Annotated in this window: 106 protein-coding genes, 9 tRNA genes and 1 other RNA gene (1 of these 116 cut by a window edge); 63 read left to right on the top strand and 53 right to left on the bottom strand. The window is 39.3% G+C overall.

Annotated features, from left to right (window positions below; translation table 11 throughout):
• The 16 genes from A6E06_RS16220 to mutY form a co-directional block, all read right to left on the bottom strand.
• Window positions 1-235: the beginning of a hypothetical protein gene (locus tag A6E06_RS16220; protein ID WP_065594064.1), read on the bottom strand. Its footprint begins 770 nt before the window's first position; the window shows 235 of its 1,005 coding nt (coding positions 1-235); the start codon lies at window positions 233-235; its stop codon lies beyond the left edge, outside the window.
• A gap of 24 nt (window positions 236-259) precedes the next feature.
• Complete coding sequence (locus tag A6E06_RS16225) at window positions 260-1,222, bottom strand: LPP20 family lipoprotein (RefSeq protein ID WP_065594063.1); 963 nt, start codon at window positions 1,220-1,222, stop codon at window positions 260-262.
• 423 nt (window positions 1,223-1,645) lie between these two features.
• Window positions 1,646-1,903, bottom strand: coding sequence for a DUF2999 domain-containing protein (locus tag A6E06_RS16230; RefSeq protein ID WP_065594251.1), 258 nt, complete (start codon window positions 1,901-1,903; stop codon window positions 1,646-1,648).
• Window positions 1,904-1,960: 57 nt separating this feature from the next.
• Entirely contained in the window at window positions 1,961-2,347 is a 387-nt protein-coding gene (locus A6E06_RS16235; RefSeq protein WP_065594062.1) for a diacylglycerol kinase, read from the bottom strand.
• A 153-nt stretch (window positions 2,348-2,500) separates the two neighbouring features.
• Window positions 2,501-2,576: transfer RNA gene (locus A6E06_RS16240), tRNA-Asn, on the bottom strand.
• Between the two features lie 6 nt (window positions 2,577-2,582).
• Window positions 2,583-2,658, bottom strand: a tRNA-Phe gene (locus tag A6E06_RS16245).
• Between the two features lie 7 nt (window positions 2,659-2,665).
• Window positions 2,666-2,741: transfer RNA gene (locus A6E06_RS16250), tRNA-Thr, on the bottom strand.
• A gap of 70 nt (window positions 2,742-2,811) precedes the next feature.
• A tRNA-Asn gene (locus A6E06_RS16255) sits at window positions 2,812-2,887 on the bottom strand.
• A gap of 32 nt (window positions 2,888-2,919) precedes the next feature.
• Window positions 2,920-2,995 (bottom strand) — tRNA-Thr (locus A6E06_RS16260).
• A 44-nt stretch (window positions 2,996-3,039) separates the two neighbouring features.
• Window positions 3,040-3,115, bottom strand: a tRNA-Asn gene (locus A6E06_RS16265).
• Window positions 3,116-3,121: 6 nt separating this feature from the next.
• A tRNA-Phe gene (locus A6E06_RS16270) sits at window positions 3,122-3,197 on the bottom strand.
• A gap of 7 nt (window positions 3,198-3,204) precedes the next feature.
• Window positions 3,205-3,280, bottom strand: a tRNA-Thr gene (locus tag A6E06_RS16275).
• Between the two features lie 76 nt (window positions 3,281-3,356).
• Window positions 3,357-3,432 (bottom strand) — tRNA-Phe (locus A6E06_RS16280).
• Between the two features lie 109 nt (window positions 3,433-3,541).
• Window positions 3,542-4,678: a membrane-bound lytic murein transglycosylase MltC gene (mltC, locus tag A6E06_RS16285; protein WP_065594061.1), complete on the bottom strand. Its 1,137-nt coding sequence runs from the start codon at window positions 4,676-4,678 to the stop codon at window positions 3,542-3,544.
• Between the two features lie 106 nt (window positions 4,679-4,784).
• Entirely contained in the window at window positions 4,785-5,057 is a 273-nt protein-coding gene (locus tag A6E06_RS16290) for an oxidative damage protection protein (protein ID WP_065594060.1), read from the bottom strand.
• A gap of 2 nt (window positions 5,058-5,059) precedes the next feature.
• Window positions 5,060-6,112: an A/G-specific adenine glycosylase gene (gene mutY / locus A6E06_RS16295; protein ID WP_065594059.1), complete on the bottom strand. Its 1,053-nt coding sequence runs from the start codon at window positions 6,110-6,112 to the stop codon at window positions 5,060-5,062.
• Window positions 6,113-6,327: 215 nt separating this feature from the next.
• On the opposite strand from mutY, the gene trmB reads away from it, so the two are divergent.
• Complete coding sequence (trmB, locus tag A6E06_RS16300; protein WP_065594058.1) at window positions 6,328-7,044, top strand: tRNA (guanosine(46)-N7)-methyltransferase TrmB; 717 nt, start codon at window positions 6,328-6,330, stop codon at window positions 7,042-7,044.
• Between the two features lie 118 nt (window positions 7,045-7,162).
• Entirely contained in the window at window positions 7,163-8,083 is a 921-nt protein-coding gene (gene glsB / locus A6E06_RS16305) for a glutaminase B (protein WP_065594057.1), read from the top strand.
• 78 nt (window positions 8,084-8,161) lie between these two features.
• Here glsB and hemW read toward each other — a convergent pair whose 3' ends face one another.
• The 7 genes from hemW to A6E06_RS16340 form a co-directional block, all read right to left on the bottom strand.
• Window positions 8,162-9,322, bottom strand: coding sequence for a radical SAM family heme chaperone HemW (gene hemW / locus A6E06_RS16310; RefSeq protein ID WP_065594056.1), 1,161 nt, complete (start codon window positions 9,320-9,322; stop codon window positions 8,162-8,164).
• Between the two features lie 3 nt (window positions 9,323-9,325).
• Window positions 9,326-9,922 carry an XTP/dITP diphosphatase gene (locus A6E06_RS16315; protein WP_065594055.1) on the bottom strand — a complete coding sequence of 199 codons (597 nt, stop codon included), beginning with the start codon at window positions 9,920-9,922 and terminating at the stop codon, window positions 9,326-9,328.
• A 10-nt stretch (window positions 9,923-9,932) separates the two neighbouring features.
• Window positions 9,933-10,364 (bottom strand): DUF4426 domain-containing protein, encoded by a 432-nt coding sequence (locus A6E06_RS16320; protein WP_065594054.1) that lies wholly within the window; start codon window positions 10,362-10,364, stop codon window positions 9,933-9,935.
• Window positions 10,365-10,425: 61 nt separating this feature from the next.
• The gene (yggU, locus tag A6E06_RS16325; RefSeq protein ID WP_065594250.1) at window positions 10,426-10,719 is read right to left on the bottom strand and encodes a DUF167 family protein YggU; all 294 of its coding nucleotides are present in this window, start codon (window positions 10,717-10,719) and stop codon (window positions 10,426-10,428) included.
• 7 nt (window positions 10,720-10,726) lie between these two features.
• Window positions 10,727-11,281 carry a YggT family protein gene (locus A6E06_RS16330; protein WP_065594053.1) on the bottom strand — a complete coding sequence of 185 codons (555 nt, stop codon included), beginning with the start codon at window positions 11,279-11,281 and terminating at the stop codon, window positions 10,727-10,729.
• 62 nt (window positions 11,282-11,343) lie between these two features.
• Entirely contained in the window at window positions 11,344-12,162 is an 819-nt protein-coding gene (gene proC / locus A6E06_RS16335) for a pyrroline-5-carboxylate reductase (RefSeq protein ID WP_065594052.1), read from the bottom strand.
• 92 nt (window positions 12,163-12,254) lie between these two features.
• Window positions 12,255-12,950: a YggS family pyridoxal phosphate-dependent enzyme gene (locus A6E06_RS16340; protein ID WP_065594051.1), complete on the bottom strand. Its 696-nt coding sequence runs from the start codon at window positions 12,948-12,950 to the stop codon at window positions 12,255-12,257.
• A gap of 23 nt (window positions 12,951-12,973) precedes the next feature.
• Between A6E06_RS16340 and A6E06_RS16345 the strand changes: the two genes are divergently transcribed.
• A complete protein-coding gene (locus A6E06_RS16345) occupies window positions 12,974-14,011 on the top strand; it encodes a type IV pilus twitching motility protein PilT (protein ID WP_065594050.1) in 1,038 nt (345 codons plus the stop codon).
• A 2-nt stretch (window positions 14,012-14,013) separates the two neighbouring features.
• Window positions 14,014-15,120 (top strand): PilT/PilU family type 4a pilus ATPase, encoded by a 1,107-nt coding sequence (locus A6E06_RS16350; protein ID WP_065594049.1) that lies wholly within the window; start codon window positions 14,014-14,016, stop codon window positions 15,118-15,120.
• Window positions 15,121-15,276: 156 nt separating this feature from the next.
• Here A6E06_RS16350 and ruvX read toward each other — a convergent pair whose 3' ends face one another.
• From ruvX to metK, 7 genes are all read right to left on the bottom strand, one after another.
• Window positions 15,277-15,702, bottom strand: coding sequence for a Holliday junction resolvase RuvX (gene ruvX, locus A6E06_RS16355; RefSeq protein WP_060992489.1), 426 nt, complete (start codon window positions 15,700-15,702; stop codon window positions 15,277-15,279).
• Window positions 15,699-16,262 carry a YqgE/AlgH family protein gene (locus tag A6E06_RS16360; RefSeq protein ID WP_065594048.1) on the bottom strand — a complete coding sequence of 188 codons (564 nt, stop codon included), beginning with the start codon at window positions 16,260-16,262 and terminating at the stop codon, window positions 15,699-15,701. The genes ruvX and A6E06_RS16360 overlap by 4 nt, the downstream gene beginning before the upstream one ends.
• 68 nt (window positions 16,263-16,330) lie before the next feature.
• Window positions 16,331-17,278, bottom strand: coding sequence for a glutathione synthase (gene gshB / locus A6E06_RS16365; protein ID WP_065594047.1), 948 nt, complete (start codon window positions 17,276-17,278; stop codon window positions 16,331-16,333).
• A gap of 13 nt (window positions 17,279-17,291) precedes the next feature.
• The gene (gene rsmE, locus A6E06_RS16370; RefSeq protein ID WP_065594046.1) at window positions 17,292-18,023 is read right to left on the bottom strand and encodes a 16S rRNA (uracil(1498)-N(3))-methyltransferase; all 732 of its coding nucleotides are present in this window, start codon (window positions 18,021-18,023) and stop codon (window positions 17,292-17,294) included.
• A gap of 82 nt (window positions 18,024-18,105) precedes the next feature.
• The gene (locus A6E06_RS16375; protein ID WP_065594045.1) at window positions 18,106-18,810 is read right to left on the bottom strand and encodes an endonuclease; all 705 of its coding nucleotides are present in this window, start codon (window positions 18,808-18,810) and stop codon (window positions 18,106-18,108) included.
• A gap of 113 nt (window positions 18,811-18,923) precedes the next feature.
• Window positions 18,924-19,418 (bottom strand): SprT family zinc-dependent metalloprotease, encoded by a 495-nt coding sequence (locus A6E06_RS16380; protein ID WP_065594044.1) that lies wholly within the window; start codon window positions 19,416-19,418, stop codon window positions 18,924-18,926.
• Window positions 19,419-19,532: 114 nt separating this feature from the next.
• Window positions 19,533-20,687, bottom strand: a complete 1,155-nt coding sequence (metK, locus tag A6E06_RS16385) for a methionine adenosyltransferase (RefSeq protein WP_065594043.1) — start codon at window positions 20,685-20,687, stop codon at window positions 19,533-19,535.
• Window positions 20,688-21,073: 386 nt separating this feature from the next.
• Between metK and tkt the strand changes: the two genes are divergently transcribed.
• From tkt to fbaA, 4 genes are all read left to right on the top strand, one after another.
• On the top strand, window positions 21,074-23,071 hold the full coding sequence (tkt, locus tag A6E06_RS16390; RefSeq protein WP_065594042.1) for a transketolase: 1,998 nt from the start codon (window positions 21,074-21,076) through the stop codon (window positions 23,069-23,071).
• A 139-nt stretch (window positions 23,072-23,210) separates the two neighbouring features.
• Window positions 23,211-24,230, top strand: coding sequence for an erythrose-4-phosphate dehydrogenase (gene epd, locus A6E06_RS16395; RefSeq protein WP_065594041.1), 1,020 nt, complete (start codon window positions 23,211-23,213; stop codon window positions 24,228-24,230).
• 166 nt (window positions 24,231-24,396) lie between these two features.
• Window positions 24,397-25,560 (top strand): phosphoglycerate kinase, encoded by a 1,164-nt coding sequence (locus A6E06_RS16400; protein WP_065594040.1) that lies wholly within the window; start codon window positions 24,397-24,399, stop codon window positions 25,558-25,560.
• Window positions 25,561-25,715: 155 nt separating this feature from the next.
• Window positions 25,716-26,792, top strand: a complete 1,077-nt coding sequence (fbaA, locus tag A6E06_RS16405) for a class II fructose-bisphosphate aldolase (protein WP_065594039.1) — start codon at window positions 25,716-25,718, stop codon at window positions 26,790-26,792.
• Window positions 26,793-27,162: 370 nt separating this feature from the next.
• On the opposite strand, the gene srmB is transcribed toward fbaA, so the two are convergent.
• Window positions 27,163-28,410 carry an ATP-dependent RNA helicase SrmB gene (srmB, locus tag A6E06_RS16410; protein WP_065594038.1) on the bottom strand — a complete coding sequence of 416 codons (1,248 nt, stop codon included), beginning with the start codon at window positions 28,408-28,410 and terminating at the stop codon, window positions 27,163-27,165.
• Between the two features lie 87 nt (window positions 28,411-28,497).
• Window positions 28,498-29,202 (bottom strand): tRNA1(Val) (adenine(37)-N6)-methyltransferase, encoded by a 705-nt coding sequence (locus tag A6E06_RS16415; RefSeq protein WP_065594037.1) that lies wholly within the window; start codon window positions 29,200-29,202, stop codon window positions 28,498-28,500.
• A gap of 287 nt (window positions 29,203-29,489) precedes the next feature.
• Here A6E06_RS16415 and brnQ point away from each other — a divergent pair, with 287 nt between their 5' ends.
• Window positions 29,490-30,803 (top strand): branched-chain amino acid transport system II carrier protein, encoded by a 1,314-nt coding sequence (gene brnQ / locus A6E06_RS16420; RefSeq protein WP_065594036.1) that lies wholly within the window; start codon window positions 29,490-29,492, stop codon window positions 30,801-30,803.
• 122 nt (window positions 30,804-30,925) lie between these two features.
• On the opposite strand, the gene fldB is transcribed toward brnQ, so the two are convergent.
• A complete protein-coding gene (gene fldB / locus A6E06_RS16425; protein WP_065594035.1) occupies window positions 30,926-31,444 on the bottom strand; it encodes a flavodoxin FldB in 519 nt (172 codons plus the stop codon).
• A gap of 131 nt (window positions 31,445-31,575) precedes the next feature.
• Here fldB and xerD point away from each other — a divergent pair, with 131 nt between their 5' ends.
• The 6 genes from xerD to A6E06_RS16455 all read left to right on the top strand — a co-directional run bounded on the left by xerD (window position 31,576) and on the right by A6E06_RS16455 (window position 39,798).
• The gene (gene xerD, locus A6E06_RS16430) at window positions 31,576-32,484 is read left to right on the top strand and encodes a site-specific tyrosine recombinase XerD (RefSeq protein ID WP_065594034.1); all 909 of its coding nucleotides are present in this window, start codon (window positions 31,576-31,578) and stop codon (window positions 32,482-32,484) included.
• 77 nt (window positions 32,485-32,561) lie between these two features.
• Complete coding sequence (dsbC, locus tag A6E06_RS16435) at window positions 32,562-33,338, top strand: bifunctional protein-disulfide isomerase/oxidoreductase DsbC (protein WP_065594033.1); 777 nt, start codon at window positions 32,562-32,564, stop codon at window positions 33,336-33,338.
• A gap of 100 nt (window positions 33,339-33,438) precedes the next feature.
• On the top strand, window positions 33,439-35,178 hold the full coding sequence (gene recJ / locus A6E06_RS16440; RefSeq protein WP_065594032.1) for a single-stranded-DNA-specific exonuclease RecJ: 1,740 nt from the start codon (window positions 33,439-33,441) through the stop codon (window positions 35,176-35,178).
• A 280-nt stretch (window positions 35,179-35,458) separates the two neighbouring features.
• A protein-coding gene (prfB, locus tag A6E06_RS16445) for a peptide chain release factor 2 (RefSeq protein WP_141676993.1) occupies window positions 35,459-36,557 on the top strand; the annotation gives its coding sequence in 2 pieces (ribosomal slippage) (window positions 35,459-35,533 and window positions 35,535-36,557; 1,098 coding nt in all).
• A gap of 13 nt (window positions 36,558-36,570) precedes the next feature.
• Window positions 36,571-38,076 (top strand): lysine--tRNA ligase, encoded by a 1,506-nt coding sequence (lysS, locus tag A6E06_RS16450; RefSeq protein WP_065594030.1) that lies wholly within the window; start codon window positions 36,571-36,573, stop codon window positions 38,074-38,076.
• A 384-nt stretch (window positions 38,077-38,460) separates the two neighbouring features.
• Window positions 38,461-39,798, top strand: a complete 1,338-nt coding sequence (locus A6E06_RS16455; RefSeq protein WP_065594029.1) for a sigma-54 dependent transcriptional regulator — start codon at window positions 38,461-38,463, stop codon at window positions 39,796-39,798.
• A gap of 80 nt (window positions 39,799-39,878) precedes the next feature.
• Here A6E06_RS16455 and mutH read toward each other — a convergent pair whose 3' ends face one another.
• Window positions 39,879-40,544, bottom strand: coding sequence for a DNA mismatch repair endonuclease MutH (gene mutH, locus A6E06_RS16460; RefSeq protein WP_065594028.1), 666 nt, complete (start codon window positions 40,542-40,544; stop codon window positions 39,879-39,881).
• A gap of 596 nt (window positions 40,545-41,140) precedes the next feature.
• Here mutH and rppH point away from each other — a divergent pair.
• From rppH to A6E06_RS16485, 5 genes are all read left to right on the top strand, one after another.
• Window positions 41,141-41,653, top strand: a complete 513-nt coding sequence (gene rppH / locus A6E06_RS16465; protein ID WP_005417607.1) for an RNA pyrophosphohydrolase — start codon at window positions 41,141-41,143, stop codon at window positions 41,651-41,653.
• Between the two features lie 36 nt (window positions 41,654-41,689).
• On the top strand, window positions 41,690-43,951 hold the full coding sequence (ptsP, locus tag A6E06_RS16470; RefSeq protein WP_065594027.1) for a phosphoenolpyruvate--protein phosphotransferase: 2,262 nt from the start codon (window positions 41,690-41,692) through the stop codon (window positions 43,949-43,951).
• Window positions 43,952-44,755 (top strand): sulfite exporter TauE/SafE family protein, encoded by an 804-nt coding sequence (locus A6E06_RS16475; protein ID WP_065594026.1) that lies wholly within the window; start codon window positions 43,952-43,954, stop codon window positions 44,753-44,755. It begins immediately after the preceding gene.
• 10 nt (window positions 44,756-44,765) lie between these two features.
• The gene (lgt, locus tag A6E06_RS16480) at window positions 44,766-45,617 is read left to right on the top strand and encodes a prolipoprotein diacylglyceryl transferase (RefSeq protein WP_065594025.1); all 852 of its coding nucleotides are present in this window, start codon (window positions 44,766-44,768) and stop codon (window positions 45,615-45,617) included.
• A gap of 102 nt (window positions 45,618-45,719) precedes the next feature.
• Window positions 45,720-46,571: a thymidylate synthase gene (locus A6E06_RS16485; RefSeq protein ID WP_065594249.1), complete on the top strand. Its 852-nt coding sequence runs from the start codon at window positions 45,720-45,722 to the stop codon at window positions 46,569-46,571.
• Window positions 46,572-46,615: 44 nt separating this feature from the next.
• Here A6E06_RS16485 and A6E06_RS16490 read toward each other — a convergent pair whose 3' ends face one another.
• The 3 genes from A6E06_RS16490 to gltB all read right to left on the bottom strand — a co-directional run bounded on the left by A6E06_RS16490 (window position 46,616) and on the right by gltB (window position 53,221).
• Window positions 46,616-47,047, bottom strand: coding sequence for a DUF1499 domain-containing protein (locus tag A6E06_RS16490; protein ID WP_065594024.1), 432 nt, complete (start codon window positions 47,045-47,047; stop codon window positions 46,616-46,618).
• 154 nt (window positions 47,048-47,201) lie between these two features.
• Window positions 47,202-48,674 (bottom strand): glutamate synthase subunit beta, encoded by a 1,473-nt coding sequence (locus tag A6E06_RS16495; RefSeq protein WP_065594023.1) that lies wholly within the window; start codon window positions 48,672-48,674, stop codon window positions 47,202-47,204.
• Window positions 48,674-53,221: a glutamate synthase large subunit gene (gene gltB / locus A6E06_RS16500; protein ID WP_065594022.1), complete on the bottom strand. Its 4,548-nt coding sequence runs from the start codon at window positions 53,219-53,221 to the stop codon at window positions 48,674-48,676. Before gltB ends, A6E06_RS16495 begins: the two co-directional genes overlap by 1 nt.
• 569 nt (window positions 53,222-53,790) lie before the next feature.
• Between gltB and A6E06_RS16505 the strand changes: the two genes are divergently transcribed.
• The 3 genes from A6E06_RS16505 to A6E06_RS16515 are packed head-to-tail and all read left to right on the top strand — an operon-like array spanning window position 53,791 to window position 57,605.
• Window positions 53,791-54,732: a TIGR01212 family radical SAM protein gene (locus A6E06_RS16505; protein WP_065594021.1), complete on the top strand. Its 942-nt coding sequence runs from the start codon at window positions 53,791-53,793 to the stop codon at window positions 54,730-54,732.
• A 54-nt stretch (window positions 54,733-54,786) separates the two neighbouring features.
• Window positions 54,787-57,150 (top strand): aerobic respiration two-component sensor histidine kinase ArcB, encoded by a 2,364-nt coding sequence (gene arcB, locus A6E06_RS16510; protein WP_065594020.1) that lies wholly within the window; start codon window positions 54,787-54,789, stop codon window positions 57,148-57,150.
• A gap of 8 nt (window positions 57,151-57,158) precedes the next feature.
• The gene (locus A6E06_RS16515; protein ID WP_065594019.1) at window positions 57,159-57,605 is read left to right on the top strand and encodes a hypothetical protein; all 447 of its coding nucleotides are present in this window, start codon (window positions 57,159-57,161) and stop codon (window positions 57,603-57,605) included.
• A gap of 73 nt (window positions 57,606-57,678) precedes the next feature.
• Here the strand turns inward: A6E06_RS16515 and arcA are convergent, their stop codons facing one another.
• Window positions 57,679-58,398: a two-component system response regulator ArcA gene (arcA, locus tag A6E06_RS16520; RefSeq protein WP_065594018.1), complete on the bottom strand. Its 720-nt coding sequence runs from the start codon at window positions 58,396-58,398 to the stop codon at window positions 57,679-57,681.
• Between the two features lie 446 nt (window positions 58,399-58,844).
• On the opposite strand from arcA, the gene A6E06_RS16525 reads away from it, so the two are divergent.
• The 4 genes from A6E06_RS16525 to thrC all read left to right on the top strand — a co-directional run bounded on the left by A6E06_RS16525 (window position 58,845) and on the right by thrC (window position 64,423).
• Window positions 58,845-59,321, top strand: coding sequence for a putative 4-hydroxy-4-methyl-2-oxoglutarate aldolase (locus A6E06_RS16525; protein ID WP_065594017.1), 477 nt, complete (start codon window positions 58,845-58,847; stop codon window positions 59,319-59,321).
• Window positions 59,322-59,724: 403 nt separating this feature from the next.
• Window positions 59,725-62,184, top strand: a complete 2,460-nt coding sequence (gene thrA, locus A6E06_RS16530; protein WP_065594016.1) for a bifunctional aspartate kinase/homoserine dehydrogenase I — start codon at window positions 59,725-59,727, stop codon at window positions 62,182-62,184.
• A gap of 2 nt (window positions 62,185-62,186) precedes the next feature.
• Window positions 62,187-63,143, top strand: coding sequence for a homoserine kinase (gene thrB, locus A6E06_RS16535; protein WP_065594015.1), 957 nt, complete (start codon window positions 62,187-62,189; stop codon window positions 63,141-63,143).
• A complete protein-coding gene (gene thrC / locus A6E06_RS16540; protein ID WP_065594014.1) occupies window positions 63,140-64,423 on the top strand; it encodes a threonine synthase in 1,284 nt (427 codons plus the stop codon). The genes thrB and thrC overlap by 4 nt, the downstream gene beginning before the upstream one ends.
• Before the next feature lie 135 nt (window positions 64,424-64,558).
• Here the strand turns inward: thrC and grcA are convergent, their stop codons facing one another.
• The gene (gene grcA / locus A6E06_RS16545) at window positions 64,559-64,936 is read right to left on the bottom strand and encodes an autonomous glycyl radical cofactor GrcA (RefSeq protein WP_060991789.1); all 378 of its coding nucleotides are present in this window, start codon (window positions 64,934-64,936) and stop codon (window positions 64,559-64,561) included.
• Between the two features lie 362 nt (window positions 64,937-65,298).
• Here grcA and nfo point away from each other — a divergent pair, with 362 nt between their 5' ends.
• The 3 genes from nfo to A6E06_RS16560 all read left to right on the top strand — a co-directional run bounded on the left by nfo (window position 65,299) and on the right by A6E06_RS16560 (window position 67,441).
• Window positions 65,299-66,147: a deoxyribonuclease IV gene (gene nfo, locus A6E06_RS16550; protein ID WP_065594013.1), complete on the top strand. Its 849-nt coding sequence runs from the start codon at window positions 65,299-65,301 to the stop codon at window positions 66,145-66,147.
• Complete coding sequence (ung, locus tag A6E06_RS16555; RefSeq protein WP_065594012.1) at window positions 66,147-66,821, top strand: uracil-DNA glycosylase; 675 nt, start codon at window positions 66,147-66,149, stop codon at window positions 66,819-66,821. The genes nfo and ung overlap by 1 nt, the downstream gene beginning before the upstream one ends.
• A 92-nt stretch (window positions 66,822-66,913) precedes the next feature.
• On the top strand, window positions 66,914-67,441 hold the full coding sequence (locus A6E06_RS16560; protein ID WP_065594011.1) for a hemerythrin domain-containing protein: 528 nt from the start codon (window positions 66,914-66,916) through the stop codon (window positions 67,439-67,441).
• A 68-nt stretch (window positions 67,442-67,509) separates the two neighbouring features.
• Here the strand turns inward: A6E06_RS16560 and A6E06_RS16565 are convergent, their stop codons facing one another.
• Window positions 67,510-67,689 carry a DUF3545 family protein gene (locus A6E06_RS16565; protein WP_065594010.1) on the bottom strand — a complete coding sequence of 60 codons (180 nt, stop codon included), beginning with the start codon at window positions 67,687-67,689 and terminating at the stop codon, window positions 67,510-67,512.
• Between the two features lie 517 nt (window positions 67,690-68,206).
• On the opposite strand from A6E06_RS16565, the gene A6E06_RS16570 reads away from it, so the two are divergent.
• The 4 genes from A6E06_RS16570 (at window position 68,207) to A6E06_RS16585 (ending at window position 72,537) form a co-directional block, all read left to right on the top strand.
• Window positions 68,207-69,640, top strand: a complete 1,434-nt coding sequence (locus A6E06_RS16570) for a sodium:alanine symporter family protein (protein ID WP_065594009.1) — start codon at window positions 68,207-68,209, stop codon at window positions 69,638-69,640.
• Window positions 69,641-69,754: 114 nt separating this feature from the next.
• Complete coding sequence (gene yaaA / locus A6E06_RS16575) at window positions 69,755-70,534, top strand: peroxide stress protein YaaA (RefSeq protein ID WP_065594008.1); 780 nt, start codon at window positions 69,755-69,757, stop codon at window positions 70,532-70,534.
• A gap of 255 nt (window positions 70,535-70,789) precedes the next feature.
• Entirely contained in the window at window positions 70,790-71,650 is an 861-nt protein-coding gene (mscS, locus tag A6E06_RS16580) for a small-conductance mechanosensitive channel MscS (RefSeq protein ID WP_065594007.1), read from the top strand.
• A 191-nt stretch (window positions 71,651-71,841) separates the two neighbouring features.
• Complete coding sequence (locus A6E06_RS16585; RefSeq protein ID WP_065594006.1) at window positions 71,842-72,537, top strand: oxidative stress defense protein; 696 nt, start codon at window positions 71,842-71,844, stop codon at window positions 72,535-72,537.
• 85 nt (window positions 72,538-72,622) lie between these two features.
• Here A6E06_RS16585 and serA read toward each other — a convergent pair whose 3' ends face one another.
• From serA to zapA, 5 genes are all read right to left on the bottom strand, one after another.
• Window positions 72,623-73,852: a phosphoglycerate dehydrogenase gene (serA, locus tag A6E06_RS16590; protein WP_065594005.1), complete on the bottom strand. Its 1,230-nt coding sequence runs from the start codon at window positions 73,850-73,852 to the stop codon at window positions 72,623-72,625.
• Between the two features lie 201 nt (window positions 73,853-74,053).
• On the bottom strand, window positions 74,054-74,710 hold the full coding sequence (gene rpiA, locus A6E06_RS16595) for a ribose-5-phosphate isomerase RpiA (protein WP_065594004.1): 657 nt from the start codon (window positions 74,708-74,710) through the stop codon (window positions 74,054-74,056).
• Between the two features lie 238 nt (window positions 74,711-74,948).
• Window positions 74,949-75,530 carry a 5-formyltetrahydrofolate cyclo-ligase gene (locus A6E06_RS16600; RefSeq protein ID WP_065594003.1) on the bottom strand — a complete coding sequence of 194 codons (582 nt, stop codon included), beginning with the start codon at window positions 75,528-75,530 and terminating at the stop codon, window positions 74,949-74,951.
• A 1-nt stretch (window position 75,531) separates the two neighbouring features.
• Window positions 75,532-75,712: non-coding RNA, 6S RNA (gene ssrS / locus A6E06_RS16605), on the bottom strand.
• 32 nt (window positions 75,713-75,744) lie between these two features.
• Window positions 75,745-76,071 (bottom strand): cell division protein ZapA, encoded by a 327-nt coding sequence (gene zapA / locus A6E06_RS16610; protein ID WP_065594248.1) that lies wholly within the window; start codon window positions 76,069-76,071, stop codon window positions 75,745-75,747.
• Window positions 76,072-76,325: 254 nt separating this feature from the next.
• Between zapA and A6E06_RS16615 the strand changes: the two genes are divergently transcribed.
• Genes A6E06_RS16615 through A6E06_RS16625 form a run of 3 tightly spaced genes read left to right on the top strand, consistent with a single transcriptional unit; the run spans window position 76,326 to window position 79,309 of the window.
• Window positions 76,326-76,895, top strand: coding sequence for a YecA family protein (locus A6E06_RS16615; RefSeq protein ID WP_065594002.1), 570 nt, complete (start codon window positions 76,326-76,328; stop codon window positions 76,893-76,895).
• Between the two features lie 12 nt (window positions 76,896-76,907).
• A complete protein-coding gene (gene ubiH, locus A6E06_RS16620; protein ID WP_065594001.1) occupies window positions 76,908-78,095 on the top strand; it encodes a 2-octaprenyl-6-methoxyphenyl hydroxylase in 1,188 nt (395 codons plus the stop codon).
• Window positions 78,096-78,097: 2 nt separating this feature from the next.
• Entirely contained in the window at window positions 78,098-79,309 is a 1,212-nt protein-coding gene (locus A6E06_RS16625) for an FAD-dependent 2-octaprenylphenol hydroxylase (protein WP_065594000.1), read from the top strand.
• 75 nt (window positions 79,310-79,384) lie between these two features.
• Here A6E06_RS16625 and A6E06_RS16630 read toward each other — a convergent pair whose 3' ends face one another.
• Window positions 79,385-79,588, bottom strand: coding sequence for a DUF1107 domain-containing protein (locus A6E06_RS16630; RefSeq protein ID WP_065593999.1), 204 nt, complete (start codon window positions 79,586-79,588; stop codon window positions 79,385-79,387).
• Between the two features lie 543 nt (window positions 79,589-80,131).
• The gene (ygfZ, locus tag A6E06_RS16635; RefSeq protein ID WP_065593998.1) at window positions 80,132-81,088 is read right to left on the bottom strand and encodes a tRNA-modifying protein YgfZ; all 957 of its coding nucleotides are present in this window, start codon (window positions 81,086-81,088) and stop codon (window positions 80,132-80,134) included.
• 181 nt (window positions 81,089-81,269) lie between these two features.
• Between ygfZ and A6E06_RS16640 the strand changes: the two genes are divergently transcribed.
• The gene (locus tag A6E06_RS16640) at window positions 81,270-81,530 is read left to right on the top strand and encodes a succinate dehydrogenase assembly factor 2 (protein WP_065593997.1); all 261 of its coding nucleotides are present in this window, start codon (window positions 81,270-81,272) and stop codon (window positions 81,528-81,530) included.
• Window positions 81,531-81,905: 375 nt separating this feature from the next.
• On the opposite strand, the gene nadB is transcribed toward A6E06_RS16640, so the two are convergent.
• Entirely contained in the window at window positions 81,906-83,525 is a 1,620-nt protein-coding gene (nadB, locus tag A6E06_RS16650; RefSeq protein ID WP_065593996.1) for an L-aspartate oxidase, read from the bottom strand.
• 316 nt (window positions 83,526-83,841) lie between these two features.
• On the opposite strand from nadB, the gene rpoE reads away from it, so the two are divergent.
• From rpoE to acpS, 11 genes are all read left to right on the top strand, one after another.
• Window positions 83,842-84,420, top strand: coding sequence for an RNA polymerase sigma factor RpoE (rpoE, locus tag A6E06_RS16655; RefSeq protein ID WP_065594246.1), 579 nt, complete (start codon window positions 83,842-83,844; stop codon window positions 84,418-84,420).
• A 30-nt stretch (window positions 84,421-84,450) separates the two neighbouring features.
• The gene (locus A6E06_RS16660) at window positions 84,451-85,068 is read left to right on the top strand and encodes an RseA family anti-sigma factor (RefSeq protein WP_065593995.1); all 618 of its coding nucleotides are present in this window, start codon (window positions 84,451-84,453) and stop codon (window positions 85,066-85,068) included.
• Window positions 85,068-86,045, top strand: a complete 978-nt coding sequence (gene rseB / locus A6E06_RS16665) for a sigma-E factor regulatory protein RseB (RefSeq protein WP_065593994.1) — start codon at window positions 85,068-85,070, stop codon at window positions 86,043-86,045. The genes A6E06_RS16660 and rseB overlap by 1 nt, the downstream gene beginning before the upstream one ends.
• Window positions 86,046-86,050: 5 nt before the next feature.
• Window positions 86,051-86,542, top strand: a complete 492-nt coding sequence (locus A6E06_RS16670) for a SoxR reducing system RseC family protein (protein WP_065593993.1) — start codon at window positions 86,051-86,053, stop codon at window positions 86,540-86,542.
• A gap of 84 nt (window positions 86,543-86,626) precedes the next feature.
• Complete coding sequence (lepA, locus tag A6E06_RS16675; protein WP_065593992.1) at window positions 86,627-88,420, top strand: translation elongation factor 4; 1,794 nt, start codon at window positions 86,627-86,629, stop codon at window positions 88,418-88,420.
• A gap of 119 nt (window positions 88,421-88,539) precedes the next feature.
• Window positions 88,540-89,442: a signal peptidase I gene (gene lepB, locus A6E06_RS16680; protein WP_065593991.1), complete on the top strand. Its 903-nt coding sequence runs from the start codon at window positions 88,540-88,542 to the stop codon at window positions 89,440-89,442.
• 10 nt (window positions 89,443-89,452) lie between these two features.
• Complete coding sequence (gene rnc, locus A6E06_RS16685; RefSeq protein WP_065593990.1) at window positions 89,453-90,124, top strand: ribonuclease III; 672 nt, start codon at window positions 89,453-89,455, stop codon at window positions 90,122-90,124.
• Window positions 90,124-91,089 carry a GTPase Era gene (gene era / locus A6E06_RS16690; RefSeq protein WP_065593989.1) on the top strand — a complete coding sequence of 322 codons (966 nt, stop codon included), beginning with the start codon at window positions 90,124-90,126 and terminating at the stop codon, window positions 91,087-91,089. The genes rnc and era overlap by 1 nt, the downstream gene beginning before the upstream one ends.
• A gap of 175 nt (window positions 91,090-91,264) precedes the next feature.
• Window positions 91,265-91,981, top strand: a complete 717-nt coding sequence (gene recO, locus A6E06_RS16695; RefSeq protein ID WP_065593988.1) for a DNA repair protein RecO — start codon at window positions 91,265-91,267, stop codon at window positions 91,979-91,981.
• On the top strand, window positions 91,978-92,709 hold the full coding sequence (gene pdxJ / locus A6E06_RS16700) for a pyridoxine 5'-phosphate synthase (protein WP_065593987.1): 732 nt from the start codon (window positions 91,978-91,980) through the stop codon (window positions 92,707-92,709). Before recO ends, pdxJ begins: the two co-directional genes overlap by 4 nt.
• On the top strand, window positions 92,709-93,089 hold the full coding sequence (acpS, locus tag A6E06_RS16705; RefSeq protein WP_065593986.1) for a holo-ACP synthase: 381 nt from the start codon (window positions 92,709-92,711) through the stop codon (window positions 93,087-93,089). Before pdxJ ends, acpS begins: the two co-directional genes overlap by 1 nt.
• 7 nt (window positions 93,090-93,096) lie before the next feature.
• Here acpS and barA read toward each other — a convergent pair whose 3' ends face one another.
• Complete coding sequence (gene barA / locus A6E06_RS16710) at window positions 93,097-95,886, bottom strand: two-component sensor histidine kinase BarA (RefSeq protein ID WP_065593985.1); 2,790 nt, start codon at window positions 95,884-95,886, stop codon at window positions 93,097-93,099.
• A gap of 174 nt (window positions 95,887-96,060) precedes the next feature.
• Between barA and rlmD the strand changes: the two genes are divergently transcribed.
• The 14 genes from rlmD (at window position 96,061) to rpoS (ending at window position 111,291) form a co-directional block, all read left to right on the top strand.
• Window positions 96,061-97,377, top strand: coding sequence for a 23S rRNA (uracil(1939)-C(5))-methyltransferase RlmD (gene rlmD / locus A6E06_RS16715; protein WP_065593984.1), 1,317 nt, complete (start codon window positions 96,061-96,063; stop codon window positions 97,375-97,377).
• 73 nt (window positions 97,378-97,450) lie between these two features.
• Entirely contained in the window at window positions 97,451-99,688 is a 2,238-nt protein-coding gene (relA, locus tag A6E06_RS16720) for a GTP diphosphokinase (protein ID WP_065593983.1), read from the top strand.
• Between the two features lie 204 nt (window positions 99,689-99,892).
• Window positions 99,893-101,026, top strand: a complete 1,134-nt coding sequence (locus A6E06_RS16725; protein WP_065593982.1) for a flagellin — start codon at window positions 99,893-99,895, stop codon at window positions 101,024-101,026.
• Window positions 101,027-101,135: 109 nt separating this feature from the next.
• Window positions 101,136-101,957 carry a nucleoside triphosphate pyrophosphohydrolase gene (gene mazG / locus A6E06_RS16730; protein WP_065593981.1) on the top strand — a complete coding sequence of 274 codons (822 nt, stop codon included), beginning with the start codon at window positions 101,136-101,138 and terminating at the stop codon, window positions 101,955-101,957.
• Window positions 101,958-102,087: 130 nt separating this feature from the next.
• Window positions 102,088-103,728, top strand: coding sequence for a CTP synthase (locus A6E06_RS16735; protein WP_065593980.1), 1,641 nt, complete (start codon window positions 102,088-102,090; stop codon window positions 103,726-103,728).
• 76 nt (window positions 103,729-103,804) lie between these two features.
• A complete protein-coding gene (gene eno / locus A6E06_RS16740) occupies window positions 103,805-105,103 on the top strand; it encodes a phosphopyruvate hydratase (RefSeq protein ID WP_065593979.1) in 1,299 nt (432 codons plus the stop codon).
• A 182-nt stretch (window positions 105,104-105,285) separates the two neighbouring features.
• Window positions 105,286-105,570, top strand: a complete 285-nt coding sequence (gene ftsB, locus A6E06_RS16745; RefSeq protein ID WP_065593978.1) for a cell division protein FtsB — start codon at window positions 105,286-105,288, stop codon at window positions 105,568-105,570.
• Window positions 105,571-105,573: 3 nt separating this feature from the next.
• Window positions 105,574-106,293, top strand: a complete 720-nt coding sequence (gene ispD / locus A6E06_RS16750) for a 2-C-methyl-D-erythritol 4-phosphate cytidylyltransferase (RefSeq protein WP_065593977.1) — start codon at window positions 105,574-105,576, stop codon at window positions 106,291-106,293.
• Window positions 106,290-106,769: a 2-C-methyl-D-erythritol 2,4-cyclodiphosphate synthase gene (ispF, locus tag A6E06_RS16755; RefSeq protein WP_065593976.1), complete on the top strand. Its 480-nt coding sequence runs from the start codon at window positions 106,290-106,292 to the stop codon at window positions 106,767-106,769. Before ispD ends, ispF begins: the two co-directional genes overlap by 4 nt.
• A 14-nt stretch (window positions 106,770-106,783) precedes the next feature.
• Window positions 106,784-107,830, top strand: coding sequence for a tRNA pseudouridine(13) synthase TruD (gene truD, locus A6E06_RS16760; RefSeq protein ID WP_065593975.1), 1,047 nt, complete (start codon window positions 106,784-106,786; stop codon window positions 107,828-107,830).
• Between the two features lie 30 nt (window positions 107,831-107,860).
• Window positions 107,861-108,622 (top strand): 5'/3'-nucleotidase SurE, encoded by a 762-nt coding sequence (gene surE / locus A6E06_RS16765; protein ID WP_065593974.1) that lies wholly within the window; start codon window positions 107,861-107,863, stop codon window positions 108,620-108,622.
• A complete protein-coding gene (locus A6E06_RS16770) occupies window positions 108,622-109,248 on the top strand; it encodes a protein-L-isoaspartate(D-aspartate) O-methyltransferase (RefSeq protein WP_065593973.1) in 627 nt (208 codons plus the stop codon). The genes surE and A6E06_RS16770 overlap by 1 nt, the downstream gene beginning before the upstream one ends.
• A gap of 5 nt (window positions 109,249-109,253) precedes the next feature.
• Complete coding sequence (locus tag A6E06_RS16775) at window positions 109,254-110,270, top strand: peptidoglycan DD-metalloendopeptidase family protein (RefSeq protein ID WP_065593972.1); 1,017 nt, start codon at window positions 109,254-109,256, stop codon at window positions 110,268-110,270.
• A 55-nt stretch (window positions 110,271-110,325) separates the two neighbouring features.
• Entirely contained in the window at window positions 110,326-111,291 is a 966-nt protein-coding gene (gene rpoS, locus A6E06_RS16780) for an RNA polymerase sigma factor RpoS (RefSeq protein WP_065593971.1), read from the top strand.
• Between the two features lie 81 nt (window positions 111,292-111,372).
• Here the strand turns inward: rpoS and A6E06_RS16785 are convergent, their stop codons facing one another.
• From A6E06_RS16785 to A6E06_RS16800, 4 genes are all read right to left on the bottom strand, one after another.
• Window positions 111,373-112,008, bottom strand: coding sequence for a CDP-alcohol phosphatidyltransferase family protein (locus A6E06_RS16785; protein ID WP_065593970.1), 636 nt, complete (start codon window positions 112,006-112,008; stop codon window positions 111,373-111,375).
• Window positions 112,001-112,648, bottom strand: a complete 648-nt coding sequence (locus A6E06_RS16790; RefSeq protein ID WP_065593969.1) for an ATP-binding cassette domain-containing protein — start codon at window positions 112,646-112,648, stop codon at window positions 112,001-112,003. The genes A6E06_RS16785 and A6E06_RS16790 overlap by 8 nt, the downstream gene beginning before the upstream one ends.
• 6 nt (window positions 112,649-112,654) lie before the next feature.
• Window positions 112,655-114,307 carry an ABC transporter permease gene (locus tag A6E06_RS16795; protein WP_065593968.1) on the bottom strand — a complete coding sequence of 551 codons (1,653 nt, stop codon included), beginning with the start codon at window positions 114,305-114,307 and terminating at the stop codon, window positions 112,655-112,657.
• Window positions 114,308-114,440: 133 nt separating this feature from the next.
• Window positions 114,441-115,001 carry a DUF2301 domain-containing membrane protein gene (locus tag A6E06_RS16800; protein WP_065593967.1) on the bottom strand — a complete coding sequence of 187 codons (561 nt, stop codon included), beginning with the start codon at window positions 114,999-115,001 and terminating at the stop codon, window positions 114,441-114,443.
• Between the last annotated feature and the right edge of the window lie 342 nt (window positions 115,002-115,343).

A 115,343-nucleotide genomic window follows, 5' to 3' on the forward strand; every position in this document is an offset into this window, starting at 1 on the left:
CTTGATCTTCTAATGCATTACGAATAACTGATTTAACTTTTTCATTTGAACTATCTTTAAATTCAGCATCAATAGGTAAAATGATAACTTTTAAGTCTTCTGTTGAAGGCATTTGTACATCTGCAGTCTCAATGTTAACGCGAGTATCTGGTGTACAAATGGCATCTGGTCCAGTGAGACTACAGCCAGGTAATATGATTAACAAAGTGGTAGCTAAAAGTGTTTTTTTAAACATGAAAAGGTTGCTCCAAGAGTTTTATTATTGATTTATACCAAGGGATTTCCATAATCCGTCGTCATCAATTTGTTGTGCAAAATGACGGCTAGCACCTTCATTTGCCATTTTATAGCCAGTCACTGAATTACCAGAAGAGATAATCTCGTTACTTGAGATTATTTTCCCTTTTTTATTAGTTATTTTTATCTCGGTTATAAGTGTAGAGATATAAGCATCACCAACAATGTTTTTTCGGTGTTCACTTATCAAGCTTAAATAATGGGTTGTATATTTATTATAAGTACGAGTTGTAGCTATTTTCTCAGACGAAAATTTATCACTTAGTAGTGATGCAGTCTTCTCATTCATATTATTTGATTTGATCTGAATAAGAAGTGAGCTTTTAACCGTATTTAATTTCAATAATAATTCATCAAGAGGTTTTGTATTAAAACTCTCTTTCGGAGCCACTACAGAGAGCATTGCTATTCTCACCAATGCATCTTTTTTAAGGTTTTGACTATTTTGATTGTTTAGCCACCACAATAATGTGTCTGAATGCTTAAGGGCTTTTAATTGAGATTCTGCATTTTGATTAAGTTGTTGTAATTCTGATATAAGTTGTTTTTTTATCAGAGGTTTTTTCACTCTAGCTTCAACAAAAGAGCCGAGTTCGTTTTCTTCTGATTTTAGATATTCGACACCATTAAGTGTGAGTTTTGCCGTTTTTGTATTTATTTTATTATCAACTAAACTGTTTGATGTACTATTCCCATTATTATCTTTAGCTACATCGCGCATGTAGAAAGATGAATCAACTTGCGTCCATAGTTTTTCGTTAATATTATTAATAGCTATTTTTTTTGCATGACTCAAGCTTCGTCCTTGAGCTACAGAATAAATATATAACTCTGTATCTGAATTGCTTTTTGTATACCATACTGGTTTTTCTGTTGTTGCACACCCTGATATTAAAATTGATAAAATTAAGATTATTCTTTTCATTGGTTTAGCCCTAAGTTTATGGTGTGCAATTCTATAAATTGTTTTTTGGTATCATATACTGGAATGTTTTATTTTCATAATGTTATAAGTGTGCGTTACATCATATTTTTATTCTTAATTTTTATATTTATTAATAAGAAGTTAATTGTAAGGCACTACTTTGGTGTTATTTAATTTAAATGTTGCGAGTTCTTTATTTTTTTTGGTTGTTTTTGGGTTGTGTTGGTTTTTTATTTTTGAGTAAAAAAGCTAATAAGTAATTTTGAAATGGGATGGCGGTTGTATATTGTGGCTAAATTAGCCATAAATATGTATATATTCAGAGGGGGAAGCTATAGGGAGGTTGTCGTAATTAAATTGTCATGAATAATATAAAAAAGCCCCGACCGAAGTCAGGGCTCTATTGTGAACAACTGAAAAGATTTATTGATTCTCTTCAAGCTTTGCTTTTGCTTCTTCTACTTTTGAAAAATCCAAACCTAGTTCTTCTACGGCTTCTTTAATCAAGCTTGGGTTTGTCATTACTTGCATCATTAATGGCTGAAGTTTTTCTTGTGGAATACCTAAGCTTTGGATTGTTGCAATCGCAGCTAATGGATTTTGTGTTAGAGCTTGAAATACTTCTGCGATTTTTTCATCACTGACATTGTGTTCTTTTAGTGTTTGAATAATAGGGTTCATTAACATCTTCCTCTTTAAAATGATTACTTTCTATTTATCTATTCAAGATAAATAGAATTATAAATAGTGGTTACCTAGGATCATTAGCCAAGTAAAGCCAGCAAAGCCCAGAGCGACAAATACAGCGGCGGAACCAATATCTTTAGCTCTACCACTTAATTCATGATGCTCAGAGCCAATACGGTCAACAACGGCCTCTATGGCTGAATTTAGTAGCTCTACGATAAAGATCAAAACGAAGACACCAATTAATAAAATTTGCTCTATCGTAGATACATCAAGTAATAAGGCGATAGGGGTGGCGATAACTAACATCGCGAATTCTTGACGAACAGCGGCTTCATGCTTAAATGCGGCTTTTAAACCTTGAATCGAAAACCCTGTGGCTTTAATTACTCGTTTAATACCAGTATTGTCTGGTTTACCTGATGGAGTTTCAGTCATGGTGTAACCTTTGTGAAATAAATGATCTCAATCCCTGTTGTATCATAATGATAGTATGTTTATGGGATTGGTAGGGTAGGGGGTATGGTAGTGGTGAGCTTATTAAATAACAAGCATAAAAAAAGCCTCATCAAAATGATGAGGCTTTTAATATGGCTCCCTTTGCTGGACTTGAACCAGCGACATACGGATTAACAGTCCGGCGTTCTACCAACTGAACTAAAAGGGAATTATATGGTGCCTCGAGGCGGAATCGAACCACCGACACGAGGATTTTCAATCCTCTGCTCTACCGACTGAGCTATCGAGGCAAAAAAATGGTGCCGACTACCGGAGTCGAACTGGTGACCTACTGATTACAAGTCAGTTGCTCTACCTACTGAGCTAAGTCGGCACACTTATTTTTTTGCTATTGCTGGATAAACCAACAACCTTGAACCTTTATAAAAACAGGCTCTTTAATATGGCTCCCTTTGCTGGACTTGAACCAGCGACATACGGATTAACAGTCCGGCGTTCTACCAACTGAACTAAAAGGGAACAGATTTTGTGTTCTTCTTACAAGGAAGAAATGGTGCCGACTACCGGAGTCGAACTGGTGACCTACTGATTACAAGTCAGTTGCTCTACCTACTGAGCTAAGTCGGCACTAATTTTTTATTAATCTTTAAAAAGATAAAGACTAAATTGTATGGCTCCCTTTGCTGGACTTGAACCAGCGACATACGGATTAACAGTCCGGCGTTCTACCAACTGAACTAAAAGGGAATTGTATGGTGCCTCGAGGCGGAATCGAACCACCGACACGAGGATTTTCAATCCTCTGCTCTACCGACTGAGCTATCGAGGCAAAAGAATGGTGCCGACTACCGGAGTCGAACTGGTGACCTACTGATTACAAGTCAGTTGCTCTACCTACTGAGCTAAGTCGGCACACTAAATTCTTTTGACTATTCGTGATCTAGCATTTAATTAATAAATCTAGAACTACACCAACAATCTTATTGTATGGTGCCCGGAGGCGGAATCGAACCACCGACACGAGGATTTTCAATCCTCTGCTCTACCGACTGAGCTATCCGGGCAACGAGCGCTATTAAACGGATTTTTGCCCCTATCGTCAACTTTTTTTTTCAAAATACGCTATTTTTTTGGTTGTTTGATTGATATTCCATCGAATCGCTCGTTTTGTCGCTAAATCTTCCCAGAATTAAACTCTTTTTTAAAGGCGGTAACCTTTTCTAAATAGCGTCGAGCTTCTGCATTTTTATGTTTTTTAGTCAGAGCCCAATACACTTGACTAGAATTCAAGCTATTAATGTCACTGATTGCTCGACTTCTACTACTACTAAAGGTAGTAAATACACCACCGGCACCACCGTTATAGGCTGAAATCATGCTGTATTGTTTTGATATAGGATCACGAATGTCTTTTAAGTAACGATTTTTTAAAATATAAAAATAGGCGGTTCCAGTATCAATATTATTGTGTGGGTTGAAAAGATACTCAGGAGAGGGGTCTCCTGATTTCTTTTTTACTAATTTAAATACATCACGCCCTGCAGTTTTAGGGACGACTTGCATTAACCCATAAGCATTAGCCCAGCTTACAGCGTAAGGATTAAAGCTACTTTCAGTTCTGATGATGGAATAAATTAAATCTTCGGGGATGTCATAGCGTTGTGAGGCGGCCTGAACAATATCAGCATATTGATATTCACGCAGCTGAGTGTGGTTTTTTACCATCGGAATATCAACATACAATGCTTTTTTATAATCGATATTTTTTGTTTTTAAATGATGTTCAATTAAATAGTCCGCATAACGACTTGCACGCCATGACCATTCAATGGGTTTTTTATCTTGATCAAGTACTTGTTGGTATAAAAATGGTTTACCACCCAAAGTGACATCGGCATCAGAATAAAGGTCAACGCCAGCGGGATCATCTGGTGTTAATAATGTGGTTATTATCGCTTGGCGTAAATGGGCTTTAGGTTCGGTACCTGCGACAGTTTCAACGGTTACCTGACCTGTAGCGAAATCAACTTGAGAACGACTTAAATAACCATCCGTATATTTTACATACGAACGTTTACCTGCAATAACAAGGTTTTCTTTTCCCCAACGCTTTTCAATATTTCCACTAAAGCTGCTAATTAAGGAATCAAGAGCTTTTAGATCTTTAGTGAATTGCCCAGAAAGTGGGGCTAAATTTTTGGCAAAGCGATTGGTCGTGTCGTAGTTGACACCAAACGTTGATTCTATGGATTCTCGACTGCAACTGGTAAGGAAAAAACAAGCAGAGATAATCAGGATAATTTTTTTCATAAAGACAATATAGATAAAAACTCGATAATTACATTAACGGCAGAATTCGCTAGAACTAAAAGATAAAAATAAAGCAGCCATTAGACTGCTTTCATATAAATATTAATTATTCACTTGGCGGAGTGTAACCATCAATGATGACTTCTTTACCATCAAATAAGAATCCTTCCATTTCTGTTTCCAGTAATTTACGGTGCTCTGGGTCCATCATGTTCAGTTTCTTTTCATTGATAAGCATTGTTTGCTTGTGTTGCCATTGGCTCCACGCTTCTTTAGATATGTTATCAAAAATGCGTTTACCTAGTTCCCCAGGATAAAGTTGAAAATCTAGGCCATCGGCTTCTTTATTTAAAAGAACGCAAAATACAGTGCGACTCATGGTTATTCTCCATTAGAAATTTCATACGGAAGGGCGTCTAACAGTTTTTGAACTGGAGCCGCTAATCCTACCGTCATTGGTTGAGATAAGTTATACCAAACTCCACGCGTTCCTTCCATCACCATATCAGGTTTCTTGTTCAGAGTGATAAGTACAGGAGTGATATCTAAGTGGTAATGGCTAAAAGTATGGCGAAAAGCAATTAATTGTTGGCTTAATTTAACGTCCATACCATAGTGATCTGATAAATCATTTAAGGTATTTTTTGGCTGTTCAGGAAAGCAATATAAACCTCCCCAAATTCCCGTTTGTGGTCGTTGCTCTAGTAATACTTCACCATCGTGATAGTAGATAGCAAACCATGCATCTTTGGTCGGTTTTTCTTTTTTAGGTTTTTTAGTTGGGAAGTCTAATTGGCGATCTTGCGCTTTGGCTTGGCAAAGATCATTCACAGGACAAAGCTCACATTTAGGTTTAGAGCGAGTGCATACTATCGCCCCCATATCCATCATGGCTTGATTGTAGCGTTCAACGCCTAACTCTGGTGTATGTTCTTCTGCTATTTCCCACATGGTATTTTCGACAGATTTCTTCCCTGACCATCCTTCAATAGCAAAGCAGCGAGAAAGCGTACGTTTTACATTACCATCTAAAATAGGATGTCGTTGTTTTAATGATAATGACAACACCGCCCCTGCCGTAGAGCGTCCTATTCCGGGAAGTGCGATGACCTCATCAATGCTTTCTGGGAATTTACCGTTATATTGCTCAGCGATGATTTGCGCTGTTTTATGTAAATTACGAGCGCGAGCGTAATAACCAAGTCCAGTCCATAAATGTAATACTTCATCTTGTTCGGCATTAGCCAACTCAATCACAGTCGGAAAGCGAGCCATGAAGCGTTCGAAGTAGGGAATAACGGTAGTTACTTGAGTTTGTTGAAGCATGATTTCGGATAACCATACTTTATAAGGTGTTTTTTCTAATTGCCAAGGTAACGTCTTACGGCCGTAATTATCGTACCATTTTAAAATGGCTTGAGAGAAAGATGTCATGACATGCTCAATTGCTTTTTATAATGGTATGGATTGCACCACACTGTAATGAATTTGTACACCCGATAGAAAATAGGGGTATTGGTCGTATAAGATAAATAGCATATTGGACGAGTTTATGACGAAAACGAAAGATAATACTTGAACACTGGGCTAAACTTTGGATAATGCCGGATCCACAATCCTTGTTCAGAGAATAACCAGGTTATCCAATCATGACTGAAGTGACTAAAAATGACTTTACCGAAGAAGGTAAAATCGTTCGTAAAATTCGCAGCTTTGTTCGCCGCGAAGGACGTTTAACGAAAGGCCAAGAAGGCGCGATTACTGAGTGCTGGCCTACCATGGGCATCGATTTTGTTGAGCAAATGCTTGATTGGAACGAGGTGTTTGGTAACAACAACCCTGTCGTTTTAGAAATCGGTTTTGGTATGGGTGCATCTTTGGTTGAGATGGCGCAAAAAGCACCAGAACTTAATTTCCTTGGTATTGAAGTTCATCGTCCAGGTGTTGGTGCATGTCTTGCTGCTGCAAAAGAAGCGGGCGTAACTAACTTACGTGTAATGTGCCACGATGCAGTTGAAGTATTTGAATCTATGATCCCAGATTCGTCTGTAAATACGTTACAACTTTTCTTTCCAGACCCGTGGCATAAAGCACGTCATCATAAGCGTCGTATCGTTAAGGCTGAATTTGCTGAAATGATCCGCCCTAAGTTAAATGCTGAGGGTGTTTTCCATATGGCAACTGACTGGGAAAACTACGCAGAACATATGATAGAAGTAATGAACGCGGCACCAGGTTACGAGAATGTCGCAACTGATGGCGATTATATTCCTCGTCCAGATGAGCGTCCATTAACTAAATTTGAAGCTCGTGGTCACCGTTTAGGCCATGGCGTATGGGATATTAAATTCCGTCGTAACGCTTAATCTACGGATTTACCATACAGTATGACAGCGCACCATAAGTGCTGCATCGCTTTTACCAATCTAAAGCCAACCTTTGTGTTGGCTTTTTTGTCCTTGCGCTCAACAGGAAGTCGACATAATGAAGCCAACAAAACAGATATTAGATGATATTTTGAATGAAGTTCGTCCTCTTATCGGACACGGAAAAGTTGCGGACTATATTCCAGCGCTTGCTTGTGTTCCAAATGATAAATTAGGCATTGCGGTATATACCAATGATGGTGAGATGATCACATCAGGAGATGCAAACGAACGTTTCTCAATTCAATCAATATCTAAAGCGTTGAGCTTAACCTTAGCGATGGAGCTATACCAACCGGAAGAATTATGGCAAAGAGTTGGAAAAGAACCGTCAGGGCAGGCGTTTAACTCTTTGATTCAGTTGGAGATGGAGCAAGGTGTACCTCGTAATCCGTTCATTAATGCGGGTGCGATTGTAGTTGCCGATATGTTGTTTAGTCGTTTTTCTGCACCAAAGCATAGATTATTAGAATTTGTCCGTAAACTCTCGGGTAATGAACATATTATCTATGATCGTGTCGTTGCTAATTCAGAAATGGATCATAGTGATCGAAATGCATCAATTGCCTATTTAATGCGATCATTTGGTAATTTCGATAATGAAGTAATGCCAGTATTAAAGAATTATTTTCATGCCTGCGCCTTAAATATGAGTTGTGTTGATTTAGCAAGAACGTTTGGTTATTTAGCCAATAAAGGTATTCAACCTGAGACGAATGAGTTCATCGTAACGCCAATGCAGAGTAAACAAATTAATGCATTAATGGCCACTTGTGGCTTATATGATGGCGCCGGAGAGTTTGCTTATCGTGTTGGTATGCCGGGTAAATCAGGCGTTGGCGGTGGTATCATTGCTATTGTTCCTGGTGAAATGACGATTGCAGTGTGGTCGCCAGAGTTGGATCAATCGGGTAACTCACTAGCAGGAACGCAAGCGTTAGAATTGCTTTCAGAGCGTATTGGACGTTCGATATTTTAAGATAGAAAGAGCAGTAAATTACGTGTTTACTGCTCTTATAGTTTTTAGCGCGAAGCGATATAGTCTCTAGTTAAGAGATTAATCCTCATCACTCACAAACGCTTCCAGCAAATCATTCAAAAACAACTTGCCGTGCTCAGTGATCTGCCAATGCGTTTCGGTTTCATTGAGATATTTTTTCTCTTTCGCCCAATCAATCGTCTCTTGAATTGACTCAAATCCTAACCCAGTTTTATCAATAAAGTCTTGTTTAGGACAGGCTTCTAACAGACGAAAACGGTTCATAAAGAACTCAAAAGGTCTATCGTGATCCGCAACCTCTTGTTCGTCAATTAAGTAAGGTTTCATTAAATCTAAGAAGCCGCGTGGGTGCTTGATTTTAGTGGTTCGAATAATGCGACCATCAGCAAAACTCAGTTTGCCATGAGCCCCACAACCAATCCCTAAATAATCCCCAAAGCGCCAGTAATTCAAGTTATGTCGGCATTGATAACCGACTTTACTGTAGCCTGAAATCTCATATTGAACATAACCGGCATCAGCAAGAATTTGGTGGCCTTGTTCAAAAATATCCCATAAATCATCGTCATCTGGCAAGGTTGGTGGCTTATAGTAAAACACCGTATTTGGTTCAATAGTCAGCTGATACCACGATAAATGTGGAGGGCTAAGCGCTATCGCTTGTTTTAAATCGGATAACGCATCATCAATACTTTGGTTCGGTAGGCCATGCATTAAATCAAGATTAAAACTGTTTAATCCGGCTTCATGAGCAAGGCGAGCAGCGCGAATCGCTTCATCTTTACCGTGAATACGTCCCAGCTTTTCCAATTTTTCTTGCTGGAAGCTTTGCACGCCAATAGAGATGCGGTTAACCCCCGCTTCACGGTATTCAATGAATCGACCTGCCTCTACGGTTCCAGGATTCGCTTCCATCGTGATTTCAATGTCATCAGCAAAGGGTAAGCGTTTTTCAACTTCGATCAGTAAGCGTTTAATTTCAGGAGCAGTAATTAAGCTTGGTGTACCACCACCAATAAAAATAGAGTGCAGCTTACGTGATTCGTTTTGCATATCATAACGTGCAAGATCGGTATCAAGATCGTCAATTAACGCCGAAATGTATTGTGCTTCAGGGATTGTCGTTTTCAAAGCATGAGAATTGAAATCGCAATATGGGCATTTTTGAATACACCATGGAATATGAATGTATAAGCTAAGTGGTGGTGGAACTAGCATCAATTATTGACCTTCTTTTAATGCTGAAAACAGTTTCTTAAGCGCTTGTCCACGGTGAGAAAGCTGTTTTTTACGAGCCGGCTCAAGTTCTGCAGAAGAGCAATTGTCTTCACTAACCCAGAAGATAGGATCGTAACCAAAGCCATTCTCCCCTTGTTGTTCAGTGGTAATGTGACCTTCCCATGAACCGTGGCAAATTAAAGGCGTAGGATCGTTCTCATGCTTCATTAGAACTAAAACACAATGAAAACGTGCAGTGCGTTTTTCTGTTGGAATACCGTCCATTGCCGCTAACATCTTATCGATGTTCTTTTGGTCGGTAGCACCTTCACCTGAGTAGCGTGCAGAGTAAACACCTGGTGCACCATTTAATGCATCCACTTCTAAACCTGAGTCATCTGCAATCGCAGGTAATCCTGTTTCTTTTGCTGCGTGACGCGCTTTAATAATGGCATTCTCAATGAAGGTTGTGCCTGTTTCTGCTACGTCAGAGACGTTGAACTCACTTTGTGCCACAACATCAAACCCAAAGTCAGATAAAACATCTGCCATTTCACGAACTTTACCTTGATTGCCTGTTGCTAATACGATTTTGCTCATAATGATTCTCTTACTCTTCTACGTAGAACTTTTGATTGAATTTTAATTTGCCTGCGCCTTTGGTATCAGCGGATACATCAATATCGAAACGGAAGGTTTCTTCGCTAGTGATTGGCAACTCAGCAATGTAATAAATAGCGTTTTGTTCCTTAATTTCACGGAAGGTTAACGTTTTCATTTGGCCAAGTAAATTTTTAGCGGTACCTGTTACTTTTGCCGCGATTGCTGGCTTTCCTGCTTGAGAGGTGTCTAAGACGCTAATATTAATTAATGCATTGTAACCAGAGCGCTTTAATTGATAAGCGCGCGCTACTTTTGGGGTAAGAAAGGTTGAGTTAAACGCAGAGTAATGCACCTCGACATTTTTTATTTGTACAAATTGTCCTGCAAAAGTGGGTAAGCTAAAAAGAAATAGGGACAAAAGTAAGGTTATTTTTTTCATAACGATCCTCATATAAAAAGATTTCCATATAAAAAAGCCGAGGGTTAACTCGGCACTAGTATTATTTTGATGGTAACAGCTGCTTAATTGCTTCTGGAATAATGTCTGGTGAATGAATTCGAACTTGCTTGTGACGATTCAGTTCTCCTTTTTCTACCGTAATTTTTCCTTTAGCAACTTTAAACAGTTTGGAGAAGTACTTAATTAAATGTGCGTTCGCCTTTCCATCAACAGGAGGAGCGGTAATCGCTATTTTGAGCTCTTCACCATGTATTCCTACAATTTGATCTCGACTGGCTTTAGGTTGTAAATACAGTCGTAAGATCAAATCATCGTTATCGTACCTAATCGGCATAACAGGATTACAAGCTATACCAAAGAGGACCAATTAGATCGCCCATCAAGAAATTAGCAAATTGAAGCACAATGAACAGCACTAATACGCTTAAGTCTAGTCCACCCATTTGAGGAAGGATTTTACGAATAGGAGCAAGCATTGGTTCTGTTAATTGGTGCATAACATACTCAATTGGACTGCGGCCTTGGCTCACCCAACTTAGGATTGCACGTACTAATAAGATCCAGAACAGTAAACCACCAACGGCTTTTGCTAGGGCAATTAAACCAATAAGTAAGAACTCAGGGCCAAATGTAATACCGCCAGCGACAACCATTTGAAGCGCAACAAATTTAACGACACATAGAACATAAGCAAATAATACGGTTGCTAAGTCTAGGCTGCCAATTGACGGAACAATACGACGTAAAGGAGAGACGATTGGTTGCGTTGCTTTTACGATAAATTGTGAAAATGGATTATAAAAATCAGCACGTGCGACTTGTAACCAAATTCGTAGGATCACGACCATGATGTATAAATCAAAAACGGTCGAGATTAAAAAGCTCATTGCATTCATAGTTTATTAACCTTAAAAATCATTGGTTTTGTAAATAGAGTAATTGAGTAGAGAAGGGTATCTTAAAATAACGATTCCATCTCTTCTGCACGAGAGACTGCGGCTTGCATAGCTTTAGCGACAATATCTTGCAGGTTGTGTTCATTAAACGTGCGTAGTGCTTCTGCGGTAGTACCACCTTTTGAAGTAACTTGCTCACGCAGTGTTGATAGTTCTGTTTCAGGGTTTGCAACCACCATTTCAGCAGCACCAAGAGCCGCTTGTTGTACTAATAGGCGAGCTGTATCTGCATCAAAACCTTGTTTAATTGCTTCTGTTTGCATCGCTTCCATAAATAAGAAGAAATACGCTGGAGCGCTTCCTGCTGCCGCAATAACAGAATTAATACCTGATTCTTTCTCAACCCAACAGACTTCACCTACCGCTGAAAGTAAGTTACCCGCATAGGTTTTGTCTTGTTCTGAGGTATGTTCTACCGCAAACAGACCACTCATGCCTTTACCCACTAATGCAGGTGTATTTGGCATGACTCGAACTAGATTTAATGTTGTTGCAAACATTTCGTTTAAACGCTGTGCTGAAATACCTGCCGCAATAGAAATGACTAATTTATCCGAGAAATCGACCGTTTGCAGAGGCTCTGCAGCACTGGCCATCATTTGTGGTTTTACCGCAAGAACAACGACATCTGCATGTTGAGTTGCAATAAGATTGTCAGTGCTGGTATTGATGCCATAACAGGTTTTCAAATGCTCAAGTTTCTCAGTACTTGGATTTGTTGCCGTGATCTTTTCTTTTGGATAACCACTGCTAATTAAACCCGCGATAATAGAGCGAGTCATGTTGCCCGCACCAATAAAAGCAATATTGCGATGTTCCATTCGTCTTCCTTACTTTATACCTATCATTCTATAGAGATTGGTATCATTCGAGTTGAGGTTTTTTTATTTTTACAATCTCTGGCACTAAAATCTTAGCCTCTAGTACCAAAAATAGCAGTGCCAATTCGAACCATTGTTGAGCCAGCTTCAATTGCAGCATCCATATCACCGCTCATTCCCATTGATAGGGTATCCACTTGAGGATATTGTGCGCGTAATTGATTTTGAATGGAAGCAAGTTGTGTAAATGCAGCCAGTTGTTCATCGTAATTAGAGACATTCGCAGGGATCGACATTAATCCGCGTAATGTTAGATTTGGCATGGCATTAATTGCTGCTGCAAGTTCCATTACTTCGTCGCTTGTCGTCCCAGATTTACTTTCTTCTGAACTAATATTGACCTGAATAAGAACATTTAGTTCGCCAAGTTCTTTTGGGCGCTGTTCATTTAATCGCTGTGCAATTTTTAGACGCTCAACAGAGTGAACCCAATTAAAATGTTCCGCTATTGGACGAGTTTTATTAGATTGAATAGGACCAATAAAATGCCATTCTAATGGTGTGTCAGAATGGTTTTTTTGGAAGTATTGAACCTTTTCAATGCCTTCTTGAACGTAGTTTTCACCAAAAGCACGCTGACCAGTTTCTATCGCTTGTTCGAGTAACTCGATAGGTTTGGTTTTGCTTACTGCTAACAATTGCACTGAATTTTGGCGTCGACCACATTTTTGAATGCTATTCTCTATCTGAAGAGTGATCTGGTGGATATTTTGCTTAATACTAGTCATAGAAACGATTACCGAGGAAAATTATGGACATCACAGAACTACTGGACTTTAGTGTAAAACAAAATGCATCAGATCTACACCTATCTGCAGGAGTTCCTCCTATGGTACGTGTTGATGGAGAAGTTCGTAAACTAACATTACCTGATTTTACACACGCAGAAGTTCACCGTTTAGTGAGTGACATTATGAATGATGCTCAGCGTAATGAATTTGAAGAAAAGCTAGAAGTCGATTTTTCATTTGAATTACCTAACGTTGGGCGTTTTCGTGTCAATGCATTTAACCAATCGAGAGGTTGTGCTGCGGTATTCAGAACGATCCCGGTAGAAATTCCATCGTTAGAGCGACTGGACGCTCCCGATATTTTTACGACGCTTTCAAATTACCAAAAAGGATTGGTATTAATTACCGGCCCTACAGGGTCAGGTAAATCAACAACCCTTGCAGCAATGGTTGATTACATCAATGAAAATCACAATAAGCATATATTAACGATTGAAGATCCGATTGAATTTGTTCATAAAAATAAAAAATGTTTGATTAACCAACGTGAAGTTCATCGTGATACTCACAGTTTTAACGCCGCTTTACGTTCTGCATTACGTGAAGATCCTGATGTTATTTTGGTTGGAGAATTACGAGACCAAGAAACGATTAGCCTTGCACTAACAGCGGCTGAAACTGGGCACTTAGTTTTTGGTACTTTGCATACCAGTTCGGCAGCAAAAACTATCGACCGTATTATTGATGTATTTCCTGGCAGTGATAAATCCATGGTCCGTTCTATGTTATCAGAGTCATTAAGAGCAGTAGTTGCTCAAACATTAATAAAACGCATTGGTGGTGGTCGTGTCGCATGTCATGAAGTGATGATAGCAACCCCTGCGATTCGCAATTTAATTCGTGAAGATAAAGTCGCTCAAATGTATTCAATTATTCAAACCGGATCATCTTTTGGTATGCAGACAATGGAGCAGAACGCGAAAAAAATAATTGCCCAAGGCTTAGTTGATCCTGATGAAGTTGCAAAAAAAGTTGAAATAACAAGCATGGGGTTTTAATTATGATGTTGGATGAATTACTGCATCAAATGGTTCAGCAAAAAGCATCAGATATTTATTTAACCGTGGATGCTCCCTGTTTATTACGAGTAGATGGTGAACTTAGAGCGATTGGCCATAAGCAAACTAACGACTCAGTTTCTGCTTTACTTGCAGAAATGATGGATGATGATCGTCAAACTGAATTTAACCAAACATTAGAAGCCAATTTTGCCATTGTAAAGAATGAAGGGCGATTTCGCGTAAGTGCGTTTTGGCAACGTGAACAACCAGGTGCGGTAATTCGTCGAATTGAAACAACAATACCATCGATGGAATCTTTGTATTTACCTGAGGTTATGAAGACGTTAGCGGTTGCTAAACGAGGTTTAGTTCTTGTTGTTGGGGCTACGGGTTCTGGTAAATCGACAACAATGGCAGCCATGACAGGGTATCGTAATGCACATAAAACAGGTCATATATTAACGGTGGAAGACCCGATTGAGTTTGTTCATCCACACAATAAATGTATCGTTACTCAGCGTGAGGTTGGGTTAGATACAGAAAGCTATGAAACGGCTTTGAAAAACTCGTTACGACAAGCGCCAGATATGATTTTGATTGGTGAGATCCGTAGTCGAGAAACAATGGAATACGCAATGACTTTTGCGGAAACGGGTCACCTTTGTATGGCGACGCTTCATGCTAATAATGCTAACCAAGCATTAGAACGTATTCTTCATTTAGTGCCTAAAGATAATAAAGAACAGTTCTTATTCGATCTATCAGCTAACCTTAAAGGAATTATTGCTCAACAATTAATTCCTGATGTTAATGGCAATGGGCGTCATGGTGTTTTTGAGGTGTTATTAAATACCCCGAGGATTTCTGACTTAATTCGTCGAGGCGATCTCCACGAATTAAAAGCAACCATGACTAAATCACGAGAATCTGGGATGCAGACATTTGATCAATGTTTATTTGATTTGATAGTAGCAGATAAGATTTCAGTCGATGAGGGACTACACAGTGCGGATTCTGCTAATGATTTAAGATTGATGCTGAAGACGAAGCGTGGTGATTCATTTACGACATCGAAGTTTGATAATGTATCTATTTCGTTAGACTAAAAGCGACACGCTTCGCTAACTAGAACGCTACGCTCTAGAAACGATAAGAGCAGTAATACCTAAAATTATTACTGCTCTTAATATCTGTTTTTGATCTTATAGGAGCGAAGCGTTCTAGTTTCTAGTTTCTAGTTTCTAGTTTCTAGTTTCTAGTTCCTAGCTCCATTGACTCTCAAACCAGCTTTCTAAAATAACCACCGCTGACTGACAATCAATATTGCCTTTCGATAACGCTTTATAGCCACCAAACTCAAATAAATCAGCACGAGCTTCTGCTGTTGATAAGCGTTCGTCGTGAAGCTCCACTTGATTACCAAAACGGCCATGTAGACGATTAGCAAATTTCTTTGCTTTTGGCGTGATGGTTTCTAATTCTTTACCATGAAGATCAGTTGGTAGGCCAACAACGATTAAATCGGGTTGCCATTCTTTAATTTGTTTTTCAATATCATCCCAGTTAGGGGTGCCATCTTGAGCTTTAAATGCTTTTAATGGACTTGCAGTACCTGTGATTTCTTGGCCAATGGCAGAGCCAATACTTTTGGTGCCAAAATCAAATGCCATGATGGTACGTGAACTCATGCGTGTCCAACCTCGCTGGATAAATTTGCAGGATTAATACCTAATATTTCAATCGCTTTTCGCCAACGATCGGGGATAGGGGTATCAAAAATAACTGAAGGATCTGCCTCTAGAGTTAACCACGTATTCTCAGATAGCTCTTTTTCTAGTTGACCAGCGTCCCATCCTGAATAACCAAGAGCAACCACATATTTATGAGGTTGAGATTCAGTACCTAATGTCGCTAAGATATCTTTTGATGTCGTAACGTATAATTCATTGGTGACACGTATACTTGATGTATAAATATCTTTTTCAGAGTGAAGAACAAAACCGCGGTCGTCAGAAACCGGCCCACCATTAAGCACTGGCTGAGTTAACGTATGTGGAAACACAATAGGAGATGGATTATCTAGTTTTATTTGATCTAGCATACCTTTCAATGAAATAGGAACGGTTTCATTAATACGTAGGCCCATGGTTCCTTCGGAATCATGTTCACAAATATAGATGACACTTCGTTGAAAGAAAGGGTCTTTCATATTAGGCATTGCGACTAAAAAATGGTTTTTTAAATCCACAGAGCCTCCTAAATAATTCAATTATTATTAAAGGGAGCTATGCACTCCCTTTATATTGCCTAGTTCAATTAAGCGTTAATTCGGCGCTCTATAGCGTCCATTAACTTGCCTGTAATTGAAATATCAAATGCAGCTTCGATTTCTTTGATACAAGTAGGGCTCGTAACATTGATCTCAGTTAGTTTGTCACCAATAACATCAAGGCCAACAAAAATTAAGCCTTTTTCTTTTAACGTTGGTGCAACGGCATTCGCAATTGCCCAATCAGTTTCACTCAGTGGACGAGCCTCACCAGTACCACCTGCCGCTAAGTTACCGCGTGTTTCCCCTTTTGCAGGAATACGAGCTAAGCAATAAGGCATTGGCTCACCATCAACAACAAGAATACGCTTATCACCATTACTAATATCAGGAACAAATGTTTGCGCCATGCAGTAGTTTTGCTCGTGGTTAGTTAACGTCTCGATGATAACCGACACGTTTGGATCGCCTGCTTTCACACGGAAAATAGAGGCGCCACCCATGCCATCAAGAGGTTTAAGGATGATGTCACCATGCTCCTCACGGAACGCTTTGATCTTTTCTGATTTACGAGTAACTAGCGTTGTTGGTGTTAATTCAGGGAACCAAGCCGTAAACAGTTTTTCGTTACAATCACGTAGGCTTTGTGGTTTATTTACAATTAAAGCACCTTGAATTTCTGCGCGTTCAAGAATGTAGGTCGCGTAGATGTATTCAGTATCAAACGGAGGATCTTTGCGCATTAATACCGCGTCAAGATCAGCAAGGTCGATAGTTTGCTCTGATTTGAATTCATACCAACCGGTAGGATCTTCTTTCAGTTCAACGATTTTGGTATCAGCGACTGCTTTACCTTGGTCTAGGTGTAGGTCGGCCATTTCCATGTAATGGATTTCCCAGCCACGCTTCTGAGCTTCAAGCATCATGGCAAAGCTAGAGTCTTTCTTGATGTTAATGGATGAGATAGGATCCATTACGATACCGAGTTTGATCATTGTGTTTCTCCAGTTAACCAAGATCGCCAAAACGAACTTGTAAGGCTGTAATTGCGGTAAGCGCTGCGGTTTCTGTTCTTAGAACTCGAGGACCAAGCAACGTTTCTTCAAATTGATATTGCTCTGTCATGTTAATTTCATCAGACGATAAACCGCCTTCAGGGCCGATTAACAAGCGTACATTAGTGACAGGTTCCGGTAATGTATTGATAGAGTATTTTGCTCTTGGATGAAGATTTAGCTTTAATCCTTCATACTCTTCGGCACACCATTCTTCTAACGACATAATTGGACGAATTTCAGGAACGATATTTCGGCCAGATTGCTCACATGCTGCAATCGCAATTTTTTGCCATTGGTCGAGTTTCTTTTCAAATCGTTCTTTGTTTAATTTGACACCACAACGTTCAGAAATCAAAGGGGTAATAACATTAACACCTAATTCGACTGATTTTTGAATGGTGAATTCCATTTTATCACCACGAGAAACCACTTGGCCTAAGTGTAAATTTAATGGCGATTCGCTGCTGCGTTCAACACGCTCGCTGATCTCAACTTCGACACTCTTCTTTGACGAAGTGGTAATTAATGCTGGAAATTCAGCACCACTACCATCAAATAACAATACTGATTCGCCTTCTTTCATTCGCATAACGCGGCCAACATGGTTGGCGGCATCGTCACTTAAATTAACTTTTCCTTGTGAAGGAAGCAGTTCTGGATGATGGATTCTTGGTATTCTCATGGTCTACTTTTCTTTAACTATCTTACATTTAAGGATGGAGGTTAAAATGTGCTTTTTCAACCTCTATTTAGCTGAATCTAATTTATTTAACACACGCTTTATAGACAAACTGATTATGGTTACCTTGAATTTTTGCAATACGCTTGTCTCTTTCGCATTCCCAAGCGGAAACAGGGTATTGTTTATTCCACGCTTCCATTAATTGGCGCTGTGCTTTAGATAAATTAAAGCGATACTCTTTATTCATATACATATAAGTACGGGCAATCGCACCTCGTGATTGCGCTGGTGGCTCAGCAACGCGACCTTTAAAATCGACTTTAAAGCTACATTGACCATAATTAGCCCCTTTACTGCCATTCCATTGTGAAAAACGAAAGTTAGAACGGTCGCCATTTACTTCACCAATGGCAGGGACAAGGTTATGTAGATCCGCTTCCATTGATTTGAATTGTTTGTCGTTTTTGGTGCAATTTTTACGACCACCATTTTGCCAACATTGACGCTGGTGCCCAAACTGCCAGGCAGGTACTACGTGTTCCCATTCAATACGGCTGGCTCGTTTTTCTTGTTTACGAACTTGGTAGCCACAGCTTTCTAGATCAGGAATGCCTTTCTTTTTATTTTTCCAAGTGATGTCACACCCACAATAAAAAGAGGTTGGGTGATCAAGATAGATTTTTACAGCTTCTTTTTTTGCTTTTGAGAATGAAGAAGGAGGCGCAGCGAAAACATGGAAAGTGATACTAAAAATAAAGGTGGCAATAGCTAAGCGAATTAATCTCATAAGAGGCTCTACTGATTATTGTATTAATGCAGTAAGAGTAGCCTATTGTTAATTCGCATTATAGATAATTCAATAAACAGAATGGGAAATCTGATTACTTTTGAATTTTATGTCTACGAAGCTTGGCGCTTAGATAATTTTAGTGGTGATTGGCATGCTTTACAAAGGTATTGTGTTTCTTTGCGCTGAACTCTGTTGTGACGACGCACTGTCAGTTCATGCTGTGAGCATTTACAACGATATGGAAAGGTTTGCCCTTTAACTGATTCAATATTAAAACGGTGTGTTGTGCGTGCAGGTAAATTGAATACTTGATTCATTATCCCTTGCCATTCCTTACCATGAGGTCGTACTCGGCCATGTAATCTGAATGCGATTAGATGGGCAATTTCATGAGGGATCACTTCATTGATAAAAGTGTACTCATTTTCTTCTAGCAGGATAGGGTTAATTCGTACTTCCCAGCCTTGTAGACGGGCAGTACCGGCAATTTTCCCACGTTGAGTAAAGTTAATTGCGGGTAGAGAAAATGGACGATTAAAAAAAGTGGATGCTTGTTGAATACACTGCTGCGCTTTGGCTACGGATGCTTGTTGAAGTGGGGTCATTAAATCTCTTTATCTGAATATCAAATTAACGCTTTAACTATAAAGAGTATATGGGGTTAGAAAACAAAAAAGGAAGCCGAAGCTTCCTTTTTAAAAGAGTTTTTAAGTCTTGAATTACTTAATGCCAGCGAAATCACGAAGGATTTCTGCTTTATCTGTCGCTTCCCAAGGGAATTCTTCACGACCGAAGTGACCGTATGCTGCCGTCTTCTTGTAGATAGGCTGAAGAAGGTTAAGCATTTCTTGTAGGCCGTATGGACGTAGGTCAAAGTGCTGACGAACCGCTTCAATGATGATGTCGTGAGATACTTTTTCAGTACCAAACGTTTCAACCATGATTGATGTTGGATCAGCAACACCGATAGCGTAAGAAAGTTGGATTTCACAACGATCAGCCATGCCAGCTGCCACGATATTTTTCGCTACGTAACGTGCTGCGTATGCTGCTGAACGGTCAACTTTTGATGGATCTTTACCAGAAAATGCACCGCCACCGTGACGAGCTGCGCCGCCGTAAGTATCTACGATGATTTTACGACCAGTCAGGCCACAGTCACCCATTGGGCCACCGATAACAAAACGACCTGTTGGGTTAATAAAGAATTTAGTTTCTTTACTTAGCCATTCAGCAGGCAATACTGGTTTGATAATTTCTTCCATTACTGCTTCACGTAGATCGGCTGTTGTTACAGAATCGCTGTGTTGAGTTGAAAGTACAACCGCATCAATACCAACAATTTTACCTTGGTCGTATTGGAACGTTACTTGAGATTTTGCATCTGGACGTAAGAAGTCCAGCTTGCCGCTCTTACGTACTTCCGCTTGCTTTTTAACAAGTAGGTGAGAGTAAGTAATTGGTGCAGGCATTAAAATTGGTGTTTCGTTCGTTGCGTAACCAAACATGATACCTTGGTCACCAGCGCCTTGATCTCTTGGATCGGCTTTATCAACACCTTGGTTGATGTCTGGAGATTGCTTACCAATTGTGTTTAATACTGCACAAGAGTTAGCATCAAAGCCCATATCTGAATGAACATAACCAATTTCACGAACGGTTTCACGAGTAATTTCTTCGATATCTACCCATGCTGAAGTTGTTACTTCACCACCGACCATAACCATGCCAGTTTTTACGTACGTTTCACAAGCAACACGAGCTTTTGGATCTTGCTCTAGGATTGCATCAAGTACGGCATCTGAAATCTGGTCGGCAATTTTATCTGGATGACCTTCTGATACTGACTCAGAGGTAAATAGGTGCTTAGCCATTAAAGGAGCTCCAATTTTATAAATAATAAGTTCTAAAAATACCCACAATCTATATAAGTCTATACGTATAACAGTGTAGGTGTTTTTCCATCTAGACGGCTATAATAGAGAAAAACTGATTAATTACAACCCATTTCAACGAATGATATGAATATAAGACATAACCAATCGTTTGCGTTTAACAATCAGATTTATCTATAGAAATCTGATTTTCTTTCAAAATAGTGAAAAAAAGCACTTTATTTCCTAAGTAATCGTTTGCAGTGCAGATAAGGCTTTGCGACAATACGGCGCTGCAAATTTAAGTTAATCCATAAATATGGGTAACTAATCAAGAGTTAACTAGCTCAATAAATATATAGTCCTTCGAATTTTCAGGAGCAGGCATGTCTTCACGTAAACATTTAGCAAATGCAATCCGCGCTTTAAGCATGGACGGTGTACAACAAGCAAATTCTGGTCACCCAGGTGCACCAATGGGCATGGCAGACATCGCTGAAGTATTATGGCGTAGTCACCTAAATCACAACCCACAAAATCCAGAGTGGGCTGATCGCGACCGTTTCATTCTTTCGAATGGTCACGGTTCAATGCTGATTTATTCTCTGCTTCATCTTTCAGGTTACGACCTGTCTATCGAAGACTTAAAGAACTTCCGTCAATTGCATTCTAAAACTCCAGGTCACCCTGAGTACGGTTATGCACCGGGCATCGAAACAACAACTGGCCCATTAGGCCAAGGTATTACTAACGGTGTTGGTATGGCGATGGCTGAAAAAGCATTAGCTGCACAATTTAACCGTGAAGGTCATGATATCGTTGATCACAACACATACGTGTTCATGGGCGATGGTTGTTTAATGGAAGGTATTTCTCATGAAGCGTGTTCTTTAGCGGGTACATTAGGTCTTGGTAAGCTGGTTGCTTTCTGGGATGACAACGGTATCTCTATTGATGGTCATGTTGAAGGTTGGTTCTCTGACGATACGCCTAAACGTTTTGAAGCGTACGGTTGGCATGTAATCCCTGCTGTAGATGGTCACGATGCAGATGCAATCAATGCAGCGATTGAAGCAGCTAAAGCTGAAACGGGCCGTCCAACGCTTATTTGTACTAAGACAGTAATTGGTTTTGGTTCTCCAAATAAGCAAGGCACGCATGATTGTCACGGTGCTCCACTAGGTGCTGATGAGATTGTTGCGACTAAAGCGAAACTTGGTTGGGAATTTGGTCCTTTTGAGATCCCTACTGATGTATACGCTGAATGGAATGCAAAAGAAGCGGGCACAGCAAAAGAAGCGTCTTGGAATGCTAAATTTGATGCCTACGCTGCTGCACACCCAGAATTGGCTGCTGAATATAAGCGTCGTGTAAACGGTGACTTACCTGCTGAGTGGGAAGAAAAAGCCTCTGCAATCATTGCTGATCTTCAAGCGAACCCTGCAAATATCGCATCACGTAAAGCCTCTCAAAATGCACTAGAAGCATTTGGTGCTATGCTACCTGAATTCATGGGCGGCTCTGCTGACCTTGCACCGTCTAACTTGACGATGTGGTCTGGTTCTAAGTCATTAACTGCAGATGATTTCTCTGGCAACTACATTCATTACGGTGTACGTGAATTTGCGATGACAGCAATCATGAACGGTATCGCTCTGCACGGTGGTTTCGTACCATACGGCGCAACGTTCCTAATGTTCATGGAATACGCACGTAACGCAATGCGTATGGCTGCACTGATGAAAATTCAGAACATCCAAGTGTACACTCACGATTCAATCGGTCTAGGTGAAGATGGTCCAACTCACCAACCTGTTGAGCAAATTGCGTCACTACGTTTAACTCCGAACATGAGCACATGGCGTCCATGTGACCAAGTTGAGTCTGCTGTTTCTTGGAAACTAGCGATTGAACGTCGTGATGGTCCATCAGCACTTATCTTCTCTCGTCAAAATCTTGCACAACAAGATCGTGATGCTGAGCAAGTGGCTAACATCGCAAAGGGTGGCTACATCCTGAAAGATTGTGAAGGCCAACCTGAGCTTATCCTTATAGCGACGGGTTCTGAAGTAGAACTAGCGGTTGAAGCTGCGGCTCAATTGACGGCTGAAGGTAAATCAGTACGTGTTGTTTCAATGCCATCAACAGATGCATTTGATAAGCAAGATGAAGCGTACCGTGAAGCGGTTTTACCATCATCGGTAACTAAGCGTATCGCTGTTGAAGCCGGTATTGCTGACTTCTGGTACAAGTACGTTGGTTTCGGTGGCAAGATCATCGGTATGACAACGTTTGGTGAATCAGCGCCTGCTGACGAGCTATTCAAAATGTTTGGTTTCACTACTGAAAATGTAGTAAACACAGCAAAAGAGCTTTTAGCTTAATCAAAAGTCATTCGCTTAATAAAAGTGAGTAACTGAATAAAAAGCGAAGTTATCGAAAGGTGGCTTCGCTTTTTTGATCCTTTAAGAAAAAAGCGAAAAGAGTACAATAGGCGACAAATAAATCTGAGTGAATGGAATTATGTTAAGAGTGGCGATAAATGGATTTGGTCGAATTGGTCGTAGTGTTCTTCGTGCTTTATATGAAAGCGGAAAACGTGATCAAATAGAAATTGTGGCTGTGAATGAATTATCACAACCTGAAGGGATGGCACACCTTTTTCAGTACGATTCAACTCATGGACGCTTCCAACATAAAGTGACTCATGATCAGGAATATCTTTATATCGACTTACCTGATGGCTCTCAAGATCGAATTCGTATTGTGCATCAAGCGAATATTTCCCTTTTGCCATGGCAATCATTGCAAGTAGATTTAGTCCTGGATTGTACAGGTGTTTATGGGTCTAAAGCGGATGGCGAGAGACACATTGATGCGGGCGCTAAAAAAGTGTTGTTTTCACATCCAGGAAGCGCAGACTTAGATAACACTATTATTTACGGTGTTAATCATGACACATTGCTTCCAGAGCATAGAGTTGTCTCTAATGGATCTTGCACTACCAACTGTATTATTCCTGTCATTAAAGCCATTGATGATGCGTTTGGCATTGATTCGGGTACGATTACGACAATTCACTCAGCGATGAATGATCAACCTGTTATTGATGCATACCATTCTGATTTACGACGTACACGAGCGGCAAGCCAATCTATTATTCCGGTTGATACCAAATTGCATAAAGGTATTGAACGAATTTTCCCGAAATTTTCTAACAAATTTGAAGCGATTTCCGTGAGAGTGCCGACGGTAAACGTCACTGCGATGGATTTAAGTGTAACAATTAATACAAATGTGAAAGTTAATGACATAAATCAAACCATTGTTAATGCATCTCGGTGTACATTACATAACATTGTTGACTATACTGAAGCGCCGCTTGTTTCTATCGATTTTAATCATGATCCCCACAGTGCGATTGTCGATGGCTCACAAACAAGAGTAAGTAATGGGCACTTAGTTAAAATGCTGGTTTGGTGTGATAACGAATGGGGATTCGCTAATCGAATGCTAGATACCGCATTAGTTATGAGAAAATAAAAGCGTCATTCAAGAAATTTGTGATGGAAAGAGAAAAAAGATTAATTATCACCTTGAAAAAAGTGAACTCCATCCCTATTTACTGAATAATGCAGTAAGAATTTAATCGGTTTGGCAATGATGCCGAACTTGAAAACTTTTTATTATTTAATTGAGAGGACAAAAAATGTCTGTAATCAAGATGACTGACCTGGAACTTGCAGGTAAACGCGTATTTATCCGTGCTGACCTAAACGTACCAGTTAAAGATGGTAAAGTAACTTCTGATGCTCGTATCCTAGCATCTCTACCAACGATCAAGCTTTGCTTGGAAGCTGGCGCTAAAGTAATGGTTACTTCTCACCTAGGTCGTCCAACGGAAGGCGAATACAACGAAGAGTTCTCTCTAGCTCCTGTAGTTAACTACTTAAATGACGCGCTAGATTGTGACGTTAAACTAGCTAAAGATTACCTAGATGGTCTTGAATTAAACGCTGGTGAGTTAGTTGTTCTTGAAAACGTTCGCTTTAACAAAGGCGAGAAGAAGAACGAAGAAGAGCTTTCTAAGAAATACGCAGCATTATGTGACATCTTCGTGATGGACGCATTTGGTACTGCTCACCGTGCTCAAGCATCAACTCACGGTGTTGGCATGAACGCTCCTGTAGCGTGTGCTGGTCCTCTTCTAGCTGCTGAACTTGAAGCACTAGGTAAAGCAATGGACAATCCTGCTCGTCCACTTGTTGCAATCGTTGGTGGTTCTAAAGTATCAACTAAGCTAACGGTTCTTGAGTCTTTATCTAAAATCGCTGACCAACTTGTTGTTGGTGGTGGTATCGCGAACACATTCATCGCAGCTCAAGGTCACAACGTAGGTAAGTCTTTATACGAAGCTGACCTAGTTGAAACGGCTAAAAAACTGATGGTAGAGTGTGCAATTCCTGTTGCTACTGACGTTGCGTGTGCAAAAGCATTTGATGAAAACGCTGAAGCTGAAATCAAAAACGTTGCAGACGTTCAAGATGACGACATGATCTTTGACCTTGGTCCAGATTCTACTGCAGTACTTGCAGACATCATCAAGAATGCGAAAACAATTCTTTGGAATGGCCCTGTTGGCGTATTTGAATTCAAAAACTTTGAAGCGGGTACTGCTGGTATTTCTAAAGCAATCGCTGATTCTGAAGGTTTCTCTGTAGCAGGTGGCGGTGATACGCTAGCGGCTATCGATAAATTCGGTATCAAAGCTGACGTTTCTTACATCTCTACTGGTGGTGGTGCATTCCTTGAGTTCGTTGAAGGTAAAGTACTTCCTGCAGTAGCTATGCTTGAAGAGCGTGCTAAAGCATAATTATTTGAAAAGCGGGAATCTAAACATTCCCGTTTTTTACGTTTGTTGATGACAATTTTTATTGATACAATAAGAAAAGTTGTGAGCAAACGTTTGCAAAAATTTGAACGTAAGTTTTTTAATTTTAAAACGATAGAATAAATAGGACTATTTCCATGTCTAAGATCTTCGATTTTGTAAAACCTGGTGTTATTTCTGGCGACGACGTACAGAAAGTATTTGCAGTAGCAAAAGAAAACAAATTTGCTCTTCCTGCGGTAAACGTAGTGAATACTGATACTATCAATGCTGTTCTTGAAGCTGCTTCTAAAGCTAAAGCGCCAGTTGTTGTTCAGTTCTCTAACGGCGGTGCTGGTTTCTTCGCTGGTAAAGGCGTTCAACTTGAAGGTCAAGGTGCACAAATCCTTGGCGCTGTAGCTGGTGCAAAATACGTTCACGCAGTTGCTGAATCTTACGGTGTTCCAGTTATTCTTCATACTGACCATGCTGCTAAGAAACTTCTTCCTTGGATCGACGGACTACTAGACGCAGGTGAAGTATTCTTCGCTGAAACTGGTAAGCCTTTATTCTCTTCACACATGCTAGACCTTTCTGAAGAGTCTCTAGAAGAGAACATCGAAACTTGTGCTAAGTACCTAGAGCGCATGGCTAAAATGAACATGACAATCGAGATTGAACTTGGTTGTACTGGTGGTGAAGAAGACGGCGTTGATAACTCTGATATGGACGCATCTGAGCTTTACACTTCTCCTGAAGATGTTGCATACGCATACGAGAAACTAACGGCTATCAGCCCACGTTTCACTATCGCGGCATCTTTCGGTAACGTACACGGTGTTTACCAAGCAGGTAACGTTGTTCTTACTCCAACGATCCTACGTGATTCTCAAGCTTACTGTGCTGAGAAATTTGGTATCGCATCTGACGCACTTAACTTCGTATTCCACGGTGGTTCTGGTTCTTCTGAAGCAGAAATCCAAGAGTCTATCGGTTACGGCGTTATCAAAATGAACATCGATACTGATACTCAGTGGGCTTCATGGGATGGCGTTCGTGCATACGAAGCTGAAAACCGTGATTTCCTACAAGGTCAAATCGGTAACCCAACTGGCGAATCTGCGCCTAACAAGAAGTACTACGATCCACGCGTTTGGTTACGTGCAGGTCAAGCTTCAATGGTTGCACGTCTTGAAAAAGCATTTGCTGACCTTAACGCAATCGACGTACTATAATTTTTATTATAGACCGCTCGAATTGAGTTAATCAAAAACCCGCTGATGGCGGGTTTTTTTATGTCTGTAATCAGGGAAGAGCAGGGTTCAGATCGGTCGCAAGCTCCCTTAAAGGGTTCAGGGGTGTTTGTGGTAAGTGTTATGATTTCTTAGTGAGTTTCTATGTGAGTAGATAATCTAATTTAAAGGGTCGGTGTCATGATAATTTAGGCGCAGTATCTATTTTCTACAGAAACATAGCGCGTACTTCTGAATTCTTTAAGCGAAGCGATCTGAACTCTTTATTTTTAAAATAAAAAAGCAGCCTGTAAATACAGGCTGCTTTTATTGTTTTAGATCGTAGCGTTATAGCTAGCGAAGCGTATAGAAATTACTTTTTCTTTTTCTTCTTTGGTGCGTTTTTCTTCGCTAAAGCCGCTTTTTTCTTCGCGTTCTTTTTCTGCTTATTCTTAAATACCGCTTTTTTATGTTGTGGTTTTAATCCTTCAACAAAGCGCTCTTTAATGATCTCATCTTCTTCTTTAACGTAGCGACCAACGCGTTCCATCATATTTTGGTCATGCGCTTCAATCAAAGAAACCGCATTACCTTTCTTACCTGCGCGAGCAGTACGGCCGATACGGTGTAAATACACATCAGCGGTACGAGGCATATCAAAGTTAATTACATGGCTTACATCAGGTAAATCGATACCACGAGCAGCAACATCCGTTGCTATCAATACGTTAACTTTGCCATCACGGAAACGAGTGATTGCGTTATTTCGGCTTTCTTGAGGCATTTCACCTTGTAACCAAGCACATGAAATCTTAGCTGTTTCTAAGTGACCACGAAGTTCAGCAAGACGTTCACGCGTTTTTACAAACACAATCGCGCGCTCAGTTTGGTTCGTTAGAATACTTTTCAGTAGTTCTATTTTATGCGGCAAGCTATCTGCACGATGATACCACTGAGTGATTTTTTTACGTTCACGGCGAGATGGCTCTGCGATGATTTTTGCTGGTTCGTTTAATAGATCAGCAGTAAAACCATCAACACCACGACCTTCTAATGTTGCAGAGAACAAGAAGGTTTGTTTACGCCAACGGCATTCTTTTGAAAGACGGTCAACAACAGGACCAAAGCCCATATCCAACATACGGTCAGCTTCATCAAGGATCAGTGTTTCAATAGCACGACAATCAAAGCGTTCAGCTTCGATGTATTCCATTAAACGTCCTGGAGTTGCTACAACGATATCTTGAGTTCTTGCAAGAATATCAGCGTGTTCTTGATAGCTGATACCACCGGTAATGGTGAATACTTTATGGTGAGTATATTTTGCTAACTCACGAGCTTCATCAGCGACTTGAATAGCAAGTTCACGTGTCGGAGTCAGGATTAATACGCGAGCAGGACCTGGATCACGACGTGGGAAATCGTCAAGATGCTGTAAAGCCGGTAATAAGAAAGCGGCAGATTTACCAGTACCAGTTGGAGCAGAAGCAAGGATATCTTTACCTTCTAATGCTTCAGGGATAGCCATAGCCTGAACTTGAGTTGGACGTTGATAACCAATCTCCTCAAGAGCGCGCAGTAGGTTAGGGGATAGATCGAGATCAGCAAACGTTTTGATCACTGTTGGATTCTCCGTTCAGGTCTAAAGAGTATAAATATGATGTTAGCCAGACATTATAATGATTTATTAGAGATGGATCCCGATCTTTTAATCCATATTGAGATAAAAACATCTAGTTAGGTTAATAAAGGCATCACTATAACTATTTTTGTTATGAATTATTAATGTAGTCTCTTGATAAACATAAGGAAAAAGAGATAGCTCTATTAGTAAGCGAGAAACGGATTTTTTTTCTGTTGTTTTTATTTTAGTTAGCTTAGTTAGCTTAAAATCGTGATTTTTAGCTATTTCAATAAATTTTTCGCCTTCAATGAGCGGAAGAATGAAACTGGCACGCCCCTGTGAAGAAAGTAATTTTTTGCATTGTGCTAGTAAATCAACAAATGGCAAGGCGTCAGTATGACGAGCAACAGAGCGCTCCCCCTTCTGTGATTGCTCTCCACTATTAAAATAAGGAGGGTTACAAATGATGGAATCGTATTTTTTTTGTGGAGAAAAAGAGAGAATATCTTGATGGAATAAGGTTATTTGTTTTGTCCATATACTATTTTGGAAGTTTGTTTGAGCGACCTCTACCGCAACAGGCATTAATTCAACCGCATCAATTTGACTTAATGGCTCTCTTTGAGCACACATCAAGCTTAATAATCCAGTTCCACAACCGATATCTAAGATCGATAGGCTGTTATTTATCGTTGCCCACGCACCTAATAAAACACCGTCAGTGCTTACTGGCATACCGCATTGCCCAATATCGATACGAAATTGTTTGAAAGTGAAACTTTTATTCATAATTAGCTCAATATGAGTGTGGTTGTTAGTGTTGTAATTTATATGTTAAATAGTGTGATATTCTATTTTTGATATTTTGTTGAATCTTTGAATGCTAATTGATCACTCTTTTATAAAACTAATTAATAGTGAATAACACTGCTTATTGGCTTTTTAGCAATTTGATTATGGTGTTTTTCTCTAGACTATTGCGAATTATTGATAATTTGTTCATTATTCTGACATAAATATCGAAAAAGATATAAAACACAACATTAAATACACACAACATTATACAAGGGTTTCCTATGAAACAGTCATTAAAACTCGCCGATATCATCGCCGTTGGCTTTATGCTTTTTGCCTTCTTTTTAGGCGCGGGTAATATCATCTTCCCACCAATTGCTGGTCAAATGGCTGGTGAACATGTTTTCAGCGCGATGAGTGGATTTTTAATTACAGCCGTTGGTTTACCACTATTTACGATTATTGCTATTGGTGTGTCTGGTGGTTCTTGGCATCATCTTACTCGCGATTTACCACCTAAAGTTGCAATGATAATGGCGATCTTAATGTTCGTTATTATTGGTCCGGCTTTTGCCGCGCCACGTACAGGATTGGTTGCCTATGAAATGGCGGCAAAACCTTTCCTTGGAGCTGATGCGGGTCAACTTTCTCTAACATTATTTTCAATCGCATTCTTTTCAATCGCAATGTTCTTTGCATGGTCTCAAGGTAAACTTATCGATACGATTGGTAAGTTCTTAACACCTGCATTATTTATTGGTTTAATTGTGTTAGCTATTGCTGTGTTTGTTAACCCTCAAGGTGAGATTGTTGCAGCAACAGGAAACTACATTGATAGCCCTTTAACTACGGGATTCTTTGAAGGCTATAACACCATGGATACCTTTGGTGCATTAATGTTTGGTATTTTGATCATTGATGCGTTAAAGAGCAAAGGAATTACTGAACACAAAGCAACAACTAAGTATTTAACTATTGCTGGTTTAATTGCCGCATCGGGCTTGGCATTTGTTTATATTTCACTATTTTATTTGGGAGCAACCTCAAGTGCAGTAGCGGGTGGCGCAGATAATGGTGGGGTTATTTTAACGGCTTACACACATGCATTATTTGGTTCTTCTGGCCAAATTGTACTTTCTATTATTGTTTTGATTGCTTGTTTAACAACAGCTATTGGTTTGATTTCAGCATGTGCAGATTACTTTAGCTCAATTTGTAAAGTAACGTATAAAACATGGGTTATTATTGTTGGTGTGGCATGTGCAGTGGTAGCTAATGTTGGTTTAAGCCAGTTAATTACATTGTCTGTACCTGTATTGTTCTTACTTTACCCGATTGCTATTGCTCTGGTTGTATTAGCTTTTGTGCGTAAGTTTATGCCAAATCCTCGCCTTGCTTATCAAGTTGTCATTTTAGTGGCTACGCTTTTTGCAATATTAGACGCTGCAAAAGTAGCGGGTGCGGATATGTCTGTATTCTCTATGTTACCAATGTTTGATCATGGTATGGCTTGGGTTATCCCAACGTTTGCATCGATGATTATAGTTCGTTTTGTTGGTAAGAAAGAAGACGAATTAGTAACTAAGAATGCATAATTCTAGAGACTAGAGACTAGAGACTAGAGACTATAAGAGCGAGTGTAACTGTTTAAGTTTACTCGCTCTTTTCTTTTATAGGAGCGAAGCTATCTAGTTAGTGAAGCGTATCGTTTCTAGTTTTAAAGTGAATCGTGATACTCAACTAACACCTGTTCACACCACTGCTCAATACGCTCATCACTCTTATCATATTGACTGTCTTCATCTAGCGCTAAACCTACAAAGTGAGATTCATCTTCAGTTAATGCTTTTGATGCATCAAATAGATAGCCTTCATTCTTCCAATAACCGATAAACTTAGCATCCGTTGATTTCAGTTCGTCATGCAATAAACCCATCGCATCTAAGAACCATTCGCCATAGCCTTCTTGATCACCTAACCCAAATAGAGCGATTGTTTTACCTTGTAAAGAAAGGCCATCAAGTTCTTCCCATACGGCCAACCAATCTTCTTGAATTTCACCAAAATCCCATGTGGAAATGCCAAGTAGCAATAGGTCATAATCGTTCATTGTAACCACTGGGGTCTCTTTAATATTGTAGATATCAACCAACTCTTCGCCCATTGTTGCTCTGATTTTTTCAGATGCCATTTCGGTGTAACAAGTGGAAGAGCCGTAAAACAGACCAATTTTCATTTTAACTACCATAATTAAAGAGGACGAAAGTCTAGTGTACCGCAAATGATAATTAAAATTAAACTTGCATTGAAAGCGCGTAAAATTGTTTAATACTGTGATTCTAACCAGTATTTTTTGGTTTTCAGTAAATGGTGATGGTAATGAACAGTGATATGGCTTTAATTGAGCGTTTTTTAGATACCATGTGGATGGAACGTGGATTATCAGAAAATACGTTGGCTTCGTATCGAAATGATTTGGTGAAATTACTGCAATGGCTAGAAGATAATCATTATAAATGCGCCTCTATTTCAGCGATGGGTCTAAATGAATATCAAGCATACTTGGTAGATAAAGAATATAAGCAGACTTCACGAGCGCGTATGTTGTCAGCACTTCGTCGATTTTTCCAATACTTACATCGAGAAAAAATTCGTGGTGATGATCCAACCGCTTTATTGATTAGCCCTAAATTACCGCAAAGGCTACCAAAAGATTTAAGCGAAGATCAGGTTAATGACCTATTGGAAGCTCCAAATGTAGAAGATCCATTAGAGCTCCGTGATCGCGCTATGCTAGAGCTGCTCTATGCAACGGGTTTACGTGTTACTGAGCTTGTGAGCCTAACTATGGAGAATTTAAGTTTGCGTCAAGGAGTCGTGCGGGTTACGGGTAAAGGGGACAAAGAACGTTTAGTGCCGATGGGTGAAAACGCGGTTGATTGGATCCAAACTTTTCTAGACCACGGCCGCCCAGCGTTGCTTGGCGAAAAAAGCTCGGATGTGGTTTTTCCAAGTAAACGTGCCCGACAAATGACAAGGCAAACCTTTTGGCATCGTATTAAACATTATGCAGTGATTGCTGGTATTGATTCTGATAAATTATCACCACACGTTTTACGCCATGCTTTTGCGACTCACTTGCTAAACTATGGGGCAGATCTTAGAGTCGTACAAATGTTGTTAGGACATAGTGATCTTTCGACGACACAAATATATACTCATGTTGCAACGGAACGTTTAAAACAGATCCATCAAGAGCATCACCCTCGTTCATAGTGTTCAGGGAACTTCTTGCTGGTTTATTACTCTAAAATTTAAACCTTCTACTTTTACTTTTTTTATAGGTACATTTTATGTCATTTATTCGCCGTACTAGCGCGATGTGTATTGCTTTATTGAGTGTGATTTCTTTTACTGCATGTTCTGATGAGCAAGCAAAAGAAAAAGCAGTATCGACATCAGTCGTTGAAGTATCCCAGGCTGATTCAGAGCAAGCCATTACTCAGCGTTTAACGACATTAGGTTTACCAGTTGAAGCAATTCACGACTCAGAAGTTGATGGTTTTAAACAAGTTGAAACCCCATTTGGTATTTTTTATGTATCAGATGATGGTAAGCACTTCATTCAAGGTCGTATTTTTGAATTTGATGAAAATGGCAACATGAAAGATTTGTTAGCCGCTCGGTTTGCGAAGCTAGTTGATAGCCAAAGTGAGAACATGATTGTGTTCCCTGCGAAAAACGAAAAGCATGTAATTACCGTCTTTACTGACATCACCTGTGGCTACTGTACAAAGCTTCATAAAGAGATGAAAGACTATAATGATGCCGGTATTACTGTGCGTTATTTAGCGTATCCTCGCCAAGGTTACCAAGGTTCTGTTGCGGATAAAATGGCTCAAATTTGGTGTGCAGATGATAAGCAACAAGCAATGGAAGACGCTAAATCAAACCGTGATATTAATGGTTCAAAACCAGCCACAGCACAGTGTAAAAATATCATCAAAGAACAATATTTATTAGGTCGTAAAATGGGTGTGAATGGTACACCTGCTATCGTACTTCCTAATGGCGATCTCGTTCCTGGTTATAAACCAGCACAAGAGCTTTTGAAAGATTTAGAAAAGTAATTCTTTCTGAACTTAATTTAAATCCCCGCACGACTTATTTTATATAAGCATGGTGCGGGGATTTTTTTATCTTAGTACCCCCTAACTTTAGGCTATTGTCATGATTGAAGTGAAACGTCGTCTTATTCCTGAAATACCTGCTTTACCAAGTTCAATTCCTTCAATCTTACAACGGATTTATGCTGCTCGTGGCATTACATCAAACGCTCAGTTAGACCGTGGGGCGAGATCGCTACTGTCATTTCAATCTATGCATGGCATTACTAAAGCCGTTGATATTTTAGTTGAGGCGATAGCAAAGCAAACTCGTATTATCGTTGTGGGTGATTTTGATGCTGATGGCGCGACGAGTTCGGCATTATCTGTCATGGCATTTCGATTAATGGGCAGCAGTAATGTTGATTACTTAGTGCCTAACCGTTTTGAAGATGGTTACGGATTAAGCCCTGATGTTGTCGACCAAGCCAAGGCTATGGGCGCAGAGATCATAATGACAGTGGATAACGGGGTTTCTTCTATTGAAGGCGTTGCCGCAGCGAAAGCCTATGGAATGCAAGTGGTTGTAACCGATCACCATCTACCGGGGTCTTCTTTGCCAATTGCAGATTCAATTGTTAACCCCAATCTTGAAGAATGTGCGTTTCCATCAAAATCATTAGCAGGCGTTGGTGTTGCTTTCTACTTGATGCTGGCTATCCGTGCTCGTTTACGCGAAAACAATTGGTTTGAAACTCAAAACATTCCAATTCCAAACCTGGCTGATCTATTGGATTTAGTGGCTTTAGGTACCGTTGCTGATTTAGTGGCTCTGGATGAAAATAACCGTATTTTGGTGCATCAAGGTATTCAGCGAATTCGTGCAGGAAAATGTCGTCCGGGTATTCAGGCGCTAATTGAAGTAGCGAATAAAGTCCCTTCTCGAATTGTTGCTTCTGATTTTGGTTTTGCGCTTGGGCCAAGAATTAATGCTGCTGGCCGATTGGATGATATGTCATTTGGTGTTGAGCTTCTTATGTCCAACAACATTCACGCTGCGCGTCGAATGGCTTCTGAGCTGGATGCGTTGAATCAAACTCGTAAAGAGATAGAGCAAGGCATGAAAGAGGAAGCGATGGCAATTTGTGAGCGCTTAGAATTTGGTGCACAAAGTGAATTGCCTTTTGGCTTGGTCTTATTTCAACGAGATTGGCATCAGGGTGTGATTGGAATTCTTGCTTCTCGTATTAAAGAAAAATATCACCGTCCTGTGATCGCCTTTGCTGATGGTGGTGATGGGTTTATTAAAGGGTCGTGTCGTTCAATTGCAGGGTTCCACATGCGTGATGCATTGGATTTAATTGATACCCGTAATCCAGGCTTGATTCTAAAATTTGGTGGTCATGCAATGGCGGCAGGCTTAACCATTAAAGACGTTGATTATAAGAAGTTTAGCCAAGCTTTTGATGATGTGGTTCGAGAATCCGTAGAAGAAGAGGCGCTAAATGGGATTGTATTATCTGATGGGGAATTAACGCCAGAAGAATTTACTTTAGGCACAGCTGAAATCATTCGAGCAGGTGGGCCATGGGGACAAGCTTTTCCTGAGCCTACTTTTGATGGTGAGTTTAAAGTATTGAATCAACGATTAGTGGGTGAGAAGCATCTTAAACTGATGTTGGAACCTATTCATAGAGATTTTCCGACCAATAAAATGGTAGATGCCATTGCCTTTAATATTGATATTCGCCGCTGGCCTGATGCATCGGTGCAAAAAGTAAAATTGGCGTATCGTTTAGATATCAATGAATTCAGAGGCAATCAAACATTACAGTTAATGGTTGAATACATCGAACCTATATAAATAAACAATAGAAAAGCCTCTTATAAAAACGGCAAGGTTAATCATTACTTAACTTGTCGTTAAGAAATACCTAATGACATGTTAATGCTTTGCTTTGTATGAAAATGGAAAGGCTCGTATTCCGAGCTGAGGTTAAATAAAAATAAATTTGATGTGATTAAATTTACACCATTTTCTCAATACTTATTGTTCTTGCTTTCAAAGGGTGAAATACCTCGATTTCTATCACACTTTTGGTTAAAATCACTCGGTTATTTTTTATTCGGCGATGATAAACACCATGTTCGAAATTAATCCTATTAAAAACCGCCTACAGGATGTGTCTGATCGCACAAATATCCTGAGGGGGTACCTTTGACTATGATGCGAGAAAAGAGCGTCTAGAAGAAGTCAATGCAGAGCTAGAACAACCAGAAGTATGGAATGAACCAGAGCGCGCTCAAGCGCTAGGTAAAGAACGTGCCTCTTTGGAAGCGATTGTTGAAACAATTGATCAGTTAGATCAAGGCGGCGAAGACGTTGAAGGTTTACTTGAGTTAGCTGTTGAAGAGCAAGATCAAGAAACTTTTGATGAGATTGAACCAGAGCTTGCTGACTTAGAAGACAAATTAGCGAAATTAGAATTTCGCCGTATGTTCTCTGGTGCGCATGATTCTTCTGATTGTTATATTGATTTACAATCGGGTTCTGGCGGTACAGAAGCGCAAGATTGGACATCCATGATGTTGCGTATGTATTTGCGTTGGGCGGAAGCAAAAGGGTTTAAAACTGAGATTATCGAAGTTTCTGATGGTGATGTTGCAGGCCTTAAAGGCGCAACAGTACGTATCTCTGGTGAATATGCTTATGGTTGGTTACGTACCGAAACGGGTGTACACCGTTTAGTTCGTAAGTCTCCATTTGATTCAAGTGGTCGCCGACATACCTCATTTGCTTCAGCGTTTATCTATCCTGAAATAGATGACAACATTGAAGTGGATATTAATCCTGCTGATTTACGTATTGATGTATACCGAGCTTCTGGCGCGGGTGGTCAACACGTAAACACCACTGAATCTGCGGTACGTATTACTCACGTTCCGACAAATACAGTAGTGCAATGTCAAAATGATCGTTCTCAGCATAAAAACAAAGCACAAGCGATGAAGCAGTTGAAAGCGAAACTGTTTGAACTTGAGCTTCAGAAACAAAACGCAGAGAAACAAGTAAACGAAGATTCTAAATCCGATATTGGGTGGGGCAGTCAGATTCGCTCATACGTATTGGATGATTCGCGCATTAAAGATTTGCGTACCGGCATTGAAAATCGTAATACGCAAGCCGTATTAGACGGTGATTTAGATAAATTTATCGAAGCCAGCTTAAAATCTGGATTATAAGAAAGGGTTCATTATGACTGACCAAGTACAACTAGATGAAAACAAACTGATTGCAGAACGCCGTGGTAAATTAGACCATATCCGTCAAGCATGTAAGGCTAATGGCCACCCGAATGACTTCCGTCGTGACAGTCTTGCTGCGGATCTTCAATCGGAATTTGGTGAAAAGACCAAAGAAGAGCTAGAAGAATTAAACCACATTGTAGCAATTGCTGGCCGTGTAATGGCGAAGCGCGGTCCTTTCTTATTGATCCAAGAAGTGTCTGGCAAGATCCAAGCTTACGCATCAAAAGATGTGCAAAAAGAGCTTAAAGAAAAATACCAAGGCCTAGATATCGGTGACATCATCGGTGTTAAAGGTGCTCTACATAAATCAGGTAAAGGCGATCTTTACGTGAATATGGAAGAGTTCGTACTGCTAACTAAAGCACTACGTCCATTGCCTGAAAAATTCCACGGTTTAACTGACCAAGAAATGCGTTACCGTCAGCGTTATGTTGACCTTATCGTAAATGAAGATTCTCGTACTGCATTTATTATCCGCTCTAAAGTGGTTTCTGCAATTCGTAACTTCATGGTTGATAAAGGCTTCATGGAAGTTGAAACGCCAATGATGCACGTTATCCCTGGTGGCGCATCGGCTCGTCCATTCGTTACTCACCATAATGCACTTGATGTTGACATGTACTTACGTGTTGCACCTGAGCTTTATCTTAAACGTCTAGTTGTTGGTGGTTTTGAGCGTGTATTCGAAATCAACCGTAACTTCCGTAACGAAGGTCTATCTCCACGTCATAACCCTGAATTCACAATGATGGAATTCTACATGGCGTACGCTGATTACAACGATCTGATGGATCTAACTGAAGCAATGCTATCTCAAGTGGCAACATCTGTACTAGGCAGTGACAAAATGCCTTACGGTGAAGCGACAGTTGATTTTGGTGGTAAATATGCGCGTATGAGCATGTTAGACGCGATCAAAATGTACAACCCAGAGCACGCAGAAATCCAAGCGCTAACATATGAAGGCGTTCAAGATCGTGACTTAATGGTTTCTATTGCGAAATCAGTTCATGTTGAAGTTGAAAGCTTCTGGACATGTGGTCAGCTTTTAGAAGAGATCTTTGGCGAAACGGCTGAACCTCAACTAATGCAACCAACGTTCATTACAGAATACCCAGCAGATATCTCACCATTAGCACGTCGTAACGACAACAATGATTTCATTACAGACCGTTTTGAATTCTTCATTGGTGGCCGTGAAGTAGCGAATGGTTTCTCTGAGTTGAATGATGCACAAGACCAAGATGAGCGTTTTAAAGCGCAAGTTAACGCTAAAGAGTCTGGTGATGATGAAGCAATGTATTACGATGCAGACTACATTACAGCTCTTGAACACGGTTTACCGCCAACTGCGGGTCAAGGTATTGGTATCGACCGTTTAGTGATGCTATTCACTAACACTCACACAATTCGTGACGTAATTTTATTCCCTTCTATGCGCCCACAAGCATAATTTAGAATAAAATGTAGAGAAGAGCGGCTTAATAGTCGCTCTTTTTTTATTCTATTTTCTAACATATACGTATAAATCAAAAATTAATGACTTTCATATATCAATTGACCTAATTTTTACAATTCATTTCTTTCCCCATTTAATCTACTAAAAGTAATTAAAAAATTATCTTTTATACTAAAAATATTTCAATTTCTTATAAATGAGTCGGTTTTTGTTCTGTTATGTTAACTATCATTTGTTTTATATTTTTTATTGTGTGTTTTTTGTTAAAAGGATGACGGGCATCTCATTTGTGAGACCTGGGTTCGTCTTAAAACCTGTATAGTTGCTCTATAAAGATGTTCAGTTGATTTATTTTAAAGAATTTTAGAGGTAAGGCTTATGGGTACTCAGTTTCGTATGGATTCTGTTCCTGGTTCATTAGTGGTTGTTGGCGGAAGTTATGAACCTTGGTTAGCAGTATTAGAACAAGTTGGTTGGCGTTGTCATCGTTGTTATGATCTTCGAGCAGCACAAGTATTGTTTGACGAAATTGGCCCATGCATTGGTATTGTAGATTTAAGCCAAGATGATTTTAGCCTTAATGGCATCGCCACGTTAGTTAATAACAATAAACAAGTACGCTGGATGGCATTCATTCGTGAATCTCAATTAAGCTCAGATACTATTTGTCAATTTATCGTTAATTTCTGTATTGATTTTTTCACAGCCCCAATCCCTGATGCACAACTGTTAAGTACGATTGGACACCAATTAGGTATGTTGAAGCTTGAACGTAAAGTTTGGCCTAATATGGGGACAAAATCAGATTTAGGTATTCTTGGTGAAGCACCTGCCGTTAAGCGTTTACGAGATCAAATTCGCCGAGTTGCACCAACGGATGTATCAATCTTAATTTCTGGTGAAAGCGGTGTAGGTAAAGATGCGGTAGCTAGAGCTGTCCATGATTCATCTGGTCGTAATAAAGGCCCGTTTATTTCTCTAAATTGTGGTTCATTATCTGAATTAAAAATAGAGCAAGAATTGTTTGGTCTTCATCTTTCTGAATATGAACAATCAAAGCTGTTTCAAGCGAATGGTGGTACATTATTCTTAAATGATATAAGCGATTTACCGATAAGCCAGCAACAACTGTTATTACGCTTCTTACAAGAAGGGAACATTGAAACATCGCAAGGTTTTATGGATATTGATGTGCGAGTTATTGTTGCTAGCCATATTGATCTTGAAAAAGCGATAGAAGAAGGTGGATTTAAAGAAGAACTTTATTACCGCTTAAATGTACTTCGTATTCATGTACCGTCATTAAAAGAGAGAAGCTCGGATATTATTATTTTAGCTGAACATTTTCTTCAACGTTATGCTAAAGAGTATAATACTCAGGCACGTACATTCTCTGAAGATGCGATGCAAACGATGCTGCATTACCCGTGGCCAGGAAATGTTCGTGAACTAGTAAACCAAGTGAAACGAGCAGTTCTTCTTGCAGATAGTATGACGATAGATCTTGAGCATTTAGATCTTCCTCAGCGCAACGATACAAAACGTAGTTTACGAGTAATCAGAGAAAACTCAGAACGAGATGCATTATTAATGGTTCTAGAGTCTCATGATGGTCAAGTTTCTTCAGCGGCAAAAGAGCTAGGGGTTTCTCGAGCGACAATGTACCGTTTATTGAATAAACACAATTTAATCTCTGAACCAAGAAGCTATAGCTAACGTAAGAAGCGAAAGCGAATTTAAAAAAGCGTAATCAACCGAAAAATCAAAAAGGCTTATCTCATTGAGGTAAGCCTTTTTTAATTAAAAAATGAGGTCAAAATAGCGTGAGTAAAATGAGTCTTTAAATAGAAACCTCTTGGTAAGGTTTTAATTGGTTGACCATTCTCTCCATAAGCCTCAGTAAGGGCTTGGCTGTTTGCCGCTTTAGGTCTTAGTTGTAAAACTTCACCGTGCTTTGCGGTAATAGATTCAACTTTACCTAGAACGATTAAATCCATTAGCTCTTCCCAATCTTGTTTTAGCCGTTGCTCTTCTTCTAATGAAGGTTGCCATAAAACAGGATAACCAACACGTCTATCGCCAACGGGGATCTCCCTTTCTCCCTCTACAGGGATCCACAAAACATGCGCTAATTTATGACGGACATGTGATTCTTCCCAACGTAAGCTATGAACCCCTGTTAGCGGAGCAACAGAAACAAACGTAGTTTCAAGAGGTTTTCCTGTGTGGCTGATCGGAATGGTCTTTAACTCAATACCAAGATCAATGAAATCTGGAAGGGGTTTACTGCCCGCAGAAGCACCTAGATGCCACTCTAATAATTGGCCAACCCATCCTTTATCTCTTTTTAAATTTTCAGGTACGGAAATGTGAGCTTGTTTAGCAAGCTCAGCTAACGTGTAGCCTGCAATATTTTCAGCTCTTGTTAGCAGTTCGCTAATTGTTGCAGGAGGTTGGTTCATAGTTGCTCATTAATAAGAGTTAAGAGGTTAGATTATCATATTAATTTAGAGTTTTAGTGTTCTTAATTGGATCTAATTAAGTTATCCACATTCACGATTGTTTATTAATCGATTTCTATTTTTATGGATCCATATACAGTATTATATTTATGAATAAGTTGTTGACTTTCAGGTGTATAGCACATTAAAGAGGGGGTTGTTGTGGGTAATTATAGGATTGCTCGATCTTTAACCGATCTGTAGTTATATTAATCGCAGGCTTTTTTTTGAAAAGATCACTCAAAGGATCTTTAATTTAACTTTTTGTTTAATATCATTTTTATTGATATTTACTTTTTCCCTCCCTCTTATTGATAAAATGATTTTTATCGTGTGATTTCGTTTGTTTTTATCTTCTTCACAAAGTTATACACAGAAAAGGTGAATAAATGTGGGGCAGCTCTCATTGTTATGTTGATAAGTGGTTAATTGATTAAAAGTTATTCAAGATTCGAGGTTATTTTAGTAAAACGTGACAAGAAAGCGTGATCCTGTTTGCTCAAAGAGGCGATCTGTGAAAAAATCAAAGGAATATAAGTTTATGATGAGGTCATCCAGTGATAGATGGCGATGGTTTCCGCCCGAATGTCGGGATAGTGATATGCAATAGCCATGGTCAAGTATTCTGGGCGAAACGATACGGACAACATTCTTGGCAATTTCCACAAGGTGGCATTGATGATGGTGAGACACCTGAACAAGCAATGTACCGAGAATTGTATGAAGAAGTTGGCCTGACTAAAAATGACGTACGTATTTTAGCAAGTAGCCGACATTGGTTGCGATATAAATTACCGAAGCGCTTAGTTAGATGGGATTCAAAACCTGTCTGTATTGGACAAAAACAAAAATGGTTTTTGTTACGCTTGGAATGTGACGAATCCAAGGTGAATATGCAAAGAGATCGCTCGCCGGAATTTGATGGCTGGCGGTGGGTTAGTTATTGGTACCCAGTAAGACAAGTTGTTTCATTTAAACGTGATGTTTATCGTCGAGCCTTGAAAGAGTTCGCGGTTATTGCCATGCCGTTTAAGGAACGAAAATTTAAAAGGAAAGGTAAAAAAGGGTAAGCTGTCTATACCTTATCACCTTAAGGATTGTTTAGTATGCTTACTCAACTCAGGGATATAGTTGATCATGTAGCTAAAGCAGAATCGTTAGATGATGCTTTAGCACTATTGGTGAAAAATACTCGACATTCGATGAGAACCGAATGCTGCTCAGTTTATTTAATGAGTAATGATAATCTTCGTTTAGAACTGATGGCAACGGAGGGCTTAAAAGCTAAGCCTAATACCGTATCGTTAGGTATTGATGAAGGGCTTGTTGGTCTTGTTGCACGCAGTTGTGAGCCGTTAAACCTTGCGAATGCATCAGTACATCCATCCTATAAATATATTCCAAGCATTGCTGAATATAAATTTAATTCATTTCTTGCTACACCAATTATCTATCGTCGTCAGAATTTAGGTGTATTGGTCGTTCAACAAAAAGAAAAACGTCAGTTTACCGAGATTGAAGAGTCATTCTTAGTGACACTTTCCGCTCAACTTGCGGTGGTGTTAGCATACGCTAAGGCCCATGAAAGTTGGTCGACTCAGTTGCAAGCTTCTTCTACACAACAAAAGCAGTTTAAAGGCATTTCGGCCTCTAATGGCGTTGGAATAGCCCCGCTGTGGTTTGATGATGCACAACCTAAAATTGAGGCAATTTTACCAAGTTCATGTATTGATATTGAGCTAGAAAAAGATCGCCTTGGTAATGCCGTCGAACTTGCTTTAAAAGATTTCCGACGAGCAAAGAAACGTTTTGAACAGGAATTAAATAGTGATACGTTAGCTATTTTTGATCTCTTTAGTCATTTGCTGAATGATCCTATGTTAAAGGCTGATCTTAAAAAACAGATCAATCAAGGTGACTCTGCTGAGTGGGCATTGCGTCAAGTCATAGAGTCTTATGCTGGACGTTTTGAGAGAATGAGCGATTCTTATTTAAGTCAGAGAGCAAATGATGTTCGAGAGCTTGGGCAAAGATTACTCTATTTTCTGAACTATGAAGATAAATTAGATATTGATCTTTCACACCCAGTAATTCTTGTTACGACTCAGCTAACTGCATCTATGTTAGCTAGCATCCCTAAAGATAAATTAAAAGCAGTTATTTCTCTCGAAGGGGCAGCAAACTCACACGCCGCTATTTTATCTAAGGCTCTTGGCATTCCAGCGATAATGGGGGTTGAGTTTAATCCTGCTCATTATCATAAATCACTAGCTATTGTGGATGGTTACAGTGGTTTACTCTATATCAAGCCAACTGAAGCCTTAATTCAAGAATATACCGATCTACAAAATGAAGAACTAGAGTTATCAAAACTCATAACTTTGGATCTTGATAAGCCGACACTAACGCTTGATGGCCATTTAATGAGCATTCATTTGAATGCCGGTTTAAGTATCGATTCCAATATAGCGGTTAATAAAGGGGTTGATGGCGTCGGTCTTTATCGTACGGAAATACCGTTTTTGCTTCATCAACGATTTCCATCAGAAGAAGAACAATATCTACAATATAAAGCGATTCTAGAAACTTACCCTCAAAAGCCGGTGGTAATGAGAACGCTTGATATCGGTGGAGATAAACCATTACCTTATTTACCTATCGAAGAAGATAACCCATTTTTAGGATGGCGTGGTATTCGATTTACTTTAGATCACCCAGATATATTTTTATTGCAGCTTAAAGCGATGATAAGAGCGAATATAGGAAATAATAATTTATCCATAATGCTGCCGATGATTTCGGGTATCCCTGAATTAAGACAGGCAAAAGCGTTTATTAACCAAGCTTATGAAGAAGTATTGAGTGAATCTGAAATTGATTTCTCTAAACCTCGTATCGGTATGATGGTTGAAGTGCCATCTATGCTCTATCTCTTACCAAGAGTGGCAGGGTTTGTTGATTTTATTTCTGTAGGCACGAATGATTTAACTCAATATTTGTTGGCAGTAGATAGAAATAACTCTCGAGTTTCGCACGTTTATGAGTCTTATCATCCGGCAGTGCTGTTGGCATTGAAACAGATTATAGAAACGGCAAATCAACATAATTTGCCTGTCAGTGTTTGTGGCGAATTAGCGGGAGATCCTATTGGGTGCTTACTCTTAATTGGGCTTGGTTATCGTAATTTAAGTATGAATACTTCCAACGTTGCTAAGATTAAGTACATTATTAGGCAAATAACATTAACTGAAATTGAAAGTATGACAAATATTCTTTTACATCATGATGATGCGGAGACAATTTTAACTGATATGATGTCTTTTTTTGAACAGAAAGATCTTTTAGGGTTTATTCGAGCAGGTAAATAAATGTCAGTGGATTTTTGGTCTATTTTCGCACTATATCTTTTACTTGGTAGTGTCGTTGGTGTAATGGCTGGTCTATTAGGTATTGGTGGTGGATTACTTGTCGTTCCCGCGCTGTTGTGGTTATTGCCTTTGGCTGGCATTGATTCGAGCATAGCGATGCAAATGGCGCTCGGTACATCATTAGCGACAATTATATTTACATCAAGCTCATCGGCATTGAACCATTTACGTTTGGGTAATGTCGAAGTGGGGTTAATTAAAAGTTTAGCACCCGGTGTTGTCGTTGGTGGCTTTATTGGTAGTTATCTTACTGAATTAATACCGACACAATATTTACCTAAAGTCTTTGGTATTATCGTGCTTTTATTGGCTCTACAGATGCTATTAGCACTTAAATTTACAGCAACAAGAACAATGCCATCGCCTCTTAAAACAGCGGCCTCTGGTGGAGTTATCGGTGTTGTATCTAGTTTAGCGGGTATTGGCGGAGGTTCACTTACGGTACCTTATTTAAGCTTTCATGGTATTGAAATGAGAAAAGCCATTGGCAGTTCTTCATTGTGTGGCACATTAATCGCGATAGCTGGCATGATAGGTTTTGTCATACATGGTGTAAATGTAGCAAACCTGCCAACGATGAGTTTAGGTTATGTTTATTTACCGGCCTTATGTGGCATAAGCATCACTTCTATTTTAACCACTAGAATTGGCGCTAAATTAGCATCGCATTTACCGACATCAACATTGAAAAAAATCTTTGCCGTATTTCTAGTATTTATCGGCAGTAAAATGTTCTTAGGATAAGAGAGTAGTCATGAGTCAGGGGTATTTAAACTTCCCACATATCGATCCGATATTATTTGAAATTGGTCCATTAGCAGTGCGTTGGTATGGCTTGATGTATCTTTTTGGTTTTATGTTTGCTTTATGGCTTGCAAATAAACGTGCAGATAAGCCGAACAGTGGCTGGACGAGAGATCAAGTCAGTGATCTTCTTTTTGCTGGCTTTCTAGGGGTCGTTATTGGCGGGCGTGTTGGTTATGTTTTATTTTATAACTTCGGTTATTTCTTAGATAACCCACTGTACTTATTTGAAGTCTGGACAGGCGGAATGTCTTTCCATGGTGGATTGCTTGGTGTGATCACCGCAATGCTTTGGTACGGTTATAAGAATAATCGTAGCTTTTTTACCATTGCTGATTTTGTCGCACCATTAGTGCCATTTGGTTTAGGGGCTGGTCGCCTTGGTAACTTCATGAATGGTGAACTATGGGGCCGTGTTACTGACGTGCCGTGGGCGATGGTATTCCCAACAGGTGGACCTTTCCCTCGTCACCCATCGCAGCTGTATGAATTTGCACTTGAAGGCGTTGTTTTATTCTTAATTCTAAATTGGTTTATTCGTAAACCTCGTCCATTAGGCGCAGTCTCTGGCTTATTCCTATTTGGTTACGGTACATTCCGCTTCTTAGTTGAGTATGTTCGTCAACCGGATGCACAATTAGGTTTATTTGGCGATTGGATCTCAATGGGACAAATACTGTCACTACCAATGGTGATAGGTGGTCTGTTGATGATGATTTGGGCATTTAAGCGTAATCTTTTTGCGACTGATTTGAAGAATAGTGGTACTAAGTCAGAGAAATCTAAACAAAAAGCAAAATAAACAAACTAAGAAAAATACGCTAGAATAGCGATAATAACGATTTATAGTAATGGCCTCTTCGTTTGAGGCCATTTTTTTAAGCCAATTTTAGAGAGCATGACCGTGAAGCAGTATTTAGATTTATGCCAACGCATTGTTGATGAAGGTCACTGGATTGAAAACGAACGCACTGGAAAGCGCTGTTTGACGGTGATTAATGCCGATTTAACCTATGATGTTGCCAATGGAGAGTTTCCATTAGTAACGACACGTAAGAGTTTCTGGAAATCAGCCGTTGCTGAAATGATTGGTTATATTCGCGGTTATGATAACGCAGAAGATTTCCGTAAAATAGGTACTAAAACTTGGGATGCGAATGCGAACCTAAACGACGTTTGGCTCAATAGCGCTCACCGAAAAGGTGAAGATGACATGGGCCGAGTATATGGGGTTCAAGGTCGTTCGTGGGCAAAACCAAATGGTGAGCTTGTCGATCAATTGAAAAAAATCATTGATGATTTAAGCGCTGGTATTGACGACCGTGGTGAAATTTTAAATTTCTACAACCCTGGTGAGTTTGATATGGGCTGCTTACGCCCGTGTATGTACTCACACCACTTTTCACTATTAGGTGATACATTGTACTTAAATAGTACTCAACGCTCGTGTGATGTTCCGCTAGGCCTTAATTTCAATATGGTTCAAGTGTATTTTCTGCTGGCTATTGTGGCTCAAATTACAGGACATAAAGCAGGTAAGGCGTATCATAAGATTGTTAATGGTCATATTTATGAAGATCAGCTTGAATTGATGAAAGAAGTTCAGTTAAAGCGTAAGCCATTGAAGGCTCCAATCTTTAAAATAAACCCTAAGATTAAATCATTAGAAGATTTAGAAACATGGGTAACTATGGATGATTTTGAAGTGATTGGCTATGAAAGCCATGAGGCGATTAAGTATCCTTTTTCTGTGTGATTTTAAGATAGCCCTTTTAAGTAAGGGCTTTTTATTGGCGGTCTTTATTTAGAAATAAGTCCTTTTTTTAATAAAATCTCTCTTAGCTGCTCAACTCGCTTTCTATTTACACCAAAGTCAGAGTGCCCTGTTCGTGATTCAGAACGAACAATAAGTGTATCTCCTGATATTCGTAGCTCTAAATCATCAACAAATCGAAAAACTAAGCTCGTACATTCGATATGTACATAGTCATTGTCGGTAAAAACAACTTTTGCACCTTTTAGTTGCAGCGCTGCTGCGGCAATATTTTGGGTATTTGCAGTATTTGTTAGAGTAAAAGAAGGGATAGAAAATGTCTCACGATTTTCAAGAGTAGAAACGCAATTAGGTTTGTTTCCACACAGTTTTGTTGATTTATCCATTGTGATATCTGCCTTTTGGCTACAAGCTGATAATGCTAGTACTATAAAGATACAAGTTATTGGTTTTTTCATAAGTAATAAACGCTAATTTTAATTATGGATATTAGTAATATAGAACAAGTCAGTATGTTGTTGTATTTTGTTTTATACATTAGAACAAAAAAGGCCAACATCGAAATGTTGGCCAAAGGTTCGGAAGGAAACCTGAATTAATCTATTTCAAAAACTACGATGCTGATAGCATTAGCGAATCCGCTTTTGCTTCTAGATTCGAGTTACCCATAAGGTAAGCATCAACTTCTCTAGAGCATTCACGACCTTCATTAATACAACGAACAATCAGAGACTGACCGGTACGCATATCACCCGCGACAAAAACACCTTTTTGATTGGTTGCATAGCCATCGGTTGCTACGTTGCCACGATCATCAAGTTTGATATCTAACTGAGCCAATACACCCGTTGGTTCTGGATGTAAGAACCCCATCGCTAAGAATGCCTGATCACAAGGGATCACTCGCTCACTATTAGCGACTTCATCAAATCCTGGGCGTTCACCTGGTTTTGCATCTTGCCAAACGATGTCAGCAATACGAAGACCTGTCACATTACCAGCATCATCAGAGATGAATTCTTTGGTTAGAATATTCCAGTGGCGCTCACAGCCTTCTTCGTGAGACGTAGTTGTCTTCATGATCATTGGGTATTGAGGCCAAGGCATATTCGCAGGGCGTTTCTCTGGTGGGATCGGCATGATCTCAACCTGAGTAATACTTGCTGCACCATGACGATTCGACGTACCAACACAGTCAGAACCCGTATCGCCACCACCAATAACAACAACATGCTTACCTTTAGCATGGATCTCTTTAGTTTTAAGATCCATGTTATTAGCACGACGGTTGTTTTGACCTAAGAATTCCATAGCAAAGTGAACGCCATTGAGTTCACGTCCTGGAATGGGTAGATCTCTTGGTACTGTAGAGCCACCAGTGAGTAGAACGACATCGAAGTCTTGGCGTAATTGCAGTGCATTAATATCGACACCAATATGAGCATTAACTTCAAACTTGATACCGGCATCAGCCATTAAGTTGATTTTACGATCAATGATATCCATGCCTAACTTGAAGTCAGGAATACCAAAGCGTAGTAGACCACCGACTTTTTCATCGCGTTCGTATACAGTTACAGAGTGGCCTGCACTGTTTAGTTGTTCTGCTGCGGCTAAACCTGCAGGACCTGAACCGATAATAGCAACTGTTTTACCTGTACGAGAACGAGGTTTTTTAGGTTGCGCGTACCCTTCACGGTACGCGGTTTCTACAATCGTTTTTTCGATATTACAGATAGTGATTGGGTCTTGGTTAATACCAAGAACACAGGCACTTTCACAAGGAGCAGGACACACTCGGCCGGTGAACTCTGGGAAGTTATTGGTTGAACTTAAGATCTTCCACGCTTCTTCCCAGCTATCACGATATACCGCATCATTAAACTCAGGAATGATGTTACCAATAGGGCAACCGTTGTGACAAAACGGCACACCACAATCCATACAACGTGATGCTTGTGTACCAATCTTGTCAGCAAATTCATCATTCAATACAAATTCTTTATTGTCTTGAATTCGAACTGTTGGGTCGAGTTTCTTTGGTAGCTCACGACCATGTTCTAAAAATCCAGTAGGCTTACCCATTATACTGCCTCCACTTCTTCCGTTTGTGCCTGTTGTGCTTCAGCTTTACGCTTTTGAAGAACCGCTTTGTAATCACGCGGCATCACTTTAGCCAGAGAGGCCAAGTTTGCTTCAAAGTTATCTAGGAAAGACTGAGCAACTTCACTTCCTGTGAATTCAACATGCTTAGTTAGCATTTCTAATAGAAGATCTTTATCTTCTTGTTCAATAGGGTCTAGGTCAACAAGTTCAGAATTGAGTTTCGATTCAAAATCACCAGACTTATCCCAAACATAGGCAACACCACCACTCATACCTGCCGCAAAGTTACGACCTGTAGAGCCAAGGATTAGTGCGACACCGCCAGTCATGTATTCACAACCGTGGTCACCCACTCCTTCAACGACAACTTTTGCGCCTGAGTTACGCACACAGAAACGCTCGCCAGCCATGCCGCGAATATAAGATTCGCCAGAAGTCGCGCCGTAGAAACACACGTTACCTACAACAATGTTATCTTCAGCTACAATCGTTGATTTTACGTTTGGATAAAGCACTAGCGTACCGCCAGATAAGCCTTTACCCCAGTAATCATTCGCATCGCCTTCGACTTCAAATTTCACGCCTTTAGCAAGGAAAGCACCTAGACTTTGGCCTGCAGAGCCGTTGAACTTCACGTTCATTGGTTGCGGTAATCCGTGATCTTTATAGACTTTAGATATTTCATTTGAAAGCATCGTTCCGACACTTCGGTCAGTATTTAGAATATCAAATTCTGCATTAACCGGTTTACCTTCTTCGAGTGCTGGTTTGGCAAGTTTTATAAGTTTGCGATCCAATACATCTTCAAGGTTATGCTGTTGTTTTATTTGATTAAAAATACCATCTTCAGCACGAGGTTGTTCAACGTGCAGTACAGGAGATAAATCTAAGTTTTTGTATTTCCAGTGACCGATATCATCACGAACTTTCAGTTTATGAGATTGACCAACCATTTCATCAATAGAGCGGAAACCCAGTTCTGCCATTACTTCACGTAGACCTTCAGCCATGTACTGGAAGAAAGTAACCACGTCTTCTACGCGACCGTCAAAGCGCTCACGAAGTGTTTTGTTTTGTGTTGCGATACCAACAGGGCAGGTATTCTTATGACACTTACGCATCATGATACAGCCTTCAACAACAAGAGCAGCAGTTGCTACGCCCCACTCTTCAGCACCAAGAAGTGTTGCTACTGCAAGATCTCGAGGTGTTTTCATTTGGCCATCAGACTGAACAACGATACGGTTACGTAACCCATTTTTCAGTAGTGTTTGGTGTGTTTCTGCCAAACCAAGTTCCCAAGGAAGACCAGTATGACGAATTGAAGACATTGGAGATGCACCCGTACCACCATCAAAACCTGCGATAAGAACGACGTCTGCTTTTGCTTTAGCTACACCAGAGGCGATAGTACCAACACCGGCTTCAGATACTAACTTAACGTTAACGCGGCCTTTACGGTTGGCGTTTTTCAGATCGTAAATAAGCTGAGCTAAATCTTCGATTGAATAAATATCATGATGTGGTGGTGGTGAAATCAGACCAACTCCAGGAGTTGAGTGGCGTGTTGCACCAATCCAATCATCGACTTTATCGCCAGGTAGTTGACCACCTTCACCAGGTTTCGCACCTTGAGCCATCTTAATTTGTAGCTCATCAGCGTTAGTTAGGTAGTAAGATGTCACACCAAAACGACCAGAAGCCACTTGTTTAATTGCTGAACGTTCCCAGTCACCATTGTTTTTTTTCTCAAAACGAATCGGGTCTTCACCACCTTCACCTGAGTTAGATTTAGCGCCGATACGGTTCATAGCAACAGCAAGTGTTGAGTGAGCTTCGTGTGAGATAGAGCCAAACGACATTGCACCAGTAGCAAAACGTTTTAGGATTTTCTCAATAGGTTCTACTTCTTCTAAAGGAATAGATCCTGCTGGATTTTTGATGAAATCTAATTGGCTACGCAGTGTTGCTGCATCATCACCTTGGTCATCAACGGCTTTCGCGTATTTCTTGAATTGACCGTAATCTTTATTACGCGTTGATTCTTGAAGTAGAGAAATAGTTTCAGGGTTGAACAGGTGCTTCTCACCACGTTGTTTCCACTGATATACACCACCCACATCAAGCACTTGAACTGGGATCTCACGAGTTGGATAACCAACACGGTGACGAATTAGCACTTCTTTGGCGATATCATCAATCGTTAGACCTTGGATACGAGAAACGGTACCGGTGAAGTATTTATCAACCACTGATTTACTGATACCAAGTGCTTCAAATATTTGAGCGCCATGGTATGACTGCAGTGTTGAAATGCCCATCTTAGAGAAAATCTTAAGTAGGCCGCCGTTAACCCCTTTACGGTAGTTATCAAACAATTCTTTTGGATGTACCGTTGGATCTAGCTTTTTAACACGTTGAAGTTCAACAATCGTTTCAATCACTAGGTATGGGTTAACCGCATTTGCGCCGTAACCAACCAGTGTTGCAAAGTGATGAGTTTCACGAGCATCACCCGTTTCAATTACGATGTCACACTTAGCACGTAACCCTTTACGAATTAGGTGGTGATGAACTGCACCAACCGCAAGCATTGCAGGGATAGCGGCGTGGTTTGAGTTTACCGCGCGGTCTGTTAGTAGAATGATAGAGTAACCATCAACGACGGCGTCTTCAGCATACTGACAGATACGTTTAAGTGCACGCTCAAGCTTTCCTGAATCTTCATTGGCTTGGAAAACGATATCCAGTGTTTTTGCTTGTAGATGTTCGTTATCAATAGCACGCAGTTTTTCTAGCTCAGAGTTAGAAAGAACCGGTGATTCAAGCTCGACTTTCTGGCAGTGCTCAGGCGTTTCAGCAAGTAAGTTTTGGTCTTTACCTAAGTAGGTGTTTAGCGACATAACCATACGCTCACGGATCGGGTCGATCGGTGGGTTAGTTACTTGGGCAAACAACTGCTTAAAATAGTTAGATAAATGCTGAGATTGATGAGAAAGGATCGCTAGTGGCCAATCGGCACCCATTGCAGTTAATGGCTCATAAGCCGTTTTCGCTAATGGTAGGATGATCTCATTCACTTCTTCTGAGGTAACACCAAACGCTTGTTGACGGTTGAGTAGGCGCTCAGGAGAAGGCTGGCTGTATTGGTTTGTTGCTTCAGGCAGTTTATTTAAGCTTAGAAGATTCTCTTCAACCCATTTTTCATAAGGTTGTGATTTCGCAATGCCATCTTTTACTTCTTCATCAGAAATAATACGGCCTTGTTCTAAGTCAGCAACAAAGATACGACCAGGTTGTAGACGACCACGGAACTCAATGTTTTCTGGTGCTATTTTTACAACGCCAGATTCTGATGCCATCACAAGGAAGTCATCTTTTGTCACGGTATAACGAGAAGGACGAAGACCATTACGGTCAAGTGTTGCACCTACTTGAACACCATCGGTGAAACAAACAGACGCAGGGCCATCCCAAGGTTCCATTACGTTCGCGTGGTATTGATAGAACGCGCGACGGGTAGGGTCCATGTTTTTATTTTCTTGCCACGCTTCAGGGATCATCATCATTAATGCGTGTGGCAAGCTACGGCCAGAAAGAACAAGCAGTTCTAGCGCCATATCGAAATTCGATGAATCTGAGCTGCCTTCCTGACAAATCGGAAGCAGCATATCCATTTCTTGCTGGCTAAAGAGATCAGACTCTATAATAGCTTCACGCGCTTTCATCCAGTTCAAGTTGCCACGAACTGTGTTGATCTCACCATTATGAGCAATGTAACGGAATGGTTGAGCCAGACGCCAGCGAGGGAAAGTATTCGTAGAGAAACGAGAGTGAACCAGCGCTAATGCCGTCACCATCGTTGGATTTTGTAAGTCTAGGAAGTACTGTGGAACTTGTTCAGTCGTTAATTGACCTTTATAAACAAGTGTTTTGTACGATAGAGAGTTGATGTAGAAATCATCACCAATATTAGAAATACTTTCCAAGCATACTCGAACGGTGTAGTTACGTAGAACATACAATTTACGTTCAAGTTCTTCTGGGGTCATTGATGGGCCACCAGAAATAAATACATGCTCAAATTGAGGCTCAGTACTTAGGGGATCGTCGCCTAGCATTGAATTATCGACAGGAAGAACGCGATAGCCAATGATTTCTAAATCAAGACGTTGAGCATTACGCTCTAAAATATCTCTGCATTGTTGACGTTTATGTTCGTCTTTAGGGAATAAGACAACACCGACACCGTATTTTTCAAAAGAAGGCAGCTTGATACCTAGTTTAACGGCTTCTTCTAATAAAAACTCATGTGGCTTTTGTAATAGAATACCTGCGCCATCGCCACTGCATGGATCACAGCCTTGACCACCACGGTGTTCCATACGAGCAAGCATATCAAGTGCTTGAGTAACCACATCATGAGATTTACGGTTTTTAAGGTGAGCGACAAAACCGATACCACACGCATCATGCTCCAATTCAGGAGTATACATGCCCTGTGTACTCTGCTCTCTATCTACCATAGATACATCCTTCCAGTATTATGCAGACACAACTTCTCTACGTAAGTTTCTGTCTAGTCCTTTGCTAATTTTCAAATCGAACTTGCTGTGAGTTAGCCTCAAGAGGTAGCAAGTTTGAATCCATTCTGGTGTTTGCTGGCATCACTTATTATGACGTGCAAACTAACCCATCCATTGTGATATCAATCAAATACAGTTTTATCCGTTGTATTTGTGGTTTGAGGGTAGATACCACTATCGAAACACATCAACATTCGTGTTGATGGCAAATTAATCTATTTAACGATGTAACTATCCTACATTTTTGTCATATTAAATACCAACGAAAGTTACACGTAATCTTCACTTTTTTTACTCAAAATGAATAAGTATTTATAATAAATGGGCTTTTTAACGATTAAATCGCCACTTTATGCGTCTTTTATTGATATAAATTAGAGTTAGGAATGGTTTATTTAGATATTATTTACGGTCTTTTTTTACAAACGAGTTAGCAACTTTCATAAATAGAAGTGAGACTTCTTTTTATTTGTGAACTAAGTGCTTGATTTACTTAATTGGTTATCGCAATGCAACTTCATGAATTAGCAAATACATTTGGTCAAGATTTACAACGTCGCTATGGCGAGAAAGTACATAAACTGACGCTTCATGGTGGTTTTAGTTGCCCAAATAGAGATGGGACCATAGGTAAAGGTGGGTGCACATTTTGTAATGTTGCCTCTTTTTCTGATGAGACAGAACAATTTAAATCAATCCATGACCAATTGACTGATAGAGCAGGGGAAGTGCAGCGTGCTAAAAAGTACCTTGCTTATTTTCAAGCTTATACAAATACCTTTGCTGAAGTTCAAGTACTTAAAAATATGTACGAAGAAGCACTTAAGTCAGCAAACATTGTTGGCTTATGTGTTGGTACGCGCCCAGATTGTGTACCTGATGTGGTGCTAGACTTATTGAAGGGATATGTTGATGAGGGTTATGAGGTTTGGTTAGAGCTTGGATTACAGACGGCCAATGATAAAACGTTAAAACGAATTAATCGCGGTCATGATTTTGCTTGTTATGATGTTATTACTCGAAAAGCCAGATCGCTTGGTATTAAGGTGTGCACTCATTTAATTATGGGGTTGCCAGGAGATACTCGAGATGATTACCGAACAACGTTAGCGAAAGTGCTCGAGACCGGAACAGACGGACTTAAATTACATCCTTTGCATATTGTTGAAGGAAGTACGATGGCGAAAGCATGGCGAGCAGGAAAAATTGAAGCGCCAGAAATGGATGATTATGTTGATATTGCTTGTGAAATTATTCGATTAACGCCACCTGAAGTGGTTTATCACCGTGTGTCTGCTACCGCAAGAAGACCAACGTTACTTTCTCCTTTGTGGTGTGAACCTCGTTGGTTAGGATTAACTAATGTTGGAATGGCATTAAATAAAAAAGGAGCACAAGGCTCTTTGATTAACCAACCCTTCAAATATACCCAGCCAATACTGAAAAAATAACTCAAATAGACTTAACCCTGATATTATTTAGCTGAATACTATCAGGGTGTGTTTATGAAGCAGTTAAAAATTCTCGCGCAATTTTATGTCGATCTCATGGTGAGACTTGGCATCGTTCGTTTTAGTCTCTTACTCGCTATAGCCTTAGTGGCGCTAGCTGTTATCGTTCAAGTCGGGGTTACACTTTTCTTGAGTGGGGAAGTGACAGACTTAGATATTGTTCGTTCTGTTTTCTTTGGTTTATTAATCACGCCTTGGGCGGTTTTTTTCCTCTCCGTTGTTGTTGAACATTTAGAGGATTCTCGCCAACGATTGTCTAAATTAGTCAGTAAAATGGAAGAAATGCGTACGCGTGACTTGGATTTAAATAAAAAATTACAAGGCAACGTAAAGAAGCTAAATCAAGAAATTGAAGAACGAGAAAAAGCAGAAGATGCTCGACAAGAAGCAATGGAAGATCTTGAAAATGAAGTTTTTCAACGTGAAAAAGCACAATTAGAATTAGCGGAACAAACGGCATTGTTACGCTCCTACTTAGATACCTCTCCAGATATCATTTATTATCGTAATGAATCCGGCTTATTTTCTGGTTGCAATAAAGCAATGGAAGATCTTATCGGTAAAACAGAGAAAGAATTGATTGGTCTATCGCCTAAAGATGTTTACAACGAAGAAGTCGCTGTAAAAGTTATAGATACGGATAGACAGGTACTCACAGGTAATCAAGCTTTAACTTACGAACAATGGCTTGATTATCCTGATGGGCGAAAAGCGTGCTTTGAATTAAGTAAGATCCCATTTTATAGTAAAGGTGGACGCCATCTTGGTTTAGTCGGTTTTGGTCGAAATATCACCGACCGTAAAAGTTACGAAGAGGCGCTAGAAAAAGCCAGCCGTGATAAAACTACCTTTATTTCAACCATTAGCCATGAGTTACGTACTCCATTAAATGGCATTGTTGGTTTAAGTCGTATGTTGTTAGATACTCGCCTTGATGATGAGCAACATAACTATATGAGAACCATTAATGTCAGTGCGATCACTCTTGGTAATATCTTTAATGACATCATTGATATGGATAAATTTGATCGTCGAAAATTAGAACTCCTGCCTAAGCCTCTTGATTTCCTTAGTTTTGTTACTGAAATGGAAAATATATCAGGACTAATGGCAGAACAAAAAGGTCTTCGTTTTGATTTGGAAAGACTAAGTGTTTTGCCTCCCCATATTATTGTAGATAGTACTCGATTGCGCCAAGTGCTTTGGAATCTGATTGGTAATGCGACTAAATTTACTAAAGAAGGTGGCGTAGTCCTGTCAGTTAGTGCGGATATTGGTCAAGATAATGCGGAAATAACCTTTGAAGTTGAAGATACTGGCATTGGTATCCCTGAATCTGAATTAGATAATGTTTTTGCTATGTATTATCAAGTGAAACAAGGTAAAGATAATTTACATGCGGTAGGTACAGGTATTGGGCTTGCTGTATCTAAAGAGTTAATTAATTTGATGGGCGGAGATATTACAGTAACCAGTGATATTGGTTTTGGTAGTACGTTTATAGTAACGATTAATGTGCCTTTAATTGATCATGTTGAAGAAGAGGAGGCAATGCCTGAAGTTAAGAGTGCCAAATCATTGCGTATATTTATGTTGGAAGATATAGAGCTAAATGTCACGGTTGCTCGTTCATTGCTAGAAAGTTTGGGACACACTGTCGAGGTTGCTATGTGTGGCGAAGATGCTTTAAAGCAATTTGACCCAACGAAATATGACCTGGCATTACTTGATATTCAACTACCAGATATGACAGGGTTTGATGTTGCTCAGGCATTACGAGAAAAATTTGATGAGTTGCCTCCTCTGGTGGCATTAACGGCTAATCTTTTAAAAGAAAAAGATGAGTATTTTGAAAAAGGCATGGATGAAGCGATCAGTAAACCATTAAGTGTTAAAGCACTGACAGAGGTTCTTGAGTTATTTTCAATGTCAGATAAGAAAGAGCTTAAAAAGAAATTAAAACAGCCAATCAAAACACAAGAGCAATTAGATAATGAACAACTGATAGATCGTTTACTCGATATAGAAATGTTAGAGTCTTATATTGATATTGTTGGAACTAAACCAGTATATGCCAGTATTGAAATGTTTGAAAAAAGTATGAAAGAGTACATTCAAATATTGGATACTAATATGACGGCAAGAGATCAAGACGGTATCGTATTTGAAACTCATAAAATGAAAGGTGCGGCGGGATCTATTGGTCTTAAGCATATTCAGCAAGTCGCTCAAAAAGCGCAATCACCGGATCTTCCTGCATGGTGGGAAAATATAGATGATTGGGTTGAAGAAATTAAAAATGAATATGAAAATGATATTCAAATATTAAAAAGCTGGTTAGAGCAGCAAGCTAAATAAGGAATTCTATGAAAAAGGTACTATTTACTTCTGTAATGATGATGGCACTATCTGGATGTCAAATGACATCAGAATCTACAGTTGATTGGCAACAAGACAATAAAGTAGAAATCATGAACACTCAAATTCAGCTTAGTTCTGCGGTATGGATTGACCAAATGCCGACGATTGGCTCAGAAGAAGATGAGAGCAAGTTCAATGTGGCACTGACATTATCGTCAAAGCAAGTAATCGCTCCTGAACTAACTATTGAAAAAGTAGTTATGCGTCAAGGTGAGGAATCATGGGTTTTAACGGATGATGAATTTGAAGTTCGTGTTCATGATAATCATACGTGGGAAATTGCAGGTCAATCATTTCACACACTAGATTCAGCTAAATTATTAGACATTGCTGTTCAAGTAAATGATGAATGGATCATTGAAAATAATATTCAAATTGATACGGTGTATTAATTAATACAGACATAAAAAATGCCCAGCTAGTGATAGCTGGGCATTTTTATTTAGATGGGTTTAAGAAGAAATCTTATGCTTCTTCTAAATCACCACAAAAGCGGTAACCTTCACCGTGAATCGTAGCAATGATTTCTGGAGTATCAGTTACAGATTCAAAATGTTTACGGATACGACGAATCGTCACATCAACAGTACGGTCATGTGGCTTAAGCTCACGACCTGTCATCTTTTTCAGAAGATCTGCACGAGTCTGGATCTTACCTGGGTTTTCACAGAAGTGAAGTAAAGCACGGAACTCTGAGCGAGGAAGCTTGTAGCTTTCACCGCTTGGGCTAACAAGAGAACGGCTATTAATTTCTACTGTCCAACCATTGAATGCATAGCGCTCAACTGTTTTCTTATCTTCAACAGTTGTACTTTGATTCATTGAACGAGTTAATAAATTACGTGCACGAATAGTAAGTTCGCGAGGGTTGAATGGTTTAGTGATGTAATCATCTGCACCAATTTCTAGACCTAAAATTTTATCAACTTCATTGTCTCGACCTGTTAGGAACATAAGAGCCATATCACCACGCTCACGAAGTTCACGAGCAAGTAGAAGACCATTTTTTCCTGGAAGGTTGATATCCATAATCACTAGATTAAGTTGTTGCTCAGAAAGCACTTTGTGCATTTCTTCGCCATCGCTCGCTTCAAAAACATTGTAGCCTTCAGCTTCAAAAATGCTTTTAAGTGTATTACGAGTTACGTGTTCATCTTCAACGATTAGGATCTGAGGGGTTTGCATGGGCGGTACCTAACTAACTGATTAAAGTCAAAAGTAGAATTAAAAATGTTAATTCTATAATAAAAAATTTACAAATAGGAAATAGACTCTTCAATAGTAGACTAAAATGTCAAATGAAGAGTAAATACCTAAACGGTACGCCATCCTTGGTGGTTGTTATTGAATATATACCCAATAACATGAAAAAGCTCTAATTTTGTAAAATATTAGATGAAACTCCATTAGAAGGGAGATTTTAATCCTTTAACACCACTCTAACAATAAGCTATTTTTATTTCCATACATTTTATTGATTTAAGTCAATAGCAACCGATGTCAATACAGTGTAGTTATAAATAGAGGGACATACCTATATTATAATTGTAAATATTTATGCGAACTATCGATAATTACTTTAACAAATGTTGTTATTTTAGAAACGATTTTACAAACAAGGAGAAAATGAAATGGATTTATTACCTGATATTTGTGACCAATTTGAAGATAAAGTACAGCTCATTGATGTTGAGTTTAAAAATTATGGTGGAAAAGTGTGCTTTTATGGTGAAATTGTAACGGTACGTTGTTATCAAGATAATTCTTTAGTTAGAGATGTTTTAAAAACAAATGGACAAGGCAAGGTATTATTCATTGATGGTAACGGTTCTTGTCAAAAAGCACTGCTTGGTGATCAAGTTGCTACGTTAGCAGTACAGAATCAATGGGAAGGCGTGGTTGTTTTTGGAGCAGTCAGAGATGTTGGAGCGATAAAAATGATGCCTCTTGGTTTAAAAGCATTAGGCGCTTCTCCGTTTAAAACAGAAAAAAGAGGCGCGGGTGAGCAACAAGTATCCGTGACCATTAATACTCAAATAATTTCTCCAGGAGATTATATATATGCCGACCTTAATGGTGTATTGATGAGTAAAGAGTTGTTAATTTGATAACAAGTTAAAAATATTTAAATGTGAATTTAATAATTTAAAATCAATAGCTTGGCGTGATATTTACTGCTTTTGTTAAATCGGTTGGGGAATTTCCCATTGACTTGTTAGAGAGAAGTAAGGTAATTATTGTACATCGTAAGTATTTATTTAGAGTTTTCATTAATATGTTCACTATCAGCTCAATGATTATTACCACAACAATTACCTGCACTATGGTTGCTGGGGTGGGCTGATACGCATAAGTATTTTAAAGAAGCCCGCACTGATTATCAGAGCGGGTTTTTTTTTGTAATTTTGTTACTAATTTTTAACTGCATTCTTTTATTATCAACTGAAAAGGTTATGATGCTAGGTATGCAGTAAGGATATTGCAGTAACACTCGTTTTAGGGAGGATAGTCATGCGAGTATTAAAATTTGGTGGTTCGTCATTAGCAGATTCAGATCGTTTTTTGCGCGCCGCAGATATCATTGCCAATAATGCACAGCAGCAAGATGTTTCTGTTGTTTTATCGGCACCAGGTAAGGTAACTAATAAATTAGTTTCTGTGGTAGATAATGTTCTAACCAATGGAGAAGCTGAATTACAAATCGTAGAGTTAGAAACTGTTTTTGTTCAGTTATTTAATGGCATTTCTACCGCACTTCCACAAGTTGATCTTAAAACGCTTGAAAATAAGCTTAAAGATTCACTGTCTCAGCTTCGTCAATACGTTCATGGGATCACCCTATTAGGCATGTGCCCTGATAACGTATACGCAAAAATCATCAGTAAAGGTGAACGCATTTCAATCGTTACGATGAAAGCGGTTCTTGAAGCAAAAGGACAGCCGGCTAGCCTGATTGACCCTGTTAAATATCTATATGCGCGCGGTGACTTCCTTGAAGGTGCTGTTGATGTTGATATATCTACCCTTAACTTTAGAAATGAACCGCTACCCATTGGTCATGTAAATATCATGCCTGGTTTTACCGCTGGTAATTCAAAAGGGGAGCTAGTAACACTAGGTCGCAATGGTTCTGATTATTCAGCAGCTGTACTGGCTGCCTGTCTTCGTGCTGAATGCTGTGAAATCTGGACAGATGTGGATGGAGTATATAATTGTGACCCTCGTTTGGTTGATGATGCTCGCTTATTAAAATCATTAAGTTATCAAGAAGCGATGGAGCTTTCTTATTTTGGAGCATCTGTTCTTCACCCTAAAACCATCGCACCTATTGCACAATTTCATATTCCTTGCTTAATTAAAAACAGTTTTAACCCTCAAGGCCCTGGCACTCTTATTGGTCAAGATACCGGTGAAGACAATCTTGCGATTAAAGGTATTACTACATTAAATAACCTAACAATGGTTAATGTGAGTGGCCCTGGCATGAAAGGCATGGTTGGAATGGCGAGCCGTGTATTTGGCGCTATGTCTACCGCCGGTATTTCTATTGTATTGATTACACAATCTTCTTCAGAATACAGCATTAGCTTTTGTATTGAAGCGGACGATAAAGCGCAAGCAGAACAAGTACTAAGAGAAGCTTTTGAGCTTGAATTAAAAGATGGTCTATTAGAGCCTGTTGAGTTCATGGATAACGTTGCAATCGTAACCTTAGTTGGTGATGGTATGCGCACATCGAAAGGTGTTGCCTCTCAGTTCTTTACTTCTTTAACTGAAGTTAATGTCAATATTATTGCGATTGCACAAGGTTCATCTGAGCGTGCTATTTCAGCGGTTATTCCAGAAGATAAAATTGCAGAATCAATTAAAGCTTGTCACGAGAATTTATTTAACAGTAAACATTTTTTAGATGTATTTGTTGTTGGTGTAGGCGGTGTTGGTGGTGAGTTAGTTGATCAAATTCAACGTCAACAACCCAAACTTGCGGAAAAAGGCATCGAGATCCGAGTTTGTGGTTTAGCTAATAGCCGTGGATTATTATTAGATAGCAAAGGGATCCCGCTAGAACATTGGCGTGATCGCATGAATAGTACAACGGAAGGTTTCAGCCTTGCTCGCCTTATCGCTTTAGTACAGCGCAATCATATTATAAATCCAGTGATTATTGATTGTACTTCTGATCATGGAATTGCAGCTCAATATGTTGATTTCTTATCTGCAGGCTTTCATGTCATCACACCGAATAAGAAAGCGAATACAGATTCAATGGCGTTTTACCATCAATTGCGTAATGCGGCTCGCGCCACTCGTCGTAAGTTTATGTATGAAACAACCGTAGGCGCAGGTTTACCAGTAATTGAAAACCTTCAGAATTTGATTGCTGCTGGTGATGAACTGGTGAAGTTTAATGGTATTTTATCGGGTTCTTTATCGTATATTTTCGGTAAGTTAGATGAAGGTATGTCATTAAGTGATGCGACGAATGTTGCGAAACAAAATGGCTTTACTGAGCCAGATCCTCGAGATGATCTTTCTGGTATGGATGTGGCACGTAAGCTCCTTATTCTAGCTCGTGAATCCGGTCTTGAAATTGAACTAGATGATGTTGAAGTTGAACAAGCTTTACCACCAGGGTTTGATGATTCAGGTACGGTTGAAGAGTTTATGGCTCGTCTTCCAGAAGCGAATGAATACTTTGCTCAAGAGTCGGCAAAAGCGGCAGAAGAAGGGAAAGTACTGCGTTATGTTGGTGAGATCCTAGAAGGTAAATGTAAGGTGCGTATCGCTGCTGTTGATGGTGATGATCCTATGTTTAAGATCAAAGATGGTGAAAATGCCTTAGCATTCTATAGCCGTTACTATCAGCCAATTCCATTAGTACTACGTGGTTATGGTGCGGGTACTGAAGTGACAGCTGCTGGCGTCTTCTCTGATTTAATGCGTACCCTCGGTTGGAAATTAGGAGTATAAAAATGAGTATTGTTGTTTATGCTCCAGCATCAATTGGTAATGTAAGTGTTGGCTTTGATGTATTAGGTGCGGCAGTTTCTCCGATTGATGGCACATTATTGGGTGATCGTGTTTTAGTTGAATTAGGCTCAGAAGCGTTCACTTTAGCAACGGCTGGTCGCTTTGTAGATAAGCTTCCAGAGGATCCAGAAGACAATATCGTTTACGATTGTTGGCGAGTGTTTGCAAGAGAACTTGCAAAGAAGGGTATTGAGCTAAAAAATATCCATATGGTATTAGAGAAAAATATGCCAATTGGATCTGGTTTAGGTTCAAGTGCTTGCTCTATTGTTGCGGCTTTAGATGCCCTGAATTTATTTCATGATAAACCACTAACCGAAATGGAAGTGTTAGCCTTGATGGGTGAGATGGAAGGGCAGATCTCTGGTGGTATTCACTATGATAATGTCGCCCCTTGTTATCTTGGTGGTTTGCAATTAATGGTCGAAGAGCTCGGGATTATCAGTCAAGAAGTCCCTTGTTTTGATGAGTGGTACTGGGTTATGGCATACCCTGGAATTAAAGTATCTACGGCAGAAGCTCGTGAAATTTTACCGTCTCAATATCGTCGACAAGATGTTATCGCTCATGGTCGTAATCTTGCAGGCTTTATCCATGCTTGCTATTCAAAACAACCTGAACTTGCGGCTAAAATGATCAAAGACGTAGTGGCAGAACCTTATCGAGAACGTTTGTTACCTAATTTTTCTCAAGCGCGTGAATACGCCGCTTCTGCTGGTGCGCTAACAACCGGTATTTCAGGTTCGGGCCCAACGCTATTTAGCATCTGTAAAGATAAAGACGTAGCAAATAGAGTCTCTCGTTGGTTGCAAGAAAATTATGTTCAAAATGATGAAGGATTTGTCCATGTTTGTCGTTTAGATAAACAAGGCTCACAAGTAACAGGAAGTAAACTATGAAGCTGTATAACATAAAAGAAAATGATGAACAGGTCTCTTTTGGCCAAGCGGTACGCCAAGGGTTAGGCCGTAATCAAGGGTTATTTTTCCCATCAGAATTACCAAAGTTTGATGATGTTGATGCGCTTCTAGCTGACGATTTTATTACACGTAGTACTAAGATTTTATCCGCATTTATTGGTGATGAGCTGCCTGTTGATACGGTAAGAAGTATGGTTGAAAATGCATTTCAATTCCCAGCCCCTATTCATGCCGTTAAAGATGGCGTATATGCATTGGAATTATTCCATGGACCAACCTTGGCATTTAAAGATTTTGGTGGCCGTTTTATGGCGCAATCTTTGGCGGCGGTAACTGAGGGTAATGAACAGATTACGATTCTAACCGCAACCTCTGGTGATACTGGTGCCGCGGTTGCTCATGCATTCTATGGTATGGATAATATTAAAGTCGTAATTCTTTATCCAAAAGGCAAGATTAGCCCATTACAAGAAAAGCTCTTTTGTACTTTGGGTAAGAATATCCACACTGTTGCTATCGATGGCGATTTTGATGACTGTCAGGCATTGGTTAAGCAATCTTTTGATGATGCAGAGCTACGTAAAGAAGTAGGATTGAACTCAGCGAATTCAATTAATATCAGCCGTCTAATGGCACAAATCTGTTATTACTTTGAAGCCGTATCTCAACTGCCAAAAGAAAAACGTAGCGATGTCGTTATTTCAGTACCAAGTGGTAACTTTGGTAATTTAACCGCAGGTTTATTAGCTAAATCACTTGGCTTACCTGTGAAACGCTTTATCGCTGCAACTAATGTTAATGACACCGTACCGCGCTACCTTGAAACGGGTAAGTGGGAGCCTAAAACGACAATTCCAACCATCTCAAATGCTATGGATGTAAGTCAGCCAAATAACTGGCCACGAATCGAAGAGTTATGCCAGCGATTAGGTTGGGGTTTAGAGACTCTTGGAAAAGGTGCGGTTACTGATGAGCAAAGTTCAGAAACCTTAAAAGCGATGAATGCTGAAGGCTATTTGTGTGAACCACACGGTGCTATTGCTTATCGTATTCTTGAAGAGCAGCTAAATGAAGGCGAAACAGGGCTTTTCTTATGTACCGCCCATCCTGCTAAATTTAAAGAAGTGGTTGATGACATTTTAGGTTGTGATCTTGAACTTCCTGCGCCGTTAGCAAAACATAATGCAATGGAACTATTATCTGAAGATCTTGCTAATGATTTTGATGAATTAAAAGCAGTATTACGTAAAGTTCAGTAATAATGATAAAAATAAGTCCCTGATTTAATATTTTAAGCCAGGGATTTTTTATATGTACTATTTAGTTAGGCGCATAAAAAAACGGCACTCATGAGCAATGAGTGCCGTTTTTATTGAATTCAATTCACTCTAAAATTATAGAGTTTCAGTGAAAGTACGCGCGATAACGTCTTTTTGTTGTTCTGTCGTTAGAGAGTTAAAACGCACAGCATAACCAGATACACGGATAGTTAGTTGTGGGTAATTCTCTGGGTGTTTAACCGCATCTTCTAAAGTATCACGTTGTAAAACGTTAACATTTAGGTGTTGGCCACCTTCAATTTTTGGCGCTTTTTCAATTGCAACGTCACGGCTTTCATATTCGCCTAGCTCGTTTGCAGCAATTACTTGGTCAGCTTCAAAACCTGACGTTGCAACAACACAACGCGCTTCATTTTTCTCGCTATCTAGTAGCCAGATTGAGTTAAGAAGATCGTCATTTGCAGCTTTAGTAATTTGGATACCTGTGATCATTTTACTTTCTCCTAGTCCACTTTGTGGTTATTTTGTAAATATCTTATGGGTCACATTATATACATGATACCCTTACTTTGTATATTGATATAAGTCAAAAAACAACAAAAAGTGATAATTAATTCATCTTAAAAAGATTGTTCTAAATCAATAAAGCACCATATAGCTAGTCTGTAGCACGATATTATCGGATTACTGCTTTGTTGGTATTAGGTTGTTTTGTAGTAAACTTACTACAAAATGATCTGTTTTTTATTTCTCTATTTTACTGATTTTAAGGAACGTAAATTAGAGAACTACTGACAAATAAAGCGTTTACCGTAATAATAGTGTGAAGATCATTTTGAAAGGAAAGTACTGAGATGAAATATATTGGCGCACATGTGTCAGCTGCCGGCGGTGTGGATCAAGCACCTAAACGAGCTTATCAAATAGGAGCAAATGCCTTTGCTCTATTTACTAAAAACCAACGTCAATGGGCAGCAAAGCCATTAACAAATAAGATCATCTCTGATTTTAAAGCGAACTGTAAGCGTTTTGGCTTTTCTAGTGATCAAATTTTACCTCATGATTCTTATTTAATTAATTTAGGCGCGCCAGAAGCTGAAAAATTAGAAAAATCTCGTGCAGCATTTATTGATGAGATGGAACGTTGTAATCAACTTGGTCTAACGTTACTTAATTTCCACCCTGGAAGTCATTTAAAGAAAATTTCAGAAGATGAATGTTTAGCTTTGATTGCAGAGTCTATTAATTTAGCGCATCAAGCGGTTCCTGATGTGGTTGCTGTTATTGAGAATACAGCAGGACAAGGCACAAATTTAGGTTGGAAGTTTGAACATCTAGCGCAAATTATCGATCAAGTGGAAGACAAAGCACGAGTAGGAATTTGTCTTGATACTTGTCATACTTTTGCCGCAGGTTATGACTTAAGCAGTAAAGAAGCGTGCGAGCATACCTTTGCTGAATTTGAGCGCATTGTTGGTTTTCAATATTTGCGTGGTATGCACATTAATGATGCAAAAATTGAATTAGGTAGCCGAGTCGATCGTCATCAGTCTTTAGGTGAAGGTACGATTGGTTGGGGTTGTTTTGAATATATAATGCAAGATGAGCGATTTAATAATATTCCTTTAGTCTTAGAAACTATAAACCCTGATATCTGGAAAGATGAAATAGCTCAACTAAGAACATTAAGCGAGAAGCAATAATGGCAATGACTTGGGAACTGGTGATATCGGCTGAAAAAGAGAAGCCATACTATCAATCGATGATGAGCAAAATAGAGAACGAAAGAGAGAGAGGAAAAACGATTTTCCCTCAAGAAGATGATGTTTTTAATGCGTTTGATTTAACCGCTTTTCATGATGTAAAAGTCGTTATTCTTGGTCAAGACCCATACCATGGTGCAGGACAAGCTCATGGTCTTTCTTTCTCGGTATTACCCGGTATTAAAATTCCGCCTTCTTTACGTAATATGTATAAAGAATTAGCGCAAGATATTGATGGTTTTATCATCCCTGACCATGGTTATTTAGAAAGTTGGGCGAAACAAGGGGTCCTGTTATTAAACACGGTGTTGACTGTAGAAGAAGGAAAGGCTCATTCGCATGCTAAATTTGGCTGGGAGTTTTTTACTGATGCTATTATTCAGCATATTAACGAACATAATGATGGGGTTGTTTTCTTGTTATGGGGTGCTCATGCGCAAAAAAAAGGCGCAAATATAGATGAAAATAAACATTATATTTTAAGGGCTCCTCATCCTTCGCCACTTTCTGCCCATCGTGGTTTTTTTGGATGCAACCATTTCTCTCAAACCAATAAATGTCTAAAAATGCAGAACTTATCAGAGATCAATTGGAATCCAATTTCACCGCGTTAACTGTACAAACTTTGAACTGCATCCTGTGTTCTAATTTCAGTGATATACACTTATAGAAATAAGGTAATCACTGCATAGTAAAGGAGGACAGGATGCTTATAGAAAGTATTTATAAAGAGCACGGTTACATTAATAGTATTATTCAGTTATTAAATAATAAATTGGTTCGACTCGATGGTGAAAAAAACATTAATTATAATGTAGTTCGTGAGAGTGTAGATTATTTATCATCGGTAGCTGAAAAAGTGCATCATCCAAAAGAAGATATGATTTATCAATATTATATTAATCGGTATGGTGAACATGAAAGCTTAACCAATCTATTGAAAGAGCACGATACACTATCGGATGAAACTGAAGAGTTCTCTATCGCCATTACGATGATTTTAAATGATGCCATTGTTCCAAAAGAAATATTTAAGGCTAAGTTAAAAGCGTTTACTCATAGGATTGAAAAACACCTTGAGTTGGAAGAAAAGGAGATATTTCCTTTTCTAAAGGCAAATTTAACACTTGATGACTGGAAGGTGTTGGAAAAAAACTGGTGTGAAGAAGAGGATCCGGTTTTCGGAAGTAAAGCGGATAAGCGTTTCTTAGAACTAGCAGAAAAAGTTCGATAAGTTGATTTTTAAGTAAACAAAAGGAGAGCCGTTGCTCTCCTTTTTTATGTTTTCTTGATTTTTAAGTCTTATTTAAAAATAGAGGAATCGATACTCCCTTTAAAGAAAGGGTCTAACTCTTTTAATTCTTGTAGCAGTTGACGACGATCTTGAAGTTCTTCTATTTCACGCCATAGGCGCTTTGTTTGTTTCTTCTTTGTTGTTGATGTTTTCGTAGCCAATAAATCATTTAATGTGTACCCATCCATAAGCACCTCGTTTTTTTATAAATTAGTTAATTATTACAAAGAGTAAAGTATTTATTTAGCATGATATTAAGTATCACAGAGTAACAATTATGACCTTGAACTGTTTCGCATTTGTTTCTTTTTGGTGAACTTTTTATGAGGTGACGGTCACTAAACTGACTTAAATATAGTTCAGGTAAAGGAATGACCTTAGTTTTTAGACGTTCATAATTAATGATTAAGATATGTTTATGATTTATTTTTGTTGTAAAAATGAATTTAAATTCTAACTTTGCAGACAAAGCACCACTGAGGCGTCTCTGTTTTTTATTGATTTTTTAGTAAATACTGAGCATCATTCAGCTCTCTAATCCCATTAGATGAGTAAATATTTAAATTTACTGCAAATAAATGAATAGAGTTGCAATAAAAAGAGAGCTCAAGCATTAAAAGCGAATAACAGAAAATGAATATGGGGTTAGTAGGGACATTTAATACGATTAAATGTAAGACATACTAGCGTAACGGAGAAGGAAACGTGACAAGTTTTATTAATTTACTGAATGACCTGCTGTGGGGTTCAGTACTGGTATATCTACTGGTTGCCATTGGTATCTATTTCACTGTTCGATTAGGGTTTATTCAGTTCCGCCATTTTGGTCATATGTTTTCGGTACTGAAGAACAGCAGAAAATCAGATCCATCAGGAATATCATCATTTCAAGCGTTATGTACTAGCCTTGCCGCTCGTGTTGGTACGGGTAATATGGCAGGGGTTGCCGTTGCATTAACTGCTGGTGGGCCAGGTGCTATTTTTTGGATGTGGCTAATCGCAATGCTAGGTATGGCGACTTCTTTTGCAGAAAGTACGTTAGCTCAGTTATACAAAACCAAAGATGATGAAGGCAACTACCGTGGTGGCCCTGCTTATTATATGGAGAAAGGGCTAGGGATGCGCTGGATGGGCGTATTATTCTCTGTCTTTTTAATTATTGCTTTTGGTTTGGTTTTTAATGCCGTTCAAGCCAACTCGATTGTGGGTGCAATGCAAACCGCATTTGGTTGGGAGCCTCTTTATGTCGGTATTGCCATTGTTATTATCTCAGCGATTGTGATTTTTGGTGGTTTTAGGACCATTGCTCGTACCGCTGAAATTATAGTGCCGGTGATGGCATTGGCTTATCTAGCAATTGCCATGTTTATTATGGTCACCAATATTGAAAAACTACCAGGTGTGATTACGCTGATCTTTAAGAGTGCATTTGGTCTTCAAGAGGCGGCCGCCGGTGGTTTAGGTTATGCGATTGCACAAGCGATGATTAATGGTATTAAACGTGGTTTGTTTTCGAATGAAGCGGGTATGGGATCTGCACCTAATGCTGCTGCATCAGCGACGCCATATCCACCACATCCTGCATCACAAGGTTATGTACAAATGCTAGGTGTCTTTATGGATACTATTGTGATTTGTTCAGCTACGGTTGCGATCATCTTGATGTCTGGTGAGTACGTGCCTCATGGTGAAGTGACAGGAATTGAATTAACTCAACTTGCGCTAACAAGCCAAGTGGGTGATTGGGGCGGTATTTTTGTTGCTGTTGCTATTTTCTTTTTTGCTTTTACTTCTATTATCGCAAATTACTCTTATGCAGAGACAAACTTAATATTCTTAGAGCATAACCATAAAGCGGGTATTGGCATATTCCGTATTGTTGTATTAGGAATGGTAATGTTTGGCGCGTTATCTTCGCTACCCACTGTATGGGCTCTTGCTGATGTATCTATGGGATTAATGGCGATAGTTAATTTAATTGCGATTACTTTATTATCAGGGACCGTCATTAAGCTTGCGAAAGATTACAATAAGCAGCTTAGTGAGGGAAAAGTACCAACGTTTGATAGTAAAGATTACCCAGAGCTACATTCTCAGCTTGAAGAAGGCATTTGGGATAATACGAAAGAGCAAAAATGATCATTGCTTTCACCCATTAAAGAAATAGATAAAGCCACGCAACCTAGCGTGGCTTTTTTTTATCTTAATCGTTACTATCTTTGTATATAAAAAATATACAGGGATATCTTGCTCATGCTTATCGTCGTTTCTCCAGCGAAAACTCTTGATTACGAAACACCATTACCAACAGAGGTGTTTACTCAGCCTGATTTTATTTCAGATTCCGCAGAATTAATTGAGGTATGTAAAACTCTAACACCTCTCGATATTTCTAAACTAATGAAAGTCAGTGATAAGATTGCAAGTTTAAATGCGGTACGCTTTGAAGAGTGGTCAACGACGTTTACTCATGATAATGCACGTCAGGCTCTTTATGCTTTTAAAGGGGATGTTTACACCGGCTTAGATGCTAATAGCTTAACCAGTAATGATATTGAATACGCCCAAACACATTTACGCATGCTTTCAGGGCTATACGGCCTCTTAAAGCCATTGGATTTGATGCAACCTTACCGTTTAGAAATGGGCACAAAACTAGCGAATAAGCGTGGGACAAATTTATATCAGTTTTGGGGGAGCGCAATTACACAAAAGCTGAACCAAGTTATTACCGAGCAAGGTGACAATATTTTGGTTAACTTGGCTTCAAATGAGTATTTTAAAGCGGTAAAACCAAAAGAACTTGCCGCTACTATTATTACACCAGTTTTCAAAGATTGTAAAAATGGGCAATACAAAATTATTAGCTTCTATGCCAAAAAGGCGAGAGGTTTGATGGCCCGTTTTATTATTGAAAATAGAATATCTAGCATAGAAGAGTTGAAAAGCTTTACGGTTGATGGCTATTACTTTGTGGATGCTGAATCATCAGGTAGTGAACTTGTATTTAAAAGAGAAGAGCAGAAAAAATAATTGTGGCCAGACTTGAATGTGTGTTTTATGTAAGTAAAATGTATCACAATCAATTTAAATTTGATAAAACTGGGTAGGCTATTGTAATTCTGGTTGTTTTTCTTTTCTTATTGAAGAGAATATTAATCAAATGAATAGGTTTTAAAAAGGATTTTAGATCAAGCTGACGCTGATAGTGTTAGAATTGGTATAAATCGTCAACATAATGGCAACCATCTCATTTTATACTGAGAATAACTATAAAGGACAAATCAAATGGCAGATCAAGGCGCTGTAACTGGTTTAGCTACAAGTGGAGTAGCAAATTTAGAACATTGGCTAACCGATAATTCAGAGTTATTTATTACTTATGGTGTAAATATTATTTCAGCATTAGCAATTCTTTTTATCGGTAATATTATCGTTAAGAAAATTGCAAACGGTGTTGGTAAAGCTCTTGAGAAAAAGAAAATGGACAAAGCGGTTGTTAACTTTGTTCACACATTAGTTCGTTATCTTCTATTCATCATCATCTTAATTGCTGCGCTAGGTAAAATAGGCGTTCAAACTGCTTCTGTCGTTGCTGTTATTGGTGCGGCTGGTTTAGCGGTAGGTCTTGCTCTTCAAGGCTCTCTATCAAATTTTGCAGCTGGTGTGTTGATCGTTGCATTCCGTCCATTCAAATCTGGCGATTACGTTGAGATTGGTGGTGTTGCGGGTTCTGTTGATTCAATTCAAATTTTCCAAACTATTTTAACAACGCCAGACAACAAAATGGTTGTTGTACCAAATGGTGGTGTAATTGGTAGCCCAATCACAAACTACTCTCGTCATGCGACTCGTCGTGTTGATCATGTAATTGGTGTTTCTTACAGTGCTGATCTGAAGAAAACAAAAGAAGTGATCACTAAGGTACTTGAGTCAGATGAGCGTGTTCTTAAAACTCCAGCACCAACGGTTGGTGTTGTTGCTCTTGCTGATTCATCTGTAAACTTTGTTGTGCGCCCTTGGTGTAAAACTGAGCAATACTGGGATGTTTACTTTGATACGCTTCAAGCGATTAAAGAAGGTCTGGATAACGAAGGTATTGAGATCCCATTTCCACAAATGGATGTGCATTTAAATAAAGCGGATTAACTGTTATTTAAATCAATATCTGAAATGCCGCCTTAGGGTGGCATTTTTTTTACCTCTATTTTTGCATAATGCTGATGTCTGTAATTTGTTGTGTAATAAAGAAGTAATTTGATTAATATAAGAACAGACAAAATGAATTATTTACGGCTATTATAGTCATATCCATATAATGTTACTTTGAGAAAGTTAGAATGAAAAAAATAATTAGTGCTTTATGTCTATCGGTTTGTTTAGCTCCTGTTGCTTTTGCATCGTCACCTGATTTTCCACATATTGAAGTATCGGGAAAGGGTGAGGTACTTGTCGTTCCAGATATGGCTCAGTTTTCTGTTGATGTTGTTGAAAGCAAAGCGACAGCAGAAAAAGCAAAACAAGCAGCAGATAAAGCAGTTACTGGTTTTCTTGCTCGTTTAGAGGTACAAGGCGTTAAGCGTGAAAATATTAACAGTGGCAATATTCGTCTAACACCAGAGTACCGTTATCCGAAAGGCCAAAAACCAGAGCTTGTTGGCTATAAGGCGATACGAAATATTACAGTAACAGTACTAGATTTAAATAAATTGAACGGTTATTTAGATAAAGCGTTAGGCGATGGGATTAACCGTATTAATCAAATAGAACTAAAAACCAGTAAAGAAAAAGAATACATTGAAGCTGCGCGTTTAGAGGCAATTAAAGATGCGAATGATAAAGCTACATCACTAGCTAAAGGCTTTGGTACGGCGGTTAAAGGTGTTTGGAAGGTGTCTTACCATAATAATTACAGCCAACCTGTTTTAATGAAAAGCATGAGAATGGATGCAGCATCGGATACTTCAGAAAGTTACCAAGATACTCAAATGGTTATCAGTGATTCAGTTTCTGTTGTATATCGTCTTAAAGAATAACTTGTTTTGTTTTTAGAATCGAAAAAGGGGTTACCAGATAGGTAACCCCTTTTTTATTTTGGGATTGTATTTTTTAAATCCACTTTTAGTGAAGAATACGAGCTCGTATTGTTCCTTCAATCGCTTTAAGTTGAATTAGAGCTTCCTCTGAGCGAGCAGTTTCAACATCAATAACTACATAGCCCATTTCTGCTGAGGTTTGTAGATATTGAGCGGCAATGTTAATGCCTTCATCAGCAAAAATGCTGTTAATTTTAGTCAAAATACCTGGACGGTTCTCATGAATATGCAGCAAACGAGACGTATCTGTATGCAATGGAAGAGATACTTCAGGGAAGTTAACTGATGATAATGTTGAGCCATTATCCGAGTATTTCGTTAATTTTCCAGCAACCTCTACACCAATGTTCTCTTGAGCTTCTTGAGTTGAGCCACCGACATGAGGTGTTAGGATAACATTGTCAAACTTTTGCAGTGGTGATTCAAATGGGTCTGCATTGGTCGCAGGCTCTACAGGGAACACATCAATAGCAGCGCCACCTAAATGGCCTGATTCAAGAGCATCACATAAATCTTGGATTTTTACGACAGTGCCACGAGCGGCATTAATGAATATTGCCCCTGGTTTCATTCTAGCGAACTCTTCTGCGCCCATCATGTCTTTTGTTCCTGCGGTTTCAGGTACATGAAGGGTAATAACATCACACTTGTTTAATAGTTCACTCATGGTTTGAATTTGAGTGGCATTACCTAATGATAATTTGTTTTCAATATCATAGTAGTAAACACGCATGCCTAGGTTTTCAGCTAAAATCCCTAATTGTGTGCCGATATGTCCGTAACCTATGATACCCAAACGTTTGCCCCTCGCTTCAAAAGAAGCATCAGCACTTTTTTTCCAGATGCCACGGTGAGCTTGTGCATTTTTTTCTGGAATACCGCGAAGCAGTAGTAGGATTTGACCTAATACTAGCTCAGCTACACTACGGGTATTGGAGAATGGGGCATTAAATACAGGGATACCACGCTTTGCCGCCGCAGTTAAATTTACTTGGTTGGTGCCAATACAGAAACAACCCACAGCAACTAATTTATTAGCAGCATCAAACACTTCTTGAGTAAGCTGAGTTCGTGATCGTAAACCGATAAAATGAACATCTTTTACTGCTTCAAGAAGTTCTTCTTCTGATAGAGATCCTTTATGGTATTCAATGTTGGTGTAACCGTCAGCTTGAAATACTTCAACACAAGATGGGTGCAATCCTTCTAAAAGAAGAATTTTAATTTTTTCTTTTTCCAGAGATACTTTTGCCATGTCGTTCTTATCCTTAAAAACAAAATCAATAATGATTAGGGAAGTGATTATTTATTGATGATTATAAAGTATCAAAAAATAACCAGTTTGGGTAAGAAAATTACGGAATAGTTAATAAAAAACGGTACTAATGAGTACCGTTTGTAATCGAGTGACATTTTTATCTCTCAATTGAAGAGATAAGAAAGGAAATTTATTGTATTAATCGAATTTTTTTACACCGTCAGGAGAACCAACGAGCAGTACGTCTGCGCCACGGTGAGCAAATAAACCGACAGTGACAACGCCAGCAAGACTATTGATTTTATCTTCTAATTCTTTAGCGTTAGTGATCTGCATATTATGTACGTCTAAGATCATATTACCATTATCGGTAACTACGCCTTCACGGTACGCAGGATCACCACCAAGCTTAACTAATTCACGAGCAACGTAAGAGCGAGCCATTGGAATGACTTCAACAGGCAGAGGAAATTGACCTAATATTTCTACTTGTTTCGTATTATCAACAATACAAATGAATTTTTCAGAGATAGCAGCAACGATTTTTTCACGAGTAAGGGCTGCGCCGCCGCCTTTAATCATTTCATTTTTACCGTTGATTTCATCTGCGCCATCAACATAAACATCAAGGCTGAAAACATCATTACACTCGAAGACTGGAATGCCTAATTCTTTCAGCTTTTCAGTAGATGCTACAGAGCTTGATACTGCACCTTTAATTTCTTTTTTCATTGTCGCAAGTGCGTCGATGAAATGATTTACTGTTGATCCTGTACCCACACCAACAATGCTACCTGGTTTTACGTATTCTAACGCTGCCCAACCGGCTGCTTTTTTCATCTCGTCTTGAGTCATGACATTCTCCTAATGAAATAATAGTGTTCAATATGAAAGCGGCGTGATTATAACGTACTGACTTTTCTTCGTCAGAAAAAATAAGTGAATAAATGAGAAAAAACAGAATTAATGCAAACGTTTTCGTTTTTTATGTACTTGTTCTTCTTAAAGTATCAACCTCTCAACTCTTTTCTTCAGATAATTAGGGGGTTGGATTGAATGTAATGCTCTGTGTGTTTGTCGATAATAGTAAAAGCTACCATTGCCATATTCTATTAGGGGTAATTATTTTAGGAAGGGGAACGTCCCAAGATTCGCTTGGAAGTAATTCAACTTGTTGGCAGGTATGCGCAATCCCAATAGGCATTGGGCCAGTTTGAGAATGATGCCAATTAACCAAAGTGCGATCATAATAACCACCTCCCATGCCTAATCGGTTACCTGTTTGATCAAACGCGACAAGAGGAGTAATGATGATATCAAGATCATTAACGGGAACCACTTGAGTTTTATCTAATTTTGGCTCTGGGATCTGGTATCTATTTAGAATAAGCGGGGTATCTTGGTTATATTGAAGAAAAAGTAGATGCCCTTTACTAAAAGGATGAATAACAGGCAAAGAAACAGATTTACCTTGCTGCCAACACCATTTAATCAATAGTGATGTATTTATTTCACCATCAACAGAAAGATAAATCGCGATAGATTTTGCGTTTTGAATATAAGGGTCATTAGCGCATTGTAAGACAAGGTCTTCAGCGGCTTGATTTTGTTCTTGAGGAGATAAAGCATTGCGAGCTTGGCGGATTGATTGTCGAATAGGTCGACGAGATGTCATGGAATACCCCAAAGTGCCGTAGTGGTCGTAGCCCTTGAACCCTCGGTTCAAGGCGGATCAGCAACATTTACCGTAGGCTTCTCAGTACAAGCCGAGCATGCTCAATAGTAAATAAGTACTAACCCTAATTTGTGCTTATCGGCTCAGGGACATAGATCCGCCTACAAACACTCCAGGGTAAATTTGATTCTTTTGCTATCCTTAGCGACGGTTTCTATTCTGCCGTATTTTCTTCTATTTGGCTAGGCTTTACGGTAGAAATTGCCGCTTCTAATGCACTGGCAAGTAATCCCATTCGCTCATAAACGTCAGCAGAATGCTGACTTGCTTCTTTTTTAGCCATATGTAATTCATAGCAGATATTTAACGATGTAATTGTTAATAATTGCTCTGTATTGGTTACCTTAGTTCGTTCAGATAATTCATTTACTCGATTATCTAAATCTTTTGCGGCTTCCTTTAAGGCAGCTTCTTGACCAGAAGGACAGTTAACCTTGATGGCTCGTCCTAAGATTTGAACTTGCACGGCTTGGCTTGACATCAATACATTACTCATCGTTAAACTATAAGAATACACCGATAAAAAAAACGCATCAGTGATAAGTGAATGAAACTATAAGAAATGCGTGAATAAGATTCAAGTATTTCCCTTATCTTTGTTGACGGTGGTTAACTATATTCTTAATAAAACAACAATATGATGAAAAGATACGCAATTGCGAGAGATCGTGAGTTTTCTGGTTATGCTCAAAGTGGTAGCATGGTGACACTATTCATAAAATCAGAGACCACCCCATGAGCGTAATTAAGATGCCAACCTTCTTGACTGTAGAGTCAGCTTTAAAAGACAGTGGATTAGCCGTAACGCCAGCAGAATTACATGGTCTACTTGTGGGCATGATAAGCGGTGGACTTCCGTTAGATGATAAAACATGGAAACCTCTTATGTTTGATTACACGAACGATGGTATGGGATGGCCGGATAATGCACTTAAAATGGGCAGTGCTGTTTTTCAATGCACCGTTGCAGAGTTAAGTACTGATAATTTTGCTTTGGATATGCTGATCCCTGATGAAACAGAAACACTAATGAACAGAGCCGATGGGTTAAGTGAGTGGGTTAACCATTTCATTTCTGGTTTAGGGTTGGTTGAACTAAAACTAGATAAAGCCTCTGCATCATTAAAAGAAGCCTTATTAGATCTAGAAGAGATTGCTCGCCTAGGCATTGATGAGGAAGATGATCTTGAAGAGCAAGAAAATCTATTTGAACAAGTTATTGAACATGCTCGTATTTGTGTACTTACTATCCATGCTGAATTAGGCCAAAAAGTACATAACGACGCCTCTAAATCTGTGCATTAATTAGGTAAAACTATGACACATTATGATGTAGTGATTGTAGGTGGTGCAATGGCCGGTGCGACTTTGGCACTGGTTTTAGAGAGTATGAATAAAGACAATTTATCGATAGCGGTAATTGAAGCGGTAAAGCCCAATTTAGATCTTCATCCTGGCTACGACTCTAGGAGTATTGCATTATCAAATGGCACGTCCCAGTTACTAAAAGACAGTAACCTTTGGTCAGAATTCGACGCATTTACCACTCCGATCCATCATATTCATGTGTCAGATAGAGGCCACGCAGGCTTAACCGAATTAACCTCAAAAGAGCTTAATGTTAATGCGTTAGGTTATGTGGTTGAGCTGGCTGATGTTGGGCGATTTTATCATCAGGCGCTAGAGGGATCTAAAAACATAGATTTGCTTTGTCCTGTATCGGTAACGCATATTGAGCGTGAAACATCGTTATCAACGTTAACACTATCGGATGGTAATGTGATTTCAACCTCCCTTATTGTTGCCGCAGATGGTGCTGAATCAATGACATGTAAGAGCATGAATATTGAAAGCGAAAATGATGATTTTGAACAAGTCGCTATCATTGCTAATGTCACTACGGCTATCAACCCAGAAGGTAAAGCATTTGAACGTTTTACTGATAATGGTCCATTGGCCTTGCTTCCTATGTCACAAGGACGAAGCTCATTAGTTTGGTGTGTTAGTCCTGAAGAATCACAGCAAATACTGAAATATGATGATAAAGCGTTTTTAGAACACCTACAGGGTGCTTTTGGGTGGCGCTTAGGTCAGTTCGTTAAAACAGGGAAGCGGGCGCATTATCCATTATGGTTACGTCGCCAAAAACAACACATATCACATCGTTTTGCTGCCATTGGTAATGCAGCTCAGACACTTCACCCTATTGCTGGCCAAGGTTTCAATTTGGGTATTCGAGATGTATTTTCATTGGCGGAATGCTTAACTAAAGCGCATCGTTTAGGAAATGATATTGGTGAATATTGTGTACTTTCTGAATATCAAAAGCGACGTCAGCCAGATCAAATACAAACAATAACAATGACAGCAGGATTGGTTTCTATTTTCGCAAATAATTCGTTCCCAATGGTTGTTGGTAGAAACGTAAGTTTGTATGGTGTAGATACATTCCGTTCTTTTTTAAAGCCCCTGACATTACGAGCAATGGGTAGAGTGAATAGATAATTATGATGCAAAGTGTAGATGTTGCAATTATTGGTGGTGGCATGGTCGGTTTGACGGTGGCAGCAGCATTAGAAAAAAGTGGATTAAGAGTCGCTGTGATCGAAAGTAAATTGCCGTCTACTGAATTAGACGATTTACCTGATATTCGAGTTTCTGCCATTAGTCGAGCCAGTGAAAATATTCTTGAGTATGTTGGCGCATGGCAAGGGATCGCTTCTCGTCGATCTGCATCATATACGTCAATGAAAGTATGGGAGCAAGACAGTTTCGCTCATATTGATTTTGAGGCAGAGCAAATTGCCCAGAGTAATTTAGGACATATTGTTGAAAATCGTGTGATTCAATTGTCATTGCTTGAAAAAATAGAGAAGCAAGATAATGTGACATTATTTGCCCCCGAGCGTTGCAGTAAAATTTTATTTGGTGAAAGCGAAGCGTGGATCAATTTAGAATCAGGTAAAGCAATTACTGCTAAATTAGTCGTTGGTGCTGATGGTGCGAATTCATGGTTACGTCAGCAACTGGACATCCCATTAACACATTGGGATTACGGGCATAGTGCTCTTGTGGCAAATATTAGAACCGTTGAGCCGCATAATAAAACCGCACGTCAAATATTTAGACCTGAAGGTCCATTAGCCTTCCTTCCTCTTGGTGAATCAAATTTAAGCTCGATAGTATGGTCATTAGATCCTCTTCATGCTGAAAATTTAGTTTCAATGCCAGAGGAAGAGTTTAATAAACAATTAACCGCCGCCTTTGATAATCAGTTGGGGCTGTGTCAGGTTGAAGGTGAGCGCCAAGCTTTTCCTTTAAAAATGCGTTATGCCAAAGATTTTGTAAAAGATCGTGTGGTATTGGTTGGTGATGCTGCTCATACGATTCATCCATTAGCCGGACAAGGTGTAAATTTAGGTTTAGCTGATGCTGCAGCATTAGCTGAAATTATTATGGAATTGCATTTAGAGGGTAAAGATATTGGCTTAAAGGCTAACTTGAGACCTTTTGAACGTTGGAGAAAATCAGAAGCAGCACAAATGATAGCGTCAATGCAGGGCTTTAAAGAATTGTTTTCTGGTGATAACCCAATTAAGAAAATGGTGAGGGGATTAGGGATGTCTCTTGCTAATGAATTAACGCCAGTAAAAGATGAATGTTTGAAAAGAGCATTAGGTCTGTCTGGACGATTACCAAAGATGGCGTTGAAAAAGTAATGTTTAAGCATTAACAAACATAAAAAAAGGTAGCGAAAGCTACCTTTTTTATTCGTATCGATTTTACATATGGGTCTAATAAGAAAGGCGTAATCGAGCAACTTCCAAGTTAACCTCTTTTATCATTCTATATTGTTCGCGTTCAGCTTGAGAGGGAACAATTAGTTTTCCCGCTTCAAATCTAAATTCTCCAATACCATGAATATGAATCTTTCCGTTAAACAGTCGACTAATATGTTTAGCAATCATACCTGGGGCATAGTGCTTAAAAAATCGCATCACATTATCCTTTAGTGATTAATACTATAAAAGCATTTTATTTATACCAATAGTGCTAAAAATTAATTCTAATTCGCATTATGGGTATTACTTTTGGAAGGCATTATAAAGCAGAAAAGGTGACGATAGTGTGACAAAAATGGAATTGAGTGACGAAGGTATTATTTTCTTGTGTTTTTATATTCTTAAATTTGATCTTTATTCGATATTAAATAGTACGTTTGAGTGTTGAATTAGGAATAGATAAAAAAAGCCCGAAATAAATTCGGGCAAACAGTCACAGATGCACTTCCAATATATATAGGTATATTGGAATAAATTGTTTGGAGTTAAACAATTTATGCGTTCCTTTGTAAGAAAAGAACATAAATAAGATAGCTAATTAATTACCAAATTGCTACTTATTCACAATAAATAAATAACAATTCAGTTTTTAACATTTAATTGTGCACTAAAGATCAATATTCAAAATGTAAGAATGTAAATTAATCTTACTCTCGACACTGTTAATGTTAGCGAACGATTTATTGTCTATAGACTTGTTTATTCTTCATCAAGTGAGTAAGGAAGAGGTTGTTTTTCCCAGATTGAATCTTTAAGTCTAAATTGAGAATCTTCATCAAGATTATTTGGAAGAATAGCTAAGGCAAGAGTCTCACCTTCAGCAAAACGGAAGGCAGAGACGATAACGCCACCTTTACGCCAGTTATCACCCACACTACGTTCAATCGGATCACCAGCGATTGGTGTTTGCTCTGAGTGTCCAGAGACTAAATACATTGCTCGCTTGTTGATGCCACGATACTTTGCTCTTGCAACGGTTTCTTGGCCGGTATAACACCCTTTTTTAAAGCTGATGCCACCCAGAGCCTGTAAGTTCATTGCTTGAGGGATATGTTCATTGCTTAATGCTGAATCAAGTTGAGGAAAAGCGTGCTGTAATTGATAAAGTGTCCACACGTCTTCGTTACATAAGGTAGCTTGAGTAACAGAAGCAAGTATGTCTTCTTTTTGAGTTATTGTTGTAACCAGTAACCATTGTAAAGAACCGATTTTTGCAAAGGTTCCAAATACAGAAGTACGAACATCTTCTTGTGAATCCGTATTATTATCAATCCAGACTTGAGCTTCTTCTCCTGTAAAACCAAGTAAAACTTCGTCACTAATAGCGATGTCTACTTTAGAGAATACTGAATATTTCTTAATTTCAGTAAGCTCGGTTTCTACTGAGCTTCTACGTTGGAATAAGGCATAACCTTCATTGTGGTGGAAAAGGTGGAATATGCTCCATAACTTACCTTTTGCATCGCAGTGGCCACCAAAGGTAATTTCATTTTGAGCTAAAGCAACCACATCACAGGTTACTTGACCATGTAGATACGATTTTTTATCGGCACCCACCATAGTAATTAATGCCCAATCATTCAGTTCAGAAATCGCAAAGCATGGAAGAGTGTTGCCTTTTTTTATTGATAACGCTGGGAATAGAGTGCTCATCATGAAATTCTTATTTGGTTAGATTATTTCCTTTATAGTAAATGCCTACATTTTAAATGTCAGTAAAAAGAAACAAGTAGTTTTATGTCTCATCTTCTTCAACTTGTGACCTTAGATCATGGTTGTGATAGAAAGAGACTGATAAACTCAGGCCAGTTATTTCTATTTTGATCTAGGGGACAGTATGTACAGTGTCGAAGAAAAAGCACGAGTCAAGTGGGCTTGCCGTCGTGGGATGCTGGAATTAGATGTGGTAGTAATGCCATTTTTTGATGAATGTTTTGAAGAGCTTACAGAAGCTGAACAGCAAGGCTTTGTTTCATTGTTAGAATGTGATGATCCTGATTTGTTTACTTGGATTATGGGACACGGCCGCAGTGACAACCTCGCTCACGCTGCAATTATAGATAAAATTGTTGAGCATAACCTCAGTAAACTCCGTTAAGGTCATACTTAACTTTTCTAATATCGCCTATCTTACTTTGCATGGTTGTTATCTTTGCGTTGGGTGGGCGATGTTATTAATTGATATTGTTCCATTTCCTTTATTACCTCTTCTCTTTCATTATAGTTACCTGCACCTTACTCTTGTTTATCATTCCCTTTTAGAGTTGCAAGGTTCATACACATTTATAGATAAAGAGTCTGATGACCATCGTGATTGGGTTGTAACCCGAACATTCTGGTTAAGTCGAAGCCTAAGTGTTTTTTATGCCCAAAATGAGTATACAGGTCGTTACTTTTATCTGTTTAACGATACGATAGATATAAAAAAGCACCATCAATTAATGGTGCTTTTAAAGTGATTAATTAAAACTCGTTATTTAAAGTCTTTTGGCGCTAAAATCGTAGGGCCTGATTCTTCTAGAGCTTCTGGATAATCTAGCGTGTAATGAAGACCACAGCTTTCTTTACGTTCCATGGCACAACGAATCATCAATTCAGAGACGTCTAATAAATTACGTAATTCAATTAAGTTATTAGATACACGGAAATTACTGTAATAATCGTGTGTTTCTTGCTTTAGCAATTGAATACGACGAAGCGCTCTTTCTAGACGTTTATCGGTGCGAACAATACCCATGTAGTCCCACATAAATAGGCGCAATTCATGCCAATTATGTTGAATTACGACTTCTTCATCTGAGCATTCAACTTGGCTTTCATCCCATGCGGGTAGTGATGGTGGAAGCTCTCTGTTTTTCATGTCTTTTATAATGCACTCAGCTGCTGACCACGCGTAAACGACGCACTCTAGCAATGAGTTCGATGCTAATCGGTTCGCACCATGAAGGCCTGTGTAGCTCACTTCACCTATCGCAAATAAACCATCTATGTCTGTTTGTCCTTGCTTATCGACCATAACACCACCACAAGTGTAGTGAGCTGCTGGGACAATTGGGATTGGCTCTTTGGTCATATCAATACCAAATGAAAGCAGTTTTTCATTAATGGTAGGAAAATGGTGATGAATGAATTCTTCAGGTTTATGGCTGATATCTAAGTACATGCAATCAGCGCCTAAGCGTTTCATTTCAAAGTCGATAGCGCGAGCGACAACATCACGAGGCGCTAATTCACCACGTTCATCAAAATCAGGCATAAAGCGAGTGCCATCAGGACGACGTAAATAGGCGCCTTCACCACGTAACGCTTCAGACATTAAGAAGTTACGAGCGTCAGGGTGGAATAAACAGGTCGGGTGGAACTGATTGAATTCTAAATTTGCGACTCGACAACCTGCGCGCCAAGCCATTGCAATCCCATCACCAGAAGAAACATCAGGGTTAGAGGTATATTGGTAAACTTTAGAAGCGCCGCCCGTTGCTAATACCACAAACTTAGCGCGAACGGTTTCAACGTGTTCCGCATCACGGTTCCAAATATAAGCACCAACTACCTTGTCTTCTTCGCCGCCGACTTTATCTTCAGTGATTAAATCAAGTGCATTGTGTCGCTCAAAGATAGATATATTAGGATGGTTCACTACGTTATCTTGTAATGAGTTTTGCACTGCTCTACCTGTGGCATCTGCCGCGTGAAGAATACGACGATGGCTATGACCACCCTCGCGAGTTAAATGAAACTTTGGATCTGAAACGTCGGTTTCTTTTTCATCATCGTGATCAAAAGGAACACCGCCATCAATTAACCATTGAACGCAATGCTTAGCATTCTCTGCGATAAAGGTAACAACGTCTTTATCGCAGATATGGGCACCTGCAATAAGGGTATCGTCAACATGAGATTCAACAGTATCACTTTCATCAAATACGGCAGCGATGCCCCCTTGAGCGTAATAGGTTGAGCCTTCATTACGAGGCCCCTTACTTAAAACGATCACCTTTCCATGTGGTGCGACTCTAAGTGCAAGTGAAAGACCAGCAGCACCACTACCTATGACTAAAACGTCACAACTGTGTTCATTGGTTATGTTCATATATTCATCATTATCCTGTGATTATCCGAGTATTTTACCAGAATCTATGAGATTGCGTCATATTTTGAAGTGGAATCTTAAATATCAAGAATAAAAAATAGAAAATAGGCCATAAAAAACCTTATAGAAGTCTTAAAGTTAATCATGGAACTATTAAATTGATAAAAAAATGTAATAATAAAGGAACTTTCTAAATATTAGAAACTCATACATAGTGCTCAAGTTAATTGTGATATAGCTAAATAACAGTGTTAGCTATTGCGTAATGTAAACTTAATGCGCATCTAAGAAGAATAACATGGGAGTACCAGCTCCAATGAGTGAGCAGTTAACAGATCAAGTTTTAATTGAGCGTGTTCAACGTGGTGATAAGCAAGCATTTAATCACTTAGTGATTAAGTACCAAAACAAAGTATGTAACCTTATTTCTCGCTATGTGAAAAATAGTGGTGATGTGCCAGATGTCGCACAAGAAGCGTTTATTAAAGCATATCGAGCATTACCAACGTTTCGTGGTGATAGTGCATTTTATACTTGGTTGTATCGTATAGCCGTAAATACAGCAAAGAACTACCTTGTCGCTCAAGGTCGTAGACCTCCAGCATCAGATGTGGATGCCGTAGATGCTGAATATTATGACGGAGACAGTGCATTAAAAGAAATCACTAATCCAGAGAATTTATCGTTGACGGAAGAATTACGACAAATCGTATTTTCGACCATCGATGGTTTACCAGAAGATTTAAAAACAGCAATTACCTTACGAGAGATTGAAGGCTTAAGTTATGAAGATATTGCTGCTGTAATGGAGTGTCCAGTTGGTACGGTTCGTTCTCGTATCTTCCGAGCTCGTGAAGTTGTTGAGAAAAAGATCCAACCGCTAGTGCAGCATTAACTATTTTCCAACGGTCAAACGGTGAAGACAATGACTGATAAAGAACAAATTTCTGCGTTTATTGATAATGAAGAAATGGACAATGCGTTCATTGAATCACTATCTCAACCTGAAAATGCAGAAGCCTGGAAAAATTACCATTTAATTGGTGATGTCATGAGAGGGGATGCCCCCGCTAGCAATGAATGGAATATTGCAGCGAATGTAGCTCTTGCTCTTGAGGATGAACCTGTTCATCAAATGAATGACACTGTGACGACGTTTATGCCCTCACAACCAACACCAAGTGAAGCAAAGAAAACATTACCAAGCTGGATGACTCAGTTCACTCAAGTCGCCATGGCTGCATGTTTTTCTTTAGTTGTAATCGTCGGTGTGCAGCAGTATAACGGTGCCGATAATGGAGTGATTCCAGCAAGTGGTGACATACAAGTTTTAGATACTGTTCCCTTTAGTGGAACTGCTGAGCCGGTAAGCCTAACTCGTGATTCTTTAGTTAAGAATACGTCAACAGAAGCAGACGTAATGGAGCAGCGTAAACGCATTAATGCGATGCTGCAAGATTATGAACTACAACTTCGTTTGAATGCACACGATGGTTCAATTGATCGTGATCTATTAGAGCAAAATACACTATTGGCAGAATAATGAAACGTATACTGATCAGCTTTATTGCCTTGGTCAGCTTCTTCCCAATATTAGCCTCAGCAGAAGAGAGCCCTTCTGCTGAGGCTTTGTTACATCAAATGGGTGAGGCTAGTCACGAGCTAAATTATGAACTTTCTTACATTCTCGTAAAAAAAAGTAGCATAGAACCTTTTATGTATCGTCATTCCCATGTTGATAAAATGACGCTCTCACACCTTGTTTATTTAAGCGGTTCAATGCGAGAAGTCATCCGTAGGAATGATGAAATAACGTATTTAGAACAAGGTAATAAACCTTTTTCCATTAAATCAGAAACTATTGTTGCCCCCATTATTCCGCTATTACATAAAAATGTAGTCGTACTAAAAGAATATTATGATTTTGTTTCGATGGGGAGATCTAGAGAAGCGGGTTCTCCTGCTCAAGTTGTGCGAATTGTTCCCAAAGATGGAAATCGTTACTCTTATATTGTATGGATTGATGAGCGCAGTAATTTACCGTTACGGACAGATCTAGTCAGTCGTGAGGGGGAAGTCATTGAGCAATATAGAGTTATTTCTTACACCGTTAACGAGCAAATATCAGATTATATGAATCAACGTTTAGGTGATGCAGAATTACCTAAAGTATTATCAGTACCACTCCCTACAGATGAAGAATCAACATGGCGCGTTCATTGGCTTCCAAATGGTTTTAAAAGCGTTCACTTTAACCGTTATCGTTTAGCTATGAATCAACGTTCAGTAGAGAGTAAAATGTATTCTGATGGATTATTTAATTTTTCCGTCTATATATCTGAAGCTGATAAACTGAGTAATAAAGAACAATCAATTCGCCAAGGTAGACGTTCGCTTTATAGTTATATTCAAGGCGACTATGAAATCAGTGTGGTTGGTGATATTCCTGCAATAACCGCAAAACGTATTGCAGATTCTGTTATTTTTACTACGCCAGAACCTAAAAACGAGAATAAGTAATACTTATGATGACTGCATTAGCAACAGTACTTGATATTCAAGATGATATTGTAGTGGTTGGCTGTCAACAAAAAACCAGCTGTAACCACTGCTCGTCTAAAGATTCGTGTGGTACCGGTATTGTCTCTAAAGTATTGCCTGGAAAAGTGCATCACTGGGCTTTTCATACCGATAAAAAATTAACGATTGGGCAAATGGTTGAAATAGGGCTACCTGAGAAAAATTTATTACAATCGGCAACCATCGTTTATCTAGTGCCTTTGGCTTTTCTATTGTTTGGAGCATTATTGTCGGAATGGCTACTCTCTCCATTAATAGGCATCGGAGAAGTGACCACTATTGGTATGGCAGCACTTTCATCATGGGGTGGGTATTTTATTGCAAAACGCCTTTCTCATCGTATTGAGCAGAATACAGAACAACAAGTTAGCCTAATTAGAGTCCTTGGCGAACCGGTTTCTGACACTCTCTCGGTAAATGCTGCAGGAATAAGATAGCGACTTGCGAGGAAATTGGGTAGAATCCCATTACTTGATCTCACGATCCAATCCCATTAACTAATTGAGTTTGTCACGTCATTCATGAAGCATATTCGTAATTTTTCTATTATTGCCCATATCGATCACGGTAAATCAACACTATCTGACCGCCTTATCCAAATTTGTGGTGGCCTGTCAGACCGTGAAATGGCAGCACAAGTTCTTGATTCAATGGATCTAGAACGTGAACGTGGTATCACTATTAAAGCCCAGAGTGTAACTCTAAACTACACGGCGAACGATGGTGAAACTTATCAACTAAACTTTATCGATACACCTGGACACGTTGATTTCTCATACGAAGTATCACGTTCACTTGCGGCTTGTGAAGGCGCATTATTAGTGGTTGATGCCGGTCAGGGGGTAGAAGCTCAAACTCTAGCAAACTGTTATACCGCTCTTGAAATGGATTTAGAAGTGGTTCCAATCTTGAATAAGATTGATTTACCAGCGGCTGATCCTGAACGTGTTGCAGAAGAAATTGAAGACATCGTTGGTATTGAAGCGATGGAAGCAACGCGTTGTTCTGCAAAAACAGGTGTCGGTGTTGATGAAGTTCTTGAAACTATCGTTAAATCAATTCCAGCGCCTGAAGGTAATCCAGAAGGTCCAACTCAAGCGTTGATCATTGACTCATGGTTTGATAACTACTTGGGTGTTGTTTCTTTAGTTCGAGTTAAACATGGCTCATTGAAGAAAAATGACAAAATTAAAGTCATGAGCACAGGCCAAGTATGGAATATTGATCGCATTGGTATCTTTACGCCAAAACAAATTGATACCGATGGATTAAACACCGGTGAAGTAGGCTGGGTTGTTTGTGGTATTAAAGATATTTTAGGCGCACCAGTGGGTGATACATTAACTCACGCTAAAGGCGGCTGTGAAGAGCGCTTACCTGGTTTCCAAAAAGTGAAACCACAGGTATATGCTGGTTTATTCCCTATTTCATCGGATGATTATGAAAACTTCCGTGATGCATTGGGTAAATTAAGCTTAAATGATGCGTCTCTTTTCTATGAACCAGAAAGTTCTTCAGCACTTGGTTTCGGTTTCCGTTGTGGCTTCCTTGGTATGCTACACATGGAAATCATTCAGGAGCGTTTAGAGCGTGAATACGATCTTGATCTGATTACAACAGCACCAACGGTAGTTTACGAAGTTGTGTTGAATAATGGCGATTTACTGTACGTAGATAGCCCTGCAAAATTACCAGCAGTGAATGATTTAGACGAAATTCGTGAACCAATTGCTCGTTGTAATATTTTAGTGCCTGCGGATTATTTAGGTAATGTAATTAGCCTATGTATTGAAAAACGTGGTACTCAAGTTGATATGATTTATCATGGAAATCAAGTGGCATTAACTTATGACATCCCAATGTCTGAAGTAGTGCTAGATTTCTTTGACCGCTTAAAGTCAACGTCTCGCGGTTATGCATCATTAGATTATAACTTCCAACGTTATGAATTATCGAACATGGTTCGTGTTGATGTATTAATTAACGGTGAAAGAGTTGATGCGCTTGCTATCATTACTCACCATGATAATGCACAAGGTCGTGGTCGTTTATTAGTTGAGAAAATGAAAGAATTCATTCCTCGTCAAATGTTCGATATTGCGATTCAAGCTGCAATTGGTGCGCATATTATAGCTCGTTCAACAGTTAAACAGTTACGTAAAAACGTAATTGCAAAATGTTACGGTGGCGATATTAGCCGTAAGAAAAAACTGTTGAAGAAGCAAAAAGAAGGTAAGAAACGTATGAAGCAGATTGGTAATGTTGAATTACCTCAAGAAGCTTTCCTTGCGATTCTTCATGTAGGTAAAGATTAATTTATAACACCTGATACTTCAGAGTGAAGTAAACTAAGCTTTATTACAGCTAAAGAAAGCGATGATCCATGGTCTTCGCTTTCTTTGTTATGCAACACTTAATAACTTAAGGGAATGAAATGGCTAACACTTTTTCACTGATATTAGTTCTTGTAACTCTATTTACTGGCGTTATTTGGGCTATTGATAAATTTGTCTTGGCACCTAAGCGCAAACAAAAAATTGCAGCAGCAAGTGAGCAAGCGAATGGACAAGTTGATGAAGCAACACTTGCAAAAGTTGCGCCTCAACCTGCATGGATAGAGCAATCCGTTTCTATTTTTCCAGTGATTGGCCTTGTTTTAGTGTTGCGCTCATTTATTTATGAGCCGTTCCAGATCCCATCCGGTTCGATGATGCCGACGCTTTTAGTCGGTGATTTTATCTTGGTCGAAAAATTCTCTTATGGAATTAAAGATCCTGTTTGGCGCACACAACTTGTAGATGTGGGTAAACCAGAACGTGGTGATGTTGTTGTTTTTAAATATCCACCGCAACCAAATATCGACTATATTAAACGTGTAGTGGGTAAACCTGGTGATACTGTTATTTACAGCGCTGCTAAGCAAATTTGTGTGAAACCAAAAGGTGAGAGCAAGTGTAATATCATCCCGTTAACGAACATGAAAGACAGTGAATTCATGCAAGATCGCACTAACTTAGTTCAATATACCGAGCAGTTAGCAAGTGATACAACGCATGATATTTTGGTTAACCCAATGCGTTCTGATCGAGTATCTATGTACCAACCACGACCAGGGTATAACGAGTGGGTCGTACCTGAAGGTAACTATTTTGTAATGGGCGATAATCGTGACAACAGTGCTGACAGCCGTTATTGGGGCTTTGTCCCAGAAGCGAATCTAGTGGGTAAAGCGGTCGGGATCTGGATCAGCTTTGAATTTGAACGTGGTAGCGATAGTGTGCTGCCTTCCTTTATTCCTACTGGTGTACGTTTTAACCGCATCGGTAGCATAGACTGATTGAAATAATATGACATCTCCATTACAGCGCCTAGAACGTAAAATAGGCTATAAATTTAATGATGAAAGCTTTCTTAAGTTAGCACTGACTCACCGTAGTGCTAACGGAACTCATAATGAGCGTTTAGAATTCCTAGGCGATTCAATTTTGAGTTTCGTGGTTGCTGATGAGCTGTATCACCGTTTCCCTAAAGTGGATGAAGGTGATATGAGTCGTATGCGTGCAACGCTAGTTCGTGGTCACACTCTTGCTGAGTTAGGTCGTGAATTTGAGTTAGGGGATTACCTATTTTTAGGCCCTGGTGAATTGAAAAGCGGTGGTTTCCGTCGAGATTCAATTTTAGCGGATGCGGTTGAAGCGATCATTGGTGGTATTTATCTTGATAGTGATACCGAAGTCATTCGTCGAATTATTTTAGCATGGTACAAAACACGCTTAGATTCGATTGAACCAGGTATCTCTCAAAAAGATCCAAAAACACGTCTTCAAGAATACCTACAAGGTCGTCGTAAGCCGTTACCAACGTACACAGTGACAAAAATTAAAGGTGAAGCTCATAATCAAGAGTTCACTATTGAATGTATCGTAGCAGGCTTGGATAAGCCTGTTATCGGCAAAGGAAGCAGTCGCCGCAAGGCAGAACAGTCGGCTGCTGACATAGCATTAGGACAAGTAAACTAATGTCAGATGACAAAGAATTCGATCTAGATGCGTACTTCTCATCAGAAGCTAAAACAGAATCTAGCGACAACCAACACTGTGGCTTTATTGCTATCGTTGGTCGTCCAAACGTAGGTAAATCAACACTTCTAAACCAAATTTTGGGACAGAAGATTTCGATTACTTCTCGTAAACCTCAAACGACTCGTCACCGTATTATGGGTGTTGATACGGAAGGGGATTATCAAGCGATTTATATTGATACGCCAGGTCTTCATATTGAAGAAAAGCGTGCGATTAACCGCTTAATGAACCGTGCTGCAAGCTCATCATTAAGTGATGTTAACTTGGTTTTATTCTTGGTAGATGGTACTCACTGGACACCAGACGATGAAATGGTATTGAATAAGCTGAGAAAAGCAGAGTTCCCTACTGTTCTATTGGTAAACAAAGTAGATAACGTTAAAGATAAAAATGACGTTATGGCTCATCTTCAAACGATGACTGAAAAAATGGACTTTGTTGACGTGGTGCCAATTTCAGCGAAATCAGGCTCTAATGTTGATGTTGTTCAAAAGCTAGTTCGTGATCATTTACCAAAAGCGGTTCATCATTTCCCAGAAGAATACGTAACTGACCGTTCACAACGCTTTATGGCATCAGAGATTATTCGTGAAAAGCTAATGCGTTTTACGGGTGAAGAACTGCCATACTCAGTAACTGTTGAGATCGAGCGTTTTGATTACAATCCTAAAATGGATGGTTTTCATATTAATGGCCTAATTCTTGTTGAGCGTTTAGGTCAAAAGAAAATGGTTGTTGGTAAGAACGGTGAAAAGATCAAAGTCATTGGTCGTGAAGCTCGTATCGATATGGAAGGCTTATTTGACCGTAAAGTGTATTTAGAGCTTTGGGTTAAAGTTAAATCTGGTTGGGCTGATGATGAACGAGCACTTCGTTCTCTTGGTTACATCGACGATTTATAATTTCTAGAAACTAGAAACGATAAGATCTAGAACAAGATCCCGAATAACTTAATCACATTAATTTAAGTTGTTTGGGATTTTTTATTATAACGAAATACATCTTTTATAGTATCTAGAAGCGAAGCGTTTATAGTTAGCGAAGCGCATAGTGCATCCTTTTTTATAGGTAACAAACGTGGAAGAAGGCTTACAGCGTTGTTTTGTCCTGCACCGAAGACCGTACAGTGAAAGCAGTCTAATTTTAGATGTGTTTAGCGAAGAATATGGTCGTTTATCTATTATTTCTAAAGGTGCGCGAAGTAAGCGTTCAAATCTAAAAGGTGTATTGCAAGCGTTTACCCCGTTACTGATGAAATGGTCAGGAAAGGGCTCCATGCGAACACTGCGTCAGGCTGAAAGTATCAGTTTGGCCATCCCTCTTACTGGGATAAATTTATACTCAGCCATGTATATTAACGAACTCGTTGTACGTGTTATTGAGCAAGAAACCCCATATCCAGCCCTCTTTCTCGACTATCTCACCGCCTTAACGGAATTGGCTCAAACTAACAATCCAGAACCGGCTTTGCGTCGTTTTGAATTAGCATTATTGTCTTCACTAGGCTATGGCGTCGATTTTTTACATTGTGCAGGCAGTGGTGAAATGGTGTCTCCTGAAATGACGTATCGTTACCGTGAGCAAAAAGGCTTTATGGCATCCATTCGACATGACCCATTAATGAGTTTTAAAGGGAATGAATTAATTGCTATCAGTGAACGTCGATTTATTACTCCTGAGCAATTAAAAGCGGCAAAACGCTTTACACGAATAGCCTTAAAGCCGTATCTTGGCGGTAAGCCCCTAAAAAGTAGGGAACTGTTTCTTCCAAGAACAAGGAGTATTCTAAAATGAGTTCAATTTTACTTGGCGTCAATATCGATCACGTAGCCACTCTTCGTAATGCAAGAGGGACTAAATACCCAGATCCAGTGCACGCTGCTGAAATTGCAGAACGTGCCGGTGCTGCGGGTATTACGATTCATCTACGTGAAGATCGTCGTCATATAAAAGACCGTGATGTGCGAATTTTACGTGAAACACTGCAAACTAGAATGAATTTAGAAATGGCAGTGACGGATGAAATGGTCAGTATTGCATTAGAAACACAACCAGAATTTGTTTGTCTTGTGCCAGAAAAGCGTGAAGAGTTAACCACTGAAGGTGGTTTGAATGTCGTTGGTCAACTTGAAAAAGTGAAAGCGGCAACTCAAACACTATCAAAAGCAGGCATTAAAGTATCCTTGTTTATTGATGCAGATAACGCCCAAATTGATGCAGCTGTTGAGTGTGGTGCACCTTTTATTGAGCTTCATACTGGTGCGTATGCTGATGCAGAAACAGAAGAAGCCGAACAAATTGAATTGAAAAAAATTGCGGCAGGTGCAACTTATGCGGCAAGTAAAGGACTGATTGTTAATGCGGGTCATGGTTTGACGTATCATAACGTTGAAGCTGTCGCAGCATTACCTGAAATCTATGAATTAAATATTGGTCACTCGATTATGGGAAGAGCAGTGTTTGATGGATTAGAGAAAGCGGTCGCTGATATGCACCGAATTATGCTAGGTGCTCGTAAGTAGTGGCTATTGTCGGTCTTGGGACTGATATTGCTGAAATAGAAAGGGTAGAAAAAGCCCTTTCTCGTTCAGGAGATGCGTTCGCTGAGCGCATCTTAAGTCAACTTGAACTTGAACAATATCAAGCTTTAAAGCAGAAAGGACGTTTTTTAGCGAAACGTTTTGCAGCGAAAGAAGCGGCGTCTAAAGCGTTAGGTACAGGCATCGCTCATGGCGTCACTTTTCATGATTTTACCGTCTCTAATGATGAGAATGGTAAGCCATTATTAACGCTTTCTGGTAAGGCGCTAGAGCTTTCTTTACGAAATAACGTTGCTCACATTCACCTTACTATTTCTGATGAACGTCATTATGCCGTTGCGACGGTTATTTTTGAATCTTGAGCTGAGTTTACCTCAGCCATTGAGCTGCATCCTTTGTTACTTTCCCCATCTCATCCTGAAGTTCGAATAATTCAGGTTCAATATCTTTAATTAATTGTTCTTGTCGTAGTGACGTTTCAATCAAATTACATAGTTGCTTTAATCTTGGAACGCCACAATAAGAACTGCTGCCATGCAGTTTATGAATATAGTGACATAACTCTTCAGTTGATAAGCTGCCTTCGATCGCCTTCTCTATCCATCCATTTACTTCAGGTATGAATTCAATCAGCATATGTAGCATTTCTTTTGCAAGATCTTCTTTTCCTGCGGATTGTTTTAAGGCGATAGTCCAATCGATACTTCCAGCAATGTTATCTTGAACTTCTTCCATTGATGCTTCAGGAATAACATCAGGGAGAATTGTTATTTTCTCGACATCGCTATTATCAGTAAGAGGGCTCCAATGAATAATAACCTGCTGAAGAACATGCTCTTCGATTGGTTTTGTTAGGTAATCGTCCATACCTTCGCTAATCAATCTTTCTCGCTCGCCTTCCATTGCATGAGCGGTTACCGCTACTACTGGTGTTTTGGCGTTTAAGGCTGTTTTTCGGATCTCTTTACAGGCCATCACGCCATCCATTTTTGGCATTTGGATATCCATTAAAATGATATCAAATTTTTGCTCGGTGGCTTGTTGTACTGCATCAATACCGTTTTTACAGGTCACAACGGTTTCAACTTGTTCATGTAGCAGTGCGGAGATCAGTTTTAGGTTTGCTGGATTATCATCAACAGCCATTACTTTAATAGGTAAACGTTGTGGAACATCGTGAGAGGCCATTAAATCAGGCAAGATAAGCGTATGCTCTGATTGTTTTTCAATTAATAATGCATCTAACAATTTCTTCTTAGCGAATGGCTTAGATAGACAGGTAATGTGAGGTAGCTGATTTAGCTTCTCTGTTAACGCAAGCTCGGTACTTGGTAAACCAATGACTATCGTTGTGCAGTAAGGTGCTAATTTATCCGAGATTATTTTTAATGATTCAGCACTCGGTTTTGCATTTGAACTTAGGCTTATTAGAGCAAAATCATGAGGCTCAATTATCTCTGGTAATGTTGAACGATAAGTAACAAAAACCCCATGATGAATAAATTGTTGTTGTAAAATAGAGGCTGATTGTATATTAGGCTCTATCAATAACAGTTTTTTCTTATCTAATTGTTGAACATCTCGTTCATCAATCATTGGTAATTCGGTTTGTTTCATCTTCATCGTAAACCAGAATGTAGAACCTTGGTGCAGACGACTCGTTAAACCGATCTCTCCCCCCATTTGAGCAACCAGTTTTTGAGTAATGACAAGACCTAAGCCTGTACCACCATAACGTCTAGAAATACTAGCATCGGCTTGGCTAAATGCTTGGAATAGTTGTGCTTGTTGTCGTTCTGATATACCAATGCCGGTATCTCTGACCACAAATTGAAGATCAACACTGTCATCATGTAAGTGTTTTAGCTCGATCGAAATATCAATATTGCCCTTCTCTGTAAACTTAATGGAATTACCAACTAGGTTATTAAGTACTTGCTGGATACGTAATGGATCCCCAATTAACCCTGATGGAACACGTTGATCAATTTTTAACGTAATTTCTAACCCTTTCTCATGAGCACTTGGTGCAAGAAGGCTAACTACTTCATCAAGGCTGTCTTGAACATTAAATGGTAAATTTTCAAGAAGTAACTTACCCGCTTCTAGTTTTGAAAAATCAAGAATATCGTTAATGATCGTGAGTAAGTTATTTGCAGAGCGCTCAATAGTTTGTAAATAATCTTGTTGGTGGGCAGAAAGTGATGTTTTGAGCATTTGGCGTGTAAATCCAATCACACCATTTAACGGCGTTCTTAATTCGTGAGACATATTCGCTAAGAATTCAGATTTAACACGAGCGGCTTCTTGTGCTCGTTTCTTCGCTATGTCTAACTCAACGTTTTGGATTTCTAATTGCTCTAAGGTTTCTCGTAAATCAGACGTCGCTTGGTCGATACTTTGCTGCATCTCTACGTGGTATTCAGATAAAGAGATCGCCATGGCGTTGATGCCATTTTTAAGGGTATCTAATTCACCATGTAATTTATTTTCAATACGTACATTTAAATGACCACGACGTATGCGGTCAACCACACTTACCATGTGTGAAATTGGTTGGGTTACATCTTGCATTAAGCGATATGCAAAAACACCAGATAAGGTAAGCCCTAGAATTAAAACGATTAACGCCGAGAATATCTCTTGGTATTGCTGCAAGCGTAAACTAGATAAATCCAGTTCAATAGCGATATAGCCCAAGGGTTCATTCATATGAGATGAATCAAAGTTGGATGTAAACTGACCTTCCGGAAGTATAGGCGTTCTCAGTATTAATGATTCATCTTGAAAAGAGATATTAAGCAGAAGAGGTATAGGTTTATCTTTAGGAAAGGTTAAGCTTTCAAAGTTAGGATGAAAATTAGATGTCACGAAAAGCTCGTGGTGTTCATCAAATACGGCAATACTTCGAACAATTTTAGAATGTTTTCGATGTGCATAACTGATCAAGCGTCTTACTGCTTCTCGGTTTTTTCCTGTCATTCCATATTCACTCGAAATCGCTAATGGTTCAATGATACTTGTACCGCTAGAAATAAGCTGAGCTTCCAAATCATTATATCGATTCATGGTAAAGAACCCACTGAGGAGCAAACCGATAATTAATGTTGGGGCTAATGTGAGGGTGATGACTCGTGCGCGTAAACCGTATTTTGTCATATTTATTCGTTCTGATTAACTTCCTTGAGCGCGTAGCTTAATCAAGTTAGAGGGTAAGCTCAATTATTCTGTGCTGAAATCGTAAGTTGAAACGTAAATGAATCATTAATCAGCGCTACATCTTAATGTGGTTTCGGTATAATGGCGTTAATTTCAGTAAATCAGGCAATAATCATGGCCCAATTCTTCAAAGCAAAAAAGAACACCTCAATAAACACGAAGCATCAATCTGTTGATGTGGTTCGGTTGGATCATAATGGCGCAGGTATTGCCTTTATCGATAAGAAACCAGTGTTTATCGAAGGGACTTTGCCTGGAGAGAAAGCGATCATTCAATTAACTGAACAGAAGAAACAATATTCTCGTGGTATGTTAATTAAATTGACAGAAAAAAGCAGCGAGCGACAAGAACCGATTTGTAAGCATTATCACGAATGTGGAGGCTGTAATTTACAGCACCTACAACATAGCGAACAAGTTTCCGCTAAAAATATCAAACTACAAGAGTTGATGCAAAAGCAAGGCGTTGAATGTTGTGAGATGGTTGCTCCTATTGTGGGTAATGAACAAGGGTATCGTCGCCGAGCTCGTATCAGTTTAATGATCAACAAACAAACGAATCAACTTGATTTTGGCTTTCGAAAAAAGCAAAGCAAAGCCATTGTTAATGTTCGCCATTGTCCTGTTTTAGTAAAAGAGCTTGATCAGCATTTAGAATCGCTATATACCCTGCTTAATCAGTTGAAAGGCAAAAAGAATTTAGGTCATGTTGAGTTAGTTCAGGCTGACAATGGCAGTGTATTATTGATCCGACATATCGCCGCATTTAATGTTAACGATCGCGCAGCATTACTTACGTATTGTGAAGAACGAGATATTATTCTCTACCTTATGCCTGAATCGGATGTGTTGAATCACGTACGCGGAGAAGAACCGTATTATGTGATTGAAGGGGCCAAAATTTATTTTACGCCTAAAGACTTCATTCAAGTTAATGCGTCAATTAATGACCGAATGGTAAATCAAGCATTGAATTGGTTAGCCCCTCAGGCTGATGATATCGTACTCGATCTATTTTGTGGATTAGGTAACTTCAGTTTGCCATTGGCTCAAAAAGTACAGAAAGTCGTTGGTATCGAAGGCGTTGATGGGATGGTTCAACGAGCCACATCAAATGCAAAAAGAAACCAATTAGATAATGTGACGTTTTATCAAGCGAATTTAGAAGAAACTATTAGTAAGCAAATGTGGGCGAGTACAAAATTTACAAAGATTTTACTCGATCCAGCGAGAGCAGGGGCTGCAGGTGTGATGCAAACTGTGGCAAAATTGAAACCTCAAGCCGTGGTTTATGTATCGTGCAACCCTGCAACACTTGCACGCGATAGCCAATTACTTATTCAACACGGTTACAAGCTTACTCGGTTAGGTATGCTTGATATGTTCCCTCATACAGGACATTTAGAATCAATGGCGCTGTTTGAGCGATAATTTATCGCTATCGAAAATTAAGTCAAACGCAGCCAAAAAGAATCATTATAAAATTGGATTATAGGAAACGGACATGGTCGCAGTTCGCGGAGCACATCTTAAGGAAAATGAAGAGTTCGAGTTGGGTGAATGGATTACTAGCCTCGGACAAGATAAAAACACCTCAAAAAAAATGACTGAGGTGTATCAGCAATGCCAAGAATTAGTGGCTTCTAATGAAGACGGAGCACTTCTTTTGTGGCGCGGACGAGAGATGATCGAAATTCTGATCACCTTAAGTATGGATAAGCCAACGCTTATTGCTGCCTTGTTATTCCCTCTGGTTTCATCGGGTGTATTAGACCGAGAAACGCTCGCAGAGAATTACAATAAAGAAATCGAAAAATTGATTGATGGCGTTGAAGAGATGGACGCCATTGGTCAACTAAATGCCTCTGTTGATGCGGAATCCGCGTCTTCTCAAGTGGATAATATTCGTCGAATGTTGCTTGCGATGGTGGATGATTTTCGTTGTGTGATCATAAAATTAGCGGAGCGTATTTGTAATTTACGTGAAGTGAAAAATGAATCAGATGAAATCCGTCGAGCAGCAGCTAAAGAGTGTAATAACTTATACGCACCATTGGCGAACCGTTTAGGTATTGGGCAGTTGAAATGGGAGATAGAAGATTACTCTTTCCGTTATCAACATCCAGATACTTATAAAAAAATTGCCAAGCAATTGTCTGAACGTCGTATCGTTCGTGAGCAGTATATCGAGGATTTTGTTACTGGATTGAGTGATGAAATGCATGAGTACAACATCAATGCAGAAGTCAGTGGGCGTCCTAAGCATATCTATAGCATCTGGCGTAAGATGCAGAAAAAAAGTTTGGCGTTTGATGAGTTATTTGATGTTCGTGCCGTCCGTATTATTGCGGATAAGTTGCAAGATTGCTATGCAGCTCTTGGGGTTGTGCATACTCGATTTAAACACTTACCAAGTGAGTTTGATGATTACGTAGCGAATCCGAAGCCGAATGGTTACCAATCGATTCATACCGTTGTATTGGGCCCTGAAGGCAAAACGATTGAGATCCAGATCCGCACCAAGGATATGCATGAAGACTCAGAGCTTGGGGTCGCTGCACACTGGAAATACAAAGAAGGCTCATCAAACAGCAGTCGTAGTGGTTATGATGAAAAAATAACATGGTTACGCAAGTTGCTTGATTGGCAAGAAGAGATGTCAGATTCCGGCGAAATGCTTGATGAGCTGCGAAGCCAAGTATTTGATGACAGAGTCTATGCCTTTACACCTCGTGGTGATGTGGTCGATTTGCCAATGGGCGCAACACCATTAGATTTTGCGTATCATATTCACTCAGAAGTTGGTCATCGTTGTATTGGTGCAAAAGTAGGGGGGCGAATCGTTCCATTTACGCATCAACTCACTATGGGTGATCAAGTTGAAATTATTACTCAAAAAGAACCAAACCCATCACGAGATTGGTTGAATCCTACGTTAGGTTTTGTTAACTCAGGACGTGCTCGAGCTAAAATTAATGCATGGTTTAGAAAGCAAAGTCGTGAAAAAAACCTTGATGCAGGTAAGGACATTTTAGAGGTTGAATTAGCAAAAATTGGAGCAACATTAAAAGACGCTGAGCAATATGCATTGAAGCGTTTTAATGTGAATTCAACAGATGAATTATTTGCTGGTGTTGGTAGTGGTGATCTACGTATTAACCAAGTCATTAATCACATCAATGCTCTTGTTAATAAACCAACGGCAGAGCAAGAAGATCAAAAAGTATTAGAACAACTGCAAGAGTTAGAAGCTAAAGCTCAAGCTCATGCGCAAGCACAAAATAAAAAGCGTAACGACGCCGTTGTGGTTGAAGGGGTGGATAATTTAATGACCCACCTTGCACGTTGTTGCCAGCCAATCCCAGGAGACCCAATATCGGGTTATATCACTCAGGGGCGGGGTATTTCGGTTCACCGTAGTGATTGCGACCAGTTAAATGAACTGCGCCATCATGCGGCAGAACGTATTATTGATACGGTGTGGGGAAATGGCTTTGTTGGCTCTTATATTTTAACATTACGTATAACAGCAATGGATCGAACGGGTTTATTAAAAGATCTTACAAGCTTGTTTGCTAATGAAAAAGTAAAAGTGTCAGGTATGAAAAGTCGAAATGATTATAAGAAACAACTGACTATAATGGATTTTGATTTAGAAGTATTTAATGCCGATATTCTTGGTCGATTAATAACAAGAGTAGAGCAAGTTAAAGACGTTATAGAAGCGATGCGATTATCATAATCAAATAGCTGAGATAGAGTGTTTGCATAAATCATTGATAAATAATGATTATATTTTAAAGCCGAATGTTATTTATAGCATTTGGCTTTTTTATTGGAAAAAAATCTCAAGTTATAAACTCTCAGGCCGTAAATAAAGGTATCAACGATGAATTATAGGCTTCTTATCCTATAACAATAAGTGAAGCCGACCGGAGTAAACATCATGGCAATTTCAGTAAATACAAACATTTCAGCAATGACAGCACAGCGTTATATGAATAATGCAACGGCAGCTCAAACTGATTCAATGGAGAAATTGTCTTCAGGTTCAAAAATCAACAGCGCTGCTGATGATGCTTCTGGTCTGCAAATTTCAAATCGTATGACAGCACAAACTCGTGGTTTGGACGTTGCTGTTCGCAATGCTAATGATGGTATGTCAATTGCACAAACAGCTGAAGGCGCAATGAAAGAAACGACCAACGTACTTCAACGTTTACGTGACTTATCGCTACAATCGTCAAATGGCTCAAATACCGACGCGGATCGCCAAGCAATGCAAGAAGAAGCGAGTTCACTGACTGATGAGCTGAACCGTATTGCTGAAACAACTTCTTTTGGTGGTACTCGTTTAATTAACGGTGAGTTTGGCACAAAATCTTTCCAAATTGGTGCTGATTCAGGTGAAGCAGTGGCAATGACGCTAAACAGCATGCGTGCTGATGAATCAACAATGGGTGGTAAATCTTACTTTTCAGAAGAAGGCCGCGACATTAATTGGACTGTAGACAAAGAAAATACACAATTCAATGTGACTTATAACGATAAAATAGGTAACGAACAAAAGATCAACATTACAGCAAAAGCGGGTGATGATATCGAAGAGTTAGCGACTTACATTAATGGTCAAACAAATGAGTTAAGTGCTTCTGTTACTGAAGACGGTGTGCTTCAAGTATTCATGTCAGGCGAAACCATCTCTTCACCATTAGAATTCAATGGCTCTCTAGCAAACGAATTGAAAATGGGTGGAGAATCAGATGATACTGTTGCTTCTATGGATTTGACAACCGTTGGTGGCGCTCAGCGTTCAATTGACGTGATTGATGCTGCTCTGGAATTCGTTGATAGCAATCGTGCTGATTTAGGTGCTTTCCAAAATCGTTTCGAAAGTGCAATTAAAAACCTAACGAACATCAATGAAAATATTACTGATTCAAACAGTCAGATTAAAGACACTGATTTTGCAAAAGAGACAACGAACTTAACGAAAAATCAAATTTTAAGCCAATCAAGCTCTTCAATTTTTGCTCAAGCGAAACAAGCGCCAAATATGGCAATGAGCTTATTAGGCTAAGCTTTGTGAAGTGAAAAGATAAGCAGCCTTAACATAAGGTATATGAATTTTGAAAAAGCGATGACTATAATGGTTATCGCTTTTTTTGTTTTTAATCAAAGGTAAACCTATGACAAGCTCAAATAATATTGAACAATTGCTCTCAATTATGACGCAACTACGTGACAAAGAATCTGGTTGTCCGTGGGATCGAAAGCAAACCTTTGATTCTATTATTCCACACACCATAGAAGAGACGTATGAAGTGGTGGACGCTATTCATAAGAAGGACTGGATCAATTTAAAGGAAGAATTAGGGGATTTACTATTCCAAGTTATCTTCTATGCTCAAATGGCTAAAGAAGAGCAATTATTTGATTTTAGTGATGTCGTCGATACCTTAAATGAAAAATTGGTTCGTCGTCATCCTCATGTTTTTGGAGATGAAACTTTTTTATCAGAAGAAGAAATTACGGCCAATTGGGATAAAGTGAAGCAAAAAGAGCGTCTAGATAAAGAATTATTAGAAGATAATGTCCCTTCTCAAAAAAGTATTTTAGATTCAATTCCTGCGGCATTACCTGGCTTATTGAGAGCCAATAAAATCCAAAAACAATGTGCAAAGGTCGGTTTTGATTGGGATCAGCTACAACCTGTCGCCGATAAGGTCAATGAAGAGGTTGCTGAGGTACTTGAAGAAGCATTCAAAATACCAAGGGATGAAAAGAAGCTTGAAGAAGAATTGGGCGATTTACTTTTTGCTACTGTAAATTTTTCTCGTCATTTAGGAAAAAATCCTGAGCAAGCATTGTGTAAAGCAAATGATAAATTTGAGCGTCGTTTTCGCCAAATTGAAGCGAACGTCGCCAAAAAGAATAAAAAAATACAACAATGTGATTTAAATGAACTAGACTTTGAGTGGGAAAATGTGAAGCGAAGTGAGCGGAATTGATTTGGAGCAAAAAATAAATCAATTAACTGTGATACTTTTCACGTTGTGGCCATAAAGCGGTTCTGGTATATTCATTTCCCGTCCAGATAATATCCATTTTATTCCTCATTACACCAATTTCAGGTAACGTATGACGACGAATTACATTTTTGTAACTGGCGGGGTTGTATCCTCACTAGGTAAAGGTATTGCAGCAGCATCATTAGCAGCTATTCTTGAAGCTCGTGGCTTAAAAGTCACTATGATGAAGCTTGACCCATACATCAACGTTGATCCGGGCACAATGAGCCCAACTCAACACGGTGAAGTATTCGTCACGGAAGACGGCGCAGAAACTGATCTAGATTTAGGTCACTACGAGCGCTTCATCCGCACCAAAATGACTAAACGTAATAACTTTACAGCCGGTCGAGTATACGCAGACGTTCTACGTAAAGAGCGTCGTGGTGATTACTTAGGTGCAACAATCCAAGTTATCCCTCATATTACGAATGCGATTAAAGAACGTGTTATCTCTGGCGCTGAAGGCCATGATATCGCACTCGTTGAAGTTGGTGGTACAGTCGGTGATATCGAATCTCTGCCATTCATGGAAGCGATTCGTCAACTTGCTGTTGAGATAGGCCGTGAACATACAATGTTTATGCACCTAACTCTTGTACCTTACTTAGGCGCTGCAGGCGAGCTTAAAACTAAGCCGACTCAACACTCAGTAAAAGAGCTATTGTCTATTGGTATCCAACCAGATATCTTAGTTTGTCGTTCTGATCGTGTTATTCCAGCAAACGAACGTAAGAAAATTGCTCTTTTCTGTAATGTACAAGAAAAAGCAGTTATCTCAATGAAAGACGTAGATTCAATCTACAAAATCCCACAATTGATCCGAGCGCAAGGTACTGATGAATTAGTATGTCAACGCTTTGGTATTACAGCACCTGAAGCTGATCTTTCAGAGTGGGAACAAGTAATCTATGAAGAAGCTAACCCGACTGGTGAAGTTACTATCGGTATGGTTGGTAAGTACATTGAATTACCAGATGCTTACAAGTCAGTAAACGAAGCATTAAAACATGCGGGCTTGAAAAACCGTTTGAGCGTCACTATTAAATATATAGACTCGCAAGATGTTGAGTCTAAAGGTACTGAAATCCTAGAAGGTCTAGATGCAATTCTAGTTCCTGGTGGTTTTGGTGACCGTGGTATTGAAGGTAAGATCCTTGCTGCTCAATACGCTCGTGAAAATGAAGTACCATATTTAGGGATCTGTCTGGGTATGCAAGTTGCGCTTATTGAATATGCGCGTAACGTTGCTAATATGGAAGGGGCTCACTCTTCTGAATTCTCTAAAGACACGAAATTCCCTGTTGTTGGTCTAATCACTGAGTGGATTGATGGCGATGGTAAAGTAGAAGAGCGTACTGAGACATCAGATTTAGGCGGCACAATGCGTCTTGGTTCTCAGCTATGTCACCTTGCAAAAGGCTCTAAAGCTCGTGAGCTTTACGGTAACGCTACTGTTGAAGAGCGTCATCGTCACCGTTATGAAGTAAATAACAATTTACTTCCTCAGCTTGAAAAAGCCGGTCTTAAAATTTCTGGTCTATCAGCTGATAAGAAGCTTGTGGAAATCATTGAACTTCCTAACCACCCGTGGTTTGTGGCTGCTCAATTCCACCCAGAATTCACATCAACACCTCGTGATGGTCATCCATTATTTGAAGGTTTTGTTAAAGCAGCAGGCCAAAATGCTCGCGGTGAATTCGAAAAGTAATAGGATTTACGGATAGCTGCTCAATGTTGCAGCAGCTATTTTTAGCTTTTAAATTAAAGAAAATAGAGGAAACACAATGTCTAAGATCGTTAAAGTTCTAGGTCGTGAAATCATCGATTCTCGTGGTAACCCAACAGTTGAAGCTGAAGTTCACCTAGAAAGTGGTTTTGTAGGTATGGCTGCTGCTCCATCTGGCGCATCTACAGGTTCTCGTGAAGCTCTTGAGCTACGTGACGGCGACAAATCTCGTTTCCTAGGTAAAGGTGTTCTTAAAGCTATCGCAGCTGTAAATGGCCCAATCGCAGAAGCTCTAATCGGCAAAGACGCGAAAAACCAAGCTGAAATCGACCAAATCATGATCGATTTAGATGGTACAGAAAACAAAGCAAAATTTGGCGCGAACGCAATCCTTGCTGTTTCTCTAGCGAATGCTAAAGCTGCTGCTGCTGCTAAATCTATGCCTCTTTACGCTCACATTGCTGAACTAAACGGCACTCCAGGCGTATTCTCTATGCCTCTACCAATGATGAACATCATCAACGGTGGCGAGCACGCTGATAACAACGTTGATATCCAAGAATTCATGATTCAACCTGTTGGCGCTAAAACGCTTAAAGAAGCTCTACGCATCGGCGCAGAAGTATTCCACAACCTAGCTAAAGTTCTTAAGTCTAAAGGCTACAGCACTGCAGTTGGTGATGAAGGTGGTTTCGCTCCTAACCTTAAATCTAACGCAGAAGCGCTAGAAGTTATCGCAGAAGCTGTTGCAGCTGCTGGTTACGAGCTAGGCAAAGACGTTACTCTTGCTATGGACTGTGCTGCTTCTGAGTTCTACAACAAAGAAGACGGTATCTACGACCTTAAAGGCGAAGGTAAGAAATTTACTGCTGAAGAATTCAACCATTACCTAGCTGGTCTTGTTGAGCAATTCCCAATCGTTTCTATCGAAGATGGTCTAGACGAATCAGATTGGGCTGGCTTCAAGCACCAAACTGAACTTCTAGGTGACAAGATTCAACTAGTTGGTGACGATCTATTCGTTACAAACACTAAGATTCTTGCTCGTGGTATCGAAGAAGGCATCACTAACTCAATTCTTATCAAGTTCAACCAAATCGGTTCACTTACAGAGACTCTAGCTGCAATTAAGATGGCTAAAGATGCTGGTTTCACAGCAGTTATCTCTCACCGTTCTGGCGAAACTGAAGATGCAACAATTGCTGATCTAGCAGTTGGTACAGCTGCAGGTCAAATCAAAACTGGTTCTATGAGCCGTTCTGACCGTGTTGCTAAGTACAACCAACTAATCCGTATCGAAGAAGCTCTAGGTGAACTAGCGCCATTCAACGGTCTTAAAGAAGTTAAAGGTCAATAATCTCAATTTTTGAGAATATGACTTAATTCTTTAATCGTTCGATTAGAATTTAGATATAAAAACCGTCTCATTTGAGGCGGTTTTTTTTATTTCCGCTATACAGCTAGTGAAGTTCTAATGATGGATTGATATAGTTAGCGCTTCTTTCTATTGTTACTCATTTATTTATTGTCGGAGCTATTATGCGAGCATTCGCCGTTTTATTAATTATTGCTTTGGGTTGGCTGCAATATACCCTATGGTTTGGAAAAAATGGCATGGCGGATTACGCTCAAGTATCTAATGATGTTCAACTTCAAGAGGAAGTGAATCAGGGATTACGTAATCGAAATGGGCAAATGTTTGCTGAAATAGACGACTTAAGAAAAGGTTCAGCAGCAATAGAAGAACGAGCTCGGCATGAATTGGGGATGATCAAAGAAGGTGAAACATTTTATCGAATTATTGATGAAAATAGTGAGGGATAATTGATGACATCTTCACTGAATTATTCAATTACCGCGATAGTACCTGCCGCAGGGGTGGGGAGTCGCATGAAGGCAGATCGTCCGAAGCAATATTTACTCTTAAATGATAAGACGGTTTTAGAACATACCATTGAACAATTACTGGCTTATCCTGCTATCGATAACGTGATTGTTGCAGTTAGTGATACAGACCCTTACTTTAATGATTTAACCGTAGCAAAAAACAAGCGGGTTATTCGAGTTTCTGGAGGTTCAGAGCGTGCTGATTCAGTGCTCTCTGGGTTAGCTTATGCAAAAGATAATCATTTAAGTGAATGGGTTATGGTTCATGATGCTGCGCGTCCTTGTATCCGTCATAGCGATATTGATAAACTTATTAAAAATGTAATTCCCTCTCATATCGGCGGTATTCTCGCATCCCCCGTTCGCGATACAATGAAACAAGCGACGTTTGAACAACAAATAAATAAAACCATTGATCGAAGTGTTTTATGGCATGCATTGACACCCCAATTGTTCACTACTGAATTGTTATATACCGCATTAAAAACAGGATTAGAGCAAGGGTTATCTATTACGGATGAATCTTCTGCCATAGAATTCATGGGATATCAGCCTAAACTCATCCAAGGCAGATCCGATAATTTAAAGATAACTCAGCCTGAAGATCTTGAGTTAGCAGAGTACTATCTCCAAAAAATGAAAAAGGAAATCTACAAATGAGAATTGGACACGGTTTTGATGTACATAAATTTGGTGGAGAAGGTCCCGTTATTATAGGTGGCGTCAGCGTTCCTTATGAACAAGGATTAATTGCTCATTCTGATGGTGATGTTGCGTTGCATGCATTGTGTGATGCCTTGCTTGGTGCGATCGCCGAAGGCGATATTGGACGTCATTTCCCAGATACCGATGATAAGTGGAAAGGGGCAGACAGCCGTGCATTATTGCGTGATGTTTATCGTCGTGTAAAAGAGAAAGGGTTAGAATTAGGGAATGCAGATGTCACCATCATTGCACAAGCCCCTAAAATGGCACCGCATATTCATAATATGTGTGTGGCCATTGCTGAAGATTTAGAAACAAGTTTGGATAATGTGAACGTAAAAGCGACCACATCCGAACGTTTAGGCTTTACAGGTAGAAAAGAAGGCATTGCTTGTGAAGCAGTAGTGCTGTTAGTTAAAAAATCTTATTAATTAGAGACAAACTTATGTCAGACATCATGTCTACTTTTTCATGGTTATACGGAAAGCCAGTTGCAACTGGTAAATTAAAACAATTACCTGAGCATTTCATTGTAAAAGAAGTGTTAGGGTATGAGTTCACCGGTAAAGGTGAGCACTTAATGGTTAAGATCCGTAAAACGGGTGAAAACACCAAGTACGTAGCGAACGAATTAGCAAAATTTTGTGGTGTAAAATCAAAAGATATTAGTTGGGCTGGTCTGAAAGATCGCCATGCAATCACAGAACAATGGTTAAGTGTTCACTTACCAAAAAGTGATCACCTTAAGTTTGCTTTATTTGAAGCTACGCATCCCGGTGTTGAAATTCTAGAAATGACACGCCACAACAAAAAATTGCGTCCTGGCGATCTTTTAGGTAATAGTTTCCAGTTAATTGCGACTGAAGTGACTGACATGGATGATGTACTGTCTCGTTTAGAGAAAGTAAAAGTATCTGGTGTGCCAAATTACTTTGGTGCACAACGTTTTGGTCATGAAGGTAATAACGTCATCGAGGCACGTCGTTGGGGGCGTGAAAATGTACGCACTCGTGATAATACAAAGCGTAGTTTTTACTTGTCAGCTGCTCGTTCATGGATCTTTAATCAGATTATTTCTCAAAGAATAACAGAGGGTTACTTCTCTCTACCTGTGGATGGTGATATTCTACTTGATCATAATGGCCGTACGGTTAATGAGAATGTGACCTCTGAAGAAAGCATTCAAAAAATTCAAAATAATGAATGGTCAATCAGTGCAGCATTAGCTGGTGATAATCAGCTACCAACGACTGAAACAGCATTAACGTTAGAGCAACCACAGCTTGATGCGGAACCAGATTTAATGGCTCTTGTTCGTGGTAACCGTATGAGGCATGAACGCCGTGCTATTGAGTTACACCCTGAGAACCTAAGTTGGTCAGCTGATGGGGATACGTTAACTCTTAATTTCTCTTTAACATCAGGCAGTTTTGCTACGGTTATCGTACGTGAATTATTGCAAGAAATTGAAGTGGAACGTACATACGAATAATTCGATTTAGAGAAAGAAGCGGAGATAAGAGTGAATAAATTACGCATACTATTAAGTAATGATGATGGTGTTTTTGCAGAAGGGATCAATACCCTCGCGGCAGTATTATCAGATATTGCGGATATTACGATTGTTGCCCCTGACCGTAATCGCTCGGGAGCATCTAACTCACTTACTCTTGAATCGCCACTTCGAGTTCGACAAATTGAACAAAATATTCATTCAGTGCAAGGTACGCCGACCGATTGTGTGCATTTTGCATTGAATGAATTAATGAAAGATGACCTCCCTGATTTAATCATTACGGGTATAAATCATGGTGCAAACTTGGGTGATGATACTTTATACTCAGGAACCGTTGCGGGGGCTACAGAAGGGCACTTTCTAGGGTTACCAGCAATAGCAATGTCTTTAGTCGGGCGCACGTATTTTGATACAGCAGCTCAAGTTGCTTTAGAGTTAGTGACAATGCATTTAAAAACCCCGCTGACTACAGAACGGGTGTTAAATGTAAATGTCCCTGATTGTGAGTATTCTCAAATTGCCTCTTGGGAAGTAACTCGCCTGGGTGCAAGGCATCATGCAGAAAGTATGATTAAAGACACCGATCCTCGAGGAGAAACCATTTATTGGTTAGGTCCCCCAGGAAAGAAACAAGATGCAGGTAAGGGCACTGACTTCTATGCAATTCAACATAACTGCGTGTCAGTTACCCCATTACAGGTAGATTTAACCGCTCATGATTCATTAGCTATGATGAGCGATTGGCTATCAATTGAGAGATCTAATTAATGCTTCATTCTCGCACTGAACTACTCGATCAATTTTTACGTCAACAAGGTATTCAAGATGAAGCGGTTTTGTCTGCTATTCGTTCTTTACCGCGTGAGCGATTTGTTCCTGAAGTGTTAGCACACCAAGCTTATCAAAATAATGCCTTGCCTATTGGGGAAGGACAAACTATCTCCCAGCCTTATATTGTTGCGAAAATGACCGAGCTACTCATGCTACAGCGAGAGTCAAATATTCTAGAAATAGGGACGGGTTCAGGTTATCAAACGGCAGTATTAGCGCAATTATTGGATCATGTTAATTCGGTTGAACGAATTAAATCACTTCAATGGAATGCAAAGCGATTATTGAAACAATTAGATATATACAATATTTCAACAAAACATGCAGATGGTTGGAAAGGGTGGAGAAATAAAAGCCCATTTGATGCAATCATTGTTACTGCGGCAGCAGAATCGATCCCGAATGATTTATTGTGGCAGTTAAAAGATGGCGGAAGATTGGTTATTCCTGTCGGAGATACCGAACAGCAGTTACTTCGAATTGTTCGTTGTGGAGATGAATTTCATTCAGAGGTCATAGAAGAAGTTCGTTTTGTTCCCTTAGTTGCAGGTGAATTAGCATAATCATAATGAAAAAAATAATAATGACACCTTCTCGTTTGTGGCTTATCGCTGCAATTTTGACTCTATTGCTTTCAGGCTGTTCTATGGGGCCTCATGGTCCTGCTCCTGTGTCTAGTGTAAATAAATCCAGTTCATCTTATGGTGGGGCAGAACGTGGCAGCTATAGAGGCAGTTATTATCGAGTAGAAAAAGGGGATACGTTATATTTTATTTCTTATGTTACTAATAAAGATGTCAAAGAGCTGATTGCTTATAATGAATTAAAAGCACCTTATGTTATTCACCCAGGACAAAAACTAAAATTGTGGGGGCCTAAATATATAGCTCCTGCTTATGGTGATGATGGGCATTTAGTTAGTAAGGCCGACAGCTCTAAATCGACTAGTACAGCTGCCGTTGCCGTTGTTCCTATCGCTAATAATAAACCGAGTACGAAAGCTAAACCAACTGTGTCGGCTAGCACAAAATCATCACCAGCACAAAAACAAAGTGCAAAAAAGGTTGAAAACACAAAATCTAAGGAGTATGTTAAATCTAACAAGTCGGTAACAACTGCAACATCAAAACCGACAGTTAAAGCTAAACCGGTAGCTAAACCGGCAGCTAAACCAAAACCAGTACCTAAACCTAAATCAGTAGAAAAAAAATCGGAAAAGGTAGATTCATGGTTATGGCCAACAAAAGGGCGAGTAATCGCTAAGTTCTCAACAGGAGACCAAGGAAATAAAGGGATAGATATTGCAGGCCAACGAGGTCAAGACATCATATCTACCGCAAAAGGAACAGTGGTTTATGCAGGTAACGCCTTAAGAGGTTATGGAAATTTAATTATTATTAAACATAACGAAAATTATTTAAGTGCTTATGCTCACAATGAATCACTGTTTGTTAAAGAAGGCCAAAGTATCAATGCGGGACAAAAAATTGCATCAATGGGTAGCTCAAGTACGAGCAGCGTTCGTTTGCATTTTGAGATCCGTTTTAGAGGGAAATCGGTAAATCCACAACGATATTTGCCATAACAGGGATGACATAGCTGAGTTGTAATGTCTTGCTGGCTCGCCATGGGGAGGCGCTATGAGTAAAAGCAATGCAGTAACTAAAAATGAAGAATTTGATTTAGACGTAGTTGATGATGCTGAGCTAACCAAAATTCAAGAAACGGAATCTGAACGTCTTGAGGTTAGCAGTTCGCAGAAAGTAATGGATGCAACTCAACTTTACTTAGGTGAAATTGGATTTTCGCCACTCTTAACAGCAGAAGAAGAAGTTTACTTTAGTCGACTTGCCCTAAAAGGTGATATGGCAGCTCGTTCTCGAATGATTGAAAGTAACCTTCGATTAGTAGTAAAAATAGCTCGTCGTTATAATCACCGTGGCCTTGCTTTATTAGATTTAGTTGAAGAGGGCAACCTTGGTTTAATCCGAGCAGTTGAAAAATTTGATCCAGAGAGAGGCTTCCGCTTTTCTACTTATGCAACCTGGTGGATACGTCAAACCATTGAACGTGCCATTATGAATCAAACTCGAACTATACGTTTGCCTATTCATGTCGTAAAAGAACTTAATGTTTATTTACGTGCCGCTCGTGAGCTTTCACAAAAGCTTGATCATGAACCGACACCTGAAGAAATTGCAGAGAAACTAGATAAACCAGTCAGTGACGTAAGTCGTATGCTGCGTTTAAATGAAAGAGTTGCTTCTGTAGATTCGATGGTTGCTGGTGAATCAGATAAAGCGTTATTAGATATTTTACCTGATACTAAAAATAGTGATCCTGAATCTGAAACACAAAAAAATGATATTAATGCTTCTTTGGTTGGTTGGCTTGGTCAACTAAACCCTAAGCAAAAAGAAGTTGTTGCTCGTCGTTTTGGTTTATTAGGATATGAAACGGCAACGTTAGAACAGGTAGGTAAAGAAATAGGGTTGACTCGTGAGCGTGTGAGACAAATTCAAGTTGAGGGGTTACGACGTTTAAGAGAGATCATGACCCAACAAGGTTTGAATATGGAAACTCTGTTTGCTGTTGAAGAGTATTAATCGCTAATTTATAGCTATAACTCAGTTTAATAAAAGAATAAAAGCCCCAGTAAGTGAATTACTGGGGCTTTTTCTTTTTTATTAGAGTTGGTGTTCATCCTGTTTTTCATTTTCTTTTAATGTATGAAATCCTGACCAAATTCGATTAAACGTTGTAATCCAACATAGCGCTGAATAAATGTAAGCAATTAAAGTAAAATGCTCTGGAAATAAACAGAATAAAATAAAGCAACCAATGGTCTCAGTACCTTCAGTTAAGCCACTCATGTAATAAAGAGATTTGTTTTTATACACGGGGTTATCAATGTTTCTTTTCCCCGCCATGATAGCAAAAGCTAAGAAACTACTGCCTGTTCCAATAAAAGAGAAAATAATTAGAGCGCCAGCAATCGCATTTTGCTCTGGGTTTGCTAAAACAAATCCAAATGGAATTAGGGAGTAAAAAAGAAAATCTAAGCTGATATCTAGAAATCCCCCTGAATCAGTAATTCCAGTAATCCGAGCTAAAGCGCCATCTAAACCATCACAAATTCGGTTTAATAAAATAAAGATCAGCGCAATATTATATTCTTGAAGTAATAATGCAGGAAAAGCTAAGCAGCCTAAAATAAAACCAAATAATGTTGTTTGGTTTGCGGTAACGCCCAGCTTATGCAATCCGGAAGCTGAGATGGATAACGGTTTTCGAATAACTTGAATACTGAATTTATCAAGCATGATTTATCTCCATTGGCCAAAAGAATTGTTGGCTCTCCTTTGGAATATCGTCACTGTCATGAGTAACTAATAATGTAGGGATGTCCGCTTCCGCCAATTGCTCAAATACCCAGTCTCGAAATTGGATACGTAGTGCTTTATCTAATTTACTGAAAGGCTCATCTAGCAAGGCAACATCGGGTTTTGCTAATAGCATTCTAACTAAGCTTATTCTTGCTCGTTGCCCACCTGAGAGTTGGTTTGGGAATGCATCAGATAATTGTTCTAATTGAACGTTTTTAAGTGCTTGCATTGCTTCTTTTTTTCTTTGTATGCCTTTGACTTTATTGGGTAAAGCAAATGCAAGGTTTTCCCAAATACATAAATGAGGAAACAGAAGATCTTCTTGAAATAATATCCCTACTTTTCGTTCGTGAGAAGGGGTTTTATTAACTCGCTTTCCATTAACCGTAATCTCACCTGAATAACTAAAATCACAACTTAAATGTCCAGCAATGACGTTTAATAATGTAGATTTACCACAACCGCTTGGGCCCATAACACTAAGCACTTCTCCTTTATCGATAGAGAAAGAGTAATCCGTTAATAAAGGAACGCCATGATTAGTGAGAATGCTGAGATTTTTTATTGATAGGCTCATTACCTGTCACATTCCTTGTTTTAGATTTAAATGAGAACGATGAGAGTAGAATCGTCCGATGAAGATAGCCAAGCTAAAGAAGATGAACGGTAACAGCGCTTGCCATAATCCATACAGGGCTGTAATTCGACGGTCGAAACCACTAGAGAGGGCAACCGCTTCTGTCGTTAATGTGATAACTCTGCCTGCACCAAGCATTTGTGTTGGTAGGTATTGAGCCAAACTCACGCTGATGCCTATTGCCCATGCGTATAAAATAGCGGGAAGCAACAAAGGAAGTTTTATTTTTATCCAACAGTGCCATGGAGATTTACCAAGGCTTAATCCTGTTTGAATCAGACGTTGATCAAAACTGCGCCATGGCCCATCTAAAGCAAGAAAAATATAAGGGAATGAAAAAAATACGTGCGCCCAAAGAACCCAAAACCAATATGACTCACTTGAAAAGTAAAGAGCACTTACTTGCAAACCAAATAATAAAGAGAGTTGAGGCACTAACATTGGAACGGCAATTAATAGCGGGGGGATATGCCAGCGATGTTTGATTTTAAATTCATGCCCAAGTAATGAAAAGGCAAGCGCGATAGTCGCTGACACTGTGGCGATAATAACGCTGTCCATTATGACGGGCAGTAAGCTTGTCCACTCATTATCCCAAAAACGAAGAGTAAAAACGCTTGGCAATAGATCGGGGAAACGCCACCGTTGGGCAAAACTCCATAGCACCATGATGGGTAATGATAAAATAATTATGCCAGCAATCGTGACGAAAAAAGATAAGCCAGGTAAGCGAAACCCCATTCGACCAGATATTTGCCAGTGGCGACAGTGTGTTGTTATTGCCCATTCTAATAAGCGGTGCAGTCCAATAAGTAATAAACATAGAAACAGAAGAATTATTGCCCCTGCCCCCGCTCTTGGTTGTAATTGAATGTCAGGATCGGTAAACCATTGCCATACTAAAACAGCAAAGGTTGGTGGGTTGGTTGAGCCAATAATTAAGCTGACATCAACCACTGATACGCTATAAGCAATGATAGCCAATAAAGGAAAACGTGCCTTTTTTAGCCATTGTGGGAACACACATTTCCACCATATTTGATGGCGCTGATAGCCTAGACTAGCGGCTACCTTTGTTGTTTTATCTATATTGAGTTGTTGCATAATAGGAATGCTCATTAAAAGAAGAAAAGGCACTTCTTTAATAATGAGCATTAAAATCAAACCGATATTGATTGAATCATTAATAATAATTGGAAAATTAACGTTACCAATAGGATTAAGCAGTCTGGCAAGCATCCCTGTAGGAGAAAATAAAAAAGCAAAACCAATAGCGAAAGCGACATGAGGCATAGCAAGTAACGGGGAGAGTAAAAATTCTATTTTTTTCCAAACAGGAAGTTTCCACGTACTTTGTAAAATAATAAAAGTAAGTAAAGCGGTAATAAGAGTACTGATAAAAGCGCTACTTAGGGTTAAAAATAGAGAGTGCCAAACTCCGCTCCATTCAAAAACAGAAACGTAGCCCTCTAGAGACAGATTATGTAAACCAATAGGAGGCATATAGCTGAAAGAGGCGCTAAGTACGCCAACTATTCCGGGCAGAATAGGAAGGATGCATACAATAACAAGGAAAATATAAAAAAGAGGGAATATCATTGTCTTGTTATTCATGCCTTAAGTAAAAATAAATAAACGATTCGACTAGGATTATAGGATTGTCCCATATCGTATTGATGATGTATTGAATAAGACTAAAAGTAAACTAAATAGTTCATTTTTATCTGTGGCGTTAATGTTGATAATTGGATTTATTACCAATATCAAAATGAAGTGGCATTTTCCATTTCTGAATAGCTAAAAAAAGAAAAATAACGCCAGCGATGGTCAAACAAATTAATGAGATAACCCATTTTTCCATAGCAAGCATGAAGGTAGCAGCACATAACAGAAATGGAATAAATTTCAAACCTAACACCTTGAAACAAAATGATTCTTTTAATGCTATTCCTGAAAACGTAACAAAAAGAAAGCCAATAGCAATCCAAACTAAATGGCTACCAATGAGTAAACTTAATAGAACTAGGCCAATCCAAGCTGACCAAGTAATGACGATTCTTATTTTTTTATCATAAACATGTAAGTTAGCTGCGCTCATAGCAGAAGAGATCGCAAGAGTAATAAAGGCAAATTCTTTTAATGATCCATCAATTAAGATCAGTGACATATCGTTAGCGATAGTAAGGCTGCATAAAAAGAGTGAAAAAGAAAATAATGTAATACCTAAACGGTAAGTAATGACACTGACTTTATCTAGAGAGTCTAATGTCTCGACATGTTCTGTATTTGCCATGTTAAGGACCTAATGTAGAGATTTCATTATTAACTTTAGCATGCTCAGTGAATGTTTATTGTGTGAATTTCGTTGAAAATGTTTAATTTTATCCCATTCATCAAGGTTTACTTTTCGTATTTGTAATTATTTGCTGTGAATGTTTTTCTAATAAGTAAAAATAGTAATTTTCATCACATAAAAGATGATTTTAAATCTGCGAGATGTATACTCCTTCCCCCAATACAAGCCGTCACATGGAACAGTGAATGACCCCAAGGACTCGGACCAGCTACTGTTAAACAGCTTGTAAAGGAACCCAAATGAACATCTTTTTATCTAATGTTATTCCGTCTTCTTGGA

The organism is Aliivibrio sp. 1S175, assembly GCF_001690985.1.
In the GTDB taxonomy this organism is placed as follows: Bacteria; Pseudomonadota; Gammaproteobacteria; order Enterobacterales; family Vibrionaceae; genus Aliivibrio.

What these genes read in the sequence shown, in the direction of transcription:
- A6E06_RS16225 (WP_065594063.1), bottom strand. Translation starts at nt 1,222, where the DNA reads ATGAAAAGAATAATCTTAATTTTATCAATTTTAATATCAGGGTGTGCA.
- A6E06_RS16230 (WP_065594251.1), bottom strand. Translation starts at nt 1,903, where the DNA reads ATGAACCCTATTATTCAAACACTAAAAGAACACAATGTCAGTGATGAA.
- A6E06_RS16235 (WP_065594062.1), bottom strand. Translation starts at nt 2,347, where the DNA reads ATGACTGAAACTCCATCAGGTAAACCAGACAATACTGGTATTAAACGA.
- mltC (WP_065594061.1), bottom strand. Translation starts at nt 4,678, where the DNA reads ATGAAAAAAATTATCCTGATTATCTCTGCTTGTTTTTTCCTTACCAGT.
- A6E06_RS16290 (WP_065594060.1), bottom strand. Translation starts at nt 5,057, where the DNA reads ATGAGTCGCACTGTATTTTGCGTTCTTTTAAATAAAGAAGCCGATGGC.
- mutY (WP_065594059.1), bottom strand. Translation starts at nt 6,112, where the DNA reads ATGACATCTTTCTCTCAAGCCATTTTAAAATGGTACGATAATTACGGC.
- trmB (WP_065594058.1), top strand. Translation starts at nt 6,328, where the DNA reads ATGACTGAAGTGACTAAAAATGACTTTACCGAAGAAGGTAAAATCGTT.
- glsB (WP_065594057.1), top strand. Translation starts at nt 7,163, where the DNA reads ATGAAGCCAACAAAACAGATATTAGATGATATTTTGAATGAAGTTCGT.
- hemW (WP_065594056.1), bottom strand. Translation starts at nt 9,322, where the DNA reads ATGCTAGTTCCACCACCACTTAGCTTATACATTCATATTCCATGGTGT.
- A6E06_RS16315 (WP_065594055.1), bottom strand. Translation starts at nt 9,922, where the DNA reads ATGAGCAAAATCGTATTAGCAACAGGCAATCAAGGTAAAGTTCGTGAA.
- A6E06_RS16320 (WP_065594054.1), bottom strand. Translation starts at nt 10,364, where the DNA reads ATGAAAAAAATAACCTTACTTTTGTCCCTATTTCTTTTTAGCTTACCC.
- yggU (WP_065594250.1), bottom strand. Translation starts at nt 10,719, where the DNA reads ATGCCGATTAGGTACGATAACGATGATTTGATCTTACGACTGTATTTA.
- A6E06_RS16330 (WP_065594053.1), bottom strand. Translation starts at nt 11,281, where the DNA reads ATGAATGCAATGAGCTTTTTAATCTCGACCGTTTTTGATTTATACATC.
- proC (WP_065594052.1), bottom strand. Translation starts at nt 12,162, where the DNA reads ATGGAACATCGCAATATTGCTTTTATTGGTGCGGGCAACATGACTCGC.
- A6E06_RS16340 (WP_065594051.1), bottom strand. Translation starts at nt 12,950, where the DNA reads ATGACTAGTATTAAGCAAAATATCCACCAGATCACTCTTCAGATAGAG.
- A6E06_RS16345 (WP_065594050.1), top strand. Translation starts at nt 12,974, where the DNA reads ATGGACATCACAGAACTACTGGACTTTAGTGTAAAACAAAATGCATCA.
- A6E06_RS16350 (WP_065594049.1), top strand. Translation starts at nt 14,014, where the DNA reads ATGATGTTGGATGAATTACTGCATCAAATGGTTCAGCAAAAAGCATCA.
- ruvX (WP_060992489.1), bottom strand. Translation starts at nt 15,702, where the DNA reads ATGAGTTCACGTACCATCATGGCATTTGATTTTGGCACCAAAAGTATT.
- gshB (WP_065594047.1), bottom strand. Translation starts at nt 17,278, where the DNA reads ATGATCAAACTCGGTATCGTAATGGATCCTATCTCATCCATTAACATC.
- rsmE (WP_065594046.1), bottom strand. Translation starts at nt 18,023, where the DNA reads ATGAGAATACCAAGAATCCATCATCCAGAACTGCTTCCTTCACAAGGA.
- A6E06_RS16375 (WP_065594045.1), bottom strand. Translation starts at nt 18,810, where the DNA reads ATGAGATTAATTCGCTTAGCTATTGCCACCTTTATTTTTAGTATCACT.
- A6E06_RS16380 (WP_065594044.1), bottom strand. Translation starts at nt 19,418, where the DNA reads ATGACCCCACTTCAACAAGCATCCGTAGCCAAAGCGCAGCAGTGTATT.
- metK (WP_065594043.1), bottom strand. Translation starts at nt 20,687, where the DNA reads ATGGCTAAGCACCTATTTACCTCTGAGTCAGTATCAGAAGGTCATCCA.
- tkt (WP_065594042.1), top strand. Translation starts at nt 21,074, where the DNA reads ATGTCTTCACGTAAACATTTAGCAAATGCAATCCGCGCTTTAAGCATG.
- epd (WP_065594041.1), top strand. Translation starts at nt 23,211, where the DNA reads ATGTTAAGAGTGGCGATAAATGGATTTGGTCGAATTGGTCGTAGTGTT.
- A6E06_RS16400 (WP_065594040.1), top strand. Translation starts at nt 24,397, where the DNA reads ATGTCTGTAATCAAGATGACTGACCTGGAACTTGCAGGTAAACGCGTA.
- fbaA (WP_065594039.1), top strand. Translation starts at nt 25,716, where the DNA reads ATGTCTAAGATCTTCGATTTTGTAAAACCTGGTGTTATTTCTGGCGAC.
- A6E06_RS16415 (WP_065594037.1), bottom strand. Translation starts at nt 29,202, where the DNA reads ATGAATAAAAGTTTCACTTTCAAACAATTTCGTATCGATATTGGGCAA.
- brnQ (WP_065594036.1), top strand. Translation starts at nt 29,490, where the DNA reads ATGAAACAGTCATTAAAACTCGCCGATATCATCGCCGTTGGCTTTATG.
- fldB (WP_065594035.1), bottom strand. Translation starts at nt 31,444, where the DNA reads ATGAAAATTGGTCTGTTTTACGGCTCTTCCACTTGTTACACCGAAATG.
- xerD (WP_065594034.1), top strand. Translation starts at nt 31,576, where the DNA reads ATGGTGATGGTAATGAACAGTGATATGGCTTTAATTGAGCGTTTTTTA.
- dsbC (WP_065594033.1), top strand. Translation starts at nt 32,562, where the DNA reads ATGTCATTTATTCGCCGTACTAGCGCGATGTGTATTGCTTTATTGAGT.
- recJ (WP_065594032.1), top strand. Translation starts at nt 33,439, where the DNA reads ATGATTGAAGTGAAACGTCGTCTTATTCCTGAAATACCTGCTTTACCA.
- lysS (WP_065594030.1), top strand. Translation starts at nt 36,571, where the DNA reads ATGACTGACCAAGTACAACTAGATGAAAACAAACTGATTGCAGAACGC.
- A6E06_RS16455 (WP_065594029.1), top strand. Translation starts at nt 38,461, where the DNA reads ATGGGTACTCAGTTTCGTATGGATTCTGTTCCTGGTTCATTAGTGGTT.
- mutH (WP_065594028.1), bottom strand. Translation starts at nt 40,544, where the DNA reads ATGAACCAACCTCCTGCAACAATTAGCGAACTGCTAACAAGAGCTGAA.
- ptsP (WP_065594027.1), top strand. Translation starts at nt 41,690, where the DNA reads ATGCTTACTCAACTCAGGGATATAGTTGATCATGTAGCTAAAGCAGAA.
- A6E06_RS16475 (WP_065594026.1), top strand. Translation starts at nt 43,952, where the DNA reads ATGTCAGTGGATTTTTGGTCTATTTTCGCACTATATCTTTTACTTGGT.
- lgt (WP_065594025.1), top strand. Translation starts at nt 44,766, where the DNA reads ATGAGTCAGGGGTATTTAAACTTCCCACATATCGATCCGATATTATTT.
- A6E06_RS16490 (WP_065594024.1), bottom strand. Translation starts at nt 47,047, where the DNA reads ATGAAAAAACCAATAACTTGTATCTTTATAGTACTAGCATTATCAGCT.
- A6E06_RS16495 (WP_065594023.1), bottom strand. Translation starts at nt 48,674, where the DNA reads ATGGGTAAGCCTACTGGATTTTTAGAACATGGTCGTGAGCTACCAAAG.
- gltB (WP_065594022.1), bottom strand. Translation starts at nt 53,221, where the DNA reads ATGGTAGATAGAGAGCAGAGTACACAGGGCATGTATACTCCTGAATTG.
- A6E06_RS16505 (WP_065594021.1), top strand. Translation starts at nt 53,791, where the DNA reads ATGCAACTTCATGAATTAGCAAATACATTTGGTCAAGATTTACAACGT.
- arcB (WP_065594020.1), top strand. Translation starts at nt 54,787, where the DNA reads ATGAAGCAGTTAAAAATTCTCGCGCAATTTTATGTCGATCTCATGGTG.
- A6E06_RS16515 (WP_065594019.1), top strand. Translation starts at nt 57,159, where the DNA reads ATGAAAAAGGTACTATTTACTTCTGTAATGATGATGGCACTATCTGGA.
- arcA (WP_065594018.1), bottom strand. Translation starts at nt 58,398, where the DNA reads ATGCAAACCCCTCAGATCCTAATCGTTGAAGATGAACACGTAACTCGT.
- A6E06_RS16525 (WP_065594017.1), top strand. Translation starts at nt 58,845, where the DNA reads ATGGATTTATTACCTGATATTTGTGACCAATTTGAAGATAAAGTACAG.
- thrA (WP_065594016.1), top strand. Translation starts at nt 59,725, where the DNA reads ATGCGAGTATTAAAATTTGGTGGTTCGTCATTAGCAGATTCAGATCGT.
- thrB (WP_065594015.1), top strand. Translation starts at nt 62,187, where the DNA reads ATGAGTATTGTTGTTTATGCTCCAGCATCAATTGGTAATGTAAGTGTT.
- thrC (WP_065594014.1), top strand. Translation starts at nt 63,140, where the DNA reads ATGAAGCTGTATAACATAAAAGAAAATGATGAACAGGTCTCTTTTGGC.
- grcA (WP_060991789.1), bottom strand. Translation starts at nt 64,936, where the DNA reads ATGATCACAGGTATCCAAATTACTAAAGCTGCAAATGACGATCTTCTT.
- nfo (WP_065594013.1), top strand. Translation starts at nt 65,299, where the DNA reads ATGAAATATATTGGCGCACATGTGTCAGCTGCCGGCGGTGTGGATCAA.
- ung (WP_065594012.1), top strand. Translation starts at nt 66,147, where the DNA reads ATGGCAATGACTTGGGAACTGGTGATATCGGCTGAAAAAGAGAAGCCA.
- A6E06_RS16560 (WP_065594011.1), top strand. Translation starts at nt 66,914, where the DNA reads ATGCTTATAGAAAGTATTTATAAAGAGCACGGTTACATTAATAGTATT.
- A6E06_RS16565 (WP_065594010.1), bottom strand. Translation starts at nt 67,689, where the DNA reads ATGGATGGGTACACATTAAATGATTTATTGGCTACGAAAACATCAACA.
- yaaA (WP_065594008.1), top strand. Translation starts at nt 69,755, where the DNA reads ATGCTTATCGTCGTTTCTCCAGCGAAAACTCTTGATTACGAAACACCA.
- mscS (WP_065594007.1), top strand. Translation starts at nt 70,790, where the DNA reads ATGGCAGATCAAGGCGCTGTAACTGGTTTAGCTACAAGTGGAGTAGCA.
- A6E06_RS16585 (WP_065594006.1), top strand. Translation starts at nt 71,842, where the DNA reads ATGAAAAAAATAATTAGTGCTTTATGTCTATCGGTTTGTTTAGCTCCT.
- serA (WP_065594005.1), bottom strand. Translation starts at nt 73,852, where the DNA reads ATGGCAAAAGTATCTCTGGAAAAAGAAAAAATTAAAATTCTTCTTTTA.
- rpiA (WP_065594004.1), bottom strand. Translation starts at nt 74,710, where the DNA reads ATGACTCAAGACGAGATGAAAAAAGCAGCCGGTTGGGCAGCGTTAGAA.
- A6E06_RS16600 (WP_065594003.1), bottom strand. Translation starts at nt 75,530, where the DNA reads ATGACATCTCGTCGACCTATTCGACAATCAATCCGCCAAGCTCGCAAT.
- zapA (WP_065594248.1), bottom strand. Translation starts at nt 76,071, where the DNA reads ATGTCAAGCCAAGCCGTGCAAGTTCAAATCTTAGGACGAGCCATCAAG.
- A6E06_RS16615 (WP_065594002.1), top strand. Translation starts at nt 76,326, where the DNA reads ATGAGCGTAATTAAGATGCCAACCTTCTTGACTGTAGAGTCAGCTTTA.
- ubiH (WP_065594001.1), top strand. Translation starts at nt 76,908, where the DNA reads ATGACACATTATGATGTAGTGATTGTAGGTGGTGCAATGGCCGGTGCG.
- A6E06_RS16625 (WP_065594000.1), top strand. Translation starts at nt 78,098, where the DNA reads ATGATGCAAAGTGTAGATGTTGCAATTATTGGTGGTGGCATGGTCGGT.
- A6E06_RS16630 (WP_065593999.1), bottom strand. Translation starts at nt 79,588, where the DNA reads ATGCGATTTTTTAAGCACTATGCCCCAGGTATGATTGCTAAACATATT.
- ygfZ (WP_065593998.1), bottom strand. Translation starts at nt 81,088, where the DNA reads ATGATGAGCACTCTATTCCCAGCGTTATCAATAAAAAAAGGCAACACT.
- A6E06_RS16640 (WP_065593997.1), top strand. Translation starts at nt 81,270, where the DNA reads ATGTACAGTGTCGAAGAAAAAGCACGAGTCAAGTGGGCTTGCCGTCGT.
- nadB (WP_065593996.1), bottom strand. Translation starts at nt 83,525, where the DNA reads ATGAACATAACCAATGAACACAGTTGTGACGTTTTAGTCATAGGTAGT.
- rpoE (WP_065594246.1), top strand. Translation starts at nt 83,842, where the DNA reads ATGAGTGAGCAGTTAACAGATCAAGTTTTAATTGAGCGTGTTCAACGT.
- A6E06_RS16660 (WP_065593995.1), top strand. Translation starts at nt 84,451, where the DNA reads ATGACTGATAAAGAACAAATTTCTGCGTTTATTGATAATGAAGAAATG.
- rseB (WP_065593994.1), top strand. Translation starts at nt 85,068, where the DNA reads ATGAAACGTATACTGATCAGCTTTATTGCCTTGGTCAGCTTCTTCCCA.
- A6E06_RS16670 (WP_065593993.1), top strand. Translation starts at nt 86,051, where the DNA reads ATGATGACTGCATTAGCAACAGTACTTGATATTCAAGATGATATTGTA.
- lepA (WP_065593992.1), top strand. Translation starts at nt 86,627, where the DNA reads ATGAAGCATATTCGTAATTTTTCTATTATTGCCCATATCGATCACGGT.
- lepB (WP_065593991.1), top strand. Translation starts at nt 88,540, where the DNA reads ATGGCTAACACTTTTTCACTGATATTAGTTCTTGTAACTCTATTTACT.
- rnc (WP_065593990.1), top strand. Translation starts at nt 89,453, where the DNA reads ATGACATCTCCATTACAGCGCCTAGAACGTAAAATAGGCTATAAATTT.
- era (WP_065593989.1), top strand. Translation starts at nt 90,124, where the DNA reads ATGTCAGATGACAAAGAATTCGATCTAGATGCGTACTTCTCATCAGAA.
- pdxJ (WP_065593987.1), top strand. Translation starts at nt 91,978, where the DNA reads ATGAGTTCAATTTTACTTGGCGTCAATATCGATCACGTAGCCACTCTT.
- barA (WP_065593985.1), bottom strand. Translation starts at nt 95,886, where the DNA reads ATGACAAAATACGGTTTACGCGCACGAGTCATCACCCTCACATTAGCC.
- rlmD (WP_065593984.1), top strand. Translation starts at nt 96,061, where the DNA reads ATGGCCCAATTCTTCAAAGCAAAAAAGAACACCTCAATAAACACGAAG.
- relA (WP_065593983.1), top strand. Translation starts at nt 97,451, where the DNA reads ATGGTCGCAGTTCGCGGAGCACATCTTAAGGAAAATGAAGAGTTCGAG.
- A6E06_RS16725 (WP_065593982.1), top strand. Translation starts at nt 99,893, where the DNA reads ATGGCAATTTCAGTAAATACAAACATTTCAGCAATGACAGCACAGCGT.
- mazG (WP_065593981.1), top strand. Translation starts at nt 101,136, where the DNA reads ATGACAAGCTCAAATAATATTGAACAATTGCTCTCAATTATGACGCAA.
- A6E06_RS16735 (WP_065593980.1), top strand. Translation starts at nt 102,088, where the DNA reads ATGACGACGAATTACATTTTTGTAACTGGCGGGGTTGTATCCTCACTA.
- eno (WP_065593979.1), top strand. Translation starts at nt 103,805, where the DNA reads ATGTCTAAGATCGTTAAAGTTCTAGGTCGTGAAATCATCGATTCTCGT.
- ftsB (WP_065593978.1), top strand. Translation starts at nt 105,286, where the DNA reads ATGCGAGCATTCGCCGTTTTATTAATTATTGCTTTGGGTTGGCTGCAA.
- ispD (WP_065593977.1), top strand. Translation starts at nt 105,574, where the DNA reads ATGACATCTTCACTGAATTATTCAATTACCGCGATAGTACCTGCCGCA.
- ispF (WP_065593976.1), top strand. Translation starts at nt 106,290, where the DNA reads ATGAGAATTGGACACGGTTTTGATGTACATAAATTTGGTGGAGAAGGT.
- truD (WP_065593975.1), top strand. Translation starts at nt 106,784, where the DNA reads ATGTCAGACATCATGTCTACTTTTTCATGGTTATACGGAAAGCCAGTT.
- A6E06_RS16770 (WP_065593973.1), top strand. Translation starts at nt 108,622, where the DNA reads ATGCTTCATTCTCGCACTGAACTACTCGATCAATTTTTACGTCAACAA.
- A6E06_RS16775 (WP_065593972.1), top strand. Translation starts at nt 109,254, where the DNA reads ATGAAAAAAATAATAATGACACCTTCTCGTTTGTGGCTTATCGCTGCA.
- rpoS (WP_065593971.1), top strand. Translation starts at nt 110,326, where the DNA reads ATGAGTAAAAGCAATGCAGTAACTAAAAATGAAGAATTTGATTTAGAC.
- A6E06_RS16785 (WP_065593970.1), bottom strand. Translation starts at nt 112,008, where the DNA reads ATGCTTGATAAATTCAGTATTCAAGTTATTCGAAAACCGTTATCCATC.
- A6E06_RS16790 (WP_065593969.1), bottom strand. Translation starts at nt 112,648, where the DNA reads ATGAGCCTATCAATAAAAAATCTCAGCATTCTCACTAATCATGGCGTT.
- A6E06_RS16795 (WP_065593968.1), bottom strand. Translation starts at nt 114,307, where the DNA reads ATGATATTCCCTCTTTTTTATATTTTCCTTGTTATTGTATGCATCCTT.
- A6E06_RS16800 (WP_065593967.1), bottom strand. Translation starts at nt 115,001, where the DNA reads ATGGCAAATACAGAACATGTCGAGACATTAGACTCTCTAGATAAAGTC.